Genomic DNA, 115,343 nt, shown 5'->3' with positions numbered 1-115,343 from the left:
GACCTTTGCTTGTCCACGTTTTCATCCCTTCTTTACCAGTAAGATAGGAAATCAATTCCCAGGCAGCGTCTTTCACTTCTGATTGTTTGTTCATGACATAAGCGACCGTAAATGCGGCTGTTGCTTTTTCTCCATTTACGGTTGGAAGTTCAGCTGTCGCATAGTCCTTATCTGAGAAGTTGCTCTCAATGAATGGAACAGTCCAGTTGCCCTCGATCACCATCGCCGCTTTCCCTTGACCGAACATATCTCCGCCCCAGTCTGTTCCGGCATCAGATGGAAGAGCAGCAATTTTATCCTGCTTCATATCAACGATTGGCTGGAGTGCTTCGATGGCCTTATCGCCTGCAAAAGCTGCTTCATTGTTCTCGTTGGTCACTTTCGCTCCGTAAGGCTGAAGCTTATAGAATTGACGGGCTAGTTCAGAAGAAAAACCAAGTCCGTATTGATCCGGCTGTCCATCTCCGTCCTCATCTACGGTCAGTTTCTCCGCATATTCTCTAAGCTCATCCCATGTTTTTGGAGGTCCTTCCAGTCCTGCTTCTTCAAAGGCTTGCTTATCATAAAATAAGGCAAGAGTTGAGAAGTCTTTCGGAAAACCATACTGTTTGTCATCAAATTTGAAAGCATTTAGCAGCGGATCCTGGAAGTCATCAACATCGAATTCATCTGTTACGTACTCGTCAAGCGGCTCAAGGACGCCAGTTTTTGCAAGCCCCGGAGCTTCAAAGGCATCAAGGTAGAAAACATCGGCGGCTTCTCCTCCAACAAGACGGGTTTTCATCACATCCATGTATTGATCGGCAATCACTTCGTGTTCCACTTTAATATTTGGGTGAGATTCTTCAAATTCCTGAAGCGTCTTAGTCAATAATTCTTTTTCTTCAGGAGTACTGCCCCATCCCGCAAGTTCTACGGTTACCTGTTCACCGTCGCTTGATCCACCATCACCGGAAGAATCACTGCTGCATCCCGCAAGCGCAGTTCCCATTAACATTCCAGTGACACCAACTGCCGCCAGCATTTTGTTAAATTTCATCATTAACCTACCCCTTCAAATAGTTTTATACGTGAATTTTTGAATCTGAGTCTAGACTTACATTTAAACCAGTCGCGTTCTCTGTAACGTCGAGTTCGTACTGATTTCCTTTTCGTTTGACGGTAAAAGAGACCTTTCCCCCGGCTAATGGGAGGTCCTGAACGGACATTTCATTCAAGCCGTTTACGAAGCTCGGCGATAGTGTAATCTCCTTGCTGTCATACGTGGGATACAGCCCAATCATCGTGCGGATAAATGTTAAAGGCGTTCCTGCAGCCCAGGCTTGCGGCGAACAAGCAACCGGATAAGGGACGGGTTTTCCTTCTTCCCTTCCATATCCACAGAACAATTCTGGCAGGCGTTCATATTCAAACGAACGGGAAGCCTCAATCAGTCCTTCGATGACCATATTGGCTTGCTTGTTTCCTTGAACATATCCCATTCCAAGTAGAACCATGCTGTTATCATGCGGCCAAACACTTCCATCGTGATAGCTCATCGGATTGTACCCGGCTTCTCCTTCCGCCATTGTGCGAATACCGTAACCGGAGAACATCTTCGATGAAACGAGGGAATCTAGCACTTGTTCCTGTTTATCTTCATCAATCAAGCCGGCATACAAGGCATGGCCAGGGTTAGATGTAATCGTACCCACCTGTTTTTTATGTTCATCTAGGGCAATCGCATAATAGCCGACATCATCCATCCAGAAAGCTTCATTGAACTTTTTCTTTAAGTCGGCGGCCTGAGCATTCAGCTTCTCCGCTTTTTCAGAAGATCCCGAGGCTTCGTACAGTTCAGCAATACCGATGCGTGCCTGGTACACATACCCTTGAACCTCAGCTAGAGCGATTGGCGATTTGGCATACTCCCCATTTCGATGGACGATCGAATCTGCTGAGTCCTTCCATCCTTGATTGGCAATGCCTTTACTCGATTCCTGATGATACTCAACAAACCCATCCCCATCACGATCGCCATACTGATCAATCCATTCGATAGCGCTTTCAACGTTTTGTAAAAGCTCTTCAAACAAATTTAGATCTTTTGACCACCTTGCATATTCGGTTAACAGGATGAGAAACAGCGGTGTCGCATCTATCGTTCCATAGTAAGGAGTGAACGGAACCTGATTGGTATTTGCCAATTCACCATAGCGAATTTCGTGCATGATTTTTCCTGGTTCTTCATCTCGCCACTCGTCTTTCTTTGTGCCTTGATAATGCGCCAAAGTACGTAATGTTCCTTTGGCGATCTCCGGTTGGAACGGGAGTGTCTGAAGGGCAGCAATCAGACTATCGCGTCCAAATGGAACACCAAACCACGGAAGTCCTGCGACAAAGAATGGCCCGAAGCCGACATCTGTAGACAACGCTTGAAGATCCTGAACCCCTCGTTCAATCAATCGGTTCAACGGCGTATGGTCGGTGGTGACTTCCGTGACGTTGTCATTCCACTCTTCGTACGTTTCTTTAAGGTTTTGAAATGCCTCAGAAGCAGGAAGTGCCTCTTTCTTCTCTTCTCCGACGAGCGGGACGACCCGCACCGTTACTTCCTTCACTTCTTCATGAGCTAATTCAAATGGAAACGTAATCGTACTGCCTTCTGCCTTAGCTCCTGAAGTCGGTTCCCAAATCACCTGAGTGGAACGATTGATTTGATCTGAACCCTCGTAACCGAAGATCAACCGGTTATCTTCTACTTTCGTTTTCTGCTTTGTGCCGACTTCACCATGTTGAAAGCCACGGATGATAAACATGTCAGCAAAGTCCGCTTCAAACGAAAGTTCCAATGAAAAGCTGACAGGCGTTGGATAATAGCTTTTCGCTCTAATCGTTTCATAAAGAACGTCATCCGAAATGTAGCGGAACCTCTCGATCTCAATCGATTCCCTCCACAGTTCAATCTCTCCGTCCTTCTCCATGTGCGGGTTGGTTAATAGCATGGAAGATTCATAGGTTCCATCCGCCTCGGATTTCAACAGGATTAATGGCTTACGGTTAATCGTCAGTGACATCTGACTTAAAAACCGCGTGTCCTGTTTGTACAATCCAAGTCCATACGGATGGTCAAGTGGAACATCTCCACTCTTATCAGTAAGTAAAAATAATTCATTATCTTTCAAAACACGGTATTCCATTCCTACACTCCTTCATCCGAAACGTTTTGGTTTTTGCTTAAAAAAAATATACCGAAACGTTTTGGATATTCTTTAAAAAAATTTACTCTCTTTCTTTTGTTGTATTTCTTATTTTTAGTTCATTTTCAATCAATCGTACCCTGTCTCCCGATTTTTGTTGGAGAATGCTAAGCAGCAAGTCTGCCGCGGCATATCCCATTCGGAACCAATCCTGTGCCACAGTCGTAAGCGCCGGCGTCACGTAAGAAGCAAGTGTAATGTCATCGTAACCTGTTACGGATAGTTGATCAGGCACTTTTCGTCCCAGCTCTTCAGCTGCACGTACTACCCCAAGCGCCATAAGATCACTCGCACAGACAACAGCAGTAATCTCAGGATAAGTGGTTAGCAGCTGTAACGCGACTTCCTGCGCTTTTCTTTCGCTGTATTCCCCATTGCAAATCCATTCTTTGCGAACAGAAAGGTCAGCTTCAAGCATCCCCAGTTCAAACCCTTTGAATCGTTCTTTACTGACAAAAGCCTGATCATGGCCATTCATCATGGCTATGTTTTCATGCCCAAGCTCGACAAGATGTCTGACTGCTTTCATTAATCCATCAACGTTATCCGTTGTGACATACCCTGCTGTTTCACTCTCGACTGGCACGTCAATGAGAACGCACGGGATGTTACTGTCAAAGATCTCTTGTAGATAAGGATCGTCATTTTTAATCCCCTGAACAATGACTCCTTCCACACGGCGCTCTCTGCATAGTTGAGCATAGGTCTTTTCCTTCTGCTTCGAGGTCGTCGTATTGAAGAGCACAAGGTCATATTCTTCCGCACCGCAGAATTCGTTGATGCCTGTCAGCACGTCGAAAACAATGTTATCCTTTGCGCCTTCCCTGGAAAGCCCAGATACCAATAAGCCGATGGTCTTTGTCTTATTCATCACAAGACTTCTTGCCAAAGCGTTTGGACTGTATTCAATCTCTTTTGCAATTTCTTCGATGCGCTTTCTTGTTTTCGCATTGACATCGGAATATCCGTTCAAAGCTCTTGATACCGTTGTAACGGAAACTCCTGCGAGTTTTGCGATATCTTTGATGGTCGCCATAGCCTTCTTAATTTCCTTTCCAAAACGTTTTGGATTTTTAACTTGGTTAGAATTATACATAGAATGAAAACGTTTTACAACCCTGTTTTTAAGAATACTCTTACTGATTAATGAGGCGTGTTCAAATTTTATGAATTAGAAACAAGCACGAAGCCACGGTTGCTAATGGTTCACGATATAGAGTTATCCACTACCATGATTTTTCAATAAATCTATTCTCTTTGATAAAAATAAGACCAGCACCCTCCTCGGGATGCTGGCCCTATGTGCTTCTATATTAATTCAATAACTTACAAAACCATATTGCTTAATTCAAATCAAAATCGTATAAATAAGCCACCAACTTGTCGAATTCTTGATCAGAGGAACATTCAATTTGTAAATCTATAAAAGTCATGACTACTTCTTCATCATCAAATGGGAAATGGCTGTTATCTACATTGCTAAGGATGTCCCTATTCGAAAGACCTTTCTCCCGTAACACCTCAACGGCTTGCTTCATTGAAGATACTTCTGCCATGTGTATTCCTCCTTCATAATTCTAGCGTTTGTCTCTCATTCAATACTTCGAGATTTCACTAAAGAACATAGAAGTCCTCTTACTATAAAATGTTCTACATGGCCACTTAAAATCCCTGTTTATTTCATGATATTGATCAGTTCGATGATTCCCAAATACCCAAAGACTAAAACACATCCAGTCAAAACAGCATTTGCAAACCAACCATTTCTCAGTGACTTATCTACGCGATTAGAATTTAACAGCCACATCAACACGATGGCTAGAAAAGGCATGAATAAAGCGCCGAGAGCACCGTATAAGATGACAAGAAACACGGGTTTACCTGTAAACAACAAAATCATTGGAGGAAAGGTCAGCCATAATAGATACGCTCTGTAAGCCGGATCCTTTTCTGTTACTTTATGATCCTTCCTTTTTCTAACCATCCTTACAAAATCGGCAAATAGATAAGGAACTCCATTCCATACACCTAAAAGAGAAGAAAAGGCTGCACACCAAGCACCGATCAGGAACATCCAGCGAGCGACCTCACCAAACTCATCGCTGAACATACTCGAGAGAGTAACTAGCCCTTCCTCTCCATTAATTTCAATGCCCGTCCCGTATAAAAATTCTGCACCGATGACTAGCAGAGAAAGGGTGAAAATACCCGTAATGATGTAACCAACCGCTGAATCCAGTTTCATCATCGGCAGCCATTTTCGACCTTCCCATTGGTTCTCACGGATCCAGTATCCATAAGAAGCCATGGTGATGGTGCCGCCTACTCCACCTAAAAGTCCCAGGACAAGCAATAGAGATCCGTCTCCGGTTCTAGGCACAAATCCACTAAGGATGTTTCCGATATTAGGAAAAAGAATGATAGCTGATCCAACAACCGTGATAAACATAATTCCAATCATAACCGTCATGACGCGTTCAAAAAGTTTGTACCTTCCTGTTAATACGAGCAGCAGCCCTGCAAGACCATGAATAATCGCCCAGGCCCACAATGGCATAATCGGAAACATCGTCACCATCATAATCGCACTCGTTGACATTGCGGCCGCTCCGTAACTCAATCCCCAGAGAATCGAATAGACGCCAAAGTAACCTGTCGCCCACTTTCCTAGTGAATGGAATCCTTCAAGGATCGTCCGACCAGTCGCTAACTGCCAGCGCCCCATCCCTTCTGTAAAAAAGAATTTAAAAATGGCACCAATTACGATCGCCCATATCAATGTCGTTCCAAAACTAACGCCAGCCACAAGGGCAGCAATTAAATCTCCCGTTCCCACTCCAGTGGCAGCGGTTACAAATCCGGGGCCTACGGTTTTCAGTTTTCCGGTAAACGTCGTGGGCGGTGCTTTTACAGACGGATTCTGTCCTTGAAAGTCTTGCTCTGTTGCTTTAACTCCCATCCTCGAAACCTCCTTAAAAATAGTAGATTATGTATAATTTTGCATATTAATTATAGAATGGTTTTCAATTCCATTACAATGGTTTTCGAAAAATTCCGACTTTAGCATCGAATTATGGTAGTTAACGCCAGAAAAAAGCTTTGCCCCCTCATCAAAAGTAAGTGATGAGAGGGCAAGCACACGCTTATTTCACCAATATTGTTTTCACTTGATTAGAAGCTAACGTAGTTTGAACCTTACTTTCACTAAAATCTACCGAAGACTGCTTCTCCTCATTCAAATTGACTTCATAAGCTACTTGATATTCGCCGTTAATACAGAACCCAGCACTTACACTCTTTTCTGTTGGATTATAAGCACGGATCACAAGCGCCTCTTCGATCTCTGCTTTCTTCATCGTACTCAATACCACATTAGAATTCTCTTCTTCTACTAGCTGGTAAGACGCTGGAGTTTTCACTTTCGATTCATTCAGCTTCATCGCATTATGAGGGATTTTGTTGTACGTGTGAATCGGAGTGAGATACTCTTTCGCCACTCGTGCGACTCCAGATTCCAGTGTGCTTCCCTCATAAGTGTACAAGGCGAAGTCGAGGGACAGTTTTCCTAGCATCTGTGAATCCGGTGTTGGTAGTTTGATCCCAGAAGGACGACCTGGGCGGCGGACTAATTCCGCTTTCCCTAAATGGCCGACACTTCGGAACAGCGTGAGCGCAATGGTATCATAATCTTCACCAACGATTTCATACTCTCTTGTACTGTTCGTCAACACACTTAGTCCGTGGTTTTGATCTGATAAACCTACAAAGCTTAACATCGGATAGATGGCATCCGGACGCTCGCTCCAGTTTTCTTCTTCCCATACATCCATCGCAGAATCATAGACATGCCGTTTAATCGAACCGAACTGATTATCCGAAACGGAAAAAGAGGAAGCGATCCCTGTTGGAATAAAAGCGCGAAGACGATGGTCTTTTGCCAGATTCTCCAGCTCAACATTCACTTCAATCAAGGGTTTATGATTTGGAATGCGGATTTGTAAATGGATATCTACCTTGCTTGTAGCTAGGTTTTGCTTTCTATCTTCTAGATTCTCCGGTACAGGGAGCTCATATCGAATATCAATCAGTCCTTCAAACTCATTTTGACTGATCTTGATATCCGCTTCGACATCCGAACTAACAATTGCCTCATCATTCTCTAATGGGGAGTAATCGTACTCATCCCCATCATCTCCACTGTCCTCTAAAAGCAGGACGTTCTCAAACCGTTTATCCAACCGCTTATCCTCAATGCTTAACGTCCCATTTTTGTTTACATGGACGTTATAATAATCCGTGTCAACAGCACTCGCTTCTTTATTCTCTACTTTCATGCCGCCAGAAGATTCTTCAACGAAAAAGGTTCGATAGCCCATAGCCGGAACCGTTTCTTTCCATTGAATTTGATATTTGATAAAAGGATCATAGTTTCCGTAGTGGACAATTTGACGGTCGATGAGACCTGGATCGATTTCTTCGGCTTCTAAAATCTCAAAGTCTGCTTGATGGCCATTTTCATCTACAAGTACAAAGTTCTTGTACTTTGAAATCACTTCTGTCGTCACCACTTCTTCCCGCTCGTAGGGAAGAAAGTTGAACAACGTCAATCGATCACCGCCATGATCCGTCTCGATCGCATCGACAATTTTCCGTTTATAAAAATCGATCAGGCGATCTGTTTTTTCTTCTGCAAGAAACAACCGATTGGCGATTTCCTGATGCACTTTATCCGAACAACAGCAGCCGATACTGTCATGGGCATGATTTTTCATGATTTCCTTCCAGATCAATTCGATTAATCCATGATGGTATTCGAACCCGAGATCATACGCCATTGACGCCAATGGCTCTAGAATGTTCGTCAACTTGTTTTCCACTCGTGTGTTGGCTGCTTTAATGTCCATCCGTGTCGAGTAGATACTTCTGTGGACACGCATGTATTTTCCATCAAGAAATTCGCCGCTTATTGTCGGGAGGTCACTTTTCTTCTCAAGTTCAGCAAAGATATTCTCATATTTACTGAGGAAAAATTCCCGTTCTGGATAGAGCTCTTTTAATTTTTCCATAATCGGAAAAATATCTTTTTGGATCGGCATCTGGTCATGCCCATTCGGGAGCAGAAGATGGTCAGACGTCGCTCCTTTATCCAATACCGGAAAATATTTCTCCATTCGTTGCTTCAAAGCTTCTTCTTCTTCCGGTAGATACTTCCCGATGGCATAACCAAGTGGCAGCAGTTGTACGAGTACTTTTGAGCCATCATCGGATTCCCAGTAAAACTCTGTTTTGTCGGTGCCATGACGCTCAGATGTTCCTCTCCAGAAAATTGAATACTTAATATCAAAGCCGTTTAAAATCTGTGGCATTTGCGAGCTTTGTCCAAAAGAATCTGGGAGATAGCCGATCATCATCGGATCACCGAACTTCTTGCTATCTTTCATCCCATAGAGAAGGTTGCGTACAATCGATTCTCCTCCGACAACCATTTCATCGGTTTGCGTATACCAGGGGCCGATGATCAATTTGCCTTCCTGGACAAGCTTTCTCACACGCTCTTCATTTTCTGGCTTAACATCAAAGTAATCTTCAAGAATGGAGGTTTGTCCGTCTAATACATAATAAGGATAGTCAGGATAATTTTCTAATCGATCCATGATCTCCTCCATGTTATTAACGAGCAGGATGCGCGATTCCTCTGTTGAAAAGTACCATTCACGGTCCCAATGCATGTGCGGAACGACATGGACCTGCTTTGTCCTTACGTTTTTCTCTGCTTGATAATCTATTTCCCTATCTTGAATAGTCATTTCACTCATACAAAATCCCTTCCTATCATGCTGATTAACTAACAGCCTCTTTCATTTCGACTTGCTGATCTTCAGTTTTGTCACTACGTTTACGCGACTGTTTTTTTAACTTATTTTTTCGAGTGATGATCAATAGGACCATTGAAATGAACGCCCCGATGAGAGCGGCCCCTAACCAGATACTAGCCGCCACGAACAGCGAAGGTCCTTCTACTAGAGCAAGAGAGAAAATACCTGCCCCTGGTACACCAAGTCCGATATTAAAGTAGGCGACAATGCCTCCCGTCACAGCAGAACCCGCAATTAGTGATGGGATCACACGTAATGGATCTTTGATCATAAATGGAATGGCTCCTTCAGTAATCCCAGCCAGTCCTAACAGCCATGTCTGTTTTCCGATTTCCTGTTCTGGTTTCGTGAAGTACTTCTTCCCAACAATTGTTGCCCCTGTGACTCCAAAAGCAGAAACCATTTTGACAGAAGCGAATGCTGCATATGGCATGATGTTTCCACTTGCCATCGCTCCAATACAGAAGGTGTAAGCCGCTTTGTTGACAGGGCCACCTAAATCAAAGGAAACCATGGCACCAAGAATGACTCCAAGGAGAATCGCATTTCCACCTGACATGCCTTCCAGCCAGCTGATTAACCCTTGGTTCATCGCTGCTAACGGTTCTCCAATGACAAACAGCATGATACAGCCGACAGAGAGTGTTCCTAGTACGGGATATAGCCAAAAGCTAACAAAGCCTGAAAAGGTTCCTGTTGTCTGCAGCTTTTTCTTTAAAAACTTGATGATATAACCGGCTAGTAGACCACCGAGCATACCGCCTAAGAATCCACTGCCAATCAAATTCGCACAAATACCAGCCGCAAAACCAGGTCCTAGTGCCGGTTTATCTCCAATGGAGTAAGCCATGTAAGCCGCTAACACCGGAACCATCAGCGTACCCAGCATATTTCCGCCTAACTGGCGTAAGAGCCATAGCCATGAGCCTTCTGTTTCATACACTTCCTGCAGTCCAAAAGCCTGGGAGACAAGAACGGCAAAAGCAAGTGTCATCCCGCCTGCAACAATAATCGGAATGATATAAGATATCCCGGTCATGACCGAGTCTTTGATTTCTGTTTTAAATGGTTTGTCTTCCTGTTCCTCTTCTTCAACTTCTACTTCGGCAGCCTCCTGGCGAGCTGGAGCTTTCTCTGCCTTTTCCAATGCTTCTTGTAATAACCCCTCAGCATTTTTCAGCGGGGCAGCTACGGTCGTCGTCACTTTTGGCAGCGAGGAGAATCTCTGCTTGTCTTTCACCGCGACATCGGCGGCAAAAATTACCGCATCTGCTTTAGTCACCTGTGATTTGGAAATACGGTCTTCTACTCCATTGGCCCCCTGCTTTTCAACAAGAACCTCGACTCCGAGATCGTTCCCAGCTCGTACAAGAGCTTCCGCAGCCATGTAGGTGTGGGCAATTCCTGCTGGACAAGCCGTAACTGCAAGAATGGTTTTACCTGTATGAGAAACCGCACGTTCTTTTTCTTCCTCTTCTTGATCAAGAGACGCATACAAAGCCTTGCTCGTCTTGGCCTGCAGCAGTCGCTCCTTATAAGCCGGGTCGGCCATACGCGTCATTAGCTCAGATAAAAGTGATAAATGCGTAGAACCCGCTTCTGCTTCGGGAATTGCAAGCAGGATTACAAGCTCAACTCTGTTGTTTTCATCGATGCTTTCCCAGTCGTCTAACGGTGTTTGAAGAGTGGCGACAGCGAAAGAAGCTTCTTTCACAGCTGACGACTTCCCGTGAGGAATCGCTAGCCCTCCTTCAAAACCAGTAGCCGATAACGTTTCACGTTCCATAACAGATTGATAGAATTCTTCTTTAGAATGAAGCTTTCCTTCCTGATTTAACTGTTCAACTAAATATCGAATGGCTTCATCTTTCGACGTGAAGGACACATTCGTATGGATCAAAGCTGTTGAGGTCAAATTTTGTAATTCCATGATTTTCTCCCTTCTTTCAGCTGGATGACTAACTTGATATCATCCTAGCATAGGAAAAGTAAGCGCTTGCTTTTCTTTAAAAAATTACACAAACAACAAGATTAAGCACTTTATCTTGTGTATTTATACACAACTATTACGCTTCCCAGAAAACGTTGGAAAGGATTTGCAGCATAAACATCATCGGAGTTTTATCAGACACGTTGTAATTCTCCAGCTTCTTTTTCGGCGAGTGAAAAAACAAGTTCAGGTCGGCGATTTCTTGTAATGAATTACGATCAAAGTGAGTCAAAGAAATCACCAGAACTTCTTTCTCCTTCGCTAACTCCGCAATCTCTAAAATCTGCTTGGTTTCTCCTGACATACTGAGAACGAATAACACATCCTGGTTTTTCGCATGGTTGACCGCATACACTGCATCGTGCCGGTGCAAAAAATGTTCGGCCGCCTTTCCGCCTATCTTCAAATGGGTCGATAAAATTTCACAAAAAGGCAATGTATCTCCGACCCCAAAAATATAAATGCGCCGCGCTTTGTGTAAGTAATCCGCTACTTTGTTCAAACGATCATAATCGACTAATTCCATCGTTCGTTTAATGTTGGATGCGACATTAGATCCCTCAGGAGAACTTTCTTCCTTTACTTCTTCTTTCAAGTGATTCTTAAGTTGAGAAAAACCATCATATCCAAGCTTCTTAGACAGCCGAATGATCGTATTTGGAACGGTATATAACGTTTCCGCCAGCATCTGAATCGACATCTGAATCACTTCACTCTTATGATCCATAATGTAGTTAATGATTTGGTCGTCTGTATCGTTCATTTTGTATTCATATTTATGAGCACGTTCTTTTAAGTTCAATGAGTCTCCCCCTAACTGAGATAATCAATGAAGGATTATGAACCTTCCAACAGTGATAATGTTCTGAATTAACTGTTAGTAGTAGTATAAAAGAATCTGATAAAAAGAAGTAGGGAATTAAAGAAAAGATTGTCGAATAAAAGTGGAAGAAAGAAAAATTTAATCCTATAAAACCATAATTATCTTTCTAAACATAAAATAGGCAGCACTGCTCCTGCAGAACTGCCTAAAAATCAGAAGTAATAAGGTTAACAAAATTAAACCCTTACGATCATCAACGCCCTAACCTATATGATTTTAATAGATATGATTAAAAACTGCTTTCTAACTTTTTCTGCGTTATGGACTGATCATTTACCCAAGACTTTGTTAAAAGACTTACAGTTATAAAAGCCACGAATGATAAAATGATAGGCATAACTACATTATGCATACCGAATAAATTAGGGTAAAACTGATCCACCACGATATAAGAGACAATACCGACCACCATCGAGGCTAATGCGCCATACTTATTCCCCGCTTGCCAATAAAGTCCAAGAACAACCGGCCAAATAAATGTAGCTTCAAGACCTCCAAAAGCGAACAAATTAAGCCATATAAGTAAATCAGGAGGGCTCAAGGCCATTAAAAATACTAGAATTCCAAGAATCGCCGTCACACCGAAACTCATTCTCTTAACTATCCTGTTTGAGGCATCCGGCTTGATGTAATTCAAATAAACATCCTTCACAACCGCAGAACTGACAAGCAGCAGCAGGGAGTCTACCGTTGACATGATCGCGGCCATAGGCGCAGCCAGTACAATCCCGGCCAGCCATGGTGGCAAAACCTCTTGAGCGATCAACGGCATCACTTTATCTCCTACTTCAATACCAGGTAAAATCGGGCGGGCGAATACACCAATTAAGTGCATGTTCAACATAATGAACCCAACGACAATTGTTCCGATTATAAGCGCCCGGTGCATAGACCGTGAACTCTTATAAGACATCGCACGAACCGTGACTTGCGGCAAACCGACGACTGCTACACCAACGAGAATCCAGAAAGAAGATACATAGGTTGGGCTTAACCCTCCATCTGCGCCATAAGGAGTAACTAAGTTGGGATTTTCAGCCGTTAAATCTGCCATGATACTCCCAATTCCTCCACCTGCGATAATCGTCGCTATTAACAGGATGAGTGTTCCGCCAAACATGACCACTCCCTGGACAGTATCGGTTAAAGCCACCGCTCTGAATCCACCGATAATAACATACACAAGGACCGATACAGCAAAGATGGATAATGCCGTCGTATAATGAAAGCCTGTCAGAGACTCAATCAACCTGGCACCACCCACCCATTGGGCTGCCATGGCTGAGAAAAGGAAGACTATAATACTGAAGGCTGCAGTAAGCACTACCCACTTGCTTTGATAACGCCCTTTTAAGAAGTCGATCAGCGTAACCGCATTATACCGGCGTGCCATAATGGCAAATTTCTTCCCAAGAATCATTAACACAAAGTAACCTGTCACCACTTGTGACATGGACAGGAGCACCCAGCCAAGTCCTTGCGTGTAGGCCACTCCAGGACCGCCAATAAAACTGCTGGCACTTCCATAAGTAGCGATCATCGTCATGGCAAGGATGAATCCTCCTAACCGACGACCTCCCAGGAAATACTCTTGTAAAAAAGTTTCTTCCGTTGTGTTTCTTAATGATCGGCTTGACCAAAAACCAACCATGAAAATGATGACGAGGAAAATGAACAGGGAAATCACAACACTTAGGTTCATGACTGTTCACCTTCTTCCTCATCAAAAGGCACTTCGACAAACCATACTTTCACCACTAAAATAACAAGTAAAACCATCACAATAAATCCGAGCACACAGCTGTAAAAGAACCATGCGGGAAGACCAAAGACATATGTATAGTTTTCAGGTGATCGGTCGCCAAGGCCGTAGGCGAAGGCAAACCACCAGATAAAATTGAACACAGCTAAACCGATTCCAATTAGGGCTTCGCGGTTAGCAATCTTAAAACGTTTATCCTGTTTCCTTTTGCGATCTGTATCCAACTTCCCATCTCCTTTACTAATAGAATCTAGCAATAAATGAACAGAGTTCTAGATATAGACTTACATAACAAATGAATTGTAAAAAATATCGTCCTCACATTGATTGAACTATAACCCTGGTGTCACCTTTTCTGGAGAATACCGTCATTTTCTTTGCCGCTGTGAAAAATGTCACCCTGGAGGAATACAGAACTACAGGATCAAGGTAGAATAGAACCTCTCCCATGTACAATATTATTTAGTTTACTTTATCATAATTTCTCATAAAAAAGACTCAAATGTCGAGGGGTACACCTTCGATCATTTGAGTCTTGAACCTTACCTATTTTACACGCCCACTTTACCAAGAGGTTGTGTTTCCAGAATTTCCGGATTTAGCTTTTGTTCCTGTTTTAATAAAGAAACCTTCATACGCTCTTGTTCCAACTCTTCTTGCAGCCTCTTGTTTTCTTTCACAAGATAATCTCTTTGATCTAACACTTGAATCATATCTTCTCTCATAGTTTTTCCCTACTTTCTGTGTATTTACTATTAACGATCAGGTGAACAGCTACTCAACAAACTGGTTTTTCTTCTACAGCCTGTGTTGAAAAATGACGACTTTTGTATTTATTTATGAGTTCAAGGTGTCTATACCCCTCGTAATGACTACTCAAACAATATTTTATAAAAGAGATTCTACTAACCTTAAACGGACCTTTAATGCACTTTGTAATCCTCCCCTATGGAAAAGTCCTGTTGACCCCGCTTTTGAATTATCAAGTGGTTCCTGAAAGAACATTCAGACTCATCCTTTTAATGTTTTTCTCTTTCAAGGGCTCTATATTTTTTCCTTCATAAAAAAAGCTGACTCCGGGAGTCAGCTTTTTCATTCGTTTATGAACTATATTCTTTAATCTTATTATGAACCTCTTGGATCTCTTGATCAGAGACCTGCAAATAATAGACTCCATTAATCTTCGTTCCTGAACCTGTCATTTGATACGTTGTCATGTTTTGCTGCGCACTACGATAGTTCAGCATTAAATCCTTCATCGTATTAAAATCCAGATTGGTCGTCACATTATTACCTAGCACGTCCATTACATTACCAATTTTATTTACAGATCCTATGCTTGCGCCTTTGTCAATAATTCCTTTAATTACTTGCCGTTGACGTTCATTTCTACCAAAATCACCGTTCGGATCCTTATATCTCATCCGTACGTATCCTATAGCCTTCTCACCGTTTAACTGAATATCACCTTTTTGATAATGATATCCTTTCTTATAATACCCTTCATCATACCAGTCAATCTTATTGTTGACAGTAATTCCACCTACAGCATCAACCATTTCAGTTAAACCTTCCATATTCAAACGAACATAGTAATCTAGTTGTATATCCAGTAAGTTTTCCACCGTATTAATAGACATATCAGTCCCGCCAAATGCGTAAGCATGATTAATTTTATCTAACCTACCTGCCTCTGGAGCATCACCAACCAATTCAGTCCTCGTATCACGTGGGATACTTACTAACTGACTTCTATTATTTTCAGGATCTAACGATAATACCATTAGAGCGTCTGAACGACCACGGTCCCCACTTCTTTCATCAACCCCAAGAAGAAGAATATTCAGTGGCTTTTGCTCTTTTATTTTCTTATTTGTCACTTCATGATCAATAGATGCTACTTCTTCATGCATTTTTTTATCGACTGTGTTTTTTGCACCACTATAAACGGTATACACATAGACACCGCCCGCAACTATGATTAGTGCTACTAGCAGCAGAGGTATTTTCCACCATTTCCCCTTTTTCTTTTTATGCTTTGATAATCGGCTCATTATTCTTTTCACTCCATATAGTAAACAAATTTCTACAATATGTTATTATATCTAGAATCCTTTGAAACTACAACGTAAATTCTCAGACAAATCTATTAACTCAATAGTACTCTCTTTTCCAAAGGAAATTTAATTGGTATGCGCAAGGAAAAAAGAACATGAAAAAAGACTCTGCCTTTAAGCCCTCCCATTTCATACGTTTTTCGGTTACCTTTTTCTAAATAACGACACATAAATAACATTGATACTTGACTCATCGTCTATGGTTGTTCTAACCGATCCATACGATGATTTTTATATGAAACCAATACCTCGAAAACTCATTCAAAAAACCGTCGGAAAACAATTAAGAGATCTACGAATGAAACAGGGACTTTCCCAAGAAGAACTTGCTTATAGAGCAGACATGCACCCTACTTATATTAGTGGAATTGAAAGAGGCCGGAGAAATCCTTCTATAACAAATTTCTACTACTTGGCTCATGCCCTGGAAGTCCACCCGAAGCAGTTAATCCCTACCATAGACATGACAAACACAGGGGTGGAGTTGGATGACTGATTCTCTTAAAAAAGACTACCTCCTCCTCCCTATTTCAAATTCTATCCTTTATATTGAACTCCTCGGCCAAAATCCTACCCTGGCCATGACAACATGGAAACAAACCCATTTCAAGACAGAAGCCCCTACAAAAAATGAAGCCATAAAAAAAATTCTATCAATGATTAAAGAAGGTCCTCCCAGTTCATAAATATTGAAATTTAATATGTGTATATGAACATTTACACATATATAGTTTATAAAAGAAGCATGGTATCAGCTGTAAAACGTTGATACCATGCCGACCTTTAACACACTACCGCAGTGGGGGTCAGGCATGGATATATATATATATATTTTTCAGATTTCTTTTTGAAGTAATAAAACTCGCATATGGAGGTTAATGAGTATTATTTAAGATTTATTGATTGAGATTAGTGAATAAAACCTATGATAAAGTATCAGTAATTGATTTGAAATGATTATTAATCATTTTGGGGATGATTTTTTGAAACACTATTTTTATATAAATATATGTAAAAAACAATATAATTTAAACTGAAAGTAAATGAAATCAAGCTAAGGAACAAAGTAATGTCAAAATCAAAAGCATTCGTTATAAAATAAACTACCACACAACTTACAACAAAACACGTTTGTAATAAGAGTTCAACTTTCTGCTTCGAAATAATAATTATTGATAATGAAACAGTGGATACTATTAACCTAATAGCATACATTGGAGCTAAAAATGAAACATAAATTCCAGCATCAACCCATTGTTCTCCAAATATAAGTGGGAATAATGATGGGGAAATAAATGTAAGGAGAATAAAAACCGGAATAGATATTACTAATAAAACTAGAGTTGTCTTTTGCAACAAATTCTTAAATTCCCCCTTACTATTGTAATCTCTAGCTGCTTTTTCAAAAAATACTCTGGAAAAGCTAAGAGATATAAAAGTCAACGGTAACCCTAAGACTCGAACTGTTATTGAATACATTCCAACCTCATATGGGCTATATAAATTAGAAATTAGAAATATTATTATAGAATAAGAGAGACCATTTATAAAAATTGAAGGAGTTGAAAAAAGTATTTGGTTTTTATAATTAACAAATGTTTCAAATAACTTTACTGAACTTATTTTATAATGTCTTAAAAACATTTTTATTTGAATTATGAAACCACTAAAATATGATACAACGTATGCGATGATAAGTCCTATTACATTAAAGCTAAGTGCCCCAAAAGCGATTTGCATAACAGCTTGTGTACTTGACCTCATGACTAATACTTTTGACATGAGGTGATAATGTTCCAACCTATTCATGTAGCTTTTTAATATATTATTCATTGACCCTATTAAAATAAATGGTATTAAGAAATAAAGGTATATTATATTTATTCCAAAAATATCGTAAGTAAAAATATTTATTATTATAATAGTAATACTTACTAGAGATAAAATTACTAAACTAATAATGAAACTGAGAGTTACCAACGTATTTGCTTCTATTCTATCTTTTACACTAACAATAAGTAAATCATATCTAGCATTTAGTATCGGTAATATCAAGGTACATATAGTCAAAAATATAGTGAATTGTCCTAATTCTCCGGGAGTGTATATTCTAGTTAATAAAGGAGAAATAAGGACTGTCATTATTTGTGAAATGATGGCTCCAGAGAACATTACTGTTACATTTTTTAGATACTTATTATTTAGAAATCTTTCTAACATATGAATAACCTACTTATATTTTTATTGTTAAAGTTTCTTTATTACCTTCGCAGGGTTGCCTGCAATTACACAATTACCCTCTGGAAAACTTTTAGTTACTACTGAACCAGCTCCAACGATAGTTTTTTCACCTAATATAACTCCTGGTAAAATAACACTGTTCATACCTATCCAAGTATCCTTATTGATAATAACATCCTCCCCTGGCATGTGTTTATCTAAATTGTTCACATCATGATTAGCAGTTATTATCCCTACATTAGGAGCTATATAAACTCCTTCTCCAATTACTATTTTTGCTGAAAAATTATTATAATAACAGCCTGGAGATTGAAATATATTTATAGAACTTGGAGAAAATATCATATTTTCTGCCTTATGAATTCTTATATTATGGGACGCAGGCCATGGAATGTTAGTATTTACACCAACCAATTTAAAGGGGATTGATTTCCAAGCCCATAACCATCCCATAGATTTTTTTTCGAAATAATATCCTTTGAGGTATCTTGTATTAAAAAAAGGGGATAACAAGACTTTATTGACTGCAATAAAAATCTTTTTGAATAAATTAATCTTCAATAATTTTCTAATCATATATATTTTCCCTCCTAATTCGCCAATTATTGTTTCTCTGTTTTAATAATAGAACTTTGGTAACCCTCGCGCTGAAATATACTAAACCAACACTTATTAACATTAATGAAACCACATTTAATAATGCTGTAATAGCTGTAAAGACTCCTAAGATTGATCTAATTAAGATATATGCTAATAAGTAAGCATATTCAAATGAAGATGTGTTCTTTAATTTTGTTTCAATAAATAATGCGAATACAATAATAGTTGCAGAAAAAAATGGAGCTAAAATATATCCAAAATACATATATCCATAACCTATACTCGATATTATATGACCAGTGCTTGTTAACCCTCCGTAGATATAGGTATTAAATAGATTTGTTGAAGTTGGCATACCAATATCTTTTACTAAGAAGCTTATACCTAAAATAGATCTACTAACATCATAAAATAAATTTGAAATGGAGGGACTTATATTTGCTGTAAACTCTATTGATTTTGCAATATTTTGTGGTCCCAATAAATATAATTGTAAATAATTTGCTATATCAGATGATTGAGAGTTGCTTTTCATAATCGCTTCAATATATGAATCGTATTCAAAAGCATAGAAAAACTTGTAAATACTCATACCAATTAGTACTGTACCAGCAGTTACCAATACCCATATTGCTATCTTCTTCTTATGCTTTTTATACAAGGTTAATAGTAAAAATAACACAGCAAATGTCGTGTACAACTGAAAAGATCTTCTTTCACCTATAATAATGGAGACTTGGATTAACGAAATAAAAATAGAAGCATAAACATAAATTACCGAATTATTTCTTTTATATTCGCTATACAAATAGTTTAAACAAAGTACGTAACCAAAAATCGTCGCAGAAATTAAAATTTGCCTTACAATCATCGCGGTCGTTGAAAGGTCTTCTTCAATCCTACTTGAGCCTGTACTTTCAATATTGAAAAAGGATAATAAGTTATTAGCACCTGGATAGATAATATACAATAAAAAAGCCACCATTATTAATAATATATAAATATAAATTGAACCTGTAAGTTTAAGGTTTGATCTATAATTCTTAAATTTATTTTTTTGCTTACTTGTATAAAGGTAAATAACAATGCAAATAACAACAATCTCATAAATCATAAGCATAAATCCATTATGATAATAAGAATCATTAGCAATATTAATGTAATTTATCCCATAACTATTTGTTAATGTAATGCACAAGGGTAGAATAATGTATCTAAAAAAACTTAAAATTGAGAAAATTACTGCGACAATCGATTTATACTCAAATATCGCTCTGTTAAGAAATAATATGTACACCATTAGGTAGCTAATTGGTAAAAAAGGCATTAATATATATTGAGAATCATTATTTAATAACCAAGAAATAATACAAGTAGTAATGGAACTAAAAAATAAAAAAATGAAGAGTATTCTTTTCATATTTTACCTCGTATCTTCAGTTTAGAATATAATAATATCGAATAGCTTTTTATACTGTTCGAATTTTATCTTAGATCAAATAACTTTTCATTATTCTTCTAAAATGTGATTGATTCTCTTTAATTACTTCAATATAGTCTTTACACCCTTGATCTAACTTATTAAATTGAATATTGTGATAGGTATTATAGATTTCATCCCCCATACTCTGAAAATATTGATCTTCGATTGTAATATTAATGTTATAGTTCTTAGAGATTTCATCCATATATGTACCTTTATATACTAAAATTGGAATTCTCAAATAAATTGCATAATACAATTTTATTGATAATGCAGTTCTTAAGCCTGGAGTTCCTGTACCATATAAATTGTTTATTATATCTGTCTTTTCAAGTAACTTTGAAGTTTCTTTAGTATCGAACCTTCCTTTGCATATCACGTTACTATAACCTTTATCCTGGGCATATTCTTTTAGCCTTTCAGCTCCTTCACCAAAGTACTGAACTATAAATCTGTTATCATTTCCTAATTCATCAATTACCTTTTTGTCGTTATCAAAAAATCTTACATAGCCTATAAAAGAAATTCTTAATGGTTGATTAACTTTTCTTAGCTGTGTTCTAGGGTTTGTTTGCTCAAGCATTGATTGATTATAACTATATACATTTACATATTTATATGGTGGAAGAAAATTCTTAAACCCTTCCGATGAAATGGTTGTAAATGCAGAAAATTTTATCACGGCCTTCATTATTAAGTAGATGGGCAATAAATTTTCTTTATTATAATCTCTTATATTTATACTATATTTGCCTTTGAATTTAAGAGATAGATAGTCAGCAAACATAAAGGCTGTAAAACTATTCCACACAATAATAAAGTCATATTGTTTTTTGTTAATTATTTTTTTGGCAAATTTTTTAAAACCGTAATATTCCTTTACTTTTCTAGCCTTTGACCAATTCCTATTGACTTTAATAGGATAACTATACACGTTTGTAGCATTATTTGATTCATTTTCACCATATTTATCTATGTGGATCACATCATATTCAATGTTATTTTTATCTAAGAAATCCGTATATACACTAAGCATAGTCATATGTTTAAAATTAACTGTACTTAAAATGCAAATTTTCTTCAATTTAAAGATCCTCTCTAGTATTAAAAACTTACTTCAACCCATGTGTATTGATGTAAATTTCTTCTAATTTTTCTTGCCCCTGTATAAAATCGACCACGCCGAAGCCAAACAAATATAATGGAAATATATCTTTCTCAAATTCCATTAACTCTGTCCATTCAGTACCATCTTTTGAGATATAAATTATTGATTTGTGTACACCTCTATATTCAACTATAGATGCTAACATCATAACCCCTTTTGAACTTTCAGCGGAATAGAAAACAGGACCAGCGACTGGTTGAACCTTAGAAATCCTCTTTTTTTCAAGATCATATTGAAAAATATAATTTTGATCATTTGGCGCATCAGTCCCCCAGTATAAATAATTGTCTTTTTGCAGTACACTAACTGCTCTCCAATCCTGACTTCCCCCTCCTAATCTTATCAGCTCATTGCTTTTTATATTTAGAGTTAATATTATACATTCATTATCTTCATCTCCTGTGCCAATGTAAAATTGATTTGAGTCATACTTAGATTGTTGAATAAAATGAATATGTCTCACATTATAAATAGTTTTCAAAAAAGTTCTTTCCATTGTACGTGTATTTATTATATTAATGTTTGCTGGTTCTCTATTTTCATTATTCCAGTAATCTCCATAAATTAAATTACCATCGTAGTTCAAAATACATTGTCTTATTGGACGGCTTCCCCGTTCAATTTTAAAACTTTTTAATAATGATTCGTTTTGATATAAAAGAATTCGTTTTTTTATTATAACTGCAAACAAGTCATCCCTAATATTAATAATGTTAGATATACCATTTCTAGTTAAACGATTATATAATTTGCTCCTACTTAAGAATGGTAATTCACTGACAGTTAATATTTTACGCCAGGACTTTCCATAATCGTTACTACAAATAACATCTCTGTTTTTTGAAGCCCATATTTTACCTTTGTAAAAGCTATGATAAAATATATTCTTATCTAAATTTATCTTAAACATTCTTATCCAACTTCCTCTTTGGTGCATATGGATAGCATGTATTTCCTTTTTTAGCTTCTTGTATCATGAATTCCACACATTTTTGAGCATTCATATATTCCACTTCTACATTATCAATAACACTTTTTTTTAATATTCCGTTTTTGATCCAATCTTTTTCTATTTTTGATTTCGCAATGAATATTTGCGATTTAGATATATTCAATGCTCTAACTTTATATATATTTTCATCTTTTTTGTCTCTTACTATAACTTTGTAATTATTGAATAGGTTTTTTACTAAATATTCATCATCAAGTACCTCCTCCGCTGTGTGTCTAATAGTACCTCTCCGTATCGCTGCTACGCCAATACATAGTACCTTCCCGTTTAACTTTGCCATTTTATAATATGGTGAATTTACTCCATGTGGTAGAGGATTGTTTAAAGTTAAATTATCCTTCAGAAGATACTCCACATCCTTTCCCCAAGCAGCTATTGAAGAAAAGGGATGTTTACTTCTATAGACATTATTGGATTTTCTAAAAGTTTCTGTTAAATATCCAACAGTTGAGGGAGAGGATTCTCTATCATAAAATAAATAGCCATCTTTTTTTGTAAGTTTTGGATGAGTGGGCATTAATATATTTCCACTTGGCCCAATGAAATCCTTAAGAAATTGCACTACTTCTTCGGCATTCTCCTTAAAATGTCTAAATGAAGAATGCACTAAAATTGTATCACCTTCATTGATGCCAAATTCAACCATTTGTTCTTTTAATTGTTTAATACTTATTTTACTGTGATTGCTAGTTTTATTACTTTTTTTTCTAGCTATTATAGATTGAATGTTTAATCCAAAATACACACTTCTAACACACAATTCTAGTAAAGGATGCAAATACAATTTTATGAAACCGCCTTTGATATTTTTTTAAACCTATTTAAATAAAATTATAAATTTTATTTTCTCCATATGTTTCTATTAATTATCTTTGTATAGCTTTGTATTAGTTTTATTACTTTTATAGAAACATTATCATCAATATAATCATTTGCAATTATAGATTTTTCTTTATTTTTCTTAATGGCTCTACTTGTTTCTACCGATTGTAAGATTTCTTCTTCAGTTATCCCCCCTATTACCACAGTACCTTTATCTAATACTTCAGGCCTTTCAGTAGAAGTTCGTATTAATACACCAGGGAAGTTTAGTATTGCAGATTCTTCAGACAATGTACCGCTGTCAGATAATGTTACAAAGGAGCTTTTTTGTAATTTATTGTAATCGAAGAACCCGAAGGGTTTCAATTTGCTAACTAATGGATGAAACTTAAAATCTCTTTCATCGATTTTATTCCAACTTCTTGGATGAGTGGAGTAAATGACTGGTAGATTATATGTTTCTGCTATATTATTTATTGAATTCATTAGAGAGAAGAAATTCTTTTCATTGTCAATGTTCTCTTCTCTGTGAGCCGAAACAAGAATATAATTTTCCTCTTCAATTCCAAGCTTATTTAAAACGCTACTTTGATTTATTTTTTCTATATTCTTTGAAAGCACTTCTTGCATAGGAGAACCAGTTACAAAAACGTAATCTTTCTTGATACCCTCTGACAACAAATATCTCCTACTATGCTCCGTATATGCCAAATTCACGTCTGAAATGTGATCTACTAATTTTCGATTAATCTCCTCAGGTACATTTTGATCAAAACATCGATTCCCAGCTTCCATATGAAAAGTAGGGATCTTTAACCTTTTTGCAGAGAGAGCACTTAAACAACTATTTGTATCACCTAAAATTAACAAAGCATCTGGCTTAACTTTGCTCAAAATATTGTAGGATTCGGAAATAATATTTCCCATAGTGTGACCTAAATTTTCTCCCACCACATCTAAAAAATAATCTGGCTCTCTTAATCCAAACTCCTTGAAGAAAACTTCATTTAATGTAAAATCCCAATTTTGTCCAGTATGTACCAAGGTATGATTAAAATATTTATCGCAAGCTTTTATAGTTTCTGAAAGTCTAATAATTTCTGGTCTTGTACCTACAATGGTCATTACTTTCATTTTTTCCAATGCTTACACCTCCAAGTGATATGTATCCGGGTTATCTTTATCAAACATTTCATTAGCCCACATAATAGTGACCATATCTGTATTACCAATATTTTCGATATTATGTGTGTAACCTGTTGGAATATCTACTACTTCCATTTTGTCACCACTAACAAAGTATTCTATAATCTCTTCAGATCCATACTTTCTAAACCTGATAACACCCCTGCCACTTACTACAAGAAACTTTTCATTTTTCGTGTGGTGCCAATGATTACCTTTTGTTATTCCTGGCTTTGATACATTTACCGACACCTGTCCTGTATCTATAGTTCTTATAAATTCAGTAAACGATCCCCTATCATCAATATTCATTTTTAAATCATAGCTAAACTGATTCTTGGGAATGTAGCTTAGATATGTACTATATAATTTCTTTATAAATGGATCAGACATATCAGGTATTGATTTATCTTTGCGACATTGCTTGAAAGAGTAAGTAAGTTCTGCAATTTCCCCTAAAGTTTTTTCATGTTCTATAGGGACCTTACAAAAATCTCCATGAGCTGTTTCACGACCATTTAGTGCATCAATCAATTCGTTTATAACATCATCTATATAAACTAGATTTAACATTCTGTTTGGATCCTTTACTTGTATTGGATGATCATGTGCAATATTGTGACAAAATGTGGCAACAACACTATTATAATTTGGTTTACACCATTTGCCGAATACGTTAGGCAGACGATAAATTAATACGTTCGCTCCAGTGTCTTTCTCATAATGAAATAGAACATTTTCTCCTGCTTTTTTGCTAATACCATATGGATTTTCTAATTCAGCTTGTATTGAAGAGGTAGTTAAAATTGGACAAGTATTTTGATGTTTTTTTAATAGGATAATTAATTCAGAAGTAAAACCATAGTTCCCACTCATAAATTCGGATTTATTAATAGGTCGATTTACTCCAGCAAGGTGAAAGACAAAGTCTGCTTTTTGGCAATAGTCATCCAATAACTCTTTACTTGTTTTACGAGTGTATTGAAAGATATTTTTATAACCCTGGTTATATAATTCTGCAACTAAGTTTTTACCAATAAAACCTTCTGCTCCAGTAACTAAAATATTCATACTTTAATCAAATCCTTTAATTCTTCTCTCACATAATCCAAACTTAATAACCGTTTCTTTACTTCTTCAATGTTTAACCGTTGAGTGTTATGAGAATTATACTCTTCAGTATAAGAAAGGTTTTCATCTCCCTCAACAAAATACTTGTCATAATTCAAATCTCTTTTGTCCGCGGGAACTTTGTAATAATTACCTAAATCTCGCGCAACCACGTGTTCTTCTCTAGTGAGTAAAGTTTCATAAAGTTTCTCTCCATGCCTGGTACCAATTATTTTAATCTCGTTTTCTGCCTGGAATAATTCCTTAAGAGCCTGAGCTAAATCACGAATGGTAGAAGCAGGAGATTTCTGAACCATAATGTCTCCAGCCTCCCCATTTTGAAAGGCAAAAACAACTAATTCTACAGCTTCCTCAAGGCTCATTAAAAACCGGGTCATATTAGGATCTGTAACCGTAATAGGCTGGCCACTTTTAATTTGTTCGATAAATAGTGGTATTACAGAACCTCTTGAAGCCATTACATTTCCATAGCGAGTACCGCATATTAAAGTTCTATCAGAATCTACTGTTTTAGCTTTTGCCACAAAAACTTTTTCCATCATTGCTTTAGAAATTCCCATCGCATTAATAGGATAAGCAGCCTTATCTGTTGATAAACAAACCACTTTTTTTACATTAGTCTCAATTGCGCCAGTTAAAACATTTTCTGTTCCTATAACATTTGTTTTTACTGCTTCTAAAGGGAAAAACTCACAAGAAGGGACCTGTTTTAATGCCGCAGCATGAAAAATATAATCCACTCCATACATTGCATTTTTAACACTGTTCAAATCTCGTACATCACCAAGGTAAAACTTAAGTTTTTCATTTTTATACAATTTACGCATATCTTCTTGTTTTTTTTCATCACGGGAAAAAATACGTATTTCTTTTATATCAGTGTCTAAGAATCTCTCCATAACAGCATTTCCAAAAGAACCTGTTCCTCCAGTAATAAGAAGAGTTTTATCTTTAAACATATCTGCTTACCTCACTTTTTAGTTAATAGTAGTGATTTTCTAAAATTTGAAGGGATTTTTCGACCTTAAGGTTATCTAAAACATAACTCCTACCGTTTTCACCCATAGTTTCCAAATCATTCCTTTTGGAAATTTCTTTAACCTTTTTTATTACCTGATCACTTTCACCTGACCAAACCCATTCACCACATTTACAACTTTCAATTAAATCTCTTAGATCCGTTACTTTGTCTGTAACAGCTAAAACAGGTTTTGCGTATTCCAAATAAGACAATATACGTGAGGGATAATTTGGTATGGTAAATCCTGGGTCTAAAACTATTAATCCTACATCACACTCTTTAGTTATTTGTTCATATTCTTCCCTAGGTAAATTTTCAATTAATAGTGCATTTTTTATATCGTAATCTTCTATCGTTTCTTCCAACTTATAACGATCTGTACCTCTTCCAACAAATAAAAAGAATATGTCTTGCTCATCCCTACATTCTTTAATAGTTTTACATAGAACTTCAATATACTGAGGCTTTCCCATATTTCCACCAAACAAAAAAACAACGGAATCATCTGGGATTCCAAGTTGTTTTCGCATTGGAAAACCATTTGATTTTATATCAGTAGTAAGCTTTTTAGTGTTCGGAAATATTTCAACTTTTTTTTGATCTAACCAGGGATTATGGCTTAAAATATATTTTTGATTAGCTGGTGACATACATCCGACCTTGTCTGCTGTGCGATAAAGTTTTTTTTCTTTACCTTCAAAATATTTGTATAATAAACTATTTTTCTTCATAATTCCTAAGTCTACTGCATTCTGGGGGAATATATCTTTTAGCATTAAATACGCTTCACAGTTAAATTTACTCTTCGCCCAAGATACTACAGCTGCATTTGTTACTGGAGGAGCTTCAAATAATATGAAATCAAACTCTTTCTCTCCCAAATACTTAGCAATACCTTTTTTCATTAATACAGGAATCTTAAGAGTGGTCACACCTTTTTCTATTAAGCTTACATCGTAGTAGTTGCCGGTAACTACTCTGAGAACTTCAATACCACGTTCTATGTTTAACTCGGTATTCTTTTTATTACGAGCTTGTTCAGCCACAGCTACAGTAATATCGTGTCCAGCTTCTTTAATGGTTTCAGCTAAATCCGTATAAATAGTTGCACCCTTGTTAGGTTCAGGAAACGAAGTAGCTATGTATAGAACCTTCACTTTTAATCAATCTCCCCATTTTTAAGTTTGTCTATATTCCAAAGGTGATATATTTGATTAGTAGCTTGCTGGACACAACCGACCTTATGATAAAAATTAATAGCATTTGTGTTTCTGATCTGTGTACCAACCTTTATTGTTTTAATACTATTTTCATAAGCTTTAGTCTCGACTGTTTTAAAAAGTTTCGTACCGATACCCGCATTAAAAGAATTGGTTGAAACACCAATAAGTTCAATTACACAAGCATTATCGGAATACGAATACAACAAAAATCCATTTACTACACCTTTATTGTCCTTAAAAACAGCAAAAAATTTATCCGTTTTCTCAAAAGAATTTAACAGCCATTGTTCATAAACTTGGTCTCCACCACGTTTAGCTAGCTCAGGATCTTCTAAAAATTTCGAGTATTTATACTCTGCTATTTCTAGAATCCGATTATTTTTCTTCATTCTGTTTTGGATGGTTATATTTTCGGTAGTGGAACTCCATTCTGGGTATGTAATGCTTTTTGAAAATTGGATATTCGTGTCAGCCACAAAAGCAGATGTTTCCCTACCTATAATTTGCATATTCTTTGGTTCTGAATTTCGATTTTCTATAGATATAAATTCGAAACGTTCCATTTCAATTTTCAGTTTTGCCCATTGTTGTTTATTTAATGGTTTATGCAAAATTGCTTTGGCGCAATGTAACCCAAAGAAATTTGTGTCCCACTCCAATGGATAAATAGTAAAAGCATCGGTTAATACCTTTTCCATAAAATCACCTAATTAGTTCAATTTTGTTTTCTCTTTTGATACATATACATCTTCACGCTTTAAAACAGATTTAGCTGTTCTAAAGAAAATTTTAATATCGAGCCACCATGATAAATGATCAATATAATAAATATCGTTTTGAATTCTTTCTTTCCATGGGATTGTATTCCTAAAATAAGCTTGATTGTAACCTGTTACACCAGGTCTGATCTCTAATTTTCTACTTTCATTTCCTTTATATAAAGCAAAATGTTCAGGCAAATCAGGTCTTGGTCCAATAATACTCATGTCTCCTTTTAAGATATTTATAAGTTGCGGTGTTTCATCCAAGCTAGTTTTTCTAATGAATTTTCCAATCTTAGTTAATCGAGGGTCATCTTCAGAATTAAAAGTAGACCCATCCTCGTTTCTTAGGTCTGGTGCATTCAACTTCATAGAGCGAAGTTTGTACATTATAAATTTTTTACCATCTTTTCCAAGTCGAGGTGCATTATAAAAAATTGTTCCTTTATCTTGAAAATAGATTATTGGACCTAAAATTATCAGAATTATTAACAATATCGGAAATATTATTAGTGCTATAAGAAGATCGAATACTCTTTTTAATGCTATTTTATACATTTTTAACCTCAACCCTTGTTTACAGTTTTCGTCAGCAATTTTTTTAGGCAAACTATAATGTAATCGACGTCCTCATCACTTAATAAGGTGTGTAATGGGAGAGTTATTTCATTTTTGTAAACATTATAAGCGTTAGGATAGTCTTTAATATCGAACCCTAAGTTTTTATACGCTGTAAACATTGGCAATGGTTTGTAATGAACGTTACAAGTAACTCCTAATTCAGCCATCCTTGCAATCAAACTGTTTCTTTCCAGTTCATCAATACCAGGTATTCTTAGTAGATATAGATGACTAGAAGAAGAATGGTTTTTACTCTCATGACATATTGTTTGAGTTTTAGTATCTGAGAATCCATCATTATATTTCCTTATTATTTCTCTACGTCTTTGCAAAGATTGATTATATTTAGCTAATTGCTTTAAGCCTATAGCAGCAGTTATATCCGTCATGTTGCACTTATACGCTGGATAGACAATATCATATTCCCAAGACCCTTTTTTAGTTTTTGAAAGAGCATCCTTAGACTGTCCGTGAAGACTGTACAACATGTATTGTTTGTATAACCACTCATCATCTAAATCTTCCCTATCTCTCCAAACTACAGCTCCACCTTCTGCAGTAGTTAAATTTTTAACTGCATGAAAAGAGTAACAAGTAAAGTCGGCTACCTGCCCGCATTTTCGGCCGTATCTCTCTGCTCCAAAAGCATGAGCAGCATCAGTCATTATTATTACTCTACTATAGAGATCTTGTAGCTTATTCTTTGCCTTAAATAATTCTTTCTTGCGTTCTACAGCTTCAAATAGCTTTTCATAATCACACATTACACCAGCAATATCAACAGGTATAATTGCCTTTGTGTTTTCAGTAATAGCACCTTCTAATTTAGAATAATCCATTTCAAAAGAATTAGGAGCTGTATCCACAAGTACAACTTTGGCACCCACGTGGTTAATAACTGAAGCAGTTGCAGTATATGTATAGGCTGAAGTAATAACTTCATCCCCAGGACCAATACCTAAAATACGAAGGGTAAGCTCCATAGCAGAAGTAGCTGAGTTAAGACATACAGCCTTGTTGACCCCAACATAATGTGCAATTTCCTTTTCAAATTCCTTAGTTCTAGGTCCTGTTGTAATCCACCCAGATCTCATCGCTTTTATGACTTCATCCATTTCTTCCTCACCAATATCTGGAGGAGAAAAAGGAATGTTTCTATTACCTGTATCTAACATAATACTTTCCTCACTTTTTAAGTTAATGTGCAATTTTTAAAATTTCACCACACTAGAATTGCCAATCTTTAAACTAATTAAGATTCAAGAGGCCTTTTTAAATTAATTCAGTTGTGTGAAATTAATTTAAATAGTAATAAGATTTTAGGATATTCCTATTGTTGAATTGTTCCTTAAGTACATGTATTACATTTCTATCTAGCTAACAATTCCGGTTTTCTTTCAGCGTTCGCTAAGTTAATAGCATAATGCTTAACTAATTCTTGACTATAATTCATATGTTCTCTAACTAGTTTGTTAACAGAATCTTCGTCAAACTCTACTGTTTTTCCAATCAAGATTTTCGGGAAAATTGGTTCACTATAAACTTCATCTTCTCCAAGTAATTCTTCGTACATTTTTTCACCTGGTCGAATTCCTGCGAACTTAATAGGAATCTCATCTTCACTAAAACCAGATAAATGAATTAAATTTCTTGCAAGATCCACAATTTTTACTGGTTCACCCATATCGAGAACGAAAATTTCTCCACCTCTTGCTAACGTCCCGGCTTGAAGTACTAGACGAGAAGCCTCTGGTATTGTCATAAAAAAGCGAGTCATATCAGGGTGAGTAACCGTAACTGGCCCACCGCTTGCAATTTGCTTCTTAAATAGTGGGATTACTGAACCTCGGCTTCCTAGAACATTTCCAAATCTTACGGCAACAAACTTGGTCTGACTTCTTTTACTGAGTGTCTGAATCACCATTTCTGCAATCCGCTTTGTTGCTCCCATAATGTTCGGTGGGTTTACAGCTTTATCAGTAGAAACAAGGACAAAGGTTTTTACACCAGCTGCGTCCGCTGCTTCTGAAACATTTTTGGTGCCGATTACATTATTCTTAATCGCTTCTTTCGGATTCACTTCCATCAATGGCACATGCTTATGGGCCGCTGCATGGTAGATATAAGAAGGTCCATAATGGTTCACGACTTCAAAAATACGGTCACGGTCTTGTACATCAGCGATCACAGGCACTAGTTCAGTATCTAACCCAAGTTGAGTCAGCTCCATATGAATCGTATAAATGCTGTTTTCTCCGTGTCCTAATAAAACCAAGCGTTCAGGCTTGAATTTAACTAATTGACGGCATATTTCTGAACCTATGGATCCGCCTGCTCCCGTAACTAATATGGTTCTACCTTTTATTTCGGACTCAATGGAATCGATATCAAGTTCAACAGGCTCGCGTCCTAACAAATCCTCGATCTGCACATCACGAATCTGATTCACGGATACATTCCCTAAGGCAATATCTTCGATCATAGGGAGAGTCTGTACATCTTTAACGACATTCTTTGAAGCTTGAATAATAGTTTTTACCCGTTCACGCTTAACAGATGGCATCGCAATGACGATATGGTTAATAGAGTGCTTTGAAGTAATCTTTTCAATATCATTCGTATCACCAAGCACAGGTAAACCACTTATCGTAAGGTGGTGCATCGTGAAATCATCATCTAGAAAACCGACAACGTCCGTCTCCATTTCATTTGATGTACGCATTTGTCTTGCGAGCATCCGGCCTGCTGATCCGGCCCCAATGATTAACGTTCGTTTGGCATTCGGATTGTTTGTAACGATTTTTGCTCTTTTGAATTTCGGATTGATGGTTAATCCATAACTTTTATAATACTGCCAGGCAAAGCGCACACCGCCGATAAGCAAAATATGTAGCATCCATGTAATGGTTAGCGCCCGCTCGTAGATGGTACCAAAGGCAAGTAATTGTATGATTGTTGTAGATAAAATAGATAGAGTGACTACAAATATAATTCCAAATAATTCTTCCGTACTCGCATACCGCCACTTCTTCTTGTACATGCCAAACAGGCTTGAATAGAGATGGTGGGTAATCAGCAAAGTGAGTGCCGATACAACCATAATTCCATCAAACACGGCGACATAAGGGTTCAAAAAGAAATGGGACATATAAATTGAAAACGACACGATGAATGAATCGATGACAATTAATAGCAGTAACCTTCTTCTATAGGCTGCTGTCATAAGTCTTACCCTCTCCTTTCTTATAATGAGTGACTGATTCAACTTTAAACTAGTAAACTATTTTTATATGGTTATATAATCCAGTTTAAACAAATATTCACTATTTTTTTACGACCGTCGTTATACATTTGTAATCTTTTTGTAACTTTAATTAGTATAGCAGTATTTCCCAATGGTATAAAGGGGAAATATAGGTTTTTTTACTTAATATTTACGATTCATGTCGTATTTTTATGATGAAATAATTTAAAGTAAGTCAAAAGTCATGTTAACTATGAATATTTGCCGTATTATATAATAGAACTCTAATTTGAATGACTTAAGATTGCCTGAATTATAATATTCCACAAATGGAAAAAATTTCTGAAATGGCTATAAAAATATAGGAGCTCTATGATCTAATCACAAAAGCTCCTACACTACTACACTAACCAAATAATCCGAATATCTTCGCCTTCTTTATATGTTCAGGAGGCTCTGCTCCCAGCACCTTTCCATTAACGACTGCTTCGGCATTTTCTGAAAGTAAATACACCATATCAAGACCAAATTCTTTTCTTACTTCTCCATAGGCATCTGTTAAGCAAAACCCTCTTGCTGACGTATTGTGAGCGTCTGTCGCAATCAGATGAGCAAGGTTGTGCTCGATTAACTGATGAGAGAATTTCTTTATCTTCCTTCCAAAGTGGCCGCACACACTTCCTGCTGTCAGTTGAGTGAAGGCTCCTCGTTTTACAAAAGAATACAGCAAATCTGGATGTTCCATCAGCTGTTTATTTCTCTCTGGATGAACAATGATTGGTTGATATTCAGCCATTTGTAAATCAAAGAACAATTGGCTGGCGTACCTCGGGACGTTCCCCGAAGGGAATTCTATAAATACATAGTTTGTTTTTTCATTGATTGGAAGGATCTCATTGGTTTCTAAACCATTTAGAAACTCTCCAAACACTCTCGTTTCTTGCCCAGGAAGTACCTCTAATGGGATGTTTCTCTGCTGTAGCTGTCGGTTTAATTCACCGACTTGAATAATAATGTTGTGCTTATAATTGTCAAAGCTTCCATTCTTATGGTGAGGTGTAGCAACGATCATATCAATACCATCTGCTACCGCAGCTTCCGCCATTTTCATACTTTCTTCGATGGTTTGGGCTCCATCATCGACCCCAGGTAAAATGTGACTATGTATATCTATCAAATTACCTACCCCCTACATTTATTCCTATACACCTATACGTATTGAATTCTTTTATTTTTGTACGAATTCTATTCAATATCAAAATTATAACAGTAAATTACTATAAATTGAAGGTTTTTTAATAAAAATTACCAATTAATCATTCTTATTGTATGAATATAAATATGTAAACCTTTTCCTATTTAATGGTATATATAAGGTCTAAAGGTACTAAAAAAGAACGCTTGAGAGCGCTCTTTTTCTATTTATCTACCATAATAATAATAATAGTTGCTCGCTCTTACATCCTGGTCATTCAGAACGGCCCCAAGGATATTCGCCCTTGATTGAAGCAATTGTTCTTTAGCTTTAACAGCCGCTTCCTGGTCAGTTTGCTTACTTCTTACCACCAATAAAACTCCATCCACAAGTCTTGATAATACAGGTGCATCGGTTACAGCCAATACCGGCGGTGTGTCAAAGATAATTATATCGTAAGTTTGCTTGGCTTCCTTTATGAATCTTTCCATCTTCTTTGATCCTAATAACTCTGATGGATTAGGTGGGATTGGACCGCAAGGCAGCAAATCCAGATTCTCTACATTACTCTCCCTGACTAGATCTAAGACGGAACGTGAACTTACCAAATAGTTGCTTAATCCGTACGTATTATCTACACGGAACGTGTAGTGCATTGTCGGTTTTCTTAAGTCTGCGTCCACAAGCAAGACTTTCTTTCCTTGTTGAGCAAACACAGCTGCTGTATTCGCGGTTGTGATGGATTTCCCTTCTGCAGGACTTGCTGAGGTCACCATCAGTGTTTCCAACTCATTGTCAATGGATGCAAACTGCAGATTGGTACGTATTGTACGGAACTGCTCAGCTACCGGTGATTTCGGATCTTCGTTTGCAATTAAGCTTCGGGCCCTTGTTTGAATCGTTTTATTTTTCTTACGTGCCAACGGATTCACCTCTGATGTTTGATACTTTAGACTTTTTTGAAGAACGTCCATCCTCTGGATTATCGTCAACTGAGATGGTTGATACTACTCCCATGATCGGCAGGCCTAACGTCTGTTCAATATCCTCTTCCGTTTTAATGGTTGTATCTAAGTATTCAAGTAAGAAAGCAAGACCAACTCCTACCATCAACCCGACAACCACAGCGATTGCAATGTTTAACATCAGATTTGGACTGACAGGTGATGGGTCACCTTCTACATTGGCTCGCGTTAATACATTGACGTTATCTACATTCATCAGTTGAGGTATTTCTTCTTTAAATACTTCAACTGTGGTGTTTGCTATGGCAGCTGCTTGAGATGCGCTAGTATCCGTAACGTCGACGTTCACCACTTGTGACTGCTCTGCGTTAGAGACTTGAATCTTATTGGATAACGATGATGCCGTCATATTTAATCCTAACTCATCAACAACCTGATCTAGGATTCTTGGACTTTTAATAATAACGTTATATGTATTAATGAGTTCGACATTAGATCGTATTTCATTATAATCATACGGTGTGTTTTCTGACTGATTCCCTGACTGGCTAACGATGAATTGAGCAGATGTTTGATATGTAGGTGTTAACAAAAAGAATGTAACGCCGGCACTGATTGCCCCTGCCAAGACTGCTAGACTTATAATAAGCAAGAGACGCTTCTTGAGCACCTCAAAGATTTCTTTCAATGAAATTGTTTCTTCCATGCTGAGCCTCCCATGATTTGTCGAAATTTAACATAGAGTCATTATAGCATAGGAAAAATTGATTAATAGATATTATTACTAAATTTTTTAACAAAATTTACATTCGCGAACCTTTATACCTATACTAAAGTACCCATTACTTCTTCTAATCTAGTGGAGCATAGGTTCTATACGCTAGGAATTTCATCCAGATTCCTCGACAAATTGAGCTAAAGTTCGTCAAGACCGTCAAATATACCTAATGAATCATGTATTATATAATTAGGAAATTTTTAAACCTATAAAACTCTCAAAGAAAGGCATGTGAGGAATGAGGACGAAGTATTTAATCATAGCTTTCACTGCACTCCTGGCTATGGCGGGAGCCATTATTCTTACGGTAGACTCAGCCAACGCTGATTCTTTAGAAGAAGTTCTGAAGGAAGCGGAGGAAGCCTACGAGTCCAAGGAATGGAAGAAGAGCATTCAATTATATTATGAAGTTCTGGATATGGATCCCTCTAACGTAAAAGCGAGACTTGCGTTGAGTAAATCCTATATGCAAATTGATAAGGATATAGAGGCAATTGCAATCTTGAATTTCGGGATTGACAAACAAAAGGATGAACCAGAATTTTACAAGCTCTTATCTAAAATCTACTTAGCGAATGAAAATGTTTCGAAGGCTTTAGAAGTTCTTAAGAAAGGTCAAAAGAACAGCAAGGATGAATCGTTGAAAAAATTCTATGACGAATTCGTTTCAAACATTCAGATACATACGGAACGTGCCCTTGTCCAAAAAGGCTTTGAACGCAAAGTTACGCTTACATGGGAAGACGATGAAGGAGACGTCATTCCGCTCAAAGGGGAATGGAAGCTTTCGGATTCTTCTATCGGAACGATCAGCCCTAAGAAAAATAAGGAAAGTCTTGTTTTTAAAGCTCAAAAAGTTGGAAAGACCAATCTACAGGTTAACTGGGAGTCCCTAACAAGAAAGGTAGAGTTTAAAGTAGCGGATCAGGTGTTAGTCGAGTTAAAAACTGATCCTAAGAAAATAGAAAAACTTGCTAAAGGGCAGACCATGGACGTATCCGTAACCGCTCTGGACGAAGCTGGTGAGAAAATGGACATCACTCCTGTATGGTCAACGTCAGAAGGTGTAGTGGAAGTCAAAGACCAAAAAGGACAATCCAATACGCTTACAGCTAAAAAGGAAGGGAAAGACACCCTGAAAATCCTTTACCTTGATTATAAGAAAGAAATTGATCTTGTCGTCGATGGAAAAATGAAAAAGGTGAAGACAGGCGTCAAAGGTCATGGATCTGTTTCGGTTTACCCTAATCAAGAAAGCTTCCCTGTTGGAGAAGAGATTTCTCTTAAAGCTGTTCCAAGTGCAGGATGGAAATTCGCCGGCTGGGCTGGTGACCTAACAACGTCATCGGACGAAGTAAATCTGACCGTCGAAAAAAACATGGATGTAACCGCCGTGTTTGAACGCGCGACCCATGACCTTCAACTTTCCGTTTCAGGGGAAGGAAAAATCATTAAAGACAAACAAGGGTCCACCTTTAATCACTCAGAAGAAGTATCCTTAAAAGCACAGGCAGCCGATGGATGGAGGTTTGAAGGCTGGGAAGGCTCAGCTACAGGATCATCAGCGACAGTTAACGTGCAAATGGATAAGGATAAATCAGTGAAAGCCATATTTACGAAAGTAGAAGAAGAGCCAGAACCTGAACCAGAAGAAGAGGATACCACCAATGAGGATAATGGAGACGAAGAGGAACCAGCTCCAGAACCTGCCGTGTATCAACTGAATACAGGTGTTTCTGGGGAAGGAAGCATTCAAAAAGATCAAACTGGCAGTGAATTTAAAGAAGGCTCAAACGTACAGCTGACAGCCAAGCCTCAAGAAGGATGGGTATTTAAAGGCTGGAGTGGAGACATCAGCGGATCTTCTGCTACAGTCACGGTAACCATGGATCAAGATAAAACGATCCAGGCGAATTTTGAGAAGAAACCTGAACCAGAACCGGAAACCTACTCGTTATCTACTGGGGTAATCGGTGAAGGAACTGTGAATACGTCGAGTACGTCAGCGCAGGAAGGTGAAACGATAACCGTTGAGGCGGTTCCATCGAACGGATGGCAATTTGTGAAATGGCAGGGGGATACATCAGGTACGAACTCTGTAACCAAAGTAACAATGGATCAAAACAAAGAAGTAACCGCAGTGTTTGAAAAGGTACGAGGAAAACCTGAATAAGGTTTTCCTCCCTATTTAGAGCCAATAAAAAAGCAGCGTGTGAATGGACACACGCTGCTTTTTATGTGAAAAGAAAGCTATTCTTGCTTCTCTTTTTTTGTTTTAAATTGAAGAGTCTCTTCCTCGGCATTCAAGATCACTTGGAAGTTTTCGTTCTCAATGTAATGGATTGTATCATCATTTGAAGATAGATAAGCCTTCTCTTTTAATTCTTCAATCGCTTCGTCATGAACATCGATATTCATCACTTCTAATTCATCAGTGTTATTGTCCTCGTCAAATTTGAAAGCTACTCCATCCGTTTCATAAAGAAGAACGCTTCTCCCTGATTCATCTTCTGTTTCATCTGTTAATCCATTAAATGTAGATTTGACAGACTCATAATCAGAATCGATAAAAGCAAAGAAATATTCATAGGATTGAGCAAAGGATCCCGGAAAAGCCTGAGCCAATTCATCTAAAGTGATCGTACTTATTTCACTTTCTCCTGGACTGAGTTGAATATTTGACGCCTTCACATAACCTTTTTGACCTTCGTAAGTAACTTCATACACATCGCCGATTTGATTTTCCACATCAACTTTTGTGGTAATAGGAATTTCTCCCTGGACAGAAGTAAGTTCAGGCTCATTGTAAACTTTGGATGATTCCGTGTTGATGGCACCTGGCTGGTCGATTTCCTTCATTTCAACAGGGCCCTGACCCTCCGCTGTATTTTTATCTTCTTCTGCCGTTTCAGAGGCCGCCTCTTTGCTGTTTAAGAATCCAAACTGATCCTTCACAGCTTCTACCGGCTGGTCAATAAATAATAGCAGCGTACTGATGATTACAAAAAGACTGAACAATACGATCTGAAAAACAGATGAAAAAGACGTACGTTTCTTTCTCTTTTCCAAGCGTTTAATTGGGTCTGTCTCGATCGTGCTCTTGTTCATTTGCGAACGAAGCTTTGATTGTTTGTACTCTTTTTTCTCCTCTTTGGTTAACTGATTAAACCATTTGATAAAAGAGTTATATTCTTTCGCAACTTTTTCCGTCTCATCAAACATTTCGATTTGGCCATGATTCATCCAAATCATTCGGTCCGATATGGATTTTACCTGGTTTAAAGAGTGGCTGATAAAGAAGATTGTTTTTCCCTGTTGTTTAAACTCCGCAAATTTATCAACACACTTCTGATGAAAGGTTGAGTCTCCAACGGATAAAGCTTCATCAATAATCAGGATGTCAGGATCGATATGCACTGATATAGCAAATCCCAGCCGTGATTTCATCCCGCTGGAATAGTTCTTTATTGGCTGGTCCATAAAGTCCCCGATATCCGCAAAATCAATGATCGCAGGTGTAATCGCTTCGATTTCCTTTTTATTCATTCCGTGCATTAAACATTTTAACTCGATATTTTCATATCCAGTCAGATGATTGTTCAAACCAGCTGAAATGGCTACTAACGTTGGCTCTCCATGCATTTCGATAATACCTGATGAAGGGGGGATCACCTGGGCTAGCAAATTGGATAACGTTGATTTCCCAGACCCATTCGTCCCTACAATGCCAATTGTCTCCCCGCGAAACACTTCAAAAGAGACATCCGATAAAGCACTGAAGTTCTTTTTATTTTTCTTGAAAGAAAACATGTCTAACAGCTGATCTGATTTCTTTTTAAACAAGCTGTATCGTTTCGATACTTTTGTAAATTTAACGACTGGCTTCATTTCATAAGCCTCCATATTACAAGTAGTCCACAAACTTATCTTTAAAATTCTCATGCATTATTGAACCTATCACCAGTACAAGAATGGTGAGGGACCAGAAATAAAGCATATACTGCCAGTCTTCAAAGAACCACCCTTGGGCTAAGAATGTATCCCTGAATCCCGATACAATATAAGCTAAAGGATTCAGTTTGATAATGCTTTGAACCGTTTCAGGAAAGCTCTTGATACTCCAGAAAATCGGGGTCAAGAAAAATAACATGCGAACAACAGACTGAAGCATTAATTGGTAATCCCTAATGATGGCAGAGATCGTACTCGATAACAAGGTAAAGGCAAATAAAAATATAAATAAGCTCACAATATAGTAAGGAAGCTGCAAGATATAAACTCCCGGATTAATCTCATAGAAAAAGAGAACGACTCCTAAGATTCCCAGCATCAAAAAGAAATTAAACATGTTTCCAAGGATCGTAATCGATGGAAGCACACTGACTGGGAACTTCATTTTCGAGACGAGGTTTACTTTGCTGTATACACTATTCGACCCCTGAATAATCGTTGGAGCTATAAAGAACCACGGGACTAACCCTAATAACAAAAACACGATAAAAGGGGTATCTCCGACAGTCCCCACTTGCCTTAATCCAACGCCAAAGACGAACCAATAGACGCAGACTTGAATTAAAGGGTTGATAAACTGCCAGAGAATGCCTAAATAGTGCATTTGATAGCTCCCTTTAATATCGTAGATCGCAAGTCTCACTATTAAAGGGAGATGTAAAAATTGTTCTTTAAAGATTTTAAAGACCGACGTCATACCAATACATTTTCTTTCTTCGTATATTGATGGAGATTCCCAAAATTAATATACTGCACCTCATCTGTGGCATTGGAGACGACATTTTTCGTATCGAACACTTGGACGTTGTTCATAGAGTTTAATTGATCCCAGTCCAGCTCTTTGAATTCGTTATGATCCGTTAAGATGAGAACTAAATCAGAACCTCTTACGGCACTATCAAAATCTGCTTCCACCATATCTGCAGTTACATGCGGGTCATACGCACGCACTTCAAAATTACTTTGTTCTTTAAGCATTTCGTAGATTTCCATCGCCGGACTTTCACGGATATCATCAACGTTTCCTTTGTAAGCAAGACCGAATACCGTCACTGTTTTACCGTCTACATTCTTCATCAGCTTGTGTACGTTGCCGACCACGTATTCCGGCATAGACACATTGACAGAACGTGCCAGGTTAATCAACTGGGCCGTTTCTGGTGCTTTGGACACGATAAAGTACGGATCGACTGCAAGACAGTGGCCGCCTACTCCAGGTCCAGGTGTGTGAAGGTTGACACGCGGGTGCTTGTTCGCCATTTCCACAACATCCAGAGCGTTAATATCCAGCTCGTTACACACTTTTGTCAGTTCATTCGCTAAGGCAATGTTCACATCTCGATAGGTGTTTTCCATTAGTTTAGACATTTCAGCCGTCTTCGCGTTTGTCTTGATGATTTCGCCTTCTACGAACGTCTCGTACACTTTCGCTCCTGCTTCTGTACATGCTGGGGTTACTCCGCCTACGATACGGTTGTTATAAATCAATTCATGCATGATTTGTCCAGGAAGAACGCGTTCTGGACAATGGACAAGGTACACGTCCTCTCCAATCGCAAACCCTGCTTCTTCAATCAATGGCTTCACATGATCATCCATGGTTCTTGGAGCAATTGTAGATTCAACAATAAGCACATTTCCTTTTTCCAGATAAGGAATGGTATTTTTAACTGCATCCTTTACATAAGTCAAATCGCATGATTTATGTTCATCATCCATGTTCGGAGTTGGAACGGCTATAATAAAGGCATCGGATTTTTCTGGTTGAGTGGATGCCTTGAAATTCCCTTGTTCTACAACCTCGGTCAAAGCCTCTTGTAAGCCAGGCTCTTCGATATGAATCTGTCCCTCGTTCAAGGACTTGATTACGGATGGGTTAACGTCCACACCTACGACCTCTACTCCATATTTGGCAAACATTACAGATGTGGGCAGTCCAATATAGCCCAATCCAATTGTACTGATTTTCATATAAATTTCCTCCTGTAATTAAGCAACTCGTGATGTAATGTTCAATTCAAAACGTGCAGATTTTTAAAAACTTAATACATCAGAGAACCTTGTAGATTATACGGTTACGAGTAAATCTTTCTTTTCATTTACAGCTTTTTCAAATACTCCAGTTGCTTGCTCGATATTTCCTAACTCAGATTTATAGCTTAATGGATAGCGGCTAAGGATACTGCCTTCTTCATAGATCCCCCATATTTTACTTCCGCTTCCGATATAATCGCTCAGTTTGGACGGCAGATACGGGTTTAATGGTTTACTATCTTTCGTTTTTGCATCATTCACAACGAGACAGTCAAACTTCGTTGTAAGATTCAGGAATTCTGTATAGCTTACATAAGGGTTAACCTCAACATGATCTTCTATCTCGCTCCCCTTCAAATCTTCTCTCAGTGGAGTTGGATCACCCGTAAAGATGTGCAGCTTCACATGGTCTCTTACCGTTTGACTGACATTTTCGAGACCCACAAATAGATCATCCAGATTTCTAGTACTATAGAAGTTACCGAAATAAGCGAAGTTTACATGTTCTTCATCCACTTGATAGGCCGTATCCTTTAACTCGTAATAACTATGATCAACTTGTGGATGTGCCGACACGACCGCCTTTTCCATGACGATCTTCTTCATCTGTTTGATTGGGAAACTATCAATCATGTATTTTAACTGGTTTTCGTTGGTAAAGACAAGTTCATCCGCAAAAAGGTACGGCAAGTATTCACACCAGAGAAACAGATTGCTGTCCTTAACAGCTGGCAGGTTAAAGCGTTTCTTAATCAATTTGTTTGCTTGTTTAAGGAAATCTTCATCCTCAATTTTTGCCTCTCTTACTTTACCATGAATATCAAGCAGTAAAGGATCGGAAAACTCAGCGACCCATTTCACTTCTGGGTTTTCTATTTTGTATTTATAAGCGAGAATATGAGAACCTGGCCACATCGCCCGGCTGTAAACCTCGTCATATTTCTTTTCTGCATTGATCTTCTTAGAAGCTAGATCACTAAAATGATTGATCGCTTTCCAATTTGAGAAACTAGGATAAGAAGGAATCTCTATTCGTTCCTCAATCAGATCATTCACTAAGTGGCTGACATTGTCATCTCTTTTTCTGACCTTATCCATTTTGTTATAAACAACATCGACCACTTCGTCCATGTTCCGAATCCGCTTCGCCATCACGTTTGCTGCGGTATCGACGTAAGGAGGGAAGCAATAAGAAATGACTAATTTTTTTGCCAGCCCGCGGTTGATGATTGGGTACGGGATATACGACAACTCACGTTTCTTAATTTCCTCCATGACTTGATCTCTCTCGTCCCTATTCTCTTTCAAATACCGGTTCAAAAACGCGGACTGAGCATGGATTTTCTGTCTAATAAACGTGATCTTCGCTTGGTCATTCGTTTTTCCAAGCATCCGGTCTAAGCATGCGATAACATCCAAACGCTGTCTAATGAAAAAGTCGAACGTCATGCCTTGTCTTGAGACAGAGTTATCACGCAGGACACGGTAGTAATTAACTTCATCTTCGATAGGAGCAACTTTGAAGTCCAAATCATTCTCCACAAATAAGTCCATAAAGTAAACAATGTCTTCCCCGCTTTTAAGGGTGTGATCGTATTTAACTTTTTTCACTGCATGGGTAGGAACTAGCTTACAGGCATTGATCGTAGCCACCATGCTTAACGCAGGAAAGTCACTCTTGTTTTGTTCAGCTGCTTTTTTAATCTGCTTGTTAATCGGGTTTTCCGCATCAATCTTCCCTTGAGCATCAACGTTTATAATTTGCGAATAGACGATATTTTCTGGTGTAGCGTAACTTAACATCTTCTCTAAATAATTATCAGAAAGGTAATCGTCATCATCGAGGAAGAGGCTGTACTTTCTATTCGCCCGGTTAATCCCAATATTTCTAGCAGAAGAAGCGCTGGCAATTGATGAATAAGTCATCGAAATATTATTCATATTGTTCCGTTTCATAAACTTTTGGATGAGATATTCTGTCGAGTCTTTCTCTCCATTCATCACGATGATCACTTCGAATAATTCTTTAGAAAGAGTCTGTCGATGAAGAGAGTTTAAACATTTCTCAATGACTTCTTCCCCTTGATAGGTGGGGATGATGACACTGACACCATCCTTAAAGTTAGAAACAGGTGGCTGAGGAGTCTTTGTTGGCAAAGAAATAGCTTGTTCGGTATCAAGTTCTTTCTTAAGTTTTCTGACTTGTTGCAATCTGCTTAAGATCTCATTTCTGTTCATCATAGTATGACTCCTTTAGGCCTTTCTTCTGTTTCTGAACTTCCAGTATTTCAAGGTCAGCTTCCCTAGTTTTGAATTCTTAAGGGCAAGATATTTCCGCTCCACATTGGCAAGCTTTCTCTCTGCACTTTCCATCCTGTGTTCTTTTGCTGTCCGTTCATCTATTTCTTTGATCAACTGCTGAAGAGCCGATTCTTCATTATTCAAACTGCTGCTTAGGTCTGATTTCAGACGTTGGATCTGTTCTATTAAAGGATCAATATTAACGGTTTCTTCTTCTCGATCATCGGTTTCCGTTTCAGCGGAAGTTTGCGTAATTTCTTCCAGCAATTCATCCTTAAGTGCTTCTATTTGATGGTCTCTTCTATCTAGAGACTTCTTAAGTTCTTCGATTTGAACATCTCTCGAGGAAAGAGATTCTTTAAGCTCTTCGATCTGATCATTTTTTAATCCTATAGATTCTTCAAGTTTTGCCAATCGTTGATCTTTCGATATATGAGAAACCTGGTGCTTTTCTTCTTTAAATTGATAGACTTTCAATTGATGTTTAAGTTCGGCTATTTCCTGATCTTTTTGACTGCTCTCTTTTTCTAGTTTGCTAGATTCAGCTATAAAATGGCTTTCTACTTTTTTGTTAGCAGATTCTATCGTTTTATCCAGGTCCTGAAGCTGACTAAGAAGATCATTGTTGGATTTCTGTTGTTCTCGTATAAATTCGTCTTTCTTTTTCAATTCTCCGGCGAAATCCATGAGCCGTTCATTTAACATTTCAATTTCTTTGTCTTTCTGCTCAAGCTCCTGGGACCTATTCTCATCCTTCTCTTTTCTCTGGTTCTCCAGCCTTTTTATATAATCGTTCTTCGTTTTCAGGGTCGCCTGAAGGCCTTCAACCTTATTTAATAATTGACGCTGAACCTCATAGAAAGAGCTTTCCAGTTTTTTAACGTTTTGAACAGAGTAAGCTTTTTGCCCTCTCCGTTTAGAGGTGGATTTCTTTGTACAAACTACCCCTGTCCAACCTCCGAGAAATTCAAAATCCTCTACAGTAAAGTGTTCAGAGAGGTGTTCATCTAAATTAGTCAGAAAATACGTTCGCTTGTGATCAAAGTAATCGTTAATGCCGAAAGGGACTGTTACCACTAGACGACCTTCTGGTGCCAAGTGATCATGAACCTTCTTTAAAAAGCCTTCCGGGTCAGAAATATGCTCAAGTACCTCTGTCATTAGCACCGTTTCGTACTGCCCCTCTAATTCTGTTTCTGTCATGAAATTAGAAACTCTGAAATTAATGTTTTCCTGTACAGAGGTGTGCTCGTTTTTCAGTTGTTCTTTTGCATAGTCGATCGATTCCTTGATGATATCGAGCGCATCAATCGTTTTTCCTTCCCGTCCGAGGATTATGGGAATGATTCCTTGTGAACAACCAATATCCAGAACCTTCGTTCCCTTCACCTGGTTGACAATCCAGTTCACTCGGCTTCGGGTCTTCCTTCTAAAATCTTCTCCCATATTCCCTTCATAAGCTTCCGTCACTCGGTCTAGTGGTGTCTTTATCATTCTATAACTCCTTCTCACTCCGTCAGTGTTATGAATTTAATAGTTGTCAGCCTACACTATGATAGATCTTTGTGAACGTTCCCTTTTCAACATCCCAGTTATAATTCGTTCTAGCTTCAAACGCATTTTTGCTGAGCTCGTTGCGTTTTTCAGGATTGGTAACAAGATCATTAACTGCTCTGGCAATGTCCTCGTAATCATGAGAATCTACACTAACCCCCATGCTCTCACCTTCAACAACTCGTTTGATTTCCGGAAAACTGCAAGCCACTACCGGGACACCGCTCATCATATATTCAAAAAGCTTGTTAGACGAAGCTGAATAGTGATTAAAACAAACGTTATTTAAAACTTGAAATCCTAGATAGGCATTACTAGTGTATTTTGGCAAATCCTCAAGTGGAACTTTGGGCAGGAATTTCACCTTGTGGTCTAAGTTCATTTCTTTAACCATTTTTTCGAGTTCAGGTTTAATCTTTCCATCACCGATAAAGACGAGCGTTCCTTCTTTAAAAAGCGGGGCAGCCTTTACCAGCTTTTCTAATCCTCTGCCTGTCTGAATACCGCCCTGGTAAAGTAAGATTTTTTCGTCTTCAGGCAGTCCTAATAACCTTCGTAGATCAATAGTCTCTTCTGTAGGTTTGTCTTCCTGTTTAAAAGGGTAATTATGGACAACATGGGGATAAAACCCATATAAATCTTCGTTATATTGAGCACGTGTATGATTCTCGACAATCATCATATCAATTTTATTAATAAGAAAAGCTTCTAACTTAGCATGGTACCCACTCTCATAACCTGTTCGGCTTGTCTGTACTTCGTGAGAATCATAGACTAATGCTTTTTTGTTAAGCTTGAGTTTTGAGCATATATAACCCTGGGGCAATGTATTTAAATCATTAGAATGATAGATTTGGTAATTCTTTTGGAAACCTCTTAATATCATTCGAACAATGATTTCTCCCCTGATCCATAGCACTCGCACCTTCGTTTTTAATAAACCAAAAGAAACTAGTGATAGTGCGCCAACCAAAATAGGATTGAAATAAAGACATGCTAGCCATAATAGGAAGACAAGTGCACCTAGTACTTTGTTTCTCATCAGGTGACGGTAGACTTTCTGCATAAACTGCAGCAACGGCGGATATCTCCGCACACGAAAAACCCTGAAGTTTTCGTTCCGTTCTTCGTACATAGGAAGGTCCTTTTCTTTAGGGTCGTGAATACAAATTAAATCAACCTTATAATCTTGCTCCGAGAGTGCCGTGCATTCACGCAGTACTCTCGCATCATTTGTGAAGTGATTCCATACAAACATACAAACATTTTTGTTCATTACAGTTCAACCTTACGTAATTTATTTGGTACTTTTTCTGTACGTGCTTCCATCAAGTTTAATAAAGACTGAATATTGTTTTCCCAAAGAAAATGTTCTCTTACATATTTCGTCCCGTTCTTACTCATTCTTTTCTGCAGTAACGCATCGTTTTTCAATCGGTCTACGTAGCCAATGAGATCGTCAGCATCTTTTGTTTCTGATACGAAGCCCGCATCTTCATCTTCAATGACCTGTTTGGAGAAACCGGACACAGAACCGACAATAGGAACCCCACATGTCATGTAATCGATGATCTTGCCTGGCAACACGGTTTTAAAGACATCCTTATCAACAAGTGTAACGATGCCAACCTGATGCTCAGAGATCAATTTGAAACATTCATTTCTCGTCCGTGGATGAACAAAATTCACATTATCGAGCCCGCGTCCTTCCATTTCATACTTCAAATTGTGGCTATAGTAGCCATATCCCATAATCGTTAACTTCACATTTCTTTCTTTCATTCTTTCTGCCAAATGCAGAAGCATTTCATTGTCTTGGGCAAGTCCTAAATTCCCTGCATAAATCGCTTTGAACGACTCAGAATCCGACTTCGATTGAGAGATTTCATGTTCTCTAGCCGCGTTAGGCACGTACGTCATCTTTTCCTGTACGTTTTCTTCTTGGGCTGTAATATGGTCAATAAAACCTTGGCTGTTTACGATGATCTCGTTGGCTTTTCGATAAAGAACCTTTTCAATCTTGTGGAAGAAATTGATGATGAACGGATAATTAAATACACCGACGCCCTTAAGAGAGTCTGGCCATAAATCGCGGATATCAAGGATGAGCTTTGCGCCAAACTTATATTTGGCCAGCAAGCCGACAACGGCAATGAAAATCGGAGGGGATGTTGTAAATACATAATCGTATTTCTTTTTGCTTCTGAAAATATTGCCGACCATTTTCGAAGCCATTTCTAAGTAGTAGAAAAGCCGGTTGGAAAAGCTTCTGGAATATTTCCGATTACGAATTTTTATCCTCGTCACATCCGATGTTTCATTCAATTCCTCATGATCCCAGAAGGATTCATCTTCATAGAATTTTCGATTCGGGTATGTTGGATCTGTAGTCAATACGTCCACATCGTATCCACTTTCTTTTAAAAGAAGATAGATATTTTTTATGCGGTTGCCTGCGCTGCCAATTTCCGGGTAAAAGTTCTGAGAGACAATTAAGATTTTCTTAGTCATATGACCTCTTTCCATAAACATACTCCATTTACTCAACCACCTTATGTACGTTTATTGATAAAAAGATACAATCAGACAAATCTTCTTCACAAGAAATAGGACGTTGTCCCCCATTCTAGTTCAATAGATTCAAGTGTCTGACCGCTCAAATAAAAGCCCCATCTGTTAGAGCTAATCCTCTCAGGTGGGGCTTTTTCTACTGTTTTATATCGGAGTCTTACGAGGAATCTGAAATCTTTTGTTCACCATTTTGTAACAAAGAACATTATAGCAGTAATTTACTTTCAATTGAAGAAAATATAAGAGAATTATAGAAGATACTAGATTTTTTTGTCGGCATTTATCGAAAATATACGATTATAATCGTTCTTTTTTGACCGTCTTTAAAAAAATTTGACTTATTCATGTAAAAAAATTCATTAAAAAATGAAGAGAATTTAATAGTTTTATTTGGCCAAAACAGCGTCTTTACCCGCTTTTATCTATCAGTAAACCCTGTGAAACTTAATTGTTACATAAATGTAAACTCGTGACGAAATATGTTGTGATAAGCTTGAAAAGGATTACGAGGAAGATATAGGTATTACAAAAAATTTACAGGGGGAGTACTATTTTGATGAAGAGAGTTTTGTCGGTATTGGTCGCATTTGCCACGTTTTTTCTACTATTTGCACCTTCATCTTTTGCAGGTCAGAGGATTGGGGACCAAGTAGTAGACATTGCGTTTGACTACTCCGGTTCACCATATGTTTACGGAGGAGAGAGCCCTTCCGGGTTTGATTGCTCAGGTTTTACGCAGTATGTTTACGGTAAAGTCGGAATTGATTTGAATCGAACTTCAGGAGGACAATGGAGCAACGGAACCCAGGTCAGCCGTTCGAACTTACAAAAAGGAGATCTATTATTCTTCAACTATTACGATGGCGGACCCATTAGACACGTTGGTATATACATAGGAGATAACAAAATGATTTCTGCTGAAAACCCTGATGATGATATCACGGTTGCTTCTGTCTCATCTAGCCGTTACTGGGGCGAGCGCATGGTCGGTGCACGCCGCGTAATTGAAAAGGTAGAAGCTGAATCAACAGATCCAGAGCCGCTTCCAACTGGTGAATACCACGACGTTGCAAGCAGTCACTGGGCAGCAGATGAAATCGAATATATGAGTAAGCAAGGCATCATTAACGGGTACGACGGAGACTACTTCAAGCCTGACAACAAAGTATCCCGTGGTGAAGTTGCGAAAATGTTGAGTGTTGCACTAGATTTGGGTACATCTACAAGCGATCAGTTCTCTGATACAGATGGTCACTGGTCAGAGAAATACATTAACGCTGCAGCTAAAGTAGGCTACATCAACGGGTACAAAGACGGCACATACAAGCCTGAGCAAGACATTACTCGTCAAGAGATCGCTGTTCTTTTTGACCGCGCCTTCGGTCTAAGCGGATCTGGCGAAAACTTCACAGACGTTTCCAGCCAGCATTGGGCTTACGATTCTATTCAAGCTCTAGCTGCCAACGACATTACAACAGGGTACGACGATGGCTCCTTCAAGCCATGGGCTGAAACAAAACGTAGTGAATTTGCTGTATTCCTATACAGAGCGCTATATTAATGAAGGAAAAAATCCTCTCACTAGATTGTGAGAGGATTTTTTTGATCTTTTATTTATTTTTTCAACTTTTTAGACATCCCTATCCCAATAAATATAACAACGAACAATGCAATCCAGGTCCCTCCCCCTTTTTGTGAACACCCTTCTACATGCTTGTTACTCTCAATACAAATGAATAGCCAGAACGTTTCTTTACAGCCAAGCCATACTTAAGGACAACTTATAAAAAACATTTTTATCCTTCCGTTCGAATACGATAGGTACAAAGTAAACCTTGAAAAGAGGAATCGTATGATACAAGTATCAGGGAGACCTTTTCAATTACCTACCTCGTGGAATCTTGATGATACAGAAAAAATGATTTTTCAAAGCCTGGAAGACGCTCCTAGCCTCTATTCGTATCCTTCCAGTCGAGGACTTTATTTTGAAATTAAATTCCGAAAGAACATTATTGATAGTGCAAGAGAAATGAAAGCAAGTGAAGCCATCTTTTCTTCCTTTCTGCGTGCCCGGTGCAACCCTCAATACTGGGAGAAAACAAATGCAGGCGGGTTCCTGTTGAAACCCAATGTGAATCCCGCAGATGCTATTCTAGATATCTACCAAAATGGAGCCCTCTATGCTTTTGAATGTGCCACAGCTTGCGTAATTGTTCTCTATCATGCACTTATTAAAAGTATGGGAAAGACTTTTTTTAATAGCTATTTTCAGAATCTCTATCTATACAGCTGGCATACCGATGATGACCTTAAGATTCACACCTTTTATGGGGACCACTTTTTACCTGGTGACATTATTTATTTCAATAATCCCGATTTCAGCCCCACCACTCCATGGTTCAGAGGTGTCAATGCAGTAGTTTTAGGTAATGATCAGTTTTTCGGGCATGGATTCGCCATTAAAAATGCGGATGAATTTATTGAAACGTTAAATAGAAAGAGAAAACCTGACAGTGAAACGTCGGCTTATTTAACGAATTTAGTGACGCGGCCTGTGTTCAGCCAATTAGGAAACCAAGCCGGGCGCTTCACTCAACCGATCCGCCATCGAGTCATTCACCACAACAGAAATTCTTTGTGCCGTGCTCACTATCTTATCTATTTAAGACAGTACTTAAATCAGTAACAGAGAGAAGTGCGGAGTTCAGGCTGCTACCCATGACACCCACCCATTTTTCATGTTGACGGGCTCATCTTTGAGAGTAGGCGAGTACTATGTAGGGATGAATACACAATTACGAAAGGATGACATCACATGCATGCTAACCTAAATGCAATGCCTAATATGTATGCACCAGCTAATGTTGCTCCAAATGTTCCTCCTAATGTAGCCCCTATGGCTCACTACCCTATGATGCCTAGTTATTGTGCTCCGGCTCGTGGATACGATACTTTCATTTTAATCGTCGTGCTCTTTATTTTGCTGATCATCATCGGTGCGTGCGCTTTTCCGAAGTGCTAACGATGAAAAGTTCTAAAGAAGGCTTCTAAAAATAAAGCCTTTCTGCTAATAAACTCCCCATAAAACTAGAAAGCCCCGGAGACTCGTTTCTCCGGGACTTTCTGTTTATGATCTTAATTCTGGATTAATTGTCCTTGATAGAATCGTAGCAAATTCAGCACGTGTAATTGGCTGCTCTGGTCTGAATTCCGTACCGTTGTAACCGTTAATGATCCCTTCCTTCGCTAATGAATGGATCGCTTCTGAGTAATAACGATCCCGGTTCACGTCTTCAAAGAAGTGCTCATTTGATGTTGGAATATCAAACGCACGGTAAATAATTAACGCCACATCTCCTCGGCGCATCGATTCATCGGGGCGGAAGGTACCGTCTCTAAAGCCCTCAACAATTCCTTTGTCTGTCGCTGAATCAATAAAACCTGAACCATAATGGTACTGGTTCACATCGGAATAGTCCGTACTTCGCTTCGTACCATCTAAATCAAGCGAACGGCCGATAAGCGTAACAACTTCTTGTCTCGTAATCTTGTTTTGCGGACGGAAGGTATAATCAGGATACCCTTGAATCCACTCTTTACGAGTTAAATCGTTAACGTAGTTTAAAAACCAGTCTTCGTTCTCTACGTCTGTAAAGTAACTTACTGGGGACTGGACAAGTCCGTCACCATAAACATCGTCTCTCCCCGGTCTCCCTAAGTCATCCGCATTGTTCATAAGTACCGCTTCCAGTTCATCGAAAGAAAGCTCTGGATATAGCTGTTTGTATAAGGCAAGAGCTCCTGCTACATAAGGAGAAGCCATCGATGTTCCGCTTAAGTACGCATATTCACTATCATTTCTTTCTATATAAGTACTGTAAATCTGGGAGCCTGGAGCGACGAAGTCCAGGGATTTCCCTTGATAAGAGAATTTAGCTTTCTTTAAATCCTCGGTCACGGCTCCTACACTGATGACGTTGTCATAACGGCCGGGATACATGACATCCTCTGTGAGCTGTCCATCTCCTGTTTTATCATTTCCGGATGCAGCTACTACAAAAATTCCTTTGGCATGGGCCCGGTCAATCATTTTTTTCAATGCTGTGGAGGAGTAAGGCGATGTAAGACTCAAGTTAATGATGTCGACGTCTTTTTCAATTGCCCACTGGATTCCAGCGATGACGTCAGCTTCATTTCCTATTCCTTCGCTGTCTAGTGATTTAACGGCATACAGTTTCGCTGCTGGTGCGACACCGAGTGTTCCGTAGGAGTTATTTTGCGCATTTATGACTCCTGCTACGTGCGTACCATGGCCATTATCATCTTCATAGGAAGTTCCGTCTCCTACAAAATTAGCGCCGCCTGCCACGTCAAGATCCGGATGATCACGATTGATACCTGTGTCGATGACAGCGACCTTTGTGCCATTCCCGTTGATTTGCAGGTCTCTTGAGGCATTCGTATTTGTGGCATCAAACCCCCAGTTTCTGACCTGTCTTGTTGCTTTTACTTTTCGATCTTTTTCTACCCATTTGACCTTCGGATTTGCTCTAAGCTCTTCAAGCACATCTTTCTCTACTGAAACAGATATCGCATCGATTGGTTCATAGGTATGGATGAGTTGGTGTGATGAATCTTCCAAAATCGTGGTTTCGATCTCATTCTCAAAGCCGATGATCACCCGCTCCGACGTTTCCTCCGCGCTTGCGATCTGCGGGAAACCAATCAGTCCGATGAGAACAATGAGTAACAGATGTCCGATGTACTTTTTCAAATGACTTCATCTCCTATGGATAAATTAAAAAGCGGACAAATTGTCCGCTTTTCACATGTTAATACTTCCAATTATAGTAATCTATGACTCCTAAGTAAATAGCTTTTGCTGCTCGATCTCGATACCAGCTAGATCCAAGCTTAGAAGCATCGGAATCGTTTGTTAAAAATCCTAGTTCTATTAAGGCTGATGGAAGTGGTGTGGCATGAATGACACGGTAAGGAACGTCCTTCACTCCACGGTCATTTGAATTCATCGCTTCGACAACACGATTTTGGATAAAGTGTGCAAGCTTGTAGCTATCATAAGCTCTTCCGCTAAGAGCAGCAGAAGAATAAAATGTCTCTACTCCACTTACACTTTCATTCGGATAAGCATTGGAGTGGATACTAACAAACGTATCGGCACCGTGACCGACCGCATTGTCGACTCGTTCATCTAATTCTAAGAAACTATCATCGTCGCGAGTCATAACTACATTGATATTTGAATTACTTAAGTAATCTCGAACGCGTTTTGCAACGTCCAGGTTGACTTCTTTTTCTAGTAATCCATTCGCAGTAGCGCCTCCGTCATGACCACCATGACCGGCATCAATCGCAATTGTATATTTTCCATCGTTGGTTTGCTTGTCCATCACATAGGCGCCGTGAACGTAACCTGAGCCGCCATTATAAGCAAACTGCCACCAGTCACCGACTTTTTTATAAACTTTAATTACGGTTCCTTCAGTCAATTGACCAATTTTAGCGTAGCCTGTACTAGGACCTGAACGCACATTCAAAATTCCAGTCGAAACTACCTTTTCACCGATGACTTGAAGGTCGTCTCCATCGACTTTATACTCTGGGTTCATCCCGCGTGCGACAAGAAGTGCGAACTCTTCACGCGTAATGGACTTATAGGGTCTATACGTTCCATCTGGATAACCATTCGCAATTCCAGCGGTGGAGACCTGATCGATTGCAGTAGAAAGCGCTCCGCTATCCGGAACATCACTATATTGGTTTCCACTCGACTCATTTAAATTGAAAGCTTTTGAAATTAAGTATGCCATTTCTCCTCGATTGATTTCGTTACGAGGTTTGTATGTACCGTCCGGATAACCGGTGATGATGTTCTTCCCGTAAGCCGATTGAATGTATCCAGAAGCGTATGAGGAGGAGTGTACATCCGGGAAGCTCGTGCTCCTTTTCGTACCATTCAAATCTAAAGCGCGTCCAACCATTGTAGCGGCTTCCTGTCTATTTACAGAATTGTTTGGTCTGTAGGTTCCATCAGGATAACCGGTAATGACGCCTTGATCCATCAGATAATTGATTTCATCTGAAGACCTGCTCGGGATATCGCTTAACGAATCCGCATGAGCGACGTTCGTTGGAAGAAAAGATGCCAGCAATAAAATAAAAGCGGCAAACAACAAAGGCGTAATCTTCCTAATCATAATGTGATTCCATCTTCCTTTCTAAGTGTTCGTTATATTACTACAATCGACATTATATGAGGTTTCTTAAGTAAATAGTAGGTATAATTTCGACAATATAGTAAAAATAGGTAAAAAGATTGAAATATTTCAGCAACATTCATAATCTAAATGTAATATTTTTAGATAAATATACCAAAAGACTCTTGCAAAATGATTATCTTAGGTCCGTTACACTATGAGGTATAGGTTTGGCTGGAAAACGACTCGCTTTCCTGCGGGGGAACTGGCAAGATCCTCCCTCGCTTCGCTCCTTGCGAGGTCTCGCCTACCTCCTTCTCCAGCGTGAATCTCCCTGTTTTCCATCCAAACCTTCTATAATGTGGTTTAAGCTACCTATCCAATGTAGGAGAAGGTGGTCAGATTCTTATTTTTTGTAAATAAGTGTATTGTCAATTATGTTTTCAACCAATTCTCCTGTTAAGAGGTTTCCGTTATTTCAAACAATAGGAAGGAGGTTCTGTAAATGGTGAGACTCCTGTGGGAATAAAGTTCAAGGTGAGATCCCGGAAGGCGGAGCCTAAGGAAGCTCACCGAACTCCCACGGAAAGCGAATCATTTACAGAACCTCCAAGTTCTATCCATGGTAACGGAAACGTTTCAAAAGATAACTTGAAATTAAGTCTCCTAGAGTTTTACTAGATAATAGAATGAAATTCCAAACAAAAAAGCTGAGGCCGTGTGGGATACACGAACCTCAGCTTTTCACTGATTCATAGAATGACGCTTCGCTTCTTAATCTTCTTTGAAGCGATCGTCTTCAGCACGAGCTAAGAACATCGCGAACTCAGCACGCGTCGTATTGTTGTCCGGCTTGAACGTACCATCTGGATAGCCGATGGTGATCTTGTTCGCAGCCAACGTGTTAATATAATCTTGGGCCCAGTGGTAAAGCGGTACATCTTCGAAGCGTTTAGAAGTGCTGCCTTTCAAGTCGTAAGCTTCTACAACAATCTTGGCCATTTCTGAACGTTTCAGGTTCGCTTTCGGATCAAAGCTTCCGTCAGGTGAACCATTCATGATACCAGCTTCTGCAATCGCTGCGATCTCTTCGTACATGTAATCGCCCTCTTCGACATCTGTAAATCCAGGATCTTTCGGATTATCAGTATCTAAGTCGAACGCACGTACAATCATCGCTGCTGCATCAGCACGGATGATCTCATCATTTACACCGAAATCTCCGTTAGGGTAACCGTTGATGACACCAGCGACATTCAATTTCTCAATCGCTTCTTTACCCCAGAAACCATCGGAGACATCATCAAAGTCTTTTGGACCTTCATCCGATTTGTAGATGGTGATCATCTTCGTCGTTGTATTTCCGCCGAAGTCGGTAAGCTCAAATTCGAACGTGTTACGTCCATCTTCAAGCTGTACTTCATGTTCGATTGTTTCACTGATGGCTCTCATTTCGAACGGCTCTTTGAAGACGTGTTTGTACTCTTCACTGCCATTGACGAACAAACGAAGATCATCCCAGTTGTCTTTCATGGAAATCTCAAGTGTCGCAGTATCCTCTTTCGTTGTATGAGGACCTTCGATTTCTAATTCAGGACTTGTAGAATCAATCATGAACTTACGTTTGAACGAAATGTCATTGCCTTGATCGTCGACAGCGTAGAATTCGATTTCCTTAACTCCGTCTTTCTTGTAATTAAGAGTTTCGCTGAAGTTGTAAACATTCTCCTCTTCGTCCCATTTCAGCTTCGCTTCCTTGCCATCGATCGTCAGTTTTTCGACTTTTGAATCGTCTTGAACGAAACCAATGACTTGGACTTCTTTTTCATTCGTTACGGACAGGGCTTCTGGTGTTATTGCCGTAATAGCAGGAATCGTATCGTCACCTTCTGCTACAGCATCCGTTTTCGCATTGCCAGCATAGTCATGAGCGACAACTTTCACACCTTCCACTCCATCAAGCTTCTCAAATGTGTAAGAACCTTCGTCCGGACCAAGTGGTTCTTCAAGTACGCTTTCGCCGTTGACGACAATATCAAAGTGGGACAATCCTGTACCTTCGTCAAAAGCATCCCATGATACTTCGCCAGTTTCTTTATCATAAGAAACTTCTAAATCAGGCGCTTGTGTATCGACTTTTACAGGAATTTTCTTCGACTGCCATTCAGCGTCTTCGAAGTCGATCACTGACTTCACTTCATAGTAGTACTGTCCATCTTCAACGACTTCTCCATTCACTTTACCATCCCATGTCGCTTGAGGGTATGGATCACTCGCTGGAGCTGCACCGCCGTCGAAGTAATTCTTTTTGACTTCATCTTCTGTGCGTACAGTACGCAGTTCGTTTCCGTCTTCATCTAAGATGTTAAATTCTACTTCTTTCGCGTTTCTTAAGAATGATAGATTCGGTAAAATCTCATCCATAGACTCGTCTCCATTTGGAGAGAAACCGACATTCTCTTCGGAACCAGCAAGAGGATCATCTTCTCCCAATAATGGGGAAACACCTAGGATCTGACCATCCCAGGAAAGTAAAGCCGTTTCACCGTAAAAGATCTTGCTTGGATCTTCATAGATCGTTGCATCGACGTTACGTGCTTGATCCCACTCGCCGTGGAATCCAACATAAGGAACGTTCAGTTCTGGATTTGTATCGTTAGGATCTGTAAATGTTACGAATCCTTCTACAAAGTGTCCATTTTCAAACAATTCCTCTGGAGACAGACCTTCATACCCATCGACTACGTTCTCCAGATCAAGAGATACATTGACTTCAACCGTGGAGTTAGCTGGAACGACGACTTGGTAGTCCCCTTCCACGTCACTTCCATTCGGAGAAGTGATTTCGATTGGGAATTCTTTTGTTCCTTTTTTGTAGATTGGATTAGCTTCAGCAAAGTTAAAGGAACCGAAATCATAAACACCAACAAGGTCGGTTTGCACAGAACCTGTTACGTTGTAAACGGTGTTTTCGTCACTCACGTTTTCAAGTTCAAGGGTAAAGGACTCTTGGTCGCCCATTTCTTTCAGCGCAACTTTACCAATACCAGTCGCTTTATCTGTTGCCATGACTGGCGTCTTCATCGCTGCATGAAGATCCATTAACCCCGTACCCATGCGGCGAGGGGAATAATAGAGCCCATCTTCGTTATCTGTTCCTTTATCCACTTGAGGGACAGAAGTGTTCATTAAAATGTTTTTCGTCGTTTCTACACGCTGTGAACCGCTGTAATCAAACTCCTCGTCCACACGCTGCATAACGAGAGCTGATCCACCGGATACGTGAGGTGCAGCCATGGAAGTACCACTCATCATGCCATACTCGTCATCCTGAAGCGTTGACAGAATGTTTCCACCTGGCGCTGTAATTTCAGGCTTAAAGTTCAAGTTAGGTGTCACACCCCATGAGGTGAAGGAAGACATTTTTCCAGCTTCAGGGTTTTTCGTTTTCACTTCATTGCCTTCAAAAGCGATTTCAACCGTTTGATCATTTTGCAGTTTGTCTCTCAACATTTCTCCATTTACTTTTGAGATGGAAAGTTGAGGAATTGTGATGTCTGAGCTTGACGCCATACTGATGTATCCATCTACATTATTGAAGATGATGACGCCGATTGCTCCTCGCTCCTGAGCATTTAATGTCTTAGAAACGAAGGTGGACTGACCGCGTTGGATGAGGGCAATTTTCCCTTCAACATCCACGCCTTCAAAGTCATTGGCTTCTGGGTCTACATCTGAATCTCCAGGCGTTCTTCCTAGACCAGCGTAGACCACTTCCTGATATCCTTCGAGTGTATCAGGAGAAACACTGCTTGCAGACAGGAATGGAATTGGATCCATCGTCTCCCCGTCTACTTTCGGAGTGAAAGCACTAAGGTTCAAATATTCGTTCTCAAAAGCAGCCACTTGCAAGGATTCAGGTGTAATCCCTGGGGCACCTACAACTCCGTAATCAGGATCAGATGCATAGGTCGGGTAGAAACCGTCCCCTAACCTTGCAGAGTTACCCGCAGATATAGACATCATCACACCATTGTCTACCGCGTTCGCAATTGCACGTTGTTCAGGATCATCTTCGTTTACGAAGCCTGCTGTCGAACCTAAACTCATGTTAATCACGTCTGCTCCTAAAACAATCGCATCGTCAATGGCCTTAATGTAGATATCTCCGTAAGTAGACGGCATTTCAGGGTCATTACCGAATACTTTCATGCCCAGGATTTGAGCTTCTGGGGCAACCCCTTTGATGCCGCCGTTATCCTCATCCCCGTTCGCTCCGACAGTACCGGATACGTGCATGCCGTGTTCACTGGCATCTGGACCGAGGTCTAAAACTGTATGATTATCGTCTGCGTAGTTATACGCGTATGGTACTTTTTCCGTAAAATATTTTCCGTTTAGTCCATCATCGTTTATCCAGGAATCTACTTCTTCCTTGCTCAGTTCAGGGTCCGTCTCCTCACTTAGGACCATGTCTTTATGGTCTGGATCGATTCCTGTATCGATGACAGCTACGGTCATCCCTTCCCCTTTATAACCGTAGTCCTGCCACGTTTTTTGAGCATTAACGAGCTCTTTACTATAAAGCATTTCAGGGTCTTCTGTCGGACGTTCGTATTCATGTGTGATATGTACTTTCCCGACATTATCAAGTTTTTCAATCATTTTGATTGAACCGTACTTGACTGTACCGCTGAATCCGTTAAGGACTGTAGTAAAGCTTTCTTTAAAGTCCATCGCGATCGATTTTCGATTGATCGATTGCTTCACTTCGCTTTGGGCGTCTAACGCTGCTTTGCGTAATTTCTCCTTATTGGATTCGGATAGTTCACTATAGCTTTTCCCTAAGCTCTGTGCAGAATAAATAACAGGTTTATCTTTTAGTTCAACAATGACACGAACTTCTTCATCCTGCGCGTACGATTTTTCTTTAATATCCTTACTAAATTCACCTTTCGTTACTCTTTCTTTTTGCTGCCCTTCACGCACGTCCTGTGGACTAGTGCCTGTAGCTGCAAAAGCGGAGTTCGAAAAGGCTAGCAGGAACACAAAAAATACCACTAAACCTTTTTTCAAGTTCAAATGACATCCTCCTTAGTTTTTTTACATGAAAAACTATGAAACTATCACATTCGCCCCCTTCTCTGTTAATACATTCCAATTATATTCAAATTTTTCTATCTATTCAATTAATTCGACATTCTTTTCAGATAAAAAAGAAAAATATTCTTATACCCCCACAAATTAGGTATATTGGCAGATTTACTGAAAATTAACTATTATTCGACAAACTTTTCTGATACATTATTTAATAGATTTTAAAAAAGGGGGAAATAGACTCATAATGAAAAGATTTTTGTTTATTGGTGTCGTTCTTGCTTTCCTATTCTCTTTACTCACCCCTCAGGTGGCGAAAGCGGAAGCAACCGACGATATTACCGGACACTTTTTTGAAGAAGAAATGAGAGAACTCATTGAAACAGGCATTTTAAAGGGTTACGGAGACGATACATACTTACCAGAAAAACCCGTGAATCGAGCTGAGTTTACAGCCTTTTTAGTCAGGGCTTTGGAGCTGGAAATGAAAGCTGCTGCTGATTACTCTGTCGCTCAAGTCTCTGAATCTCCTTCCTTCTCCGATGTCTCACCTGAAGATTGGTTTTATCCTTCTGTCATCACTGCGAGCACCCAAAGCCTTGTCAATGGCTATCCAGATGGTTCATTCAAACCGAAAAATGAAATCACTCGAGAAGAAATGGCAGTCATGATCATGCGTGCTGCTGACTTAAAAGGCGTGGTCTCTGAAAAAGATCCCCTTCAATTTGAGGACAATGATGAGATTCTGGATATTTATCGTGAATCCGTTCAGCGCTTGATTAACCTTGGAATCCTGACTGGTAAAGTCGATTCAGAAGGCAATAAGTTTTTCGATCCTAAAGCGAGCACAACTCGTGGACAAACCTCAGGAGTGATCAGCCGATTGTTACATGTCATCCACCCACCTGTACCACTGAATTATGAAGTAGTTACGTTAACTACAGACGGTGAGCCTGATGTCACAGGAAAATACGAAACCTTTGAAGAAGCGAAAAGCCATGCTTCTGGCAACCAGGTTGTAATGAACGGCAATAATATCGTCTGGATCAAAGACGGAATGGCCGTTTCAAACAAATTCACAAATGTTTATCCAAGCGAATCATTGACCAACGCAGTTACTTACGTCACCTCTGGCGTTGAAATGAAATATCTTGCTGCGACTGAAACGTGGGTGAAGGTTCAAATTGCCGATACTATTGGTTATATCGACGCCGATACGGCGAATTTAACCCCCGCCCACATGGTTACGAAGCGTTCTTACTATGAAGCGCGTAGCGGGGACTTGTATCATCATATTTATAATCCAATCACGGATAGTGTTTCTAGCTACGTTTATGGAAAAGCTCCTTCCTTCCTAAGTGAAGATCAGAAATACTACAGCTGGAATGGAAACAAGTTCTATACGACAAGCGGCGATCAAGTTGGAGATGCTTACCAGTACTTCAACCGCATGCCGCTATACACAAAAACGCAGTACTCCGCGGAACAGCTTGATGCATTCATTCGTGCCAAACGTCCTGAAAGTCCACTTATCGGGTTAGGAGAAGCGTTTAAAAAAGCCGAAGACTTGCATGGGACAAATGCCATGTACCTCCTCTCCCACGCCATCATCGAAAGCCGCTGGGGAGAAAGTGATATCGCGAGAGACAAAAACAACCTCTTCGGTATCAATGCTGTAGATGCCAACCCTTATGAAAATGCGTACACGTACGACAGCTATGAGGATGGAATCCTGGAAGCTGCAGAACAGTTCATCGTACCTGGTTATTTTAACGATGAGGACTGGCGCTTTAATGGGGCTCACTTAGGAAACAAGAGCACGGGGATGAACGTCCGCTATGCATCTGATCCTTACTGGGGGCAGAAGATTTCAAGCCTTATGTACTTGATGGATCAATATTTGAGCAGTGAGTTTGATGTTACATCTGAGTATGGACAATATGGACTGGCTGTTTCTAAACAAAACGGAACGAACGTCCGCTCTTCTGCAAAAGTGGATAACAACGATATCTATCAATTGAAGAAAGCCGGCTCTACTGTCCAAATTTTGGATGAAGTATCCGCCAATGGTACCTGGCTCAAGATCGTACCGAAGAACATCAGTGATCGCAGCTATCAGGACGCCTATGTCTATAGTCACGGCGGAACTTATGGAAGCCTGTTCGAACACTTGAATATCGCACAGTAAAAAAGTAGCAATGGAATGATTAAGGGGGCAAAACCATATGGTTGCCCCCTTTTTTATGTTATATTTACTAGAGTAAGTACGCGCAATATTAAAGGAGCCACACCACACATGAAGCAAGTGAAAATCATGGGGGTCCCACTTTCACATATCGATCACAAAACGCTGGTAAAACAACTGGATGAACACGTAATGCTTGAAGAAAAATCCTTTGTCATTACCGTTAATCCTGAAATTGTGATGAGAGCGAACGAGGATACCGCCTATATGGACCATTTACATAAAGCCAATTATATTACTGCGGACGGTATCGGGATCATTCGTGCCTCCCAGCTTCTTAAAAACCCTCTTCCTGAACGGGTGACTGGCTACGACCTGATGATTGATCTATTAAGCATTTCGAATATCAAAGGGTATAAAATCTTCTTATTAGGTGCCCATAAAGACGTACTTAAGAGAGTTGAAACGAACCTGCAGCACTTTTATCCGGATATAAAAATTGTCGGGTCTCACGATGGATATTTTGATTGGAATAAGAGTGATGAGATCGTCGAACAGGTAAAACAAGCAGACCCTGATCTCACGTTTGTCGCCTTAGGTGCTCCGAAGCAGGAGCAATGGATTTCAGAAAACATCGACCATTTCAACAAAGGGGTTTTCCTTTGTGTTGGGGGAAGTTTCGATGTGATCGCAGGCGACGTGAAACGTGCGCCGGTCAGGTGGAGAAAGTATAATGTCGAGTGGCTGTACCGATTGATCAAGCAGCCAAAACGCTGGCGACGAATGCTCGCCCTACCCCGCTTTGCGATCAGAATTATTAAGAGAAAACTGAAGGGATCACCATGAGCCGTTCTACATTAATTAAAGGTACAATTGTATTATCAGGAGCAACCCTCCTTTCTAAATTCCTAGGAGCTATCTTTCGTATCCCTCTGCAAAACATTGCGGGAGACGAGGTTCTAGGAATTTTTAGTATGGTTTATCCTGTTTACATGGTCGCCCTCATCTTATCAGTCGCCGGAATTCCTCTTGCTATCTCTAAGCTGATTGCAGAAGCACGCAGTGAAAGCCGCTTAGACCAGATAAAAGAGATCTATGTAACCGCCAGTATTCTTGCCGTCTTATTTGGTGCCACCAGCTTTCTATTGATCTACACGTTTGCAGATCCAATCACGGCTCTACTTGGCGGAGAATCTACGAAACCCGCGTTGATTATCGTATCGACCACCCTGTTATTTGCTCCCTATATGGCCGTGTACCGGGGATTCTTCCAGGGGTTTGAAACAATGCAGCCGACAGCGATTTCCCAGGTAATCGAACAATTCGTCAGGGTGACGCTGATTCTAATCGCTGCCTATTATTTAGTTGTGCAAGGTTATTCCGATCGTGTGATCGCTGGAGGTACGATGATCGGTTCTTCCATTGGGGTTCTAGCTTCATTAGGTTATTTACTGCGGACGTTCAGAGCTTCCTCTTTTACTCCGCTTCCTTCTATATCCTATGACTTTTCTGTTTTTAGAAAAAGGAGTCAGCAAATCCTCCGGGTATCGATTCCAATTGCAGTTGGCGCAATCACGATGGCGTTAATGAATGTTGTCGATGCACTTACGATTCCTTATGGGTTGCGTACGGCAGGCATAGACCCGGCTGAAGTGAATTACTACTACGGACTTTATGGCCGTGGGCTTTCGCTAGTGCAGATTGCGACCATATTTGCTACATCACTTGTCCTCCCACTCGTCCCACTGATTACGAAGAAATTGACAGAAGGTGACCAACAGGGGGTACAGAAGGTTGTGGCACGGGCGTTTTCGCTAACCCATCTGCTTTCCTGGCCGGCAGCAATAGGCATTCTTGCCCTTACACTGCCATTGAATCTTGCGTTATTTACGAACCTTGAAGGAAGTGTTGTACTTGCGATTGTCGGGTTCAGTTCAGTCTTTACGGCGCTTGCCGTTTTAGGTACAGGGATTTTACAAGGAATGAATCGCTCAGGGCAGGCGGCTCTCTTAGTATTAGGAGCCATGGTTTTGAAGACAGTGACCAATATTGGTCTTATTCAGGCTTATGGATTGGCTGGAGCGGCAGCCGCTACGCTTGCGATCTATATCATTCTTCATTACTCGAATGTGCTGCTCATCAAAAGAACCGTTTCCACTACATCTGAAAATCAAGATCGCGCGAAAACGATTATTTCCTCGGTAATAATGGGAGGAATTGTCGCAATGCCGCTATTCTATCTACAAATAGAGACATGGACGAGAGTAGAGGCGTTCCTCTATGTGTGTGGAGCGGTGGTAATAGGAGCTGTCATCTACTTGGTTTCTTTGTGGTTGATGAACGTGTCTGAAGTGAAAAAGCTTCCGATTTTAAATAGATGGAGAAAGAGGTGAGTTCATTGCACGTTGTGATATCTGGTTATTTCGGTTTTCATAATACCGGTGATGAAGCCATTTTATTATCGATGATCAAAAGTCTTAGAAGAGTGGATCCTGATATTAGAATTACGGTTCTATCGAATGACCCTGTTCATACATCGGAAACCTATGAGGTTGAAGCGGCAGATCGGTGGAATTTGAAGCAGATCTATCTCCTGCTCTCTCAAGCGGATGGGTTGATCAGCGGCGGAGGCAGCCTGCTGCAGGACGCTACAGGGATCAAATCGATTATTTATTATACGGGTGTGATCAGGATTGCAAGGCTCTGGAAGAAACCAGTATTTGTTTATGCCCAGGGCATGGGACCAATTGATAGCTTCTTAGGAAAGAAACTTGTCAAAGGTGCCCTGAATAAAGGTGTACAGATTACGGTACGAGATGAAGAATCGAAGGAGTTACTGAAGAAATTTGGTGTTCGTAACCCTATAGAACTTGTGCCTGACCCCGTTATGACATTAGAGACGAATACGTTAATGAGTTTTTGGTTAGAAGAGAAAAAATTATCTAACATTATTACGGTTAGTGTAAGAGACTGGCCGACAACTATGAATTATAAAGAAAAAATAGCCTTAGCTCTTGATGCATTTGCCGAATCGGGGTACGATATTGTCTTCGTTCCGATGCATGGAGACCATGATGAAGAGACCTCCTATGAAATACTAGAACATATGGTCGAAAAAGCTCATATCGCCCCGCAATATGTCCCTATTGAAGAGAAAATCGCCATCATTAAGAAATCAGAACTGCTTGTTGGGATGAGGCTGCATTCGCTAATCTTTGCAACGATCGGACATGTCCCTTTTGTCGCGTTATCCTATGATCCGAAAATCGATTCTTTTGCTAGGATTTGTGATCAGCCTGTAGCGGGACACGTATCGGATGACGATTGGACGGCACAGGACCTTATCGATACGATGGAACGTGCACTCACTCAGACGTATGCTCCATCAGAAACTATGATACGGCTGCAAAAGGAAGCGGACGATACAGCCGCTATGGCGATCAATTATTTAAGCAGGTAAAGGATGATGAGAAAGGCGGACATCCCCAGTGTGGATGTCCGCTTTTTGTTTGTGTTTCTTTTTTTATGGGGACTGTAGCCCAAACTCTTTTTCAGCGAGCTCTGTTAAGTCATGCGGCTGTAGTTGTTCTTTTGTCTTCTCTCCGTGAACCCACTTCGTATAGGAGGTAGCCGTTAAGGTTTGGCTTCCTTCTTCTAAAAGCTTTACGGCAAGAGGACCTTTGTTAAAGGTAGAGTTCTCATGTGTTTCGATGATGTGCTGTATCTCATTCATCTCATCTTCTATGCGGGTTAACGGTTTAGAGTCAAAGGCATAACCGACCTTCATTTCCGGGTCTTTATCCTTCACTTTGATCTCTAATACATAATCCCCGTAAGCAGTCTCTCTTGGACTTACTTTATATTCGCCGTTACGAGAAGTTACAGTTTCTCCATTCATATGTACAGGCTTTAACGGCAGATTGCCTCCGAACCCAGTATCGACTAAGTAATCATCCGCCTGGTCATGAATGATGACTGCAACGTGAGTTCTTCCAATATTCGACCACTCTTTCTTTTCATGGTTGAATACCTCTCCCCTGACTAATGAGGCACGAAAGCCGTTCTCCAACAAAAAGTAATAAAGCAGCGGATTTAATTCATAACAAAGTCCGCCTTCTTTTTCCTCAAGGATTTTTTCACTTAGATTTTCTTTTGAGATCTGTTCACTTGTTCCTTTTATAATTCTAAAATTTTCAAATGGAATGGACCTGGCCATTTTTTCCAATAGCTTATCAAGGTTAGCAATCGTAAGCTGTTCACTTTTCGACAGTCCGATTCTATTTCTGAATGCTTCATTAAAACTCATATTCATCTAGCCTTTCTTCATAGGGTTTAAGCTTGATGAGGATGACATACCCTGTGTTCTGATGGAAACAGATCTGCACGGCAGTTTCCTATTCTATCTCCAGACAATCATTCAGTGTCTAGGGACCTATAAACTTTAGTAAACTCTTTTAAGTTGTCCCCAGGTGTTTGTAAACGATAATAAAAGGCTACTAATTAGTACATAAAGGAGTGATTGGATGGAAGTCATTGCTGTAATTTTGATGACGATTGGATTTATCGCCGCTCCAGTCATCGGTTTTTTCTATCCCAGCTGGAGAAGTATGAATGGAAGAGAATTAACAGAAGGCCAGCTTTATGCAGTAAGAGCATTAGGCATTGGGATTTTACTTGCCCTTTTTGTCGTCGGTCAACTCATTCTCTAACTCTACGACGAACCATTTACGGTGTACAAACCCATACGTCTCCATTCGTCAATTCCGCATACACCTCAAAATCACAACCACTTATGACCTTATCAATATCCTTCTCTACCATCTCTCCATTGATTGTTTCCACACGAATCGTTTCATTACGTAATTCTGCTATTTTTCCGTAATTCTCTACATAATACCCGCGCTCACTTTTCCAATTGTTCATCGCACTATTTTTCTGATTATTATTTAATTCTGAGTTTAATAGGGAGAGTACTCCAACAATCCCGCCTGCTAACACTAACCCCCACGAGGCATAACGGAGAGCGTCTAGTTTGTTTTTTTGCAGCTTTAGTGCTCCCTTAGAAATAGAAATGGATAATCCAATCCCTGCTAGCAAGATAACTATAGATAAGATGATCCACCCCCACTGAATTTCCCTCGTTCCGTAATCTACTAGTATCTCCTTCACCAAATCCCCCCCTCTAAAATCTCCCTTATCAAAAGCTTATGTATTCAAATAAGCCATTCTTCCTGTTATCGTACCACTTTTTTCAAATGAGAAGTAGGATAATAAACCCTATTCTGCTTTTCAATCGATAAAAACAACCTGCAAAAACAACGTCCCTCTCCAGTGGAGAGGGACGCTGTTTTTAAACTATATATCAATTTTTCGTCCTATCCTTTACCCGTTCCAACACATTCACATCAATTTTCTTCATCTGCAGCATTTCATTCATCACATCTTCAGCTATGGCAGGATCTTCATGGCTTAACCATTCATCCAGTTGTTGGGGTATGATTTGCCAGGACACTCCGAATTTATCTTTTAACCACCCACATTGCTGAGCGGCTTCGTCTCCACCCTGGGACAGCCTGTCCCAAAAATAATCCACTTCTTCCTGATTAGCGCAATTGACGATAAAGGAGATGGCTTCATTGAACGTAAAATGCGGGCCACCATTTAACGCTACAAACTTTTGACCTTCCAATTTGAAGTCTACAGTCATAACAGTCCCTTCTGCCATCCCATGGACCTCTTGGCCAGCGTTCTTATAGTGGGTCACTTTCAAAATTTCGGAATCCTCAAATATAGAGGTGTAAAACTGTACCGCTTCTTCCGCCTCGGTATCAAACCATAAATGTGGAGTGATCTTTTGGATAGTCCCCATGTTTTCTCCTCCTTGAAAATTTTTAATCTTGCGTCCCTCTAAATAGAATCCTACCCATTTAAACACAACTTTCTATTATTGATAACTAATTCCTGCTTGTGACACCGAGATAGAAGACCCAATTATATAATGACAACTTTTTCACTATTAATTTAGTTGAATGTCAACTGCTTATTTCACCTGGATATGCTTTTTAAAAGTTGTATCGTTCTATCCTCTATCCCGTATTAGTAACATTGCCCAGGCTTTGGTCATATTTTGTTTGAGAAAGTGTTGTTCTGGATTTATAAGGACAGCGAATAAAAACGCTTCGTTCCTGTCCAAAATACATTATTTGATGATGGAGGTTTTTAAAGATGAACGAGTTTCAAAATGAACTTCAGAACTTAGAAGTAGGCGAATTTAACGCGCAAAGTTTGGTACCTAGTAATCAAGCTAACGCTTATGCAAATAACTCACGGCTATGTGTAGGATTAGGTTTCGGTTTTGGCTGTTTTGGGTGTTTTACATGCTTCGGATGTGCCGGATGCGGCGGCTGTGGTGGATGTGCTCGTTGCGCTGGCTGTGGTGGTTGTGCGCGCTGCGCTGGTTGTGCACGCTGTGGAGGGTGTGGCGGCCGCTGTGGTGGATGTGGACGCTGCGGCGGACGCTAAGCCATTCATCATTCCTGAACTTTCTATAAATAAATCATTTTCACTTTCCCCTGTTGATATATCGGCAGGGGTTCTTCTTTTATGTCGAGACATATGAGACAAAGTGGGTTACATAGTATCGTAGTGGGAAGATAGCACAGTCGGTAAGGGGGAGTGTCATGTCGAATGTTAGACCATCAATGCGTTTAAAGGTGAAAAAAGGTACTTTCTTTATGCCTGAACCAAATGGAAGTGTTTATTTCAGGAACAATTCAGGTTCATTTCGTATGGAAGGAAGTACTGTTCATCAATGGGTTGAAAAACTGATTCCCATGCTCAACGGGGAGCATTCCTTAGCAAGTCTGACAGATGGATTACCCGCACTTTACCGGGATCGCGTTTATGAAATTACGGAGTCCCTCTATACGAACGGGTTCCTCCGGGACGTGAGCAAGGATCGTCCTCATGAGTTAAAAGAGCATGTGATGGAGAAGTTTGCTTCGCAAATCGAGTATTTAGAGAGTTTCGGTGATTCTGCTGCCTACAGATTCCAACACTATCGCCAGCAGCGGATACTAGCAATTGGGGAAGGGAGTATGCTCATAGGTCTGGTTTCTTCCTTGCTTCAATCAGGGATGGCCCGCTTTCATACGTTAATTACAGATTCTGAGCAAACCAGTCTAGCGAGACTTGAAGAATTGGAGGAATCTGCACGTAAAACAGATCCTGATGTATCGATTGAAGTATTAGTGAAAAATAGTCAAGGCTCTATATTATGGGAGAAACAAGTCGAACCTTTTGATGCCGTGATTTATGTGTCTGAAGAAGGGAACGTGGAAGAACTCCAAAGAATCGCTAAAGCTTGCAAGAGAAAGGGCGTATTGTTTGCCCCAGTTATATGCTTGGATGGTATCGGATGCACGGGTCCTTTTGTGAGCCCTGATGCGGATAATAGTTGGGATTCCGCATGGCGAAGCCTTCCACAAAGCTTACTTAACGAAGCGCAAACTGAAAACTTTTCAACTGGATCTTCCATGCTAGCCAATGTCCTCGTTTTTGAGTTGTTCAAAAGAGTCACAGGGGTAAAAGAAGCCCACCATAACGATCACATGTTTCTCCTGAACATGGAAACGTTAGAAGGAAGATGGCATTCCTTTAAGCCTCACCCACTAATAACTAAAAACATCTCAATCGAGCGTGTAGATCACATCCTTGATGAAACGAAAAGCACACCAGAACAAAAAGATCCTAATGAGCTCTTTTATTATTTCAGTGAACTGGCCGCAAGCCCGCTCGGAATTTTCCAAAAGTGGGAGGAAGGCGACCTTACCCAGCTGCCACTTGCTCAATGTGAAATCCAGGTGGCTGATGTCCATTCAGAAGGACCAGCAGACCCGCACCCGCGCCTCACCATTGCAGGCATGACTCACCAAGAAGTAAGGCGGGAAGCTGCCCTGATCGGCATTGAACAATACGTGATGCCTTTAAAGAAAGAAATCTTAGAATCAATAGAGCATGAGACGTCTTCTCCCCTCCATCTGGGAGCTGGGGATACGTTAATGGAAGCGACTAGCCGAGCATTGAAAAAAGCGATTCAATATGAATGGAAAAATCACACTCAGCCGGAGACTGAACACATCACAAAAATTATAGTTAAGGAGATTGAGGAGGATCACTGCCGTTATTATTGGCAGGCGTTATCATCAATGAATAATGTTCCACAGTTGGGCATAGGAAAAGACGGCTACGGATTTCCTGTCATGTGGTTTAAAACGGACGGCAATCAGTGGCGAGGATGTGTCGGACTTTCGGAAACACTGGCTTTGCGTGAAGCCTTATTATTAGCTCTAATGGAAGCACAAAGTGATACGGCTGCCCTTTTTAATCACCTCCCTCCTTCATCAAATATCTCATTTGAAAAGGAAGCCTCTCAAACCCTGGATGTTCCTTTATGCGATTCTGAAAGCCGATTTGAAGTCATTCATGCTGCGAAGAGGCGTCTTGAAGATCATCATAAAAAGCTCTTCCCTGTAAAAGTACTAATGGATACCTTTGAGAAAGACAGCAAGATCCATATTTGCGGCGTATGGTTAGGAGAGGAGGAAGAACTTTGAGTTCTTTTATTACAGTAGTCGGAAAAGGATTGTTACTCAAACATGTGGTGAAGGAACTTTCTCCTCACTTTAATCTGACCTGCCTTTCAGATTTAGATGAGTCCATTCCAGAAGGAACAGAATTGCTTCTTGTTCTAGATGATGATTGGAATCCTCTGGTCCACCAAAAAGCTGAACAGACGGCACGGGAGCATAGAATCCCCTGGATGAGAGGGTTTGTCACATTTGGAGAAGGGATGATCGGTCCATTGATTCTCCCTGAAGACGTCGGATGCTCTCAATGTGCGGATAAGAGAACAATCATGGCAGCGACCGATCGTCAGGATTTATGGAGGATTCACCACTGTCTGACTGAAAGGCAAGAGCCGATCGGGGATGAATGGGTTTCTCAAACTGGAATAATCCAAATGGCTTCTCTAATAGGAAACGAAGTTCACCAGGTCATGAAAAGCAAGCCTTCTTCTTTGAAAGATCACATCACCCTTATGAACATGAGATCGCTAGAGACTTCCCGTCACTATATATTGCCAGACTCCTTATGTTCTGTATGTGGGGATTTCCCTGAGGATTCCGCTTCTGCTGCAGAGATCTCATTACAGCCAAGTGTGAAAATCAATGAAAATAATTACCGATGCCGATCGATCAAAGAGCTGAGTGCGTTCCTTTCACCCGATTATCTCGATCCGCGTACTGGAATGTTAAACAGCAAAATGATTGATTTTGAAACTCCGTTTGCTGATGTTGTTGTCAACCTTCCTTTAATGAACGGAGATGAAGGTTCAGCAGGCCGGACGAATTCCTACGCTGTCAGTGAACTTACCGCTATTTTAGAAGGGTTAGAACGATCCTGTGGTGTTGCTCCTAGAGGAAAAAGACCCGTTGTTCATGACTGCTATAACAACCTTAAGTCTGCACTTAACCCGCGGGATGTAGGCGTCCATACGAAAGAGCAATATGCTAAAAAGAATTTTCCTTTCACCCCTTTTGATCCAGATAAAAAAATGGATTGGGTGTGGGGTTATTCTTTGATTAAAGAATCTCCTGTATTGGTTCCGCAACTGCTGGCGTATTACAGCATGGGGTGTGGAGGGGGAATGTTTTTTGAAACCTCTAATGGATGCGCCATAGGAGGTAGTCTTGAGGAAGCGATTTTCCACGGGATGATGGAAGTGATGGAACGTGATTCATTTCTCATGACCTGGTATGCACAACTCCCTCTCCCTCGTATTGATCCTTACTCTTTTCACGACAAAGAATTGACCTTGATGATTGACCGAATGCGTGAGGTAGCTGGTTATGATCTTTATCTATACAATGCCACGATGGAACACGGCATCCCCTGTATCCTGACCATTACGAAAAAGCGCGAATCGGATTCTGATGGTCTGAACCTCATCTGTGCGGCTGGGGCTCACCTGGATCCTGTAAAAGCTGTGAAAAGCGCAATATTTGAAAGTGTTGGAATGATCGAGCCTTTGAACAAAGAATTTAAGAAAAACAAAGAGAATTATTTAAAAATGCTCCATAACTCCTCACTCGTTAAAAAAATGGATGATCACGGAATGGTTTACGGACTTCCTGAAGCTGAAAAGCGTCTTAACTTTTTGTTAAAACAAGATCAGCCTATCCAAACCTTTGATGAAGCTTTTCATTTGAAGCAGAATCATATGGATATTACAGAGGATGTAAAGGATCTCCTAGAAATTTTTCGCCGATTAGAGCTTGACGTTATAGTCGTGGACCAGACAACTTCAGAAATTAAGCGGAACGGTCTCCATTGTGTAAAAGTGCTGATTCCAGGAATGCTTCCAATGACATTCGGCCATCATTTGACTCGCGTGACAGGCTTAGAAAGAGTACTGAAAGTTCCTAAGCAACTTGGGTTTATAGACCGTGAATTAACGATAGAGGAACTTAATCCTTATCCTCATCCTTTTCCTTGATATGGATTGGAGGTATGTGATGGATCTTGATACGTTCTTACATCATTTACATTTCCATAGTGAACGTGTAATTCCACCAAACTGGGAAGTAGATTGGGACGATGCTCCTCTTCCCTATAAGATTTACCGTGACTTGCCGTCCTTCCCCCTTGCTCATGATATTCCGTTATCGTTTCAAAACCAGTCGTTTCATCCTGATGATTTAGAAACGATTAGTTACTATCTCTGGTACGTTTATGGTTTATCTCAGTTTAGTCAAACCACTGTTCCCTCGACTATGGATAGCGATTCAATAGAAACGATTCAGTCTTTTCGACGTTTTCCTCCTTCTGGCGGTGCGCTCTATCCGAATGAACTCTATCTGTACCTTAAGACGGAAGCACTTCCGAAGGGAATTTATCATTATGATGTTGCCCATCACCGACTGGTCCTACTACGTGAGGGAAATTTTGATTCTTTTCTAGCTAAGTCCTTAGGGAAAGCCTCCTCTTCTCTGTCCGATTGCTTTGCTGTGGCCATCGTTACCACTATGTTTTGGAAGAACTTTTTTAAATACAACAACTTTTCCTATCGCCTTCAGGGTCTGGATGCAGGTGCCCTTATGGGGCAGCTGCTGGAAGTCAACAAACGGTTTAGTTTTTCATCAACTGTTCATTTTCAATTTCTTGATGAAGCGATTAACCACTTGCTAGGGCTGGATGGGCATGAAGAAAGCACCTATGCCGTGATTCCTTTATCTCATCTGGAAGAGGTAGACGTAAGGGAGTTTACGCCGGCCACAGCAGCTGAGTTAATGAAAGAATTACCGAAAATCGAAACGACTCATTATCAACGTTCGGAAAACTTGCTGGATCACCCTGAGATCTCCAAAATCAATCAGCATTCCATGTTAGCTGCGACAAAGGAATTCCGGTCTGTCCAGAAAAGGAAAAAACCCAAAGACATTCAAAACGTAACGATATTACCGAAAGTGGATAAATTGGAGTTTGATTTCCTTGAAGTTTGCCGATCACGTCATTCTCCAGAGATGGATTTCAACTCCAATAGAATCCATCGAAACCAGCTCTCCTCTCTTCTTAGGGAAACCTTTGATTCGTTTAAATATCATAACGATTTGAATCAGGAAGAGTTAGACACTCCGCGTATCTCTGTTTATGGGTGTTTCTATAATATAGAAGGAATTGAGAATGGAGCTTATCAGTATGACGAATTCTCCCACTCCCTTGTACAAATTAAAAAAGGAGACCTTCGCATACCTATGCAAGCTGGGATGACCCTGGATAATGTGAATTTTCATCAAGTTCCGATGTGTCTTCATATCGCCGGTGACCGTACCTACTACAAATCTGAGCTAGGGTACCGAGGATATCGAATTCAGCATATGGAAGCGGGGATGCTTCTGCAACGATTACTCCTCACAGCAAGCGCGCTTGGCATGAATGGCCATCCATTATTGGGTTTTGATGTGAATGTCTGTGATGAGATTTATGAACTGGCTGAGTCAGACCAAACTACTCTTCTTCAGGTACCTATAGGTTTTTGCAATCCAAAAAGCTGGTTAATTGGAAGCATGCATAGTTAATTTAAAATCAACAGAAAAGACCGAGACAAAAAATTCCGAACGATTTCGCTGAAATCAGTTCGGAGTTTTTGCGTACTAAAAAAAGGAGTACAATTATCGCTCCGTCAAAACACTTCGCTTTCCACGGGCACGGCCTCAGCTTCCTCGGAAAGCAAAGTACGCTTTCCTCCGGGATCTTCTGCTCGTGCTGTTCCCGTAGGAGTCTCCGTGTTTTGCCTACGCTAATGAGCTGCGTTGATCCTACCCAGGTTTTCGATTGTCGTTTTTAACCCATCTGCATTACTTATGTCTCCGTTTCTTCTTAAACTTTTCAGCATAATTCTAATAAAACTATCCCACTTTCATTTTCTTCAATCTCCCAGAAATGATATGCGCATTTGTTTTCGCTCTGAAGAATTCCCTTGCACCGTTGTAAGTGGTATACCACAGCCTGTTGATCACAAGAAACTCCCCTTCATGAGGGGCTACATACTTGACTGGATGGAACGCAGAACCAAATGCCCGATCTTCTACTTCCACAATACCTAACGCCTTGTTTTCATCAACCCACATCGTTTTCACATTCATTGTTTCTTCTCCTTTTCCACCCTAAGTAGATGGGATGATTCTGAGCTGTAGATCAAGGGTTGTTTTTAATCGAACGTATGTTCTTATTATACCTATATTCTAATATTTTTCAAACATTAATTTCCATTTATATTATAAAGAAATTAAAAAAGCCCTTCTCTATTAGAGAAAGGCTTTCAGTAAATTCTTATCTATCAACCTATGCCACCATCACCCGGGTCATTAGCTAGATTCAAACCAGCAGCAATCTCCGCGGAGGAAGGATCGGTTCCTAAATTGTTATGCTGTTCTTCTCCTGCGAATGGTGTGAATGATTGAACCCCTATAAACAAAATCCCTGCCAAGATTAACTTTGTAATAAACTTTCTCATTGTAGTTCCTCCTCTTAATTTTTATTAGACTCGTTCCAAGTAATAGTCAGGAAGTCTAGCAAAAAATAAGTCGCCATATTCATGGATGAACCTTTGTTTGGAATGTTTAATAAGGTCTCTGTCTTTTGTAGCCAAACCAAGGTAACACTCTTGGAACGGAGTTAATGACTCCAGGCTTTCTAATATCTCTCTCGCTTTAAGGAACTCTTTTCTAGCTATAGCCAGATGAGCAGTTTCCACTTTATCAGGTGTTCTCATATGACCTGCCCGTTCATGAAATGAAGCTATAAATGGAATCGTTCTTTGAGATAGAGATTTAACTTGAGATTTTATATTATTTTCTTCTGCAAGATGTAACGCAAAAAGCGCTTGCTCCATAGACGCTTCATAATCCTCATATACGTAGGTCAACGCTAGATTGTGATGGATCATCACTGATTTTTTCGGTGATAGTTCGGTATTGACGATTTTATAGGCGTATCTTCTGGCAAGCAGGGTGTTATCCGTTTTCCAGTAATGGTTAAACAGCAGCTCGTTATAGCGGAGCTTAAAGTAATAATAGGTTAAAGGTTCATTGATCGACTGAAGCCCCCTGTCACAAGCTTCAATATACTTGTCCAAAACCCCGTATTTGCGAACGTCGTAGTTGTAATAGATTAAGGTAAATAAACTCAAGCACCTTAAAGTTGGGTGGTCGAACGCCATACTTTCCAGTCTTTCCACGTCCTGCTTTGTCACTTCGTATTCCGCACGCTTAATTAGAAAGTTATACAAGAATGAAACATCAGGATGCAATTGCCCCGAATAGATGAGGGTTTTTATGTCCTCTAAATAATCATTTGTATACAAAAATTCCATGCGAGCGATTTCGCCTTCCAGCTTTAATGTCCATTCACTCATACAGTAGTCTCTGACCTTATCAGTTGCGACTTCATGAGGATAGGTTTCAAGTAGTTTTTTAAATAGGGTATAGAGGTCAGATGAATAGGTAAACTGTAACTTGTGAACAGATTGTGGTTCTAAAACTGAATGATTTTTCAATATTCCACCACCTCTTACACTTATATCCATAATATAACAATCCCATCTTAAACACTATTACTATTACTGATATTTCAATATTTTTAGATAATTTAACGTAAAAGAGTTCAAGTCAAATGAGATTTTTCATATTTTTTGATCGATACATGGAGTATTATCAGGAATATAATTACTCTATTGGTTGATACTTCTCGTAAGTTCGACGATTATCCTGCATAATAAAGGGGATTTATCCGACTTTTTAATTGATTTCTAAACTTCTTTATAGTTCTCTCTCATAATACGAGTAATGTCTACAAGATGTTCTTCTATTCCTGAAAAATTGGCACACCCCGAAGTATAAGTGCTCTTCTCAAATTTTGATTTAGGTCTTCGTAAGTAAAGAGGATTAAATCAAAAAGAACCCGGCTGAAACCGGGTTTCTTCTATATTTATACTAAATCGAAGGAAGTTTCTGTTATTTCCTTAAGACTTAGTGAGTTGTTTTCTATGTACTTCCCCTTCAGTGATCCTATCTATTCGATATTCTGTGATACGTTGATCTTCATAAATAAAAGAATGTTCCAGCCCAAACTCACCGTTCAGTAATTTGGGTAAATAGCATTTTAAATTATTGATAATGCCCATATTATCCTTGTCTAACACCCAGGAAACTGGTTTCCAATCAAGAATTCCTTCCTCTGTGTACATTGGTGTGTGAACAATTGTGTCTTCAGGTAGCTCAGCCATAAATAAGTAAAGTTTTTCGACTTTATTGCCAGTCTTAAATACTGCGTTACCGACATAGAGGGGGTCATCAAGGTGTATCCCTGTTTCTTCTGACGTTTCCCTGATTACGCAATTTAATGGACTTTCGCCTTTTTCAACCTTTCCGCCAACCCCATTCCACATCCCCATAGCTGGTTTTTTTCTTCTATTCAGCAGGAGCAGCTCCTCTTTCCTTTTAATTAAGCACAAGGTGTAATGGTGCATGTTCTCCCTCCAGGTTTCTTACTTTTCTTATCATTTCATTCCACAAGCAACCGACCAGTTAATCGCTAAAAAATCCTTTTCCACTATTGGAGCTCCATCATTTTCAATACAGGTACTTTTTGCTTGTTCAAATGAATTATAGTTGAAAACGATGATTGCTATAAGTATGGCTGCGCATATAGAGGCTATTGAAATGAACTTTTTTGTGCGTACCTTCATCGTACACCTCCAATCACATTTTTGTGTTAAAACGGCTTCTTCTATTCAACATTCATGTTACCATATCTAAACTTAGGTACTGGATTAAATCTTCATCAAGAAATACTTTCGTTTCTTACAAAAAAAACACTCCGACCACTGAGGATTGGAGTGTTTCTGCACATCTTATTTACTATTCTTATCTTGCCAGACTTTATATAGGAACCCTGGCAGCTTGGACTGTCGTTTGAAACGCCAAGGCTCGAGGACAAGGCGATACAGCCATTCCAGACCTACCTTTTGTACAGGAGCTGGTGCTCGCTTGATTCTTCCGGAAATAACATCAAACGATCCGCCGACTCCTTGAAAGATGTTAACGTTCAAATCTTTCATATTGTTGATCATCCAATATTCCTGCGCAGGGCTGCCTAAAGCGACAAACAGAATATCAGGGTTCGCTTCGTTGATGGTTTGTTTGATGTATTCTTCATCTTTAATATATCCATCAAGCACGCCTGCCACTTTCAAATTTGGATATCGTTCTAAAAGACGTTCTTTCGCCTGTTCGGCGACGCCCGGCTTCGCTCCGTACAAAAACACGGATTTTCCGTAGAGCGCGGCTTGCTCACAAAGCGTTAAGAACATATCAATGCCTGTGATCCGGTTTTGGATGCCGCCTTTGTTCAACCGCGATGCAAAAAGGACTCCTACGCCATCCGGAATCTGATAATCTGCTTTGTTTAAAAGCTCCATCAAATCTGGGTCATCCTGTGCCTTCAGAATCTTTTCGGGATTGATGGCAACAATCATGGACTGTCGGTTCTGTCGGATGTCGTCAAAGATTTGTTTGTTGAGCTGCTCATAAGTCGAACTGCTTACATCAACTCCAAGAAACGTTTCCTTCATAGTCTCACCTTTACCCCTACTAATTTTTTGAATCTCCCAATCGTTTGATCATGAATCCTGCGTCTTCCCATGTACCGAGCGGCAGTGCATTTTTCGTATCAAACACGATTCTGTTGTTCATTTTACTTCCTACACTTTCAGGGTCAAGCTCTTTAAATTCATTATGGTCTGTCAATACGACTACAACATCTGCTTGATCAAGAGCTTCATCCATATACTGTGTCTGATTTGATGCAACGTTTTCTTTGATGTGAGGATCATACGTCGTGAAGCTGATGCCTTTTTCAACAAGCTTCTTGATGACTTCAAGGGACGGGCTTTCACGCTGATCGTCGATGTTCGCTTTGAAAGAAAGACCGAAGATCGCAACTTTACCGTCTGTGATGGCTTTAGATTTAAGAATCTCTTCAATTTTATTGGCTGTGAACGTCGGCATATGATCGTTCGTATTACGTGAGAGCTGGATGATTTTTGATAGATCCGGCTCAATTTCAGCAAGGAACCATGGATCGACTGCGATACAGTGTCCGCCTACGCCTGGTCCCGGGGTATGGATGTTCACACGCGGGTGGAAATTCGCTAAGCGAATCGCTTCCCATGCGTTGACGCCGATTTTTTCACTAATCATTGCCAGTTCGTTTGCAAACGCAATGTTTACGTCACGATAGGTATTTTCAATGACTTTGACCATTTCAGCTGTCGTTGCATCCGTTAGATGAATATTCCCTTTTACGAATCCTTCATAAAGTTCTTTTGTCATTTGCGAAGACTTTTCATTGATTCCGCCTACGATACGGTCGTTGTCGACAAGCTCCTGAAATACCTTTCCAGGAATAACACGCTCTGGTGAATGGGCGATAAAAATATCTTTGCCGATATTCAGACCGGAACGCTCGAGTACAGGAACCATCACATCTTCAACCGTACGCGGCGGTACCGTGGATTCCAGGATAACAAGGTTGCCTTTTTTCACATAAGGGACAATAGCTTCTGTCGCGTTGCGGACGTAGTCAAGGTTCGCTGTTTTGTCCTCACGAATTGGAGAAGGAACAGCAATGATGAATACATCTGCTTCTTCAGGCTCCGTTGAGGCTTTGAACATGCCGCTATCCACCGCTTCTGCTAAACGTTCTTCCAGTCCGTTTTCTTCTATATGAAGTTGTTTATTGTTAACCATGTTGACGGCTGTTTCGTTGACATCGACTCCGTGTACTTTGTGGCCATTTATGGCGAACATGACAGAGGTCGGTAATCCGATATAGCCTAACCCGACCACACACAATGATTTCTTCATTACAAAAACTCCCTTTCCATCCGTTACCTTACCACTGATTCGTTTGTTTCAGCGACGTTATTAATGACAAATTTATGTTTTCCACCTTTTGTTTTCTCAAACTGATCGGTGAGTTCAATCGTAACCTTGTCCAATTCTGCTTGTTTTGCAATGGTTTGTTTAAGTCTATCTAACTGTTTCTCGAAAGAAGGGTCGTTCAAACGTAGTCTTATGACTATTTCCCCACTTTGGTCCTGCTTAACCTGGAATTGCTCGACCGCGTCATACTGCCTGAACGTTGTAGAGAAGAATCCGCCGTGCACTTTACGCTTATTGCGGCTATAGATAAATTCCTGCTGACGCCCTTTAATATGAGTAAGCCTGATCAGCCCACGCCCGCACGCACATGGTTCTCTCGTGATCGCTCCATAGTCTCCCACTTCATAACGGATAAACGGCATCGCATAATTGGAGAGGTCCGTAAGCAGGATGCGGCCTTCCTCGCCGTCCGGTACTGGGTTACCATCATCATCGACGATCTCGACAACACAGCGTTCCATGCCGATATGCAGTCCTTCATGCTGATCACATTCAAACGCGGTCACACCGCCATCATTGGCGCCGTACTGGTCATAGACTTCACAGCCAAACGCTTTTTCAATCGCTTCCCTGTAATGAGGCAGCAGTACCTCTGACGTTGTAATCACTCCGTCGAGTTGAATCTCGTATCCTTTTTTCAAAATGTAATTCGCCAGTTCGTAAGCAGAAGATGAATAGCTGTACAGCAGCTTGACCTTCTTCTTTTTCATGGCGCTCACATAATAATCCATTGTTTCTTCTGACATATTATAAGAAGAAAACGGGATCCAGTTGTTTAAGTAATAGTATAGCCGTCTTTTTACATCGAATCCTGATAACAGGGATCCTCCTGCGAGAACTCCGATTTTATCTCCTGGCTGATAGCCTGTGACGTTCCAGCCGCGCCAGATATTCGCCCACATCAGAGAATGTGAGAGTTTAGGAAGATAGTACTTGAACGGCTCTCCTGTAGACCCTCCTGTGCGTTTTTCCTCAGGAGAATAGTCTTCTATATTATTCGCTAGCACTTTATTTTTTTGACGTTTCAATTCCTCTTTTCCGACAATGGGAAGTTTTTCTAAATCCTTCACTGATTGAAAATAAGCGGGAGGAAGGTTATGTTTCTCCATATACTCTTTGTAAAATGGGACTTCGGCATAAGCATGCTTGACCAGGTTAGAGACTTTTTCATCTTGTTCTTTGAGAAGTTCCTTCTGATCTTTCCACTGGTTTTCTTTATACGATTGATAATAATGTAGTGCGTTAGTTTTTCGAATCTTTTCCATCAATCGGATCCTTAACTTCTTGATCCAACCCATAATTCCAACTCCTTAAATGTGTGTTAGATAAAAAATTTTTATAGTCTTCGAATTAAGTATTCATTATACGTCTCTTCCTGAAATTTGTTCAAGCAAAACCGCTAAAACCCCTACTCCCTCAAGTATTTACGACTCTATTACATTTTCCTACATTTATAGACAGTGTATGGAATATGGTTTATACTTCACTATGTCAATTGCTAATGTCAATTGCTAATTGAACAACGACTCAGAGGTGCTTTTTAATGATGATGAATAAAGAAATGTACAAGAAACTTCTGCTCTTATTTATTATAGTACAACCTGTACTCGACATCCTTACTTTTTTCTCCATTAAGCAATTCGATTCGAGTTTGACGATTGGAATTATAGTTCGTGTTCTTTTTATGGGTCTATCCCTTCTGTTTATTTTCTTTGGTAATTCAAGTACATACAAAAAGTACGTCATTCCCTATTTATTGCTGCTCTTTGCAGCGGTTGGCATCGGCCTTGTCTATAACTTCTTTGATAAGCCCGTGTTCGAGCCATTTCTTGAGCTTCAATTCTTAGCGAAGACACTCTACTTCATCATCATGTTCTGTTCGTACTTATTGTTATTTACAAACAAAGACCAGATGGATGAAACAAAGCTTGATATTCTGAAGTCGCTAACCATTGCGATGTTGATTGTATCGCTTACCATGTTTATCTCCATTTTGACTGGCACAGCTTCTAGTACGTACGAATATGGAAAGTTCGGGTTTAAAGGCTGGTTCTTCTCTGGAAATGAGATCAGCTCAATCATCGCCATCAGCTTTCCGCTCGTCTATTTGTACAGCTTGAAGAAGATGGATAACTTCAAACAGTGGTATTACTTCACTCCTGTCTTATTGCTTGCCATCGTTTCGATCTTAATCGGAACGAAGGTCAGTTATTTCGCAGTACTTGGCGCATCCATCATCATCGTGTTCAGCTACGTCGTGTGGTGGCTCGCTTCGCTTATTAAAAAGTCGAAGAATCGTACAGTGAACTTGCGTCTCGTGATGTCACTCGTTTTTCTCATCATTTTCGGAGCGATCACTCCACTATCGCCATCGTTTACTAACGTTGCTGGAGATGTCGGGAAAATAAATGAAGAAAAAGCGAAACAGCAGGAAGAAAAGGATAAAGGCGGAGATTCTGAAGGCGGCATGTCGCCTGAAGGAGAGCCTGCTCCGGACGAAGGGGATGTGGACGAGAATGTCTCGTTGATTGAATCACCTGTACTTCGTATCCTGTTAAGCTCGAGAAACTTGTTTTTTGCCAATACGTTAGAACAGTATAAGAATGCAGATCTTGTTCAAAAATCCTTTGGAATGGGTTATGCTGGAAACTATAAAGAAAATAGAAAACTGATCGAAATGGACTTCTTTGATCTATTCTTCTCTTACGGAATTATTGGATCACTATTATTATTCATGCCATTCATCACTCTGGCATTTCTATTTATCAAACGACTATTCACGATGCCGCTTCGAGTCATTACACCTGAAAATGTGTTATTGTTCGTAGCCATCGGAATGGGCTCAGGCATCGCGTTCTTAGCCGGCCACGTGTTATACGCACCGGCGGTAAACATTTATCTCGCACTGCCAATGGTCTTAATGATCATCAACTTGCTGCATGCGCGCAGTCATAAACTCAGCTAAAACCGTTTCCTACGATAAGGAGAATTTTTGATGAAAAAGCAAACCATTCTTCATGTCGGCCCACTCCCTCCACCTATTGGAGGGATTTCCGTTTTTATAAGCCAATTGAAGAAATTCACGAGCACCGATTATGATTTAAAATTTTTTAATATCTTCCCGAAGAAAAACAAGCCGCTTAACAAGCTCGTTTACAATTTGATCGTCTTGTTCAAGTTTTTCTTCGTTCTTATGGGGCTGAAACCTGCGTTGGTCCATATCCACACGGCAGGCTTCAAAGCGTTCACGAAAAGTCGTTTCTTCCTATTAATAGCGAAAGCGTTGAATTATCCGGTCGTCCTTCACATCCATAGCGGGAAGTTCTTTGATTTTTATGCAAATAGCCCTGAGAAGAAAAAGCGAATGATTGAAGATACGCTTGCTCGCGCTGATAAAATTGTATGCCTTTCACAGATTTGGAAGGATGAATTTTTAAAGACCTTCGATGTCCCGGAAGAACGATATGAGATCATAACGAATGCTATTTTCACAAAAGAATTTGAGAGTGTTCAGCCGAGCTTCTCGGAAGATAAAAAGACCGTTTTATTTGTTGGAAAACTTGGAGCCAATAAAGGCGTTCGTGACATTATCGAAATGGCGAAAAAGTTAAAAGAGAACCCCCAAATCGATTTTAAACTGATGGGAGATGGCCCGCTCAAAAATGAACTTCAGGAAGAAATCGATGCCAACAATTTGAACATCACCTTGCTTGGAACGATGTCTGGACAAGAAAAGGTAGATGAGTTTGAGAAAGCTCAGCTATTCATTCTTCCTTCCTATTTTGAAGCGCTGGGGTTATCCAATTTGGAAGGAATGGCTGCAGGGCTTGTCGTACTTTCTACTCAAGTTGGTGCGGTTCCGGATATCATCCATGACGACAAAGAAGGTTATCTGTTTAAACCAGGAGATATCGATGGATTTGTAGAAAAGATCGTTTCCCTTGAGTGTGAAGCGATGAAGCGCATTTCTGCTCATAATAAACAGCAGGCAAAAGCGTATGACTTTTCTAACCTTAATAAGAGGCTGGAGTCCCTCTATCAGGAGATGATCGGCTAACCAGTCGTATAAGGGCTTAATCGAGAGCGATTTAGTCCTTTTTTTCGTATAATTCTGCTATATTAGATTTTGGAAGAGTTGACATACTAAGTTCAAAACCGATATCTTATAAAGATGTGAAACATCACAACGATGAAAGTCTAAATATATATATATCAAATGAGCGTTTACGCTCTTATTCATTACGGGAGGTAGTCAGGAAATGGAAAGTATCTCAGACGAAGCTGTTGTTAACGACGCTGGAATCGATTCCAGTGAACTCATGCAAGATATGTCCTTAGTGTTGTTCGGTGCATCCGGAGATCTCGCAAAACGAAAGCTTTATCCAGCCTTATATAACTTATTCCTTGAGGGTAAAATGCCCCCTTCCATCTCAGTAGTTGGACTTGGAAGAAAACCTTTCTCTAACGAGGACTTTCACGCCCTTATAAAAGAAGCATTGGAATCATTTTCAAGAAGAGACATTGTTTCTTCAACGTTAAACGAGTTTCTGGAAAAATTCCGTTACTGCATTTTTGATGCAACAAAACAAGAATCTTATAAGGACTTACAAGATTTTATAGAGACACGGGAAAGCGAGCTTAACATCCCTGACAATCGCCTCTTTTACTTATCCGTTGCTCCAAAACTTGTCGATCTGATTACAACGAACTTGCACAAAAATGGCATCAGCCAGACAAAAGGCTGGAAGCGTCTAATCATTGAAAAGCCGTTTGGCAGTGACTTGAAGTCTGCTCAAGAGTTGAACGCAAAACTTAAAGAAGTGTTCGCCGAGGATGAAATCTTCCGTATTGACCACTATCTTGGGAAACCAATGGTTCAAAATCTCGAGTCACTCATTCGTCCGAACCCGATTTTGAAATCTCTATGGGATCATCATCAAATTGCCAATGTACAAATTACCGCTAGTGAGACCGTCGGTGTTGGCACAAGAGCCGGCTACTATGACCAGGCAGGTGCGATTCGCGACATGGTTCAAAACCACTTGCTTCAGTTAGTGATGATGACAGCTCTTCACCACCCGAAAAAATTATCACCAAAAGAAATTGAAGATAATAAGAGAGAAATCATGGAGTCGCTTCGTCCTGTTGCGAAAGACGAAATGTCACAGCACATCGTTCGCGGTCAATACGAAGCAGGCGAAGTTGAAGGTGAAACAGTAAAAGCCTACAGGGATGAAGACGGAATCAATCAGGATTCCAATAATGACACCTTCTTTGCTGCGCGCTTATACATTGATAATGAGTACTGGAAAGGCATTCCGTTTTACATTCGCACAGGAAAAAGAATGAAGGAAAAATCCACTCGCATCGTTATCGAGTTTAAAAACGAAGCCGATGAAACAGAAAATCCTGAAGAAATCGGGTTAGTTTCCAATCTATTAGAGATTGAAATCAACCCTGCCGAAAGTGTCAGCTTGAGAGTCAATATTAAGGATCAATCCAACGAGCAGTTTGAACCGGCCTTTATAACATTCTCTAAAAATCCATCCTCTCAGCCAGAGGCTTACGAGCGCCTGTTGAATGATGCGATGCAAGGAAACTCTACTTACTTCGCTCACTGGAATGAAGTAGAGCTGTCCTGGAAATGGATTCAGCCGATCCTGGAAGCATTCGAAGAAGACGGACTTCCATTAAACTTCTATCGAGCTGGCTCCGAAGGCCCAGAAGCTTCTCATAAGATGTTGGAAACAGACGGATTTAACTGGTGGTAAAGATAGGATGTGGAGAAGCCTTGGGAGACCCGACAAGCTTAAGACCTCGAGAGGGATAGCCACTGAAGCTGTAAAGGGCCAGTAACACTCTAAAACGATTCATAATTTTTTCTTGACAACATGAAAGGAACAGATCATCTATGACAAAACAACAAATGGGTGTCATCGGTTTAGGAGTCATGGGCGCAAACCTTGCTCTCAATATGGAAGACAACGGCTACTCCGTGTCTGTGTATGACTACTGGACTGATCGCGTAGACGAAATGGTAAACAACAATGCAGCGACCAAGAAAATCAACGGAACTTACACCGTTGAAGAATTCATCCGTTCACTTGAAAAACCACGAAAAATTTTGATGATGGTTAAAGCAGGTGAAACAACGGATAAAGTTATCGAAACGCTGCTTCCTCACTTGGAAGAGGGCGATATTCTAATCGATGGAGGCAATACATTCTATAAGGACACTGAAAGAAGAGCTTCTTCCTTGAAAGAAGCTGGCGTTCACTTTATCGGAACAGGTTTTTCCGGCGGTGAAGAAGGAGCAAGAACGGGACCTTCCATCATGCCTGGCGGACCTAAAGAAGCCTATGCAGAAGTGCAGCCGATTTTCGATGCGATTTCTGCTAAAGTTGAAGGCACGCCTTGCAGTACACACATTGGTCCAGAAGGTGCGGGTCATTATGTGAAAATGGTTCACAACGGGATCGAATACGGGGACATGCAGCTGATTTCAGAAGCCTATTTCCTTTTAAAGAATGTCGTAGGTTTAACGGCACAGGAGCTTCATGATGTTTTTGCCGAATGGAATAAAGGTGAGCTGGACAGCTATCTAATTGAGATTACAGCTGATATTTTCACTAAAATTGATGATGAAACTGGCGAGCCTCTAGTAGAAAGAATCCTCGATACTGCCGGGCAAAAAGGCACCGGAAAGTGGACGAGCATCAATGCTCTTGAGCTTGGAGTCCCACTTCCGACCATTACAGAAGCTGTATTCGCCCGCTTCATTTCAGCCATGAAGGAAGAGCGTGTGAAAGCGAGCAAGCAGATCAGTGGTCCTGAGATTGCTCAGTTTACGGGAGACAAACAAGCAGCGATTGAATCCGTGAGAAAAGCGTTATATATGAGTAAAATCTGTTCCTACGCTCAAGGATTTGCTCAAATGCAATCCGCTTCAAAGGAAAAAGAATGGAACCTCAATTATGGAGACATCGCAATGATCTTCCGTGGTGGCTGTATCATTCGTGCTCAGTTCCTTCAAAAAATCAAAGAAGCGTACGATAGAGATATTGATTTGGATAACCTGCTTCTCGATCCTTATTTCAAAGACATTGCTGAGAAATACCAGTCCAGCTTACGTGAAGTTGTAGGCATGGCAGTTACAAATGGTATTCCTGCTCCAGCGCTATCAAGCGCCATTGCTTATTTCGACAGCTACCGTACAGCAGATCTCCCTGCGAACCTCTTGCAGGCACAGCGCGATTATTTCGGTGCGCACACGTATCAGAGGAAAGATAAAGAAGGTACGTTCCATACCGAATGGACAAAACAAAATAAACCTATTGCCGTCCAAAATAAAGCTTAGAGTTTTTACTCTGAGCTTTATTTTTTATATTTAACAGTATTTATGGAATACTGAAGAGAGTGAATAAATACCCCATGCACTATTTTTGGTTAAATAAAATCAGGTTGCTGTTTATGGTAAGAGGTGAATAATAGTGAATAAATCCAAAGGTCAGGTTCAAGTTGGTATTAAAGAAAACTTCATACAATTCTTTTTGCTAGTAGTCATTAATTTGTTTGTCGGTTCAATGGTTGGCTTAGAACGGACGATTCTCCCTATTATCGGAGAAGAAAATTTCGGAATCGCTTCTACCAGTGCCGCCCTTTCCTTTATCGTCAGTTTCGGGTTTTCAAAAGCCATCATAAACTTCTTTGCAGGTGACCTTGCCGATCGATACGGACGCAAACAAGTACTGGTTATCGGCTGGTTCATCGGATTCATCGTTCCTTTACTCGTTATTTTCGCTCACGCGTGGTGGGTGATTATTGTTGCCAACATTTTCTTAGGAATCAACCAGTCCTTAACCTGGTCGATGACTGTGAATATGAAGGTGGACCTTGCGAAATCGGATCAAAGAGGTTTAGCCGTAGGTTTTAATGAATTTGCCGGGTATCTCGGTGTTGCTTTAATGGCTGCCGTATCTGGTTACGTTGCTTCCACATACTCACTGAGTCCAGAACCTTTTTACATTGGGATTGGTCTTGTCATTATCGGTATCATTTTATCCTTAATTGTTAAAAATACAGACCAGCACCTTAAGCTTCAGTCGAAACAGCAAAAGAACCGGGCACAATCGATATCTATTGGTGAAGTATTCAAACAAACTTCCTGGAAGGATAGAAATTTATCAAGCAGCAGTTTTGCTGGATTAACGACGAACTTGAAAGATGGAATGGCGTGGGGGCTTTTCCCGATCTTCTTTGCAGCAGGCGGGTTAACCGTTGGCCAAATCGGAACGGTAGTTGCTGTGTATCCTGCAGCCTGGGGATTCTTTCAGTTGTTTACAGGCTTGTGGAGTGATCGCATCGGACGTAAAAAACTGATTGTTTCAGGAATGTTTGTGCAAGCTTTTTCTCTGTGGTTCATATTATTCGTCGATACCTTTTCCTTATGGATTGCTGGGGCACTGTTATTAGGAATTGGAACTGCTATGGTGTATCCAACCATCATAGCTTCTGTTAGTGATGTCGCCCATCCCGATTGGCGGGCAAGATCCTTGGGAGTTTATCGTTTCTGGCGAGACAGTGGCTATGCCTTTGGTGCCTTGCTTGCAGGACTCATTGCAGATACGCTTTCCGTCCACTGGGCGATCGGTCTTGTTGCCATTCTCCCCTTCCTATCTGGAGTGATCTCTTTTTCAAGAACAGACGAAACATTACAAACCAAATAAAATTTCAACTAAAAGGCGCAGCATCCATGTTCAGGGCTGCGCCTTTTTAGAATTTGTATAGGTTAGGCTGTAGTTTTTCTTCTGTATAGGAGCATTCCGCCGCCGAGTAGAATCAGCGCTCCTCCCAACATGAGAGAAGTCGGATAGGAAGTCGCCGTGTCAGGCATTTCTCCGCCTTCCTTAATTGTTTCCTCTAGAGGTTTTGCTTGATCCAATACCTCCTGCGGGATTTCGATTGGATCTACGCCATTAAAGTTTTCTAGAGTCATCTCAGTGGACTGAGAAATGGTCGCTGGCTCTTCTCCTGTTTTTATAGTCATCTCGAGATCCATCATCATACTCGTAAGGTAATGATTTTCCTTGTCAATGGTCATCTCATAGGAGACATCTTTGATTTCTACATCTTCAAGTAATTGCTTCATCATGGAGTCCATTTCTTTGTTACTCTCTGAATTCATGTTTGACTGCATCATTTTCATGGACATCTCTAATAGCTTCTGTCCATCCCCTTCATAAGTCAGTATATAGGCGCCCTCTTCTTCCTTCACACTCATGTTTTTTGCAAGCGTGAGCGCCTGCTTTACTTGGCCATCTGCCATTGACATCTTTTGAATGGATTCATTTATCTCATCAGATAGTTTTACCCATCCCTCACCAGGCATCTCCGTATAATACCCTTCCTCTGTCATATAAGACTCAACGGTGCTTCCACCCATCGTTGTGGTCATATGCATGGCAAATGGATCTAAAGTAACATCGGCAACAGATTCAGATGTCATCGTCTTACTGTTCCCCTCTTCCATCATGGGCATGGATGATTCTGTAATGGTGCGGACGGTGTAGCTATCGATCCCCTTCATCGCTTCATTCGATTGCTTCAGGATTTCTTCTGCGCTCATTTCCGCAGCTGCAATTTGGAAAGGCAAAACGAACAGGATAACTAGGGCTACAGACAGGCTAAACAGCTTTTTCGACATCGAAACACTCCTATTATGAATTTGGCAAAATTTCATGAGTCTATGTATGCGAGAAACATGGCTGATGTTTAACCCACTTTTTTCCACCTACCACCTATTATCCTAATTATGACAAAATTAAACATTTATACGTGATTATTTTTTACTATATAATTGAACATAAAAAAAAGCAGCCAAACAAGGCTGCCTTTTTCTATGATTTTAACTTAGGATTTTCTTGCTTAGCTTCTTTGACTCTTGGTTTACGATATCCGCCCGCGATGTCTGCTTGTTTAAATTCTTTTGCGTAAATGACTTCCTGAGCGTCGGATAATTGATCCCCATTTCCTCTTATCGGTTGATACTGTGCATTCTTTGCCATAGTGTTCATCCTTTCTTTGGAATTGGGTTATGTACAGATATTTCCACGTTGTAAAAGATATTAAACGTGCAAGTACTTTAATTAATTAAACGACATGAAGCAGTAAAAACTACTTACTCCAGAGTGACCTTTTTATCAATAGTTATAATTTTGTTCAGGTAATTGCTCATACACACCAGGATCAGCATTCAATATAGAACCATCAGCAATAGCTTCAGAAGTTTTTTGCATAGCTAGAAATGCTTGCTTAGTTAAGTAACCATTTGATTTTTGCCCCAATACGTATGGTTCGTAGCTATTATCAGCCATTCCTCTCATTTCAAAAAGAATAACCGGGATATCATATTGAATCGCCATAGCATTAGAAGCAACATTCGGTTGAGAAGTTGGAGCATCATATTTAAAAATGTGGGTCCAGCCATATGGCTCCAATCCTTGATATAATACTGTTGCTAATTGCTTAGATTGCTCTGTAACTATTGAATTAACCTCAGGATTCTGCGGGGTCAGAAGTGAGCCCGTAGTGTACCTATCGTTATAGTCTTCCTGGGTTCCTTGATGGTGCATATCTATCATATAATCTATCTTGTATTTTTGAAGAACATTCTCATGTAAGGCTTTGGTTTCTGGAGCTGCCTTATTAACATGGTCACGATTAAGATCGACTCTATATGCATTGTAACGTGTTAGATGACGTCCGCTGGCTACATGATCATCTAATGAGAAATTCACATCTCCCATAGCACCATCTGCATTGAACATCGGTAAAATAAGAATGTTTACATGTTTAAGCATCTCCTGGTTTTGTTTACTATTGGAACTTAAGTGACGAATATAATCCAGTGCTCCTTCTGTCGTCAATGCCTCATTACCATGCTGCTGAGTAAGGTAAAGAATGGTCGGATTATCTGGATTAGTTATGTATTTAACTAAGAAGATCTCTCTTCCCTTATTCGTTTCCCCAATTACTTCTAAATCCATCTGTTCCTGCTTCTCAGCTCCTTTTTGCAGAAAACTCTTCATCTCACTGTAAGTGGTCAACATTGCTGTCTGTACCGTCTCGTTACCGTTGACATCAGGTCCATTAGCTGCGAATGCGGGTGTAATCCCCATACTTGTACTTGCAAGGGCGATAGATAGTGACATTGCTATTACTTTTTTCTTCAAATCCTCATCTCCTTAATAGTCTTCTACCAAACTAGCAAAGGAAAGAAAGAAGTTTCCTCTACTACTAAGTTTAATTCTACAAATGTAAAAATTATCCTTTAATAGATTTTAAAACCAGTTCCTATTCTATTACTAATATCAACAAAGGACCGTTTCTTTGACTGTACCATCCGGTTAGTTAAAAAAGACGTTTACAGCCGGATAACTTCAATCGTTAATAAAGGAGCCCTGTCTCTGAGATTCAGAAACAGGGCTTTCCTTTTTAATGAGTGACTACTTCTTTAAGATCCGCTACCAGGATATACCGCTCTGGCGCAGACCCGATAAAATCAAATGGATAACACGTCGTTACGGTTAACGTTGCCTGTGGTTTTGGTACAATTACTGTCCGATCCTCTGCATCGACAATTCGCACTTTCCTTACTTTGTAAGTAAATTCGCCAGCATCTGTGGTTACGATAAGAAGATCATTCATGCCCACTTCCCCTAGCCTGCGAAAAACCGTGTCGCGATGTCCAGAAAGAACTGAATTGTCTTTCTCACCAGGCAGTACACTTCCTGCAAAATGACCGACACCTTTGGCTAATTCATCTTCATCTGTTCCATGAAAGATAGGCAGAGTCGCATCCAATTTCGGAATGTACAATTCTCCCATTTCCTCTCCTTGGTTTGGACGATCTGTATATAAAGGTTCAGCGCTTGCCTCTTTTGATGGAGGTGATCCGTTAGCATCCGCTTCTTTCGGTGCTTCTGAGTCATCTACCGTCTTGTCATAGGAGGCTGCTCCAGATTTGAACAGAACATATCCCCTGGCAAACGTGTATGCATTCGTAGTTGTCAGCCATAATCCTGCGGTCAGTAAGCCCACACTTATAGCCAAAAGGAGATACTTTTTAAGTTTCTTACTTCTGAGCATACTTGAACCTGCGGTAAAACAAGAACCCTACAGCCAATATAGCGAGTCCTCCAGCCGCTTTTTCAACCGCAAAAGAAGCTGTTTTTGGCAATTTTCCACCGTGTTCCGTTTGGTTCACCGGACGATTCTCCACAGTTTCCGGTTTCATAGGTTCTGGTTTTACGGGCTCTTTTTTCACAGAAGGAGAGTTCACCGTGCTTTTGACTTGCTCCTGAATTCCTTCTAGCTGTTCCAGGTCTTTTCCAGTATCCTCAATAAGCTCTGAGCTAAACATATCTCCTGTCAATAACAGGTCTGCGAGAAATTCGCCCTTAGTATTGTGGAGGACAATCATTAAATCATAACCCTCTGATGAAGTCATCGCCATGATCGTTGAGATAGAGACTTGTTCTTTTTCCCCTTCCTTTACTAAATAAAAGGAAGCATCTAAATCCAGAATTTGCATCATCTGAGTGTAGATATCAAGCAATTCAGCTATTTGCTCTGACGTTAACTCTATCGCTACCTCAAAATCTGCAAACGCCATCATCCGAGTAGAAAGCTCATCCAGTTTTTCTAACTTTGCAGGGTCCTCAAGGTCCAACTCCATCAAATGATTAAATAATCGCTCTAACTCTTCTTCAGTAAGTCCAAAGTCTGTAAAAAGACCCTCGATATCACTATAGTCCATTTCCTCATCACTATAGAGGTAATTCCATACAGCCCAATCCAGTTCCTCTACGTACTGGTAGTTTTCAATAGAATCACCATTTTGGTCAAATAACTCGACAAGTTCTTCATAACTTAACTCATAATCTTCAAGCAGTTTGTTGAGGGTTTCATCCGTTAAAGGAGTCATATTATAGAAAGAGAGGTCCATATCCAAATCCTCAACAAAAGTATAGGCATCCAGAATACTTTGGCCTTCCTCCAGTTCCCCATTCTCTATTAATAATTGAGATGCTTCCTCAAGACTTAAACCGTAATCATTGAGCAGTACATTCAAGCTTTCTTCCGTCAATGGTTCTCCCAAAAATTCTTTGAGCTCGTCCATGTCTTCGAAATCTTCAAGACTCAGCTCATAAAAATCAAGATATTCAACTAAATCCTGAACCGTCCATCCCAACTCTGCTACGAAACTTTCTACCTCATTCGTATTAGGTGCTGCATAATTTACACCAGGGAACAAAGCAACAAGAAACCCCACCAAAACAACCAAAAATAGACCTCTCACCAATTTTCCTCCTACTATTCAATTGTTAATATCTAGAATATTATAAGTCTACTTTTTCAAAAAAGATAGCTTTATTTTGTCGGAGTTAGGAGGAAAATGTTACCTTCATTTTAATTTTTGATGTTTCAACGAGAGAGTCTCAGTTTTATTGAAAATCCTATTTCATTTCTCTATAGGGGACGACAAAGTAGTGGCTCAATTAATCCGTTTAACAAGGAAATCAAAGTATTGCTCACATAAAGCCTTCGTTCCACTTATTTTATCCAAGTTTTTACGGTTTAGCCGAAACAAGATCTTCTCTTTTTTACCATCAATAATACGCTTCATTTCTAGCCACACTAAAGAAAAAGAAACTAAGGTTGGGGAAATATGAAGCACTATATCGTTAACATCTGGTCTTTATTAGATCCATTTTATTTTCGCATGGCACGTTTATCTTACATCCATAAAAACAAAAATGATTACAAGAATATCTTTCGCGTTAAGATGATTTCCTATAAGGGAAAACCATTTATTTGTAGAGATGGGACAAAGGTCGAAGAGAATGACAAAGTTCTAAAAATTCATCTCCACAATATCCGATTGATTCGTGAAATGAAGGATATTAAAAACGACATCAACCAGGCGCGTTATATTTTTAAAGTTGTCCATGAGTCCTTACCTGAATTGGCTAATTATGTGCACAATCATTATGATGCCGCACATATTAAAGGAATTATTGGTGTAACAGCAATCAGCAAGGGATCCTTTCGTCTTGGTTTTGAGACTGTTCCTATTTCCAATCTTTTTTATAAAGGACTGAAATACACTTCCTTTATTATGATCCGATCCATGTATCGAAAGCCTCCAACCCTTGCGGATCTAAGAACTCATCAGCCTTCTTATATTTATATGTCAAAAGAACAACTGATGGATAAATACCACTAGTCTTCAAAAGAAAAAGGCTGTCTTTACTCCTCAAATTGGAGAAAGACAGCCTTTTCAATTAATTTCCTGATGAAGATTCGAGATGATGGAGCGTAATCTCAGGTCGACTTCCAATACGAATATTTACACCTGTCTGCCCGAGCCCTTCGCTGATATAAAAGGGTCTTCCTTCATGACGATGAAATCCTTTTACCATATTCATCCTTGGCAGTTTCCCCATCTTAACTAGATGGTAGGCTTTAGGGTACAAGATCTGCCCTCCATGAAAATGGCCGGATAACAAGTAATCGAAATGAAAATCCTTCATTTCTAACACGACATTTGGGTCATGGGTAAGCACTAAATTATATCCTGCTTTTATGCCCCTAAATGAAGCTTCGAGGTCGCTCCTCTTCGTGCTGTAATCATCAATTCCTATCACATTAATGGTTTGATCATTAATTTCTAAGGTCACGTTTTCATTTTGCAAGGTTATACATCCATATTGCTCCAGAGTTTCTTTCAGTTTGTAAAAGTTTTTCTTCCTTAATACATAATCATGATTGCCGAAAACAGCAATGATTCCGTGTCGTGGATTCAGGTCTCTCAGTACTTCCAAATAAGGGACGAGCTTAGGAATCGTCCACTTTCGATCAAGAAAATCTCCAGTAAGCGCAATAAGATCATAATTTTGGTTCTTCAATTTATTATATAATTCCATTGGTGTAATCGAGATATTTTCCAAATGCAGATCGGAAAGATGCAAGATATTCAGCGGCGGCATAGAATTCATATCTTGAGAATCTACCTTGATTGTGTTGATTTGTACCTGCCTCGTGTTTTTGTAAGCCATGTTGCCTACAACTCCGAACAGAACACATATTGCTGCAATCCAAATCATCGAACGAACACCTCCCACCTCATTATACTAGGATAAAAGGACTTTTTACCTAGTAAATCATGGATAGGTTTCCATTCAGATTCACCCGCTAGAACCACGCTTTTGAAAGTAAGCGAACTGCCTCCTTAATCTCATCTTCGGAGAGGGACCCGTAACCAATAAGAACCGTTTGATTATCATGTGTCCCATAATAGGAAATCGGATAGACTTTCACATCAAACTCTAAAGCTTTCTCAATCAGTTCCTGCTCTGTCATTCCATTAGGAATACGCAAAAGCACATGCAAGCCTGAATCTTGTCCGATGACTTCTACGCCTTCAGGGAACCATTTTGAAATGGCTGAAAGAAGTGTATCTCTTTTCTTGCGATAAATGGTTTTCATTTTTTGAATGTGCTTTTGCAAGTGGCCTTTTTGAATGAATTCTTTTAGTACGGCTTGATCGATTCGCGAAACGGTTTGAGCGTAAAAGAAAAGCTCTTCTTGATAAGTTTGCAAAAGTTCCCCCGGTAAAACCATATAACTGATACGCAGCGAAGGCATCAGCCCTTTAGAAAAGTTCCCTAAATAGATCGTGTTGTCGGAATAGTCCAGACTATGAAGTGATGGAACAGGCTGACCTGAATAGCGAAACTCACTATCATAATCGTCCTCAATGAGATAGCGATGTTCTTTTGCCTGCACCCACTTCAATACATCGGCCCGTCGCGATACCGGCATAATCGTCCCATTCGGGAAATGATGAGATGGAGTCAATATACAGATATCCGCATCACTTTTTTCCAAATGATCCAGACTCATCCCCTGTGCATCTACCGGTACTAAACGGATTTGCTTGTCTGGAAGGTCCGCTAAAGCGTACTTGCGATGATAGCCTGGATCTTCGACTGCGTAAGTACGGTCAGGCAGCATTTGAAACAACAGCTTCAGTAGGTAATGCGTTCCTGAACCTAGAATAATCTGACTTGGATGACAATCGACGCCCCTGGCTTCTTTAATGTAAGCAGCAATTTCCTCTCTCAAAGCGAACTCTCCCTGAGGATGACCAAGCTTTAATAAATTTTCATCCTCTTGCTTTAACGTTTCATGGACGACTTTACGGTACGTTTCATAAGGAAAGGAGCTTGTATCAATCCCTGAGTGAAAGAAATCGTAGAGGGCCGATTCGGCATTGACCTTCTTTTCTTTTACTGTTGAATGGCTTGTTTGTTTCTTATTGAACTCATGCTGGATATCCTTCACAAAATAGCCTTTCCGCGCTAATGCCTCTATATAGCCCTCCATAACCAATTGTCCATAAGCCATTTCGATCGTATTTTGACTCAAAGACGATTCCCTTGATAACTCTCGTTTGGAAGGCAATTTTGTATCAGGTGAGAGATCTCCTGACTCAATTTTCATTCGTATATGTAAATACAGCTGCTCGTATAAAGGCTGCTCTTTATTGAGTTTGAAATTAGATAATAAAGTTCCCATTCTCTGACCCCTTCAACCTATGATATAATTCGGTTATTAACAATGTCAGTTTAAAGTATATATGTAGAAAAGGCAACTCGAGCCAATCGTCAACGTGTGCCTCTAATAAGGAATGGAAAGGAGAGTCTCTATGAAAAGTACGTTCAAGGATCTTTCTCTCTTAGTGATCGGAGCTTTTGTTTTTGCTATTGGGGTTAATTATTTTGCCATACCAAACCGATTATCTGAAGGAGGAATTATTGGGATTACGATTGTTACGTATTATTTGTTCGGATGGTCACCAGGACTTATTAACTTTGTTTTAAACACGAGTTTATTGGCAATTGGATATAAATTTTTTACAAAACGAATGACAATTTATACGATCCTTTCCATCCTTCTCTCCTCGTTGTTCCTCCACCTGACAATTGGCTGGGGAGAAAATCTAAATGGTGATTCGTTATTGGCCGCCCTATTTGCGGGGTTATCTGTCGGCCTGGGAATTGGTTTAATCTTTAAAGCTGGCGGTACCTCTGGAGGGAGTACGATTCTCGCTCGCTTATTGAATCAGTTTCTGGGCTGGAGTGTTGGAAACGCGATGTTGATCATTGACATCACTGTCATTGTGGCCTCCTCTTTTGTGATTGGAAAAGAACGTGCCATGTACACATTGGTAGCGGTCTATGTAGGAGCAAAAATCATTGATGCCATTATTGAGGGGACCGAAGAACGAACGGCTGTCATGATCATCTCGGATTCTCACGAAGAGATCCTCCAAACGATAACAAAGCGCATGTCTCGTGGCGTAACTGTTCTGGAAGCTAAAGGAGGATACACCAATACAAATAAGAATGTGCTGTATATCGTGATTAACAAGCGCGAGATTATTCAATTGAAAAAATTCATAGAAGAGATTGATCCTAACACCTATATCACGACACATAGAGTTCAAGAGGTTTTCCGGCAAGGGTATAGAGGTAAATGATTAGAGTAGGAAAGAGAGCTGAGACTGATCAGCTCTCTTTTTTGCAATCTAACTAATACGAATAAACAAGACATTTGACGAATACCTTCCCCGTATGTAAAATGGTCACATAAACAAAAGTTTCCTATGTGCAACTTTTAAAGAATACATCAACATTGAGAGGTGAAAGACATGATTGAAGCATTTAAAGAACTCAATCCAGTTATGCAAGCACTGATCGGTACATTATTCACATGGGGGATGACGGCTCTGGGTGCCGCACTCGTGTTTTTTGTCAAAGGAGCAAATCAAAAATTTCTAGATAGCATGCTCGCCTTTGCAGGTGGTGTCATGATTGCAGCCAGTTACTGGTCACTCCTTGCCCCGGCGATCGAAATGTCTGCAGACGGGGCCGTTCCTTCTTGGATTCCGGCTGTTGTCGGTTTTCTATTAGGCGGGGTCTTGCTGCTGTTCATTGACCGTATGCTGCCGGCAATTAACACGGATCGCTACTTGCATGATATTAAAGATAACCGAGCAAAGAATCGAACGGCTCTGCTTGTCTTTTCTATGACGCTCCACAATATTCCTGAAGGTCTTGCAGTCGGTGTGGCGTTCGGAGCGCTTGCTTCCAACGTGACAGAATCGACACTAGCAGGTGCGATGGCACTCGCAATCGGTATCGGTATTCAGAACTTTCCAGAAGGTACGGCTGTATCCATGCCCTTACACCGCGACGGCATGGGTAAAGGGAAAAGCTTCATGTTCGGCCAATTTTCCGGTATGGTGGAACCAATCGCTGCGGTGGTCGGTGCGGTCGCTGTTATTGCGATTGAACCTATTTTACCTTACGCGCTTAGTTTTGCTGCAGGTGCGATGATCTTCGTTGTCGCAAAAGAGATCATTCCTGGTTCACATGAAAAAGGGAATGTTAACCTTGCATCCATCAGTCTTATGCTTGGTTTTGCCGTCATGATGACGTTGGATGTAGCGCTTGGTTAATCCTTTTATAAACATGCCAACAGCTCAGAGTTTATACGCTCTGAGCTGTTTTTGATTAGTTTATATTAGAAAGGGATAGCGCCCTAACATGATAGGAAAGTGCCCTAACTACGAAATATAGCACCCTAACGTGACGCGAAAGTGCCCTAACTACGAAATAAAGTGCCTTAACGACAATTGATTGTTACTTTACTACATTAATCGTATTGTTTACACTTTTCTCACTGTAAGGTTATCACGTAATACCGGCCAGTTTTGCGGGAACGGATTTCCCAGCACCCAATAGCTGCCGCCTCTCAGGCCATAGTTTATAATCGTGTTGTACTTGGCCTCCATACTGCGGGCATCCTCAAACCACACTTCATGCTCCTGCCCTGATTCATCTCGATAACGGAAATAAGGAGATTGATACGTTTCGTCATATTGAATTTCAACCCCGTACTTCGCTGCCAGCTGCACGGCTTCTTTTGGACTGACGGTTCGTGCGAAGGTTCCTTCTACCCATGGAATTTTCCAATCACGGCCGTACAATGGCACGCCCATCATAATTTTATCCCGTGGTATGGCAGTTACCGCATAATCCAATACTTCTCTTACCTTATTAATCGGGGCAATCGCCCATGGTCTTCCTCCCGCCCATCCCCATTCATACGTCATGATGACAACAAAATCTAGAATCTCCCCATGAGCTGGGTAATCATGTGCCTCATAGAGTAACCCTTGCTGATCCGCTTTAATTTTTGGAGCAACGGCTGTAGAAACGGTATATCCTGCTGGCCGCAGTCGAGCCACTACTCTCCTAAGAAAATTATTATAGTTTTCCCTGTCCTCCGGATATACATATTCAAAATCAATGTTCAAACCTGTATATCCTTTTTCCTCCATCTTAGCAAGGATATTCGTAATCAAAGTTTCCTGCAGGTCGGGATTTCTCAAAATCGTCGCCGCTCTATCTGAACTGAACGATCCATTAGAGAAATTCGTTAATACCATTAAAGGAGCAACGTTATTCGCTCTTGCCGCTTGTAAAACGGATTCTTCATTCATCTCTGTTATAGATCCATCTTCTCTAATTCCATAAGTAAAAGGGGACAAATACGTGAAGTTCCTGCCAAGAGCAAGGACCTCATTTCTTCCGGCTGCACTTGTACTGGTCGTGTACGCATTGATTTCTTTTACAGGTCTTGCCTTTCGAGGGATATACAATGTCTGACCAACGTATAGCAAAGAAGGATTAGTTAGTCCATTCACTTGAATAATTCGTTCTGCTGGAATTCCGTACCGTTGAGATAGGCTCCATACACTGTCTCCAGGTTGAACGGTATGAGGAAAATATGGAAGCACCAACAGATCTCCAATAAAAATTAAAGAAGGATCAGAGATTTGATTGACCTCCGCAAGCTGCTGAACAGAAATACCAAAACGCTGAGCAATCGCCCATAGAGAATCTCCAGCCTGGACGACATATTCCCTTCCTGCTTCTGGAATAACTAGTGCCTGACCAACAACTAATACATCAGGGTTCTCCAATTGATTGAGTAAAATAATTTGATTGATATCAGAGCGATACGACCGAGCTATACCCCACAGGGACTCTCCAGATTTCACCACATGTATTTGCACGCCACGCTCACCTCACAGGCAGTCTCTATATCTCATGCTATTCATGCAGAGTCTGTCCTATTAAAGGCATGGCTATTTCCAGAAACATTTTATTAATATAGTTTAATAGAATTATTTAATAGTTAAAAAACCATCAAATACTATATAAATATATAATAATTTTATAATCCTTCTTTTGACCGATATGCCAGGGGCCCAGAGGAATCCTATTAAAATTTTCTCAAAATTTTGTGTTTATTTGCTATTCTAGTGGGAATATGCGGTGTACGTGGAGAGTTCCCTATAATTTACAATCGTCCGAAAAGGCTTTAGGAGAAATTTATCTTTTACAAGGAGTGTTAGTAAAAATGGAAGATCTCTATCCTTCCCGTCAGAATAGTAAGCCGGAGATAATTGAACGCAAAGATCCAGTCATCCATTCGGACCTTTCTAAAGATAAAGGACCGTTATCTGATGAGCAAATCAATTTTTATCAAAAAAATGGATTTCTACAAATAGAAAACTTCTTCTCACCCGAAGAGGTTTCTGAAATGCAAAAGGGAATTTTTGACCTGCAAGAATCAAATAGAGAGGTAGATTCTGAAAAGGTTATTCGTGAGCCTGAGAGTGACGAGATTAGATCTATTTTTCACGTCCATAATGATGACCAATACTTCAGAAAGGTGACCAACGACCAGCGGATTCTCGATATTGTGCAATATCTGCTAGGCAGTGATGTCTATATTCATCAGTCCCGCATCAACTATAAACCAGGCTTTACCGGTAAAGAATTCGACTGGCATTCTGATTTCGAAACTTGGCATGTAGAAGATGGTATGCCAAGAATGAGGGCAGTCAGTCTATCTATTGCTTTGTCTGATAACTATACCTTCAATGGTCCTCTGATGCTGATCCCTGGTTCCCAGAATTATTTTGTCAGCTGCATTGGAGAGACACCCGAGGAAAATTATAAGGAATCGTTGAAGAAGCAGAAATTAGGAGTACCTGATCATAATAGTTTGAGATGGCTCGCAGAGAATGGCGGGGGAATTTCTGTTCCGACCGGAAAAGCCGGTGCAATTACTCTATTTGAATCCAACACAATGCATGGATCAAACGGAAACATTACCCCGTACAGCCGTAACAATCTATTTATGGTATTCAATAGTGTAGAGAACCAGCTTGTAAAACCTTTTTCAGGTGGAAAAGAGCGTCCTGAATTTATTGCTGTGAGAGAAGGCGCAAAGCGGTTGAGCTTGCGATAATCCTATACTTACTAGGGAACTCTCATTTTGGAGCTGTTCACAAGGGACCTCCCTTTGTGAACAGCTTTTTACATCCATTATTCTTTCTTCTTAAAACAAAATAAAAACAGCCCGCCTGCTAAGCGAGCTGTTCATAAAATTGATTAAGCATTAAGCCGTTTACGTCCTACTAGCAAAAGAGCTCCTGCTGCGGTAAGCAGTATACCGGAGATCGCCTTCATAGGGAGAGTACTTGAGGTATCCGGCATTTCGCCACCTTCACCTCTTTCTATGTGTCTCCGATCTTCAAACACCCATTTCCCAGCTTCATAACTATAATCAATTTTCACTGTATATTTTCCGTATTGCTGATTTTCGCGATCCTGAGTGACCGTGTAATGGTTAGCATCGACTTTCTCCATATGATATTCCATGTCTGTATCCAATTTAATTGGACCATCCATAGCTTTTAAATAGAGTTTATCATTCTCTTCGTAAAAATAAGTTTCTAAGTATTGGTCTGCTAGAGGCCAAACCATAATGCTTTTTATTTCCTCTTCTAATCGATCCATGGAGTCATACTTTTTCACTTCGCCCTCGTCTGTCGTTTCAAGTGTGAAGAACTCATTGAATTGCTTCTCCAGTTCTTCTACAGGCGGCTTCCCATGATTATCCGCAAAAACTGGAGTGGCCATCCCTATCACAACCAAACAAGCGACGAGAACAGCAGACAATTTCTTCATCATTCTTAACCTCCTTTAAGTATTACATAGAGTGTGTTTCGGTTTTGAGTACCAGTTAAACGTAATTTTGTAACAAAATTGAAAAAAATCCACTTTTTATTGAATATGATAAGCAGCTCATCCCTCTTGATCAGATAATCACATTAACTTCTTAATTCACTGATGTACAAATGATTAAACATTTCCCTATTACAAAAATTTTACGTTTAAATGACAGAATAATCCGAAACACAAATAATGTAAGAGATTTTCTTACAAAACTATCTAGGAGGGGTCATTTATGAATAAGAGAAAATATCTTGCACCGGTATTAGCTTTTGGAATGACTTTAGGAATCGGTGCAAACCATGTTTCTGCTGAAAAAGCTACTGTAGAAGTTGAAAAAGGCGATACCCTTTATAGCATCGCAGAGGAGTATGAACATGTAAGTGTAAATGATCTATTAGAGTGGAATCCAGGCATCGAAGCGAAAAACCTTCAAATCGGAACAGAGCTTACTTTTGAAACGAGCAGCGACCAAACTCCAAATGAAGTTTTTCATACAGTAACACCAGGAAGTACTCTTTACAGCATTGCTAACCTGCATGCAGGTGTAAATCTATGGGACTTATACGATCTAAATCCTAATATAGAACCTAGAAACCTACAAATCGGCCAGGAAGTTCGTGTGAGCAGAGCCGATGGGTACGATAAAGAATTTCATACTCTTAAACCAGGCAGCACGCTCTATAGCATTGCTAACCTGCATAAAGATGTAACCGTAGAGGACTTACTAGAATTAAATCCTGATATCGATCCTCATAATCTACAGATCGGGCATGAAATTAGAGTAAAATAAGGGCTAGACTTGAACCCCAGTATATACGCAACATACTGGGGGATCTTTATGTATATAAAATCTTTATGAACTTTGCTCATCTATTTTCTCCTCAAGGATCTCAATACGCTCTCTTAGTTCTCCAATTTTATGCATAATGCCACCTATAATTAAGACCTACATGAACCCATCGAATAATAAAACTACACGACACCCTATTACTTTACTTCGCTTCTGTCATAGTTAGTAATTTGTTTAAGGTTTTCCAATTTCGTACTGTAGCTGCCTGACCAAGCTTGTCTAAATGAGTTCCTAACTTAGAATTCCGAATGCTGTTATAGAAAAGCAGATAGACATTTTTTCCTTTAACAACCCCCTTCTCTTTTTCATTCGAATAGGTTAAATAGTTGTCTATCTCCGTCTGGGAAGGAGCTTGTGAAAGCATTGCTACATGGAGACACTCCCCCTTAGAGGATGCGTCTGCTTCTTTGATCTCTTGTTCAGAGAATGGACATTCGCGGATAATTTCTTGCAATTCTTCCTTTGTTCTCATGATAACGGGGCTGGAAATACCAAAGCCCTTCTCTATCTTTGAATGAATTTGTACCTGTAAACGGTCCTGAGACTCATTCGATTCAAACAGGACATTGCCGCTTTGAATATAAGTGTTGACGTTTTCCAAACCCAGCTTTTCTAATGCGCTCCTTAACTCGGCCATTTTTAGCTTGTTATGGCCACCAACATTAATCCCTCTTAAAAATGCGATATATTTAGCCAATGTTGCGCCCCCTTCTTAGACCTCACTGTCATCATAGCTTACCTTTTCAATCTTCCGGCTCATTTCTAAACCGAGGAAATTAGTTGTGATACAAAGGTTTGCACATCAGTAGAGCAGGTTTTCCAACTAGTCATCATATGTATCCCCCAAACTTAAGTTTGCCAATCTACAAAAACTAAAAACTGGACTTCTGTTAGTTAAAGATAAGATGGCCATCTCTCTATAACTCATTGAAAGCCATTTTAGTCATCTCTTTTAATAATCCTTTACACAGGAAAAATACCAAATTTATACTATTCTGTTAAACTATATGTATATTAATGGAAGGAGTGTTAATTTATGAAAAAAATTTTCTCGTTCATTTGTACAACCGTCGTACTAGCCTCTCTTATGTCTCTTAGCCCAAAACCAAGTCTCGCAGCTTCGGCATCAGAATTAGAGCCCATTACAGAGGTCGCTGTGGTTGCTCACCGCGGGGCATCCGGGTATGCACCTGAGCATACAATTGAGGCTTACAAACAAGCGATTACAATGAAAGCTGATTATGTTGAATTTGACTTGCAAATGACAAAGGATGGGGAGCTGGTAGTACTTCATGATACTACTCTTGATCGGACTACAAATGCAGAAGAATTATTTCCTGATAAAGCGCCATGGTCTGTAAGAGATTTCACCCTTGAAGAAATTAAAATGCTTGATGCAGGCTCGTGGTTTAATGAGGTTTATCCAAACTATGCTAAGAACAAATATGCAGGGTTGGAAATCCCTACCCTTCAAGAAGCCCTTGATTTTGTAGATCAATTCGCAAAAGGAGATGTAGGAGTGTACATAGAAACAAAAGCTCCTGATGTGTACCCCGGAATGGAAGAGAAACTCGTGAGTATTTTAGAAGATAACCAAACGTTTGAGAACAGAAGTGTCATTCTTCAATCATTTAGTTCTGCTAGTCTTCAAAAGTTGGACGGTATGGTTTCAGATGATGTACCGCTTGTTCAACTAATGGGATCAGCCCCTGAAGAAGAAAGCGATCTGAATGCCGCGTTTGATGAAATTGAAGAGTATGCGGATGGATTAGGTCCCAATCAGAAGCTCGTTGATCCAACCTTCATGGAAGCTGCACACGAACGCAACCTAATCGTTCACCCTTACACTGTAAATGCAAAAGAAAACATGAAACACCTTCTTTCATTAGGTGTAGACGGTATGTTTACGAATTATTCTGATCGATTATATGATCTTCTAAAGAAGACGGGTAAAGAAAAAGCCCTCGAACAAAACTAAGTCATTGGTTAACTTTTTTTAAACCAGAGTATAAGGCCTAGTTGATAAAAATAAACGAGTATGAAACCAATTCGATTTCATACTCGTTTTGCTTTTGGTATTATTCATTTTCGAACAAAAGAACACGTGCCGGCGCAGCGTCTGTACCGACAAGCTTAAGAGGTGCAGCTACCATGTGATAGCTGTTTGGTTCTACATCTTTCAAGCGAAGACCTTCAATGACAATGACGTCTGCGTTGAAGAGTGCTTTATGAGTCGGATGCTCAGGCTGACTACGTTCAATTCCTAGCGCATCGATGCCGACACCATTGATTTTTTTCTCGGCTAAGTACTCTGCTCCGTCCTGTTTTAAGAAAATGAATTCGAAGTTGAACTCATCTTCGAAGGAGTTTTTCGTCTTGAAGAAGATGAAGTCTCCTTCTTGAATATCAAAGCCTTCAATATCCGCTTTTGTAATGCCGTCTTCCACATCTGTCAGGTCGAATACCTTCACGTTGCCAACTAGCTTTTCAAGTGAAATTGATTCGAACGTTTCCCCGTCGTTTTTCATATGTAGCGGGGCATCAATATGCGTTCCTGTATGCACGTCGATTTCCATGCGGGATTCGGTGACATGGCCATTTGTGTTCGTGGTGATTTTCGGCTGTTTTTCAGGTTTGTTTTTGTAAACAGGCATCCCTTCATAAACAGGGGCTGTGACATCAATCATTTTCATCGCTCATTCTCCTATTCGTTCGTAGTTTGATTTCTCTTCTTATTTTGACATGCTTTCCACTGAGTATCAAATGAGATAAAAAAACGCTCACTGATCAGGTGAGCGTTTTTTGTAGTTATTTAAGCTTTTTTACTTTTACGACGGGCAAATTCCATCAGCTTATTAAACCCTTCTCTGTAAAACAGGTACAGTCCTGCTACATACGTAACCGCTCCGATCGGAACAAGGATCATCAGCTGGAACAAGGAATACAGTTCTTGAATTGGCGTAAAATACTCTACCAGCAGGACCGGTACAGCCATGAAAGCTGTTGGGATCGCAACTTTTATAAAGAGAGTAATGAGCCGCTTCCATTCGCCAGCAGGCATTTCCTTGTAAATCGCATAGGTTACAAAAATAATATAGTACATGGACACAGCTGAACTAGATAACGCAAGTCCAGGATAGCCGAACGGAATCAGGAATAAGTAGTTAAATACGAGATTCAAAATAATCGTTGTTGAACTGATCATTAATAGTTTTCTCGTTGCACCAATCGCGTACATAGCTTTGATTGGGATCATGATCAACCCTTGCGTCACGATCAAAGGAATATACATATAAAGGACTGTCACCGTATTGGCAGTGTCCTCCGGCGAGTAGGCCCCTCGTTCAAAGATGAATGAAATGGCCTGTTCTGCTACGAGGAAAAGTCCGATCGCCAGCGGCATTAACGCAAGTAATCCGACCTGATATCCCATATAAAGCGTATTTTTAAACTTTTCTTTATTTCCGCTTTGCTCAGACATCAAGGTGAAAATAATCGCCACGATCGTCGTTTGGAAAATCGCACTCGGAATACTCATTAATAGCGAAGAGTTGTTCAAATACGTAACAGCTCCGCTCACTGTTCCTGATGCGAACATTTTGTTAACAAATACGTTAATGTGTCCGACAGAAGAGTGTAAAACCGCCGGAACTAATAGAATGAAAAAGGCTTTCGCGAACTGACGGTTAATGTTGAAGGTCAGTGTCCAGCGATAGCCGTACTTGTATAAGTAATAAATTTGGATCAAAAGTCCGATGGCGAGTCCCGTTATGAACCCGTAAGCAATGCTGTAAATGCCCATCTGATCGGCAAAAAGCAGGATGAATAGTGTTGCCATAACGGCACCGAGCAGATTGACAATCTGCGTCGGAACAAAGCTTCTCACCGCTTGCAGGTAGGACTCGAGTACGCTTGTCAGTCCAATAATCAAAGTGAACAAGAAGAAAATCTTCGTCATCTTGATTGCGACCATTTCTGTAGTTTCCGTCATCGATCCATAGATTTGGACGATATAAGGCGTTAAAAAGTAGCATGCCACTGTGAAGATCAGCAGGATCACGATCGTATAGTTCAACATGCTGTTGGCATTGCGGTCCGCCTCTTCAGGATTCTCGCGTTGGTTTTTTTTATATTCAGGTAAAAATACCGAGTTAAATCCATTCTTAATTAATGTCTTAATCAGTGTGACAAAAGTAAAGGCAAGAATGAATCCATCCGTATAATCAGTCGCTCCGAATTCTCTCGCAATGACACTCTCTCGGACGAAGCCGACGAGCTTGAGCACAAGCGCGAGCATCGTAATCCAGATAGCGGTAGTTTTTAATCTCGACATACATCTATACCTCTTTTTTTCTGTTTCTCTTGTAAGCACTAAGGTTTATCGTAGCATTTTTTATAGGAAAAGGAAATATACAACAGCTCTAGTTCAAATCTAGTAATCTTTGATATAATCTAAAAGTATCACTATACGTTTTCGAAAGGAAAGAGCGTCATGACGATCCGACGATACCAACAAGGGGATGAAACGCAAATTCAGTCCCTTTTTCATAAAACTTTCCACACCGAACGCGGACAAAATGTCTGGGAGTGGAAGTTCATCGAGAACCCGAAGCAGGAAAGACCTTTTATTTTAGTCTGGGATGAGGACGGCCAAATTCTGGGTCATATCAGCCTCTGGGTTTCCGATGCTTATATAAATGGAGAAAAAAAGAAAGTCGGCCTGCGTGTCGATACGATGGTCGACCCTGATGCCCGCGGCAAGGGCATTTATAAACAATTGAACAAAGCCTTGCTTGAAGAAGCCAAGGCTGATGATATCGCTTATTTGTATGGATTCCCTGCACCAAAAGCAAAGGAACTGTTCGTACGCTACACAGGCGCAACCCATTTGACCGATATTCCGCGCTATGTTTTTATCCAGCACCCTGTCGCGCTTTTGGCATCAAAACTTGCTCCTCTGAAGCTGTTGAAGCCCGCTGACGGAGTGTTTGAAAAGTTGAAGCGCCCGAGCTTTTCTTCCAATAATAATCTTCAGGTGAAAAAAGTCACTCATTGTGATGAGCATTTTGACGAGCTTGCCAAAAAAACGTCCACCCAAGAGGGAGCAGCGCTCGTACGTGATGCTGATTATTTGAATTGGCGCTTTCACGATCATCCAGTTAACGAGTACACGATGGCTGCCGTTTATGAGAATGACGAACTTAAGGGCTACGTCGTCACGAAGCTCACTGAAGGTAAATTCAAAAACGGTCTGATCATCGACTGGCTTGCCGTGGATGAAGATTCTGTGTGGGAAACACTTCTTGAAGCAGCTTTCCATCACCTCTCGGAAGCTGACCTTATTCAATCCTGGCAGCTTTCTCATACAATCGGCGCTGAGGTGCTGAAAAAGCATAAGTTCACCCACAAAGACAGTCCTATGCCACTCGTCGGTAAAGAAGTCGTGCAGGAAACTGCGTTTATGAATGACGTCAAAAGCTGGATGATTACCATGGGCGACGTCGATTCATTTTAACCTTAAGGAGAGAAAGCAAGATGAAACGAAAACTTTTAAAAATGGCAATGCCGGTCATTTCACCTGCTAATCAATTCATTATCAGTAATTATTATAGAGATCAGCGTCCCCTGACTGAACTTAAGGAAAAGCGAGTGCTGCTGCTTGCCCCTCACGTCGACGATGAAACCATCGGCGCAGGCGGCACCCTTATAAAGCACGCAGAAATGGGGGCGCAAACCCATGTCGCTTTTCTCACCGACGGATCTGGCAGCTTTACGAAAGGATCAAAAAAAGATCTCGTCGAAGCCAGAAAACAGGAAGCCGCGCTTGTTAAAGAAATGCTCGGCCTGTCATCAATTGACTTTTTCAATGCCAAAGACGGCCAGCTAAAAAGCGAAGGGGCAACACTGGAATGGGTGAAACGGAAAATCGAAGAGATTGAGCCGGATGTTATTTATGCACCGGTCTTTGTCGATTGTCACCCTGACCATATCGCAACAGCGAAACTCGTCCGCGACGCGCTTGAAGATGTTTATCTCGATCCAGTGATCCGCTTATATGAGATCAATACTCTCTTACCTAAAGAGGAAATCAACTGCATCGTTGACATCACACCTTATCGCGAACAGAAGAAACAAGTCATTAATGTATTCGAATCCCAGACCATCGATTTTGACGGTTTTTTAGCACTTGAAAGTCTAAAACGTAATCTTTTTGGTGAAAAAGGTGTAGAAGCCGTAGAAACTTTTCTTCAGCTAACCTATGAGGAATTGACGTCGCGCTTCGATCGTTTGGATGGAAAATACAGGTACAGTGATCACTTTAAACAAGTAAACAAAGAGGCGACTTTGTTATATGCGATGTTCAAAAACTTGAAGTTCAAAAAGAAAGCGTATGAAGAAAGTCGTTCGTGAATGTAGGAAGTTCGGCGTCCTTTTTGGGGGAGCCGGACTTTTTTGGTGGTGTCAGGACGGAGATGAGGCGTTGTGGTACCAGCTACCGTAGTTAGCCTTTATGGAACCTCACACCAGCAAAACCACCAAAAAACCGCCAGGACATCTGCTTCCTGGCGGTTTTGCTTATTTGACCACTTTTTTGATGCGGCGTTTCACCTTGAATAGGAAGTACCCTATCCTTTCAGCTCTAGTCGGCTCAGGAATCCGTCGGCCAAGCCCTTCCTCCTGCGTGTATTTGCAAGGATTACACAATCCGCACGGCTCGCCTGTCTTCTTAGGCGTATGGCAGAACCATGTTTCTTCCATGATGTGAGCGTAACCGCGTTCTTTTGCTTTCTCTTCCATGCCAAGCTTCGTAATTTCCAGAAGTGGGAAACGGTATTTCTGGAAAATGACGAATGCCGGATGTGATGGATTGTCGACAACTCTGTAGTAAAAGTCATCACCTTCTTCGATTTTAACGATATCGTCCTTAATCATGCCTTGCACTTTGTCGTCATGGTGGACGGATAATTCCAGGGTATCCATATTCACAGATTCAGCATATCGGCCGAGCCAGTCATATTGATCACCAAGCCGGAATTCCTTTTGCAGCTTCTCATATTCTTTCGTAAAATCTGGATTTAACGGGATTTCGTCTTTTCTAATCTCAATAGTATCGAGCACACGCTCTTCTGCTCCTGGATCGAATTCGTTCATCAGCCGTTTGATTTTTTCCATTGTCTTAAGTTCCATTTCCGTTGAGGGGCGGACTGGGTCGAGCACATAATAGGGCTGGATGGTCTTTTTCTGATCCAATACTAAATTCAATACACGGTATGTGGAGTCCCACCCACCGGTCCAAAGCACATTATTAGGCATAGAGCACAACCTCCTGACATGTCTTCTATGGTGTATAGTTCCCTTAATGGGAGTTGATTAACCAATCATTTTGTATAACTATGTTGCTTTCCATATCGTTCGGTCGAATGATGTCGGGAATGAGGGTGTTTATATTGCCTGCGCTCCTTGCACGTAAAAAAACAGCCTGGAGGACCAGGCTGTTTTCTTATGCTTCATCGCGTTCTTTATCTTTTTCTTTATTCTTCTTCTCATTCTTAGAGATCATGTCAATAAGAGGCCGCTTCCCTCGATAAACAACGCCAGTCATTTCTGCAAACAAGTGAAGCAATAGCAGAATGACGAACGTGATGATGAGCGAAATCCCGAAGGAAGTGAGTGAGAATAAGATGGCTAGCAAGCCGAACAGCGCACTGAACGCATAGATGATCAATACGGTCGACCGGTGACTGAAACCTGCCGCTAAAATCTGATAGTGGATGTGCTTGTTATCAGGCATCATAATTTTTTGTTTATTAATGAGACGTCTCAAAATGGAGAACAGGGTGTCGAACACTGGAATGGCTAAGACGATAATCGGAATGACAAAGCTGAACAGCGTTACGTTTTTGAAAAGTCCGACCATCGAGATGACAGCCATTGAATACCCCAGGAACAAGGAACCGGTGTCCCCCATATAAATTTTCGCCGGGTAAAAGTTATGAAATAAAAATCCGATATTACTTCCGATCAGAACGACACACAAGTACACAATCGTAATTTGCGGTTCGATGGCTAGTGCCATGACCGATATACTGATCAATGAAATCGTTGAAACGCCAGTGGCCAGCCCGTCCAAACCGTCAATTAGGTTGATGGCATTTGTGATCCCGATGATCCAGAAAAATGTGAAGGCAATGCTAATCGGATCATTCAAACTTACCATACCGAGAAACGGGATGCTGACGATGTCAATTTTTAAACCTGAGAAAATAAGAATAGCTGCTGCAGATACTTGCCCTGCCAGCTTAAAAATAGGACGGATTTGATAGCGATCATCAAGTAGTCCTGTCAATACGATAATAAACGCCCCGATACAGATCGCAGTGAAATAAGGCATATCTGGACGCATGTAAATCATCCCGGCTACGACCCCACCGAAAATCGCCAATCCTCCCATCCGAGGAGTAATTTCCGTATGGATTTTCCGCAGTTCAGGATAGTCCATCATTTTCCACTTCACAGCCAGCTTCATGACTGGAAAGACCAGTACATAGCTGACAGCCATAGAAATCAAAATGGCTATGGTGATATCCAAATATATATTCATAAGAATCCTCGCTTATCTATAAACTGAAAAATGCAAAATGCGACTACATTATATCACAGTAAAGCTCAAATCATGTCGTACATTGTCTTTATTTTTGTTTTTCTATAACTAAATCGATTGTACCATCTACCTCCTTTCTATGAGAATCTATCAAGTTACAAATATGTTACAATTTTTGCGTTATTTGGGAAAATTGATAGGTTTTGACATTCATCACGTCGTTTAAATATTGTACAGGCAATAAAAAAGGGTGAGAAGTGTGAAGACAGTCACGATACTAGCTCCTGCTTATAATGAAGAAGAATCATTGCATCATCTTTAATACGATTTTGAACTGCTTTTTGTAAACGATGGCAGTCAGGATCAGACGATGCCGATTATCAAAGAATTGCGGGAATTGGATCAAAGAGTCTCTTATGTAGACCTTTCCCGTAATTTCGGAAAGGAAACCGCAATGATTGCAGGTTTCGACCATGCCAAAAGCGATGCACTCATCATTTTGGATGCAGATTTGCAAGATCCTCCAGAACTTATTCCTGAGATGATCTACTATAAGTTCATTTATATTCAGTTTTTCATCTTTGGAATGATCGCTATTTTTTGACTTGTTAAAAGCACAAAGGAAAACTTGGAAATCAAGCAGCTAATTCAGACGCGGTACAGGTTCGTACTCATGCCCAGTCTGATCATTCTACAAAGCTATGGTGCCTATGTACTTCACCGATTATTTGTAAGCTCAAAAAAGAATGAATGAATCCATGTAGAAAAAGCAGTGCCAGCTAAGGCACTGCTTTTTCTTATGTGAAAACTTTTATCGCTGTAATTGTTCAATTAGCTGGTCAATGACCTCCTGGGAGGAAATCAACTCGGCATTCTCTGTTTGTTGGATGATGTTTTGCAACACCTCTTTTAAATTTTCCATGCTTCCCACCTTTTCCACTTTTTATCATCTAGTAATCTATTTACTTAAACGTTCGATTTAAAACGACTTTTTCTGTCGGCTGATTATGTAGCTGCTTTGTTATATGACAAAATACTACAAAAAGATTCAAAAAAGCTAACACTTCTGATAGCTTTCTAATCATATTATCCTATTTTTATAGTTTTGCATAGCATTTTTTGTAAGATTATATAAAAAATTGATACTTATGTAATAGCATATGAAATCTGTCCACTGTCCGTGAACAAAAGAAAAGCCCGATTATTGATCAGGTTTCAGTCCATATATCGAATACAGAACTGCGCTTTTGCTTCTCCTTGAAAGCCCAGACCTTCTGATGAAAATTCAGGGCATAACCGACTTGCTCAAACCGGTGAACATGTTTCTCCACAATCTCAGCACTGTCTCTATGATAGGTAAAAAAAATGATGACAGGGTGATGAAGGGAGTCATAAAAAAACACAGGATTTAGACTCCGCTTCATATGACCAAAACTCCAGTTTCCGAACAGATCCAGCAGACGTATACGCTCATCATCGACGATCGCATTTGTATTCACATTCGTATGTTCCGTGCTGAATAAATTAAATTGATGAAAACAAGCAGCTGCCTGCATAAAAGAGAGCGGTGATTCGTCCCCACGAATGGCCGCCATCGGGTTTTCAATCCTTACATTCCCTTTCGTTTGTGCGAAAACTTTTCCCTCACTACTTATTACTTTCCATCCGTCTTTCAAGTAAATGTGTGAATATTGATTGACGAGCACACTGATGTCACACAACATAAACTTGTTGTTCAAATAAGGAGGGCACTCTTGAATAAATAAATTGGGCTTCGCTGCTTCTCTAGTGAATATCTGTTTTTCTTTCAACCCGCTCCCTCCCGTGCAATCTATGCTACTTTCTGCTTCGTTTTATGAATGCTTTTATTTCATCGATGCTTAAGCCCAGGTGTTTGGCTTGCCTGATCAATTCTAACCATTCTTCATCTACTGGCTTTTTGATTGTCTGTGCAGCCATATTCCTTCCCCTTTCCACCCTGTTATTTCACTTCTTGCTCTTCGTCTTGATTTGCGAATTTGTAGGAAAGCAAATCTTCCAATGGCACATCGAGCGTTTTGGCCATTTTACTCATGACGATTAAAGATGGATTTTTCTGGACACCGCGTTCTATGTTACTGATATAGGACTTTGAGACCTTGGACTTTTTAGCAAACTCATTGACTGATAGACCTTTTCCAAGTCTTAATACGCGTATTCTTTGTCCGATGGTAGTCATTTAGTCATGACCCTCCCCTTCTTTCATTCGTTATTCGACACAAATTTGTTCTTTATTAAGAATATTATAATGGGATTGTCCTTAAAAAGAAACAGGCAAATTGAAAAATAATAAACAGTTACGATCTTCTTGCTACCTTTTCCTTTTGAATTCTTGTCCTATCTATCCTTTTGTGAGAACAAAAAAGGATCAACACCAAAAGCTGACCCTATTCCTCAGAAACATGATATTTGTCTCGAAACTCTTTCGGTCCAATTCCTTCTACTTTTTTAAACACGCGAGTAAAATAGCTTTGACTGTTATAGCCTAGCAAAATACTGATTTCCATCAGCGAATACCTTGTAATACTAAGCAGTTCTTTTGCCTGTTTAATTCTCTGCTTATTTATAAACTGAGAGATCGATATCCCTACCTCTTTTGCGAACACGCCTGATAAGTAGTTTGGATGGACGTTCAGCTCTTCTGCAATTTTCTTCAATGAAATATTTTCTGTAAGGTATTGAAAGATGTACTTTTGCGTCCGTTCGACAAGGGGGGAATAATGCTGACCATTTTTCGTTTGCTTCAAACGTGATAAAAAGGACAGGATCACATTGGATTCCAGCTCCAGTAATTCTGTACGCGTCTGTTTGATTTCTAGAAAATTAATATAAAATTCACTTAAAGAGAACAGCTCGTCCCTTGGAGCACCCTCTTCCAAACAAACTTGAGTTAACTCAGCAACAAGACGAATGAGGTGGTTCTTTTCCGACCGTACAGGGTCCCCATTTGCAAGAGAGACAGAGAATTCTTTTTTATATTTCTGATACACATCCGTGGCTTTCTCATCACCTTTTTTGAAAGCTTCGAAAAACTGCTCCTTTAGTTGATAGGAATCTTTTTGTGAAGGACTGGAATGTGCATAAAACTGGAAGGCTTTTTTTTGACGGTCACCTATATGATTTCTGACCATGGGATCCTCTTCTTTATGTGGAAGCACTCTGAGAAGCATACGTTCTAATGCAAGTACATGGACTTGATTCACTACAGGGAGCTGGCCAAAATAATCAAGCATCGCTTCTCCATGTTCTTTTTCGATATCATGAAGAATTAACAGCTTGTTCACCTGCTTTCTTCCAACTTCCTGTTGAAGGAAAGGTCCGATTCCGATTATGACTCCTTTCCCCCGCTCATCGAGCATCGGATAAAGGAACATTTGCTGGTGAAAGGCATCTGAATAAAGCTGAAGGGAATACGGCATATTTTCAGACTGACGCAGATAAGGAGAAAGATTTTCACGAAGCAATGGATGAGGTTTCTGGAAGCTGTCCGGAAATTGGTAGGTTAACTTATGATGGTGATCAAATAGTAAGATAGGGGTTTGAAATGCGATTGAACAATCCTTCAGCATGGATATCAGCTCGTAATTTGCTGTAGTCATTTGATGCACCCTCCTTTTCACCAGTCTCATTTTCCTATTATCCAGCTTGTCAAAAAAAGAGCATCCCCTGCTCATAAGGGAACGCTAAAGAACTCTCTTTCTCTCTGAAAAGTTTTGAATATATTCTCTAACTTCTTCAACATCCATCCCCATGGCCTTTGCTTCTTTTAATAAACTCACCCATTCCTCGTCCAATTTTCGCACCTCAGGTACTACACACATCCCTGATAGCCTCCCTAATCCCTTTTTATTCGGTTCTTTGGTCTTATGTATATATCCCCTATTAGAACCGTTATTTTCCTTCTTTTGTAAATATAACTGTATTATACGTCATTTATCGAGATAGTTTTTGCACAATATTCATTATTTTTTAAAATAGCTCATATAAATTCATAATTTTCTAATAAAAATATTGTCCTATTTTGTAGATTATCGTAAAGAATAAAAAAGGTAGGTATGAGAAGACATACCTACCCTGTTCTATGACTTATTCAATTGATTCCAAGTTTCCGTCAGCTTGTGGAACGAATCGCGATCATTCTTATCAATCGCCTGGTCAATCAGACGTCTGAGGTTTTCTTTCTCCAGCTCGACGATCAATTCCTCAAGCTCTTCCTCAAGGGATTCATCCTGGTACATTTGCTCCTCGCTTTCATAGTAAGGGGCAATGATCGAGTTTAAGTGTGTAAGAAACTCCGGCAATTGCAGCAAGTCTGTGACGGACACGTAGACCATCCGTTTTCCGCGCTGGAAAACAAAAATGTCAAACACGTTGTGTACCCGTTTGCGATTTCGGTCTATGATGATTTCTCTGGATTCCATTGGTACGAATTGATAGAGTTCATTATCGATAAAAAGAGAAAAGTACTGGTAGGCAAGCACAACACGAATAAAGCGTTTATCTTCTTTGACGTAATACGGCTTCAACATTTTGATATTTAACACAACGCCCACCCCTCATTATTAAATCAGAATTTTCAGTATTTTATTCTATTATCGCTGATTTGTCAATAAAATGAAAGCCTTTTCTTCCTTATTGGGCGTGGATTTTTTGTAAAAAAGGTTCGGGCTTTTTCGTTGGCGGATTTGTTTTGTGATGGGATGTGGATGGGGTGGGGTTGTTCCCTAATCGGGAGAGATTGTTCCCTAACTTCGATGGATTGTTCCTTAACTCA

At 40.0% G+C, this 115,343-nt stretch carries 97 protein-coding genes and 1 pseudogene (1 of these 98 running past the window's edge); 28 read left to right on the top strand and 70 right to left on the bottom strand.

The window, feature by feature from the left end:
- The 12 genes from ACRYKC_RS12010 to ACRYKC_RS11955 all read right to left on the bottom strand — a co-directional run.
- Nucleotides 1–1,039 carry the 5' portion of an ABC transporter substrate-binding protein gene (locus ACRYKC_RS12010; RefSeq protein ID WP_433806970.1) on the bottom strand. 242 nt of this gene lie to the left of the window's left edge, so 1,039 of the gene's 1,281 nt are visible here — the first part of the coding sequence; its start codon is at nucleotides 1,037–1,039; its stop codon lies off the left edge, out of view.
- Between the two features lie 25 nt (nucleotides 1,040–1,064).
- Nucleotides 1,065–3,179 carry an amylo-alpha-1,6-glucosidase gene (locus ACRYKC_RS12005; RefSeq protein ID WP_433806969.1) on the bottom strand — a complete coding sequence of 705 codons (2,115 nt, stop codon included), beginning with the start codon at nucleotides 3,177–3,179 and terminating at the stop codon, nucleotides 1,065–1,067.
- Between the two features lie 82 nt (nucleotides 3,180–3,261).
- Nucleotides 3,262–4,275 carry a LacI family DNA-binding transcriptional regulator gene (locus ACRYKC_RS12000; RefSeq protein ID WP_433807128.1) on the bottom strand — a complete coding sequence of 338 codons (1,014 nt, stop codon included), beginning with the start codon at nucleotides 4,273–4,275 and terminating at the stop codon, nucleotides 3,262–3,264.
- Between the two features lie 307 nt (nucleotides 4,276–4,582).
- A complete protein-coding gene (locus ACRYKC_RS11995; RefSeq protein WP_433806968.1) occupies nucleotides 4,583–4,795 on the bottom strand; it encodes a hypothetical protein in 213 nt (70 codons plus the stop codon).
- Nucleotides 4,796–4,914: 119 nt separating this feature from the next.
- Entirely contained in the window at nucleotides 4,915–6,198 is a 1,284-nt protein-coding gene (locus ACRYKC_RS11990; protein WP_433806967.1) for an Nramp family divalent metal transporter, read from the bottom strand.
- 184 nt (nucleotides 6,199–6,382) lie between these two features.
- Nucleotides 6,383–9,055 carry a mannosylglycerate hydrolase gene (mngB, locus tag ACRYKC_RS11985; protein ID WP_433806966.1) on the bottom strand — a complete coding sequence of 891 codons (2,673 nt, stop codon included), beginning with the start codon at nucleotides 9,053–9,055 and terminating at the stop codon, nucleotides 6,383–6,385.
- Nucleotides 9,056–9,080: 25 nt separating this feature from the next.
- Nucleotides 9,081–11,045, bottom strand: coding sequence for a PTS 2-O-a-mannosyl-D-glycerate transporter subunit IIABC (gene mngA / locus ACRYKC_RS11980; RefSeq protein ID WP_433806965.1), 1,965 nt, complete (start codon nucleotides 11,043–11,045; stop codon nucleotides 9,081–9,083).
- 136 nt (nucleotides 11,046–11,181) lie between these two features.
- Entirely contained in the window at nucleotides 11,182–11,907 is a 726-nt protein-coding gene (locus ACRYKC_RS11975; protein ID WP_433806964.1) for a MurR/RpiR family transcriptional regulator, read from the bottom strand.
- Nucleotides 11,908–12,217: 310 nt separating this feature from the next.
- Entirely contained in the window at nucleotides 12,218–13,690 is a 1,473-nt protein-coding gene (gene panF / locus ACRYKC_RS11970) for a sodium/pantothenate symporter (RefSeq protein ID WP_433806963.1), read from the bottom strand.
- Nucleotides 13,687–13,974: a YhdT family protein gene (locus ACRYKC_RS11965; RefSeq protein ID WP_433806962.1), complete on the bottom strand. Its 288-nt coding sequence runs from the start codon at nucleotides 13,972–13,974 to the stop codon at nucleotides 13,687–13,689. The genes panF and ACRYKC_RS11965 overlap by 4 nt, the downstream gene beginning before the upstream one ends.
- Nucleotides 13,975–14,301: 327 nt before the next feature.
- Nucleotides 14,302–14,475, bottom strand: coding sequence for a hypothetical protein (locus ACRYKC_RS11960; RefSeq protein ID WP_433806961.1), 174 nt, complete (start codon nucleotides 14,473–14,475; stop codon nucleotides 14,302–14,304).
- 375 nt (nucleotides 14,476–14,850) lie between these two features.
- Nucleotides 14,851–15,804, bottom strand: a complete 954-nt coding sequence (locus ACRYKC_RS11955; RefSeq protein ID WP_433806960.1) for an LCP family glycopolymer transferase — start codon at nucleotides 15,802–15,804, stop codon at nucleotides 14,851–14,853.
- 298 nt (nucleotides 15,805–16,102) lie between these two features.
- Here ACRYKC_RS11955 and ACRYKC_RS11950 point away from each other — a divergent pair, with 298 nt between their 5' ends.
- Nucleotides 16,103–16,363, top strand: coding sequence for a helix-turn-helix domain-containing protein (locus ACRYKC_RS11950; RefSeq protein ID WP_433806959.1), 261 nt, complete (start codon nucleotides 16,103–16,105; stop codon nucleotides 16,361–16,363).
- Between the two features lie 464 nt (nucleotides 16,364–16,827).
- Here the strand turns inward: ACRYKC_RS11950 and ACRYKC_RS11945 are convergent, their stop codons facing one another.
- The 17 genes from ACRYKC_RS11945 to ACRYKC_RS11865 form a co-directional block, all read right to left on the bottom strand.
- Nucleotides 16,828–18,087 carry a lipopolysaccharide biosynthesis protein gene (locus ACRYKC_RS11945; protein ID WP_433806958.1) on the bottom strand — a complete coding sequence of 420 codons (1,260 nt, stop codon included), beginning with the start codon at nucleotides 18,085–18,087 and terminating at the stop codon, nucleotides 16,828–16,830.
- 27 nt (nucleotides 18,088–18,114) lie between these two features.
- Nucleotides 18,115–18,684, bottom strand: coding sequence for an acyltransferase (locus tag ACRYKC_RS11940; protein WP_433806957.1), 570 nt, complete (start codon nucleotides 18,682–18,684; stop codon nucleotides 18,115–18,117).
- Nucleotides 18,677–19,822 carry a hypothetical protein gene (locus tag ACRYKC_RS11935; RefSeq protein ID WP_433806956.1) on the bottom strand — a complete coding sequence of 382 codons (1,146 nt, stop codon included), beginning with the start codon at nucleotides 19,820–19,822 and terminating at the stop codon, nucleotides 18,677–18,679. Before ACRYKC_RS11935 ends, ACRYKC_RS11940 begins: the two co-directional genes overlap by 8 nt.
- Nucleotides 19,823–20,198: 376 nt before the next feature.
- Nucleotides 20,199–21,233 (bottom strand): glycosyltransferase family protein, encoded by a 1,035-nt coding sequence (locus tag ACRYKC_RS11930; protein WP_433806955.1) that lies wholly within the window; start codon nucleotides 21,231–21,233, stop codon nucleotides 20,199–20,201.
- 70 nt (nucleotides 21,234–21,303) lie between these two features.
- On the bottom strand, nucleotides 21,304–22,269 hold the full coding sequence (locus ACRYKC_RS11925; RefSeq protein WP_433806954.1) for a hypothetical protein: 966 nt from the start codon (nucleotides 22,267–22,269) through the stop codon (nucleotides 21,304–21,306).
- On the bottom strand, nucleotides 22,262–23,116 hold the full coding sequence (locus tag ACRYKC_RS11920; RefSeq protein ID WP_433806953.1) for an AAC(3) family N-acetyltransferase: 855 nt from the start codon (nucleotides 23,114–23,116) through the stop codon (nucleotides 22,262–22,264). The genes ACRYKC_RS11925 and ACRYKC_RS11920 overlap by 8 nt, the downstream gene beginning before the upstream one ends.
- A 95-nt stretch (nucleotides 23,117–23,211) precedes the next feature.
- The gene (gene wecB, locus ACRYKC_RS11915) at nucleotides 23,212–24,336 is read right to left on the bottom strand and encodes a non-hydrolyzing UDP-N-acetylglucosamine 2-epimerase (protein WP_433806952.1); all 1,125 of its coding nucleotides are present in this window, start codon (nucleotides 24,334–24,336) and stop codon (nucleotides 23,212–23,214) included.
- A 3-nt stretch (nucleotides 24,337–24,339) separates the two neighbouring features.
- The gene (locus ACRYKC_RS11910) at nucleotides 24,340–25,449 is read right to left on the bottom strand and encodes a capsular polysaccharide biosynthesis protein CapF (RefSeq protein ID WP_433806951.1); all 1,110 of its coding nucleotides are present in this window, start codon (nucleotides 25,447–25,449) and stop codon (nucleotides 24,340–24,342) included.
- Nucleotides 25,446–26,468 carry a polysaccharide biosynthesis protein gene (locus tag ACRYKC_RS11905; RefSeq protein WP_433806950.1) on the bottom strand — a complete coding sequence of 341 codons (1,023 nt, stop codon included), beginning with the start codon at nucleotides 26,466–26,468 and terminating at the stop codon, nucleotides 25,446–25,448. Before ACRYKC_RS11905 ends, ACRYKC_RS11910 begins: the two co-directional genes overlap by 4 nt.
- Nucleotides 26,469–26,490: 22 nt before the next feature.
- Nucleotides 26,491–27,687, bottom strand: a complete 1,197-nt coding sequence (locus ACRYKC_RS11900; RefSeq protein ID WP_433806949.1) for a glycosyltransferase family 4 protein — start codon at nucleotides 27,685–27,687, stop codon at nucleotides 26,491–26,493.
- Between the two features lie 2 nt (nucleotides 27,688–27,689).
- Nucleotides 27,690–28,451, bottom strand: coding sequence for a GNAT family N-acetyltransferase (locus ACRYKC_RS11895; RefSeq protein WP_433806948.1), 762 nt, complete (start codon nucleotides 28,449–28,451; stop codon nucleotides 27,690–27,692).
- 12 nt (nucleotides 28,452–28,463) lie between these two features.
- Nucleotides 28,464–29,072 carry a sugar transferase gene (locus ACRYKC_RS11890; RefSeq protein ID WP_433807127.1) on the bottom strand — a complete coding sequence of 203 codons (609 nt, stop codon included), beginning with the start codon at nucleotides 29,070–29,072 and terminating at the stop codon, nucleotides 28,464–28,466.
- A gap of 8 nt (nucleotides 29,073–29,080) precedes the next feature.
- A complete protein-coding gene (locus tag ACRYKC_RS11885) occupies nucleotides 29,081–30,310 on the bottom strand; it encodes a DegT/DnrJ/EryC1/StrS family aminotransferase (protein ID WP_433806947.1) in 1,230 nt (409 codons plus the stop codon).
- Between the two features lie 194 nt (nucleotides 30,311–30,504).
- On the bottom strand, nucleotides 30,505–32,358 hold the full coding sequence (locus tag ACRYKC_RS11880; RefSeq protein WP_433806946.1) for a polysaccharide biosynthesis protein: 1,854 nt from the start codon (nucleotides 32,356–32,358) through the stop codon (nucleotides 30,505–30,507).
- Nucleotides 32,359–32,785: 427 nt separating this feature from the next.
- Nucleotides 32,786–33,556 carry a tyrosine-protein phosphatase gene (locus tag ACRYKC_RS11875; protein ID WP_433806945.1) on the bottom strand — a complete coding sequence of 257 codons (771 nt, stop codon included), beginning with the start codon at nucleotides 33,554–33,556 and terminating at the stop codon, nucleotides 32,786–32,788.
- A gap of 245 nt (nucleotides 33,557–33,801) precedes the next feature.
- Entirely contained in the window at nucleotides 33,802–34,497 is a 696-nt protein-coding gene (locus ACRYKC_RS11870; protein ID WP_433806944.1) for a CpsD/CapB family tyrosine-protein kinase, read from the bottom strand.
- Nucleotides 34,487–35,245 (bottom strand): YveK family protein, encoded by a 759-nt coding sequence (locus ACRYKC_RS11865; protein ID WP_433806943.1) that lies wholly within the window; start codon nucleotides 35,243–35,245, stop codon nucleotides 34,487–34,489. The genes ACRYKC_RS11870 and ACRYKC_RS11865 overlap by 11 nt, the downstream gene beginning before the upstream one ends.
- A 310-nt stretch (nucleotides 35,246–35,555) precedes the next feature.
- Between ACRYKC_RS11865 and ACRYKC_RS11860 the strand changes: the two genes are divergently transcribed.
- On the top strand, nucleotides 35,556–37,490 hold the full coding sequence (locus ACRYKC_RS11860; RefSeq protein ID WP_433806942.1) for an InlB B-repeat-containing protein: 1,935 nt from the start codon (nucleotides 35,556–35,558) through the stop codon (nucleotides 37,488–37,490).
- A gap of 77 nt (nucleotides 37,491–37,567) precedes the next feature.
- Here ACRYKC_RS11860 and ACRYKC_RS11855 read toward each other — a convergent pair whose 3' ends face one another.
- From ACRYKC_RS11855 to ACRYKC_RS11825, 7 genes are all read right to left on the bottom strand, one after another.
- Nucleotides 37,568–39,205: an ABC transporter ATP-binding protein gene (locus tag ACRYKC_RS11855; RefSeq protein ID WP_433806941.1), complete on the bottom strand. Its 1,638-nt coding sequence runs from the start codon at nucleotides 39,203–39,205 to the stop codon at nucleotides 37,568–37,570.
- 16 nt (nucleotides 39,206–39,221) lie between these two features.
- The gene (locus ACRYKC_RS11850; protein WP_433806940.1) at nucleotides 39,222–40,025 is read right to left on the bottom strand and encodes an ABC transporter permease; all 804 of its coding nucleotides are present in this window, start codon (nucleotides 40,023–40,025) and stop codon (nucleotides 39,222–39,224) included.
- Nucleotides 40,022–41,299 (bottom strand): nucleotide sugar dehydrogenase, encoded by a 1,278-nt coding sequence (locus ACRYKC_RS11845; RefSeq protein ID WP_433806939.1) that lies wholly within the window; start codon nucleotides 41,297–41,299, stop codon nucleotides 40,022–40,024. The genes ACRYKC_RS11850 and ACRYKC_RS11845 overlap by 4 nt, the downstream gene beginning before the upstream one ends.
- 96 nt (nucleotides 41,300–41,395) lie before the next feature.
- Nucleotides 41,396–43,600, bottom strand: a complete 2,205-nt coding sequence (locus ACRYKC_RS11840; protein WP_433806938.1) for a glycosyltransferase — start codon at nucleotides 43,598–43,600, stop codon at nucleotides 41,396–41,398.
- Nucleotides 43,601–43,615: 15 nt separating this feature from the next.
- Nucleotides 43,616–45,157 carry a class I SAM-dependent methyltransferase gene (locus ACRYKC_RS11835; protein WP_433806937.1) on the bottom strand — a complete coding sequence of 514 codons (1,542 nt, stop codon included), beginning with the start codon at nucleotides 45,155–45,157 and terminating at the stop codon, nucleotides 43,616–43,618.
- Nucleotides 45,158–45,203: 46 nt separating this feature from the next.
- A complete protein-coding gene (locus tag ACRYKC_RS11830; protein WP_433806936.1) occupies nucleotides 45,204–46,493 on the bottom strand; it encodes a glycosyltransferase in 1,290 nt (429 codons plus the stop codon).
- A complete protein-coding gene (locus ACRYKC_RS11825; RefSeq protein ID WP_433806935.1) occupies nucleotides 46,493–47,728 on the bottom strand; it encodes a glycosyltransferase family 4 protein in 1,236 nt (411 codons plus the stop codon). The genes ACRYKC_RS11830 and ACRYKC_RS11825 overlap by 1 nt, the downstream gene beginning before the upstream one ends.
- Nucleotides 47,729–48,344: 616 nt before the next feature.
- Here ACRYKC_RS11825 and ACRYKC_RS11820 point away from each other — a divergent pair.
- From ACRYKC_RS11820 to ACRYKC_RS11810, 3 genes are all read left to right on the top strand, one after another.
- A complete protein-coding gene (locus tag ACRYKC_RS11820; RefSeq protein WP_433806934.1) occupies nucleotides 48,345–49,349 on the top strand; it encodes a C40 family peptidase in 1,005 nt (334 codons plus the stop codon).
- 291 nt (nucleotides 49,350–49,640) lie between these two features.
- On the top strand, nucleotides 49,641–50,474 hold the full coding sequence (locus tag ACRYKC_RS11815) for a protein-glutamine gamma-glutamyltransferase (protein WP_433806933.1): 834 nt from the start codon (nucleotides 49,641–49,643) through the stop codon (nucleotides 50,472–50,474).
- Between the two features lie 129 nt (nucleotides 50,475–50,603).
- Nucleotides 50,604–50,810, top strand: a complete 207-nt coding sequence (locus tag ACRYKC_RS11810) for a YjcZ family sporulation protein (RefSeq protein WP_433806932.1) — start codon at nucleotides 50,604–50,606, stop codon at nucleotides 50,808–50,810.
- Between the two features lie 105 nt (nucleotides 50,811–50,915).
- Here the strand turns inward: ACRYKC_RS11810 and ACRYKC_RS11805 are convergent, their stop codons facing one another.
- From ACRYKC_RS11805 to ACRYKC_RS11795, 3 genes are all read right to left on the bottom strand, one after another.
- Entirely contained in the window at nucleotides 50,916–52,562 is a 1,647-nt protein-coding gene (locus ACRYKC_RS11805) for a S8 family peptidase (protein WP_433806931.1), read from the bottom strand.
- 58 nt (nucleotides 52,563–52,620) lie between these two features.
- Nucleotides 52,621–54,006: an N-acetylmuramoyl-L-alanine amidase gene (locus ACRYKC_RS11800; RefSeq protein WP_433806930.1), complete on the bottom strand. Its 1,386-nt coding sequence runs from the start codon at nucleotides 54,004–54,006 to the stop codon at nucleotides 52,621–52,623.
- A gap of 774 nt (nucleotides 54,007–54,780) precedes the next feature.
- Nucleotides 54,781–59,088, bottom strand: a complete 4,308-nt coding sequence (locus tag ACRYKC_RS11795; RefSeq protein WP_433806929.1) for a S8 family serine peptidase — start codon at nucleotides 59,086–59,088, stop codon at nucleotides 54,781–54,783.
- A 262-nt stretch (nucleotides 59,089–59,350) separates the two neighbouring features.
- Here ACRYKC_RS11795 and ACRYKC_RS11790 point away from each other — a divergent pair, with 262 nt between their 5' ends.
- The 4 genes from ACRYKC_RS11790 to csaB all read left to right on the top strand — a co-directional run bounded on the left by ACRYKC_RS11790 (nucleotide 59,351) and on the right by csaB (nucleotide 64,748).
- Nucleotides 59,351–61,291: an S-layer homology domain-containing protein gene (locus tag ACRYKC_RS11790; protein ID WP_433806928.1), complete on the top strand. Its 1,941-nt coding sequence runs from the start codon at nucleotides 59,351–59,353 to the stop codon at nucleotides 61,289–61,291.
- 108 nt (nucleotides 61,292–61,399) lie between these two features.
- Nucleotides 61,400–62,134, top strand: a complete 735-nt coding sequence (locus tag ACRYKC_RS11785; RefSeq protein WP_433806927.1) for a WecB/TagA/CpsF family glycosyltransferase — start codon at nucleotides 61,400–61,402, stop codon at nucleotides 62,132–62,134.
- Nucleotides 62,131–63,681, top strand: a complete 1,551-nt coding sequence (locus ACRYKC_RS11780) for a putative polysaccharide biosynthesis protein (RefSeq protein WP_433806926.1) — start codon at nucleotides 62,131–62,133, stop codon at nucleotides 63,679–63,681. Before ACRYKC_RS11785 ends, ACRYKC_RS11780 begins: the two co-directional genes overlap by 4 nt.
- Nucleotides 63,678–64,748 carry a polysaccharide pyruvyl transferase CsaB gene (gene csaB, locus ACRYKC_RS11775; RefSeq protein WP_433806925.1) on the top strand — a complete coding sequence of 357 codons (1,071 nt, stop codon included), beginning with the start codon at nucleotides 63,678–63,680 and terminating at the stop codon, nucleotides 64,746–64,748. The genes ACRYKC_RS11780 and csaB overlap by 4 nt, the downstream gene beginning before the upstream one ends.
- Nucleotides 64,749–64,811: 63 nt before the next feature.
- Here csaB and ACRYKC_RS11770 read toward each other — a convergent pair whose 3' ends face one another.
- A complete protein-coding gene (locus tag ACRYKC_RS11770) occupies nucleotides 64,812–65,594 on the bottom strand; it encodes an arylamine N-acetyltransferase family protein (protein WP_433806924.1) in 783 nt (260 codons plus the stop codon).
- Between the two features lie 217 nt (nucleotides 65,595–65,811).
- On the opposite strand from ACRYKC_RS11770, the gene ACRYKC_RS11765 reads away from it, so the two are divergent.
- Nucleotides 65,812–65,997 carry a hypothetical protein gene (locus ACRYKC_RS11765; RefSeq protein ID WP_433806923.1) on the top strand — a complete coding sequence of 62 codons (186 nt, stop codon included), beginning with the start codon at nucleotides 65,812–65,814 and terminating at the stop codon, nucleotides 65,995–65,997.
- Nucleotides 65,998–66,013: 16 nt separating this feature from the next.
- Here the strand turns inward: ACRYKC_RS11765 and ACRYKC_RS11760 are convergent, their stop codons facing one another.
- Both ACRYKC_RS11760 and ACRYKC_RS11755 read right to left on the bottom strand, forming a co-directional pair.
- A complete protein-coding gene (locus ACRYKC_RS11760) occupies nucleotides 66,014–66,457 on the bottom strand; it encodes a hypothetical protein (protein WP_433806922.1) in 444 nt (147 codons plus the stop codon).
- Between the two features lie 193 nt (nucleotides 66,458–66,650).
- Entirely contained in the window at nucleotides 66,651–67,157 is a 507-nt protein-coding gene (locus ACRYKC_RS11755; protein ID WP_433806921.1) for a VOC family protein, read from the bottom strand.
- A gap of 356 nt (nucleotides 67,158–67,513) precedes the next feature.
- Between ACRYKC_RS11755 and ACRYKC_RS11750 the strand changes: the two genes are divergently transcribed.
- The 4 genes from ACRYKC_RS11750 to ACRYKC_RS11735 all read left to right on the top strand — a co-directional run bounded on the left by ACRYKC_RS11750 (nucleotide 67,514) and on the right by ACRYKC_RS11735 (nucleotide 73,428).
- Nucleotides 67,514–67,810: a hypothetical protein gene (locus ACRYKC_RS11750; RefSeq protein ID WP_433806920.1), complete on the top strand. Its 297-nt coding sequence runs from the start codon at nucleotides 67,514–67,516 to the stop codon at nucleotides 67,808–67,810.
- Between the two features lie 158 nt (nucleotides 67,811–67,968).
- The gene (locus ACRYKC_RS11745; RefSeq protein WP_433806919.1) at nucleotides 67,969–69,903 is read left to right on the top strand and encodes a putative thiazole-containing bacteriocin maturation protein; all 1,935 of its coding nucleotides are present in this window, start codon (nucleotides 67,969–67,971) and stop codon (nucleotides 69,901–69,903) included.
- Entirely contained in the window at nucleotides 69,900–71,846 is a 1,947-nt protein-coding gene (locus ACRYKC_RS11740) for a TOMM precursor leader peptide-binding protein (protein WP_433806918.1), read from the top strand. Before ACRYKC_RS11745 ends, ACRYKC_RS11740 begins: the two co-directional genes overlap by 4 nt.
- 19 nt (nucleotides 71,847–71,865) lie before the next feature.
- Entirely contained in the window at nucleotides 71,866–73,428 is a 1,563-nt protein-coding gene (locus tag ACRYKC_RS11735) for a SagB family peptide dehydrogenase (RefSeq protein ID WP_433806917.1), read from the top strand.
- A gap of 330 nt (nucleotides 73,429–73,758) precedes the next feature.
- Here the strand turns inward: ACRYKC_RS11735 and ACRYKC_RS11730 are convergent, their stop codons facing one another.
- The 8 genes from ACRYKC_RS11730 to ACRYKC_RS11695 form a co-directional block, all read right to left on the bottom strand.
- Nucleotides 73,759–73,995 (bottom strand): hypothetical protein, encoded by a 237-nt coding sequence (locus tag ACRYKC_RS11730; protein ID WP_433806916.1) that lies wholly within the window; start codon nucleotides 73,993–73,995, stop codon nucleotides 73,759–73,761.
- Between the two features lie 194 nt (nucleotides 73,996–74,189).
- Nucleotides 74,190–74,366: a hypothetical protein gene (locus tag ACRYKC_RS11725; RefSeq protein ID WP_433806915.1), complete on the bottom strand. Its 177-nt coding sequence runs from the start codon at nucleotides 74,364–74,366 to the stop codon at nucleotides 74,190–74,192.
- Nucleotides 74,367–74,390: 24 nt separating this feature from the next.
- Nucleotides 74,391–75,407, bottom strand: a complete 1,017-nt coding sequence (locus tag ACRYKC_RS11720) for an AimR family lysis-lysogeny pheromone receptor (protein ID WP_433806914.1) — start codon at nucleotides 75,405–75,407, stop codon at nucleotides 74,391–74,393.
- A 465-nt stretch (nucleotides 75,408–75,872) separates the two neighbouring features.
- Nucleotides 75,873–76,379: an NUDIX hydrolase gene (locus ACRYKC_RS11715; RefSeq protein WP_433806913.1), complete on the bottom strand. Its 507-nt coding sequence runs from the start codon at nucleotides 76,377–76,379 to the stop codon at nucleotides 75,873–75,875.
- 30 nt (nucleotides 76,380–76,409) lie between these two features.
- Complete coding sequence (locus ACRYKC_RS11710) at nucleotides 76,410–76,598, bottom strand: hypothetical protein (RefSeq protein ID WP_433806912.1); 189 nt, start codon at nucleotides 76,596–76,598, stop codon at nucleotides 76,410–76,412.
- A gap of 165 nt (nucleotides 76,599–76,763) precedes the next feature.
- Nucleotides 76,764–77,483: a WecB/TagA/CpsF family glycosyltransferase gene (locus ACRYKC_RS11705; protein ID WP_433806911.1), complete on the bottom strand. Its 720-nt coding sequence runs from the start codon at nucleotides 77,481–77,483 to the stop codon at nucleotides 76,764–76,766.
- 19 nt (nucleotides 77,484–77,502) lie between these two features.
- A complete protein-coding gene (locus ACRYKC_RS11700; protein ID WP_433806910.1) occupies nucleotides 77,503–78,777 on the bottom strand; it encodes a nucleotide sugar dehydrogenase in 1,275 nt (424 codons plus the stop codon).
- A 23-nt stretch (nucleotides 78,778–78,800) separates the two neighbouring features.
- Nucleotides 78,801–80,153, bottom strand: coding sequence for a phenylacetate--CoA ligase family protein (locus ACRYKC_RS11695; RefSeq protein WP_433806909.1), 1,353 nt, complete (start codon nucleotides 80,151–80,153; stop codon nucleotides 78,801–78,803).
- 245 nt (nucleotides 80,154–80,398) lie between these two features.
- Between ACRYKC_RS11695 and ACRYKC_RS11690 the strand changes: the two genes are divergently transcribed.
- From ACRYKC_RS11690 to ACRYKC_RS11670, 5 genes are all read left to right on the top strand, one after another.
- Nucleotides 80,399–81,820 carry an O-antigen ligase family protein gene (locus tag ACRYKC_RS11690; RefSeq protein ID WP_433806908.1) on the top strand — a complete coding sequence of 474 codons (1,422 nt, stop codon included), beginning with the start codon at nucleotides 80,399–80,401 and terminating at the stop codon, nucleotides 81,818–81,820.
- Between the two features lie 30 nt (nucleotides 81,821–81,850).
- A complete protein-coding gene (locus ACRYKC_RS11685) occupies nucleotides 81,851–82,912 on the top strand; it encodes a glycosyltransferase family 4 protein (protein WP_433806907.1) in 1,062 nt (353 codons plus the stop codon).
- Between the two features lie 262 nt (nucleotides 82,913–83,174).
- Nucleotides 83,175–84,626 (top strand): glucose-6-phosphate dehydrogenase, encoded by a 1,452-nt coding sequence (gene zwf, locus ACRYKC_RS11680; RefSeq protein ID WP_433807126.1) that lies wholly within the window; start codon nucleotides 83,175–83,177, stop codon nucleotides 84,624–84,626.
- A 140-nt stretch (nucleotides 84,627–84,766) separates the two neighbouring features.
- The gene (gndA, locus tag ACRYKC_RS11675) at nucleotides 84,767–86,212 is read left to right on the top strand and encodes an NADP-dependent phosphogluconate dehydrogenase (RefSeq protein WP_433806906.1); all 1,446 of its coding nucleotides are present in this window, start codon (nucleotides 84,767–84,769) and stop codon (nucleotides 86,210–86,212) included.
- Between the two features lie 133 nt (nucleotides 86,213–86,345).
- A complete protein-coding gene (locus ACRYKC_RS11670; protein WP_433806905.1) occupies nucleotides 86,346–87,581 on the top strand; it encodes an MFS transporter in 1,236 nt (411 codons plus the stop codon).
- A 62-nt stretch (nucleotides 87,582–87,643) separates the two neighbouring features.
- Here the strand turns inward: ACRYKC_RS11670 and ACRYKC_RS11665 are convergent, their stop codons facing one another.
- The 5 genes from ACRYKC_RS11665 to ACRYKC_RS11645 all read right to left on the bottom strand — a co-directional run bounded on the left by ACRYKC_RS11665 (nucleotide 87,644) and on the right by ACRYKC_RS11645 (nucleotide 92,215).
- Nucleotides 87,644–88,558 (bottom strand): DUF6612 family protein, encoded by a 915-nt coding sequence (locus ACRYKC_RS11665; RefSeq protein WP_433806904.1) that lies wholly within the window; start codon nucleotides 88,556–88,558, stop codon nucleotides 87,644–87,646.
- Nucleotides 88,559–88,751: 193 nt separating this feature from the next.
- Nucleotides 88,752–88,919 carry a YfhE family protein gene (locus ACRYKC_RS11660; RefSeq protein WP_433806903.1) on the bottom strand — a complete coding sequence of 56 codons (168 nt, stop codon included), beginning with the start codon at nucleotides 88,917–88,919 and terminating at the stop codon, nucleotides 88,752–88,754.
- 135 nt (nucleotides 88,920–89,054) lie between these two features.
- Nucleotides 89,055–90,065 carry a M14 family zinc carboxypeptidase gene (locus ACRYKC_RS11655; protein WP_433806902.1) on the bottom strand — a complete coding sequence of 337 codons (1,011 nt, stop codon included), beginning with the start codon at nucleotides 90,063–90,065 and terminating at the stop codon, nucleotides 89,055–89,057.
- A 283-nt stretch (nucleotides 90,066–90,348) separates the two neighbouring features.
- Entirely contained in the window at nucleotides 90,349–91,002 is a 654-nt protein-coding gene (locus tag ACRYKC_RS11650; RefSeq protein ID WP_433806901.1) for a class D sortase, read from the bottom strand.
- Nucleotides 90,989–92,215 carry a processed acidic surface protein gene (locus ACRYKC_RS11645; RefSeq protein ID WP_433806900.1) on the bottom strand — a complete coding sequence of 409 codons (1,227 nt, stop codon included), beginning with the start codon at nucleotides 92,213–92,215 and terminating at the stop codon, nucleotides 90,989–90,991. The genes ACRYKC_RS11650 and ACRYKC_RS11645 overlap by 14 nt, the downstream gene beginning before the upstream one ends.
- A gap of 369 nt (nucleotides 92,216–92,584) precedes the next feature.
- Between ACRYKC_RS11645 and ACRYKC_RS11640 the strand changes: the two genes are divergently transcribed.
- A complete protein-coding gene (locus ACRYKC_RS11640; protein ID WP_433806899.1) occupies nucleotides 92,585–93,142 on the top strand; it encodes a YkoP family protein in 558 nt (185 codons plus the stop codon).
- Between the two features lie 58 nt (nucleotides 93,143–93,200).
- On the opposite strand, the gene ACRYKC_RS11635 is transcribed toward ACRYKC_RS11640, so the two are convergent.
- Both ACRYKC_RS11635 and pdxR read right to left on the bottom strand, forming a co-directional pair.
- Complete coding sequence (locus ACRYKC_RS11635; RefSeq protein WP_433806898.1) at nucleotides 93,201–94,022, bottom strand: metallophosphoesterase; 822 nt, start codon at nucleotides 94,020–94,022, stop codon at nucleotides 93,201–93,203.
- An 88-nt stretch (nucleotides 94,023–94,110) separates the two neighbouring features.
- A complete protein-coding gene (gene pdxR / locus ACRYKC_RS11630) occupies nucleotides 94,111–95,496 on the bottom strand; it encodes a MocR-like pyridoxine biosynthesis transcription factor PdxR (RefSeq protein ID WP_433806897.1) in 1,386 nt (461 codons plus the stop codon).
- Nucleotides 95,497–95,626: 130 nt separating this feature from the next.
- Here pdxR and ACRYKC_RS11625 point away from each other — a divergent pair, with 130 nt between their 5' ends.
- Nucleotides 95,627–96,460, top strand: a complete 834-nt coding sequence (locus ACRYKC_RS11625; protein ID WP_433806896.1) for a YitT family protein — start codon at nucleotides 95,627–95,629, stop codon at nucleotides 96,458–96,460.
- Between the two features lie 171 nt (nucleotides 96,461–96,631).
- Nucleotides 96,632–97,441, top strand: a complete 810-nt coding sequence (locus ACRYKC_RS11620) for a ZIP family metal transporter (protein WP_433806895.1) — start codon at nucleotides 96,632–96,634, stop codon at nucleotides 97,439–97,441.
- A 210-nt stretch (nucleotides 97,442–97,651) separates the two neighbouring features.
- On the opposite strand, the gene ACRYKC_RS11615 is transcribed toward ACRYKC_RS11620, so the two are convergent.
- A complete protein-coding gene (locus tag ACRYKC_RS11615; RefSeq protein ID WP_433806894.1) occupies nucleotides 97,652–99,064 on the bottom strand; it encodes a glycoside hydrolase family 18 protein in 1,413 nt (470 codons plus the stop codon).
- Between the two features lie 347 nt (nucleotides 99,065–99,411).
- Between ACRYKC_RS11615 and thpD the strand changes: the two genes are divergently transcribed.
- The gene (gene thpD / locus ACRYKC_RS11610) at nucleotides 99,412–100,308 is read left to right on the top strand and encodes an ectoine hydroxylase (protein WP_433806893.1); all 897 of its coding nucleotides are present in this window, start codon (nucleotides 99,412–99,414) and stop codon (nucleotides 100,306–100,308) included.
- Nucleotides 100,309–100,451: 143 nt separating this feature from the next.
- Here the strand turns inward: thpD and ACRYKC_RS11605 are convergent, their stop codons facing one another.
- On the bottom strand, nucleotides 100,452–101,033 hold the full coding sequence (locus ACRYKC_RS11605) for a hypothetical protein (RefSeq protein WP_433806892.1): 582 nt from the start codon (nucleotides 101,031–101,033) through the stop codon (nucleotides 100,452–100,454).
- Between the two features lie 277 nt (nucleotides 101,034–101,310).
- Between ACRYKC_RS11605 and ACRYKC_RS11600 the strand changes: the two genes are divergently transcribed.
- Complete coding sequence (locus ACRYKC_RS11600; RefSeq protein WP_433806891.1) at nucleotides 101,311–101,868, top strand: LysM peptidoglycan-binding domain-containing protein; 558 nt, start codon at nucleotides 101,311–101,313, stop codon at nucleotides 101,866–101,868.
- A 202-nt stretch (nucleotides 101,869–102,070) separates the two neighbouring features.
- On the opposite strand, the gene ACRYKC_RS11595 is transcribed toward ACRYKC_RS11600, so the two are convergent.
- Nucleotides 102,071–102,625 carry a DUF1697 domain-containing protein gene (locus ACRYKC_RS11595; RefSeq protein ID WP_433806890.1) on the bottom strand — a complete coding sequence of 185 codons (555 nt, stop codon included), beginning with the start codon at nucleotides 102,623–102,625 and terminating at the stop codon, nucleotides 102,071–102,073.
- Between the two features lie 339 nt (nucleotides 102,626–102,964).
- Here ACRYKC_RS11595 and ACRYKC_RS11590 point away from each other — a divergent pair, with 339 nt between their 5' ends.
- Nucleotides 102,965–103,906: a glycerophosphodiester phosphodiesterase gene (locus ACRYKC_RS11590; RefSeq protein WP_433806889.1), complete on the top strand. Its 942-nt coding sequence runs from the start codon at nucleotides 102,965–102,967 to the stop codon at nucleotides 103,904–103,906.
- A 100-nt stretch (nucleotides 103,907–104,006) separates the two neighbouring features.
- On the opposite strand, the gene ACRYKC_RS11585 is transcribed toward ACRYKC_RS11590, so the two are convergent.
- Together ACRYKC_RS11585 and murJ are read right to left on the bottom strand one after the other, a co-directional pair.
- Entirely contained in the window at nucleotides 104,007–104,621 is a 615-nt protein-coding gene (locus ACRYKC_RS11585; protein WP_433806888.1) for a cyclase family protein, read from the bottom strand.
- A 119-nt stretch (nucleotides 104,622–104,740) separates the two neighbouring features.
- Nucleotides 104,741–106,261, bottom strand: a complete 1,521-nt coding sequence (gene murJ, locus ACRYKC_RS11580) for a murein biosynthesis integral membrane protein MurJ (protein ID WP_433806887.1) — start codon at nucleotides 106,259–106,261, stop codon at nucleotides 104,741–104,743.
- A gap of 159 nt (nucleotides 106,262–106,420) precedes the next feature.
- On the opposite strand from murJ, the gene ACRYKC_RS11575 reads away from it, so the two are divergent.
- Nucleotides 106,421–107,443 carry a GNAT family N-acetyltransferase gene (locus ACRYKC_RS11575; RefSeq protein ID WP_433806886.1) on the top strand — a complete coding sequence of 341 codons (1,023 nt, stop codon included), beginning with the start codon at nucleotides 106,421–106,423 and terminating at the stop codon, nucleotides 107,441–107,443.
- Between the two features lie 20 nt (nucleotides 107,444–107,463).
- Nucleotides 107,464–108,339 carry a PIG-L deacetylase family protein gene (locus ACRYKC_RS11570; protein WP_433806885.1) on the top strand — a complete coding sequence of 292 codons (876 nt, stop codon included), beginning with the start codon at nucleotides 107,464–107,466 and terminating at the stop codon, nucleotides 108,337–108,339.
- A 165-nt stretch (nucleotides 108,340–108,504) separates the two neighbouring features.
- Here the strand turns inward: ACRYKC_RS11570 and ACRYKC_RS11565 are convergent, their stop codons facing one another.
- Together ACRYKC_RS11565 and ACRYKC_RS11560 are read right to left on the bottom strand one after the other, a co-directional pair.
- Nucleotides 108,505–109,242 carry a 7-cyano-7-deazaguanine synthase gene (locus ACRYKC_RS11565; protein ID WP_433806884.1) on the bottom strand — a complete coding sequence of 246 codons (738 nt, stop codon included), beginning with the start codon at nucleotides 109,240–109,242 and terminating at the stop codon, nucleotides 108,505–108,507.
- Nucleotides 109,243–109,429: 187 nt separating this feature from the next.
- Nucleotides 109,430–110,530 (bottom strand): glycosyltransferase family 4 protein, encoded by a 1,101-nt coding sequence (locus ACRYKC_RS11560; protein ID WP_433806883.1) that lies wholly within the window; start codon nucleotides 110,528–110,530, stop codon nucleotides 109,430–109,432.
- Between the two features lie 334 nt (nucleotides 110,531–110,864).
- Here ACRYKC_RS11560 and ACRYKC_RS11555 point away from each other — a divergent pair.
- Nucleotides 110,865–111,077 (top strand): annotated as a pseudogene (locus ACRYKC_RS11555) (glycosyltransferase); the annotation flags it as partial.
- Between the two features lie 661 nt (nucleotides 111,078–111,738).
- Here ACRYKC_RS11555 and ACRYKC_RS11550 read toward each other — a convergent pair.
- From ACRYKC_RS11550 to ACRYKC_RS11525, 6 genes are all read right to left on the bottom strand, one after another.
- On the bottom strand, nucleotides 111,739–112,341 hold the full coding sequence (locus ACRYKC_RS11550; protein WP_433806882.1) for a hypothetical protein: 603 nt from the start codon (nucleotides 112,339–112,341) through the stop codon (nucleotides 111,739–111,741).
- 25 nt (nucleotides 112,342–112,366) lie between these two features.
- Complete coding sequence (locus tag ACRYKC_RS11545) at nucleotides 112,367–112,489, bottom strand: anti-repressor SinI family protein (RefSeq protein ID WP_433806881.1); 123 nt, start codon at nucleotides 112,487–112,489, stop codon at nucleotides 112,367–112,369.
- 22 nt (nucleotides 112,490–112,511) lie between these two features.
- On the bottom strand, nucleotides 112,512–112,748 hold the full coding sequence (locus ACRYKC_RS11540) for a helix-turn-helix domain-containing protein (RefSeq protein WP_433806880.1): 237 nt from the start codon (nucleotides 112,746–112,748) through the stop codon (nucleotides 112,512–112,514).
- Between the two features lie 208 nt (nucleotides 112,749–112,956).
- On the bottom strand, nucleotides 112,957–114,168 hold the full coding sequence (locus tag ACRYKC_RS11535; protein ID WP_433806879.1) for a helix-turn-helix domain-containing protein: 1,212 nt from the start codon (nucleotides 114,166–114,168) through the stop codon (nucleotides 112,957–112,959).
- A gap of 84 nt (nucleotides 114,169–114,252) precedes the next feature.
- The gene (locus ACRYKC_RS11530) at nucleotides 114,253–114,390 is read right to left on the bottom strand and encodes an anti-repressor SinI family protein (protein WP_433806878.1); all 138 of its coding nucleotides are present in this window, start codon (nucleotides 114,388–114,390) and stop codon (nucleotides 114,253–114,255) included.
- Between the two features lie 258 nt (nucleotides 114,391–114,648).
- Nucleotides 114,649–115,113, bottom strand: coding sequence for an IDEAL domain-containing protein (locus tag ACRYKC_RS11525; protein WP_433806877.1), 465 nt, complete (start codon nucleotides 115,111–115,113; stop codon nucleotides 114,649–114,651).
- Nucleotides 115,114–115,343: the final 230 nt, after the last annotated feature.

Origin of the sequence: Halobacillus sp. A1-3 (genome assembly GCF_050971765.1) — a bacterium.
GTDB lineage: Bacteria > Bacillota > Bacilli > Bacillales > Halobacillaceae > Halobacillus > Halobacillus mangrovi_B.
The sequence above is the reverse complement of the archived record's forward strand: the minus strand, read 5'-3'. Positions and strand labels throughout refer to the sequence as shown.

Coding starts and splice junctions, on each gene's coding strand:
- ACRYKC_RS12005 (WP_433806969.1), bottom strand. CDS start 3,179: ATGGAATACCGTGTTTTGAAAGATAATGAATTATTTTTACTTACTGAT.
- ACRYKC_RS12000 (WP_433807128.1), bottom strand. CDS start 4,275: ATGGCGACCATCAAAGATATCGCAAAACTCGCAGGAGTTTCCGTTACA.
- ACRYKC_RS11995 (WP_433806968.1), bottom strand. CDS start 4,795: ATGGCAGAAGTATCTTCAATGAAGCAAGCCGTTGAGGTGTTACGGGAG.
- ACRYKC_RS11990 (WP_433806967.1), bottom strand. CDS start 6,198: ATGGGAGTTAAAGCAACAGAGCAAGACTTTCAAGGACAGAATCCGTCT.
- mngB (WP_433806966.1), bottom strand. CDS start 9,055: ATGAGTGAAATGACTATTCAAGATAGGGAAATAGATTATCAAGCAGAG.
- mngA (WP_433806965.1), bottom strand. CDS start 11,045: ATGGAATTACAAAATTTGACCTCAACAGCTTTGATCCATACGAATGTG.
- panF (WP_433806963.1), bottom strand. CDS start 13,690: ATGAACCTAAGTGTTGTGATTTCCCTGTTCATTTTCCTCGTCATCATT.
- ACRYKC_RS11960 (WP_433806961.1), bottom strand. CDS start 14,475: ATGAGAGAAGATATGATTCAAGTGTTAGATCAAAGAGATTATCTTGTG.
- ACRYKC_RS11955 (WP_433806960.1), bottom strand. CDS start 15,804: ATGAGCCGATTATCAAAGCATAAAAAGAAAAAGGGGAAATGGTGGAAA.
- ACRYKC_RS11950 (WP_433806959.1), top strand. CDS start 16,103: ATGAAACCAATACCTCGAAAACTCATTCAAAAAACCGTCGGAAAACAA.
- ACRYKC_RS11945 (WP_433806958.1), bottom strand. CDS start 18,087: ATGTTAGAAAGATTTCTAAATAATAAGTATCTAAAAAATGTAACAGTA.
- ACRYKC_RS11940 (WP_433806957.1), bottom strand. CDS start 18,684: ATGATTAGAAAATTATTGAAGATTAATTTATTCAAAAAGATTTTTATT.
- ACRYKC_RS11935 (WP_433806956.1), bottom strand. CDS start 19,822: ATGATTTATGAGATTGTTGTTATTTGCATTGTTATTTACCTTTATACA.
- ACRYKC_RS11930 (WP_433806955.1), bottom strand. CDS start 21,233: ATGACTATGCTTAGTGTATATACGGATTTCTTAGATAAAAATAACATT.
- ACRYKC_RS11925 (WP_433806954.1), bottom strand. CDS start 22,269: ATGTTTAAGATAAATTTAGATAAGAATATATTTTATCATAGCTTTTAC.
- ACRYKC_RS11910 (WP_433806951.1), bottom strand. CDS start 25,449: ATGAATATTTTAGTTACTGGAGCAGAAGGTTTTATTGGTAAAAACTTA.
- ACRYKC_RS11905 (WP_433806950.1), bottom strand. CDS start 26,468: ATGTTTAAAGATAAAACTCTTCTTATTACTGGAGGAACAGGTTCTTTT.
- ACRYKC_RS11895 (WP_433806948.1), bottom strand. CDS start 28,451: ATGGAAAAGGTATTAACCGATGCTTTTACTATTTATCCATTGGAGTGG.
- ACRYKC_RS11890 (WP_433807127.1), bottom strand. CDS start 29,072: ATGTATAAAATAGCATTAAAAAGAGTATTCGATCTTCTTATAGCACTA.
- ACRYKC_RS11885 (WP_433806947.1), bottom strand. CDS start 30,310: ATGTTAGATACAGGTAATAGAAACATTCCTTTTTCTCCTCCAGATATT.
- ACRYKC_RS11880 (WP_433806946.1), bottom strand. CDS start 32,358: ATGACAGCAGCCTATAGAAGAAGGTTACTGCTATTAATTGTCATCGAT.
- ACRYKC_RS11865 (WP_433806943.1), bottom strand. CDS start 35,245: ATGGAAGAAACAATTTCATTGAAAGAAATCTTTGAGGTGCTCAAGAAG.
- ACRYKC_RS11860 (WP_433806942.1), top strand. CDS start 35,556: ATGAGGACGAAGTATTTAATCATAGCTTTCACTGCACTCCTGGCTATG.
- ACRYKC_RS11855 (WP_433806941.1), bottom strand. CDS start 39,205: ATGAAGCCAGTCGTTAAATTTACAAAAGTATCGAAACGATACAGCTTG.
- ACRYKC_RS11850 (WP_433806940.1), bottom strand. CDS start 40,025: ATGACGTCGGTCTTTAAAATCTTTAAAGAACAATTTTTACATCTCCCT.
- ACRYKC_RS11845 (WP_433806939.1), bottom strand. CDS start 41,299: ATGAAAATCAGTACAATTGGATTGGGCTATATTGGACTGCCCACATCT.
- ACRYKC_RS11840 (WP_433806938.1), bottom strand. CDS start 43,600: ATGAACAGAAATGAGATCTTAAGCAGATTGCAACAAGTCAGAAAACTT.
- ACRYKC_RS11835 (WP_433806937.1), bottom strand. CDS start 45,157: ATGATAAAGACACCACTAGACCGAGTGACGGAAGCTTATGAAGGGAAT.
- ACRYKC_RS11830 (WP_433806936.1), bottom strand. CDS start 46,493: ATGAACAAAAATGTTTGTATGTTTGTATGGAATCACTTCACAAATGAT.
- ACRYKC_RS11825 (WP_433806935.1), bottom strand. CDS start 47,728: ATGACTAAGAAAATCTTAATTGTCTCTCAGAACTTTTACCCGGAAATT.
- ACRYKC_RS11820 (WP_433806934.1), top strand. CDS start 48,345: ATGAAGAGAGTTTTGTCGGTATTGGTCGCATTTGCCACGTTTTTTCTA.
- ACRYKC_RS11815 (WP_433806933.1), top strand. CDS start 49,641: ATGATACAAGTATCAGGGAGACCTTTTCAATTACCTACCTCGTGGAAT.
- ACRYKC_RS11810 (WP_433806932.1), top strand. CDS start 50,604: ATGCATGCTAACCTAAATGCAATGCCTAATATGTATGCACCAGCTAAT.
- ACRYKC_RS11800 (WP_433806930.1), bottom strand. CDS start 54,006: ATGATTAGGAAGATTACGCCTTTGTTGTTTGCCGCTTTTATTTTATTG.
- ACRYKC_RS11790 (WP_433806928.1), top strand. CDS start 59,351: ATGAAAAGATTTTTGTTTATTGGTGTCGTTCTTGCTTTCCTATTCTCT.
- ACRYKC_RS11785 (WP_433806927.1), top strand. CDS start 61,400: ATGAAGCAAGTGAAAATCATGGGGGTCCCACTTTCACATATCGATCAC.
- ACRYKC_RS11780 (WP_433806926.1), top strand. CDS start 62,131: ATGAGCCGTTCTACATTAATTAAAGGTACAATTGTATTATCAGGAGCA.
- ACRYKC_RS11770 (WP_433806924.1), bottom strand. CDS start 65,594: ATGAGTTTTAATGAAGCATTCAGAAATAGAATCGGACTGTCGAAAAGT.
- ACRYKC_RS11765 (WP_433806923.1), top strand. CDS start 65,812: ATGGAAGTCATTGCTGTAATTTTGATGACGATTGGATTTATCGCCGCT.
- ACRYKC_RS11755 (WP_433806921.1), bottom strand. CDS start 67,157: ATGGGGACTATCCAAAAGATCACTCCACATTTATGGTTTGATACCGAG.
- ACRYKC_RS11750 (WP_433806920.1), top strand. CDS start 67,514: ATGAACGAGTTTCAAAATGAACTTCAGAACTTAGAAGTAGGCGAATTT.
- ACRYKC_RS11745 (WP_433806919.1), top strand. CDS start 67,969: ATGTCGAATGTTAGACCATCAATGCGTTTAAAGGTGAAAAAAGGTACT.
- ACRYKC_RS11735 (WP_433806917.1), top strand. CDS start 71,866: ATGGATCTTGATACGTTCTTACATCATTTACATTTCCATAGTGAACGT.
- ACRYKC_RS11730 (WP_433806916.1), bottom strand. CDS start 73,995: ATGAATGTGAAAACGATGTGGGTTGATGAAAACAAGGCGTTAGGTATT.
- ACRYKC_RS11725 (WP_433806915.1), bottom strand. CDS start 74,366: ATGAGAAAGTTTATTACAAAGTTAATCTTGGCAGGGATTTTGTTTATA.
- ACRYKC_RS11715 (WP_433806913.1), bottom strand. CDS start 76,379: ATGCACCATTACACCTTGTGCTTAATTAAAAGGAAAGAGGAGCTGCTC.
- ACRYKC_RS11710 (WP_433806912.1), bottom strand. CDS start 76,598: ATGAAGGTACGCACAAAAAAGTTCATTTCAATAGCCTCTATATGCGCA.
- ACRYKC_RS11705 (WP_433806911.1), bottom strand. CDS start 77,483: ATGAAGGAAACGTTTCTTGGAGTTGATGTAAGCAGTTCGACTTATGAG.
- ACRYKC_RS11700 (WP_433806910.1), bottom strand. CDS start 78,777: ATGAAGAAATCATTGTGTGTGGTCGGGTTAGGCTATATCGGATTACCG.
- ACRYKC_RS11695 (WP_433806909.1), bottom strand. CDS start 80,153: ATGGGTTGGATCAAGAAGTTAAGGATCCGATTGATGGAAAAGATTCGA.
- ACRYKC_RS11690 (WP_433806908.1), top strand. CDS start 80,399: ATGATGATGAATAAAGAAATGTACAAGAAACTTCTGCTCTTATTTATT.
- ACRYKC_RS11685 (WP_433806907.1), top strand. CDS start 81,851: ATGAAAAAGCAAACCATTCTTCATGTCGGCCCACTCCCTCCACCTATT.
- zwf (WP_433807126.1), top strand. CDS start 83,175: ATGCAAGATATGTCCTTAGTGTTGTTCGGTGCATCCGGAGATCTCGCA.
- gndA (WP_433806906.1), top strand. CDS start 84,767: ATGACAAAACAACAAATGGGTGTCATCGGTTTAGGAGTCATGGGCGCA.
- ACRYKC_RS11665 (WP_433806904.1), bottom strand. CDS start 88,558: ATGTCGAAAAAGCTGTTTAGCCTGTCTGTAGCCCTAGTTATCCTGTTC.
- ACRYKC_RS11660 (WP_433806903.1), bottom strand. CDS start 88,919: ATGGCAAAGAATGCACAGTATCAACCGATAAGAGGAAATGGGGATCAA.
- ACRYKC_RS11655 (WP_433806902.1), bottom strand. CDS start 90,065: ATGTCACTATCTATCGCCCTTGCAAGTACAAGTATGGGGATTACACCC.
- ACRYKC_RS11650 (WP_433806901.1), bottom strand. CDS start 91,002: ATGCTCAGAAGTAAGAAACTTAAAAAGTATCTCCTTTTGGCTATAAGT.
- ACRYKC_RS11640 (WP_433806899.1), top strand. CDS start 92,585: ATGAAGCACTATATCGTTAACATCTGGTCTTTATTAGATCCATTTTAT.
- ACRYKC_RS11635 (WP_433806898.1), bottom strand. CDS start 94,022: ATGATTTGGATTGCAGCAATATGTGTTCTGTTCGGAGTTGTAGGCAAC.
- pdxR (WP_433806897.1), bottom strand. CDS start 95,496: ATGGGAACTTTATTATCTAATTTCAAACTCAATAAAGAGCAGCCTTTA.
- ACRYKC_RS11625 (WP_433806896.1), top strand. CDS start 95,627: ATGAAAAGTACGTTCAAGGATCTTTCTCTCTTAGTGATCGGAGCTTTT.
- ACRYKC_RS11620 (WP_433806895.1), top strand. CDS start 96,632: ATGATTGAAGCATTTAAAGAACTCAATCCAGTTATGCAAGCACTGATC.
- thpD (WP_433806893.1), top strand. CDS start 99,412: ATGGAAGATCTCTATCCTTCCCGTCAGAATAGTAAGCCGGAGATAATT.
- ACRYKC_RS11605 (WP_433806892.1), bottom strand. CDS start 101,033: ATGATGAAGAAATTGTCTGCTGTTCTCGTCGCTTGTTTGGTTGTGATA.
- ACRYKC_RS11600 (WP_433806891.1), top strand. CDS start 101,311: ATGAATAAGAGAAAATATCTTGCACCGGTATTAGCTTTTGGAATGACT.
- ACRYKC_RS11590 (WP_433806889.1), top strand. CDS start 102,965: ATGAAAAAAATTTTCTCGTTCATTTGTACAACCGTCGTACTAGCCTCT.
- ACRYKC_RS11585 (WP_433806888.1), bottom strand. CDS start 104,621: ATGAAAATGATTGATGTCACAGCCCCTGTTTATGAAGGGATGCCTGTT.
- murJ (WP_433806887.1), bottom strand. CDS start 106,261: ATGTCGAGATTAAAAACTACCGCTATCTGGATTACGATGCTCGCGCTT.
- ACRYKC_RS11575 (WP_433806886.1), top strand. CDS start 106,421: ATGACGATCCGACGATACCAACAAGGGGATGAAACGCAAATTCAGTCC.
- ACRYKC_RS11570 (WP_433806885.1), top strand. CDS start 107,464: ATGAAACGAAAACTTTTAAAAATGGCAATGCCGGTCATTTCACCTGCT.
- ACRYKC_RS11565 (WP_433806884.1), bottom strand. CDS start 109,242: ATGCCTAATAATGTGCTTTGGACCGGTGGGTGGGACTCCACATACCGT.
- ACRYKC_RS11560 (WP_433806883.1), bottom strand. CDS start 110,530: ATGAATATATATTTGGATATCACCATAGCCATTTTGATTTCTATGGCT.
- ACRYKC_RS11545 (WP_433806881.1), bottom strand. CDS start 112,489: ATGGCTGCACAGACAATCAAAAAGCCAGTAGATGAAGAATGGTTAGAA.
- ACRYKC_RS11540 (WP_433806880.1), bottom strand. CDS start 112,748: ATGACTACCATCGGACAAAGAATACGCGTATTAAGACTTGGAAAAGGT.
- ACRYKC_RS11535 (WP_433806879.1), bottom strand. CDS start 114,168: ATGACTACAGCAAATTACGAGCTGATATCCATGCTGAAGGATTGTTCA.
- ACRYKC_RS11530 (WP_433806878.1), bottom strand. CDS start 114,390: ATGTGTGTAGTACCTGAGGTGCGAAAATTGGACGAGGAATGGGTGAGT.